The organism is Streptomyces sp. NPDC050619, assembly GCF_040654815.1.
Taxonomy (GTDB): domain Bacteria; phylum Actinomycetota; class Actinomycetes; order Streptomycetales; family Streptomycetaceae; genus Streptomyces.
This window is the reverse complement of sequence record NZ_JBFAIR010000009.1, coordinates 1-94,227: the sequence shown is the minus strand read 5'-3', so window position 1 is coordinate 94,227 and position 94,227 is coordinate 1. Positions and strand designations below refer to the sequence as shown.

73 protein-coding genes and 1 pseudogene are annotated in these 94,227 nt (G+C 71.0%); 36 read left to right on the top strand and 38 right to left on the bottom strand.

Features of this window, described 5'->3' with window-relative positions:
* The coding region (locus AB0I77_RS16950) for an FAD-dependent oxidoreductase (protein ID WP_363283335.1) at nt 1–1,604 on the bottom strand (1,604 nt) is incomplete at its 3' end.
* A 143-nt stretch (nt 1,605–1,747) separates the two neighbouring features.
* On the opposite strand from AB0I77_RS16950, the gene AB0I77_RS16945 reads away from it, so the two are divergent.
* Together AB0I77_RS16945 and AB0I77_RS16940 are read left to right on the top strand one after the other, a co-directional pair.
* Nucleotides 1,748–2,710 (top strand): LLM class F420-dependent oxidoreductase, encoded by a 963-nt coding sequence (locus AB0I77_RS16945; protein ID WP_363283334.1) that lies wholly within the window; start codon nt 1,748–1,750, stop codon nt 2,708–2,710.
* Between the two features lie 15 nt (nt 2,711–2,725).
* A complete protein-coding gene (locus AB0I77_RS16940; RefSeq protein ID WP_363283333.1) occupies nt 2,726–3,817 on the top strand; it encodes an enolase C-terminal domain-like protein in 1,092 nt (363 codons plus the stop codon).
* 22 nt (nt 3,818–3,839) lie between these two features.
* Here AB0I77_RS16940 and AB0I77_RS16935 read toward each other — a convergent pair whose 3' ends face one another.
* Both AB0I77_RS16935 and AB0I77_RS16930 read right to left on the bottom strand, forming a co-directional pair.
* Nucleotides 3,840–4,934: an SDR family oxidoreductase gene (locus tag AB0I77_RS16935; protein WP_363283332.1), complete on the bottom strand. Its 1,095-nt coding sequence runs from the start codon at nt 4,932–4,934 to the stop codon at nt 3,840–3,842.
* 6 nt (nt 4,935–4,940) lie between these two features.
* Nucleotides 4,941–5,444, bottom strand: a complete 504-nt coding sequence (locus AB0I77_RS16930; protein WP_363283331.1) for a phage holin family protein — start codon at nt 5,442–5,444, stop codon at nt 4,941–4,943.
* A 91-nt stretch (nt 5,445–5,535) separates the two neighbouring features.
* Between AB0I77_RS16930 and AB0I77_RS16925 the strand changes: the two genes are divergently transcribed.
* Nucleotides 5,536–6,084 (top strand): hemerythrin domain-containing protein, encoded by a 549-nt coding sequence (locus AB0I77_RS16925; protein WP_363283330.1) that lies wholly within the window; start codon nt 5,536–5,538, stop codon nt 6,082–6,084.
* An 87-nt stretch (nt 6,085–6,171) separates the two neighbouring features.
* Complete coding sequence (locus AB0I77_RS16920) at nt 6,172–6,522, top strand: VOC family protein (RefSeq protein WP_363283329.1); 351 nt, start codon at nt 6,172–6,174, stop codon at nt 6,520–6,522.
* 42 nt (nt 6,523–6,564) lie between these two features.
* On the opposite strand, the gene AB0I77_RS16915 is transcribed toward AB0I77_RS16920, so the two are convergent.
* From AB0I77_RS16915 to AB0I77_RS16890, 6 genes are all read right to left on the bottom strand, one after another.
* Entirely contained in the window at nt 6,565–7,143 is a 579-nt protein-coding gene (locus tag AB0I77_RS16915; protein ID WP_363283328.1) for a GNAT family protein, read from the bottom strand.
* A gap of 44 nt (nt 7,144–7,187) precedes the next feature.
* On the bottom strand, nt 7,188–8,978 hold the full coding sequence (locus AB0I77_RS16910; RefSeq protein ID WP_363283327.1) for a CocE/NonD family hydrolase: 1,791 nt from the start codon (nt 8,976–8,978) through the stop codon (nt 7,188–7,190).
* A 180-nt stretch (nt 8,979–9,158) separates the two neighbouring features.
* Nucleotides 9,159–10,082 carry an LD-carboxypeptidase gene (locus AB0I77_RS16905; protein WP_363283326.1) on the bottom strand — a complete coding sequence of 308 codons (924 nt, stop codon included), beginning with the start codon at nt 10,080–10,082 and terminating at the stop codon, nt 9,159–9,161.
* Entirely contained in the window at nt 10,079–12,031 is a 1,953-nt protein-coding gene (locus AB0I77_RS16900; RefSeq protein WP_363283325.1) for a prolyl oligopeptidase family serine peptidase, read from the bottom strand. The genes AB0I77_RS16905 and AB0I77_RS16900 overlap by 4 nt, the downstream gene beginning before the upstream one ends.
* A 15-nt stretch (nt 12,032–12,046) precedes the next feature.
* Nucleotides 12,047–13,351, bottom strand: coding sequence for a M20/M25/M40 family metallo-hydrolase (locus AB0I77_RS16895; RefSeq protein WP_363283324.1), 1,305 nt, complete (start codon nt 13,349–13,351; stop codon nt 12,047–12,049).
* Nucleotides 13,344–14,177, bottom strand: coding sequence for a M55 family metallopeptidase (locus AB0I77_RS16890; RefSeq protein ID WP_363283323.1), 834 nt, complete (start codon nt 14,175–14,177; stop codon nt 13,344–13,346). The genes AB0I77_RS16895 and AB0I77_RS16890 overlap by 8 nt, the downstream gene beginning before the upstream one ends.
* A 138-nt stretch (nt 14,178–14,315) precedes the next feature.
* On the opposite strand from AB0I77_RS16890, the gene AB0I77_RS16885 reads away from it, so the two are divergent.
* Nucleotides 14,316–14,924: a TetR family transcriptional regulator gene (locus AB0I77_RS16885; protein ID WP_363283322.1), complete on the top strand. Its 609-nt coding sequence runs from the start codon at nt 14,316–14,318 to the stop codon at nt 14,922–14,924.
* Nucleotide 14,925: 1 nt separating this feature from the next.
* Entirely contained in the window at nt 14,926–15,867 is a 942-nt protein-coding gene (locus AB0I77_RS16880; protein WP_363283321.1) for a hypothetical protein, read from the top strand.
* A gap of 59 nt (nt 15,868–15,926) precedes the next feature.
* Here the strand turns inward: AB0I77_RS16880 and AB0I77_RS16875 are convergent, their stop codons facing one another.
* Nucleotides 15,927–17,006, bottom strand: coding sequence for an ABC transporter substrate-binding protein (locus tag AB0I77_RS16875; RefSeq protein WP_363283320.1), 1,080 nt, complete (start codon nt 17,004–17,006; stop codon nt 15,927–15,929).
* Between the two features lie 124 nt (nt 17,007–17,130).
* Between AB0I77_RS16875 and AB0I77_RS16870 the strand changes: the two genes are divergently transcribed.
* The 4 genes from AB0I77_RS16870 (at nt 17,131) to AB0I77_RS16855 (ending at nt 22,148) form a co-directional block, all read left to right on the top strand.
* A complete protein-coding gene (locus tag AB0I77_RS16870; RefSeq protein WP_363283318.1) occupies nt 17,131–17,898 on the top strand; it encodes a hypothetical protein in 768 nt (255 codons plus the stop codon).
* 77 nt (nt 17,899–17,975) lie between these two features.
* Nucleotides 17,976–18,914, top strand: a complete 939-nt coding sequence (locus AB0I77_RS16865; protein ID WP_363283317.1) for an HtaA domain-containing protein — start codon at nt 17,976–17,978, stop codon at nt 18,912–18,914.
* 87 nt (nt 18,915–19,001) lie between these two features.
* On the top strand, nt 19,002–19,541 hold the full coding sequence (locus AB0I77_RS16860; protein ID WP_363283316.1) for a hypothetical protein: 540 nt from the start codon (nt 19,002–19,004) through the stop codon (nt 19,539–19,541).
* Nucleotides 19,542–19,562: 21 nt separating this feature from the next.
* On the top strand, nt 19,563–22,148 hold the full coding sequence (locus AB0I77_RS16855) for an immunoglobulin domain-containing protein (protein ID WP_363283315.1): 2,586 nt from the start codon (nt 19,563–19,565) through the stop codon (nt 22,146–22,148).
* 83 nt (nt 22,149–22,231) lie between these two features.
* Here AB0I77_RS16855 and AB0I77_RS16850 read toward each other — a convergent pair whose 3' ends face one another.
* The 5 genes from AB0I77_RS16850 to AB0I77_RS16830 all read right to left on the bottom strand — a co-directional run bounded on the left by AB0I77_RS16850 (nt 22,232) and on the right by AB0I77_RS16830 (nt 29,900).
* Nucleotides 22,232–23,179 carry a superoxide dismutase gene (locus AB0I77_RS16850; RefSeq protein WP_363283314.1) on the bottom strand — a complete coding sequence of 316 codons (948 nt, stop codon included), beginning with the start codon at nt 23,177–23,179 and terminating at the stop codon, nt 22,232–22,234.
* 122 nt (nt 23,180–23,301) lie between these two features.
* Nucleotides 23,302–24,027 carry a class I SAM-dependent methyltransferase gene (locus AB0I77_RS16845; RefSeq protein WP_363283313.1) on the bottom strand — a complete coding sequence of 242 codons (726 nt, stop codon included), beginning with the start codon at nt 24,025–24,027 and terminating at the stop codon, nt 23,302–23,304.
* Nucleotides 24,028–24,197: 170 nt separating this feature from the next.
* Nucleotides 24,198–26,690, bottom strand: a complete 2,493-nt coding sequence (locus AB0I77_RS16840) for a SpoIIE family protein phosphatase (RefSeq protein ID WP_363283312.1) — start codon at nt 26,688–26,690, stop codon at nt 24,198–24,200.
* Between the two features lie 186 nt (nt 26,691–26,876).
* Nucleotides 26,877–29,303, bottom strand: a complete 2,427-nt coding sequence (locus AB0I77_RS16835; RefSeq protein ID WP_363283311.1) for a DHA2 family efflux MFS transporter permease subunit — start codon at nt 29,301–29,303, stop codon at nt 26,877–26,879.
* Between the two features lie 153 nt (nt 29,304–29,456).
* On the bottom strand, nt 29,457–29,900 hold the full coding sequence (locus AB0I77_RS16830) for an SRPBCC family protein (RefSeq protein ID WP_363283310.1): 444 nt from the start codon (nt 29,898–29,900) through the stop codon (nt 29,457–29,459).
* Nucleotides 29,901–30,058: 158 nt separating this feature from the next.
* Here AB0I77_RS16830 and AB0I77_RS16825 point away from each other — a divergent pair, with 158 nt between their 5' ends.
* The 3 genes from AB0I77_RS16825 (at nt 30,059) to AB0I77_RS16815 (ending at nt 33,567) form a co-directional block, all read left to right on the top strand.
* Nucleotides 30,059–31,099 carry an Rv2578c family radical SAM protein gene (locus AB0I77_RS16825; protein WP_363283309.1) on the top strand — a complete coding sequence of 347 codons (1,041 nt, stop codon included), beginning with the start codon at nt 30,059–30,061 and terminating at the stop codon, nt 31,097–31,099.
* A 135-nt stretch (nt 31,100–31,234) separates the two neighbouring features.
* Nucleotides 31,235–32,812 (top strand): alpha/beta hydrolase, encoded by a 1,578-nt coding sequence (locus AB0I77_RS16820; protein ID WP_363283308.1) that lies wholly within the window; start codon nt 31,235–31,237, stop codon nt 32,810–32,812.
* A 233-nt stretch (nt 32,813–33,045) separates the two neighbouring features.
* On the top strand, nt 33,046–33,567 hold the full coding sequence (locus AB0I77_RS16815; RefSeq protein WP_363283307.1) for a GNAT family N-acetyltransferase: 522 nt from the start codon (nt 33,046–33,048) through the stop codon (nt 33,565–33,567).
* 4 nt (nt 33,568–33,571) lie between these two features.
* On the opposite strand, the gene AB0I77_RS16810 is transcribed toward AB0I77_RS16815, so the two are convergent.
* Together AB0I77_RS16810 and AB0I77_RS16805 are read right to left on the bottom strand one after the other, a co-directional pair.
* Entirely contained in the window at nt 33,572–34,147 is a 576-nt protein-coding gene (locus AB0I77_RS16810) for an adenylosuccinate lyase (RefSeq protein ID WP_363283306.1), read from the bottom strand.
* A gap of 19 nt (nt 34,148–34,166) precedes the next feature.
* Complete coding sequence (locus AB0I77_RS16805; RefSeq protein ID WP_363283305.1) at nt 34,167–35,030, bottom strand: alpha/beta hydrolase; 864 nt, start codon at nt 35,028–35,030, stop codon at nt 34,167–34,169.
* 246 nt (nt 35,031–35,276) lie between these two features.
* On the opposite strand from AB0I77_RS16805, the gene AB0I77_RS16800 reads away from it, so the two are divergent.
* The 12 genes from AB0I77_RS16800 to pssA all read left to right on the top strand — a co-directional run bounded on the left by AB0I77_RS16800 (nt 35,277) and on the right by pssA (nt 50,111).
* On the top strand, nt 35,277–36,578 hold the full coding sequence (locus AB0I77_RS16800; RefSeq protein WP_363283304.1) for a glutamate-cysteine ligase family protein: 1,302 nt from the start codon (nt 35,277–35,279) through the stop codon (nt 36,576–36,578).
* Between the two features lie 29 nt (nt 36,579–36,607).
* Entirely contained in the window at nt 36,608–37,657 is a 1,050-nt protein-coding gene (locus tag AB0I77_RS16795) for a hypothetical protein (RefSeq protein WP_363283303.1), read from the top strand.
* Nucleotides 37,658–37,666: 9 nt separating this feature from the next.
* Nucleotides 37,667–38,803 carry a hypothetical protein gene (locus tag AB0I77_RS16790; RefSeq protein WP_363283302.1) on the top strand — a complete coding sequence of 379 codons (1,137 nt, stop codon included), beginning with the start codon at nt 37,667–37,669 and terminating at the stop codon, nt 38,801–38,803.
* Nucleotides 38,804–39,107: 304 nt separating this feature from the next.
* On the top strand, nt 39,108–40,913 hold the full coding sequence (locus AB0I77_RS16785; protein ID WP_363283301.1) for a 3-hydroxybutyryl-CoA dehydrogenase: 1,806 nt from the start codon (nt 39,108–39,110) through the stop codon (nt 40,911–40,913).
* A 166-nt stretch (nt 40,914–41,079) separates the two neighbouring features.
* Nucleotides 41,080–41,910 (top strand): TetR family transcriptional regulator, encoded by an 831-nt coding sequence (locus AB0I77_RS16780; RefSeq protein ID WP_363283517.1) that lies wholly within the window; start codon nt 41,080–41,082, stop codon nt 41,908–41,910.
* A gap of 452 nt (nt 41,911–42,362) precedes the next feature.
* A complete protein-coding gene (gene ccrA, locus AB0I77_RS16775) occupies nt 42,363–43,706 on the top strand; it encodes a crotonyl-CoA carboxylase/reductase (protein WP_363283300.1) in 1,344 nt (447 codons plus the stop codon).
* Between the two features lie 18 nt (nt 43,707–43,724).
* Nucleotides 43,725–45,746: a protein meaA gene (locus AB0I77_RS16770; protein ID WP_363283299.1), complete on the top strand. Its 2,022-nt coding sequence runs from the start codon at nt 43,725–43,727 to the stop codon at nt 45,744–45,746.
* On the top strand, nt 45,743–46,708 hold the full coding sequence (locus tag AB0I77_RS16765) for a CoA ester lyase (protein WP_363283298.1): 966 nt from the start codon (nt 45,743–45,745) through the stop codon (nt 46,706–46,708). The genes AB0I77_RS16770 and AB0I77_RS16765 overlap by 4 nt, the downstream gene beginning before the upstream one ends.
* A gap of 5 nt (nt 46,709–46,713) precedes the next feature.
* A complete protein-coding gene (locus tag AB0I77_RS16760; protein ID WP_363283516.1) occupies nt 46,714–47,226 on the top strand; it encodes a MaoC family dehydratase in 513 nt (170 codons plus the stop codon).
* A 2-nt stretch (nt 47,227–47,228) separates the two neighbouring features.
* A complete protein-coding gene (locus AB0I77_RS16755; protein WP_363283297.1) occupies nt 47,229–48,443 on the top strand; it encodes an acyl-CoA dehydrogenase family protein in 1,215 nt (404 codons plus the stop codon).
* Between the two features lie 170 nt (nt 48,444–48,613).
* Nucleotides 48,614–49,270, top strand: coding sequence for a phosphatidylserine decarboxylase (locus AB0I77_RS16750; protein ID WP_363283296.1), 657 nt, complete (start codon nt 48,614–48,616; stop codon nt 49,268–49,270).
* A 22-nt stretch (nt 49,271–49,292) separates the two neighbouring features.
* The gene (gene pssA / locus AB0I77_RS16745; protein ID WP_363283515.1) at nt 49,293–50,111 is read left to right on the top strand and encodes a CDP-diacylglycerol--serine O-phosphatidyltransferase; all 819 of its coding nucleotides are present in this window, start codon (nt 49,293–49,295) and stop codon (nt 50,109–50,111) included.
* A 97-nt stretch (nt 50,112–50,208) separates the two neighbouring features.
* On the opposite strand, the gene AB0I77_RS16740 is transcribed toward pssA, so the two are convergent.
* The gene (locus AB0I77_RS16740) at nt 50,209–51,327 is read right to left on the bottom strand and encodes a glycerate kinase (protein ID WP_363283514.1); all 1,119 of its coding nucleotides are present in this window, start codon (nt 51,325–51,327) and stop codon (nt 50,209–50,211) included.
* A gap of 224 nt (nt 51,328–51,551) precedes the next feature.
* Here AB0I77_RS16740 and AB0I77_RS16735 point away from each other — a divergent pair, with 224 nt between their 5' ends.
* The gene (locus tag AB0I77_RS16735) at nt 51,552–52,625 is read left to right on the top strand and encodes an ADP-ribosylglycohydrolase family protein (protein WP_363283295.1); all 1,074 of its coding nucleotides are present in this window, start codon (nt 51,552–51,554) and stop codon (nt 52,623–52,625) included.
* Between the two features lie 76 nt (nt 52,626–52,701).
* On the opposite strand, the gene AB0I77_RS16730 is transcribed toward AB0I77_RS16735, so the two are convergent.
* Entirely contained in the window at nt 52,702–53,574 is an 873-nt protein-coding gene (locus tag AB0I77_RS16730) for an SDR family NAD(P)-dependent oxidoreductase (RefSeq protein WP_363283294.1), read from the bottom strand.
* Nucleotides 53,575–53,658: 84 nt separating this feature from the next.
* On the opposite strand from AB0I77_RS16730, the gene AB0I77_RS16725 reads away from it, so the two are divergent.
* The 3 genes from AB0I77_RS16725 (at nt 53,659) to AB0I77_RS16715 (ending at nt 55,917) form a co-directional block, all read left to right on the top strand.
* Nucleotides 53,659–54,534, top strand: a complete 876-nt coding sequence (locus tag AB0I77_RS16725) for a helix-turn-helix transcriptional regulator (protein WP_363283293.1) — start codon at nt 53,659–53,661, stop codon at nt 54,532–54,534.
* Entirely contained in the window at nt 54,531–55,025 is a 495-nt protein-coding gene (locus tag AB0I77_RS16720) for an NUDIX hydrolase (protein WP_363283292.1), read from the top strand. Before AB0I77_RS16725 ends, AB0I77_RS16720 begins: the two co-directional genes overlap by 4 nt.
* 154 nt (nt 55,026–55,179) lie before the next feature.
* Nucleotides 55,180–55,917 carry a Sir2 family NAD-dependent protein deacetylase gene (locus AB0I77_RS16715; RefSeq protein WP_363283291.1) on the top strand — a complete coding sequence of 246 codons (738 nt, stop codon included), beginning with the start codon at nt 55,180–55,182 and terminating at the stop codon, nt 55,915–55,917.
* Nucleotides 55,918–56,032: 115 nt separating this feature from the next.
* Here the strand turns inward: AB0I77_RS16715 and AB0I77_RS16710 are convergent, their stop codons facing one another.
* The 4 genes from AB0I77_RS16710 to AB0I77_RS16695 form a co-directional block, all read right to left on the bottom strand.
* Complete coding sequence (locus tag AB0I77_RS16710) at nt 56,033–57,613, bottom strand: carbohydrate-binding protein (protein WP_363283290.1); 1,581 nt, start codon at nt 57,611–57,613, stop codon at nt 56,033–56,035.
* Nucleotides 57,614–57,748: 135 nt separating this feature from the next.
* On the bottom strand, nt 57,749–58,243 hold the full coding sequence (locus tag AB0I77_RS16705) for a methylated-DNA--[protein]-cysteine S-methyltransferase (protein ID WP_363283289.1): 495 nt from the start codon (nt 58,241–58,243) through the stop codon (nt 57,749–57,751).
* Nucleotides 58,244–58,254: 11 nt separating this feature from the next.
* Nucleotides 58,255–59,736 carry an AlkA N-terminal domain-containing protein gene (locus tag AB0I77_RS16700; protein ID WP_363283288.1) on the bottom strand — a complete coding sequence of 494 codons (1,482 nt, stop codon included), beginning with the start codon at nt 59,734–59,736 and terminating at the stop codon, nt 58,255–58,257.
* Between the two features lie 231 nt (nt 59,737–59,967).
* Nucleotides 59,968–61,497 (bottom strand): MFS transporter, encoded by a 1,530-nt coding sequence (locus AB0I77_RS16695; RefSeq protein WP_363283287.1) that lies wholly within the window; start codon nt 61,495–61,497, stop codon nt 59,968–59,970.
* 86 nt (nt 61,498–61,583) lie between these two features.
* On the opposite strand from AB0I77_RS16695, the gene AB0I77_RS16690 reads away from it, so the two are divergent.
* On the top strand, nt 61,584–62,000 hold the full coding sequence (locus AB0I77_RS16690) for a MarR family transcriptional regulator (RefSeq protein WP_363283286.1): 417 nt from the start codon (nt 61,584–61,586) through the stop codon (nt 61,998–62,000).
* A gap of 279 nt (nt 62,001–62,279) precedes the next feature.
* On the opposite strand, the gene AB0I77_RS16685 is transcribed toward AB0I77_RS16690, so the two are convergent.
* The gene (locus AB0I77_RS16685) at nt 62,280–66,191 is read right to left on the bottom strand and encodes a glycoside hydrolase family 2 TIM barrel-domain containing protein (RefSeq protein ID WP_363283285.1); all 3,912 of its coding nucleotides are present in this window, start codon (nt 66,189–66,191) and stop codon (nt 62,280–62,282) included.
* Between the two features lie 260 nt (nt 66,192–66,451).
* Between AB0I77_RS16685 and AB0I77_RS16680 the strand changes: the two genes are divergently transcribed.
* Nucleotides 66,452–67,201, top strand: coding sequence for a response regulator transcription factor (locus AB0I77_RS16680; protein ID WP_363283511.1), 750 nt, complete (start codon nt 66,452–66,454; stop codon nt 67,199–67,201).
* 19 nt (nt 67,202–67,220) lie between these two features.
* Here AB0I77_RS16680 and AB0I77_RS16675 read toward each other — a convergent pair.
* A pseudogene (locus AB0I77_RS16675) lies at nt 67,221–67,564 on the bottom strand (LuxR C-terminal-related transcriptional regulator).
* Nucleotides 67,565–67,819: 255 nt separating this feature from the next.
* On the opposite strand from AB0I77_RS16675, the gene AB0I77_RS16670 reads away from it, so the two are divergent.
* Genes AB0I77_RS16670 through AB0I77_RS16660 form a run of 3 tightly spaced genes read left to right on the top strand, consistent with a single transcriptional unit; the run spans nt 67,820 to nt 70,499 of the window.
* Complete coding sequence (locus tag AB0I77_RS16670; RefSeq protein WP_363283284.1) at nt 67,820–68,755, top strand: zinc ABC transporter substrate-binding protein; 936 nt, start codon at nt 67,820–67,822, stop codon at nt 68,753–68,755.
* Nucleotides 68,755–69,621, top strand: a complete 867-nt coding sequence (locus AB0I77_RS16665) for an ATP-binding cassette domain-containing protein (protein WP_363283283.1) — start codon at nt 68,755–68,757, stop codon at nt 69,619–69,621. Before AB0I77_RS16670 ends, AB0I77_RS16665 begins: the two co-directional genes overlap by 1 nt.
* Nucleotides 69,618–70,499 (top strand): metal ABC transporter permease, encoded by an 882-nt coding sequence (locus AB0I77_RS16660; protein ID WP_363283282.1) that lies wholly within the window; start codon nt 69,618–69,620, stop codon nt 70,497–70,499. The genes AB0I77_RS16665 and AB0I77_RS16660 overlap by 4 nt, the downstream gene beginning before the upstream one ends.
* Nucleotides 70,500–70,526: 27 nt before the next feature.
* Here the strand turns inward: AB0I77_RS16660 and AB0I77_RS16655 are convergent, their stop codons facing one another.
* Both AB0I77_RS16655 and AB0I77_RS16650 read right to left on the bottom strand, forming a co-directional pair.
* Nucleotides 70,527–71,966, bottom strand: a complete 1,440-nt coding sequence (locus AB0I77_RS16655) for an NAD-dependent succinate-semialdehyde dehydrogenase (protein ID WP_363283281.1) — start codon at nt 71,964–71,966, stop codon at nt 70,527–70,529.
* A gap of 37 nt (nt 71,967–72,003) precedes the next feature.
* Nucleotides 72,004–73,278: an aminotransferase class III-fold pyridoxal phosphate-dependent enzyme gene (locus tag AB0I77_RS16650; protein ID WP_363283280.1), complete on the bottom strand. Its 1,275-nt coding sequence runs from the start codon at nt 73,276–73,278 to the stop codon at nt 72,004–72,006.
* 225 nt (nt 73,279–73,503) lie between these two features.
* Here AB0I77_RS16650 and AB0I77_RS16645 point away from each other — a divergent pair, with 225 nt between their 5' ends.
* Nucleotides 73,504–75,192, top strand: a complete 1,689-nt coding sequence (locus AB0I77_RS16645; RefSeq protein WP_363283279.1) for a PucR family transcriptional regulator ligand-binding domain-containing protein — start codon at nt 73,504–73,506, stop codon at nt 75,190–75,192.
* Nucleotides 75,193–75,214: 22 nt separating this feature from the next.
* On the opposite strand, the gene AB0I77_RS16640 is transcribed toward AB0I77_RS16645, so the two are convergent.
* The 8 genes from AB0I77_RS16640 to AB0I77_RS16605 form a co-directional block, all read right to left on the bottom strand.
* Nucleotides 75,215–75,724 (bottom strand): O-acetyl-ADP-ribose deacetylase, encoded by a 510-nt coding sequence (locus AB0I77_RS16640; RefSeq protein ID WP_363283278.1) that lies wholly within the window; start codon nt 75,722–75,724, stop codon nt 75,215–75,217.
* Nucleotides 75,721–77,130: an NAD(P)/FAD-dependent oxidoreductase gene (locus AB0I77_RS16635; protein WP_363283277.1), complete on the bottom strand. Its 1,410-nt coding sequence runs from the start codon at nt 77,128–77,130 to the stop codon at nt 75,721–75,723. The genes AB0I77_RS16640 and AB0I77_RS16635 overlap by 4 nt, the downstream gene beginning before the upstream one ends.
* Before the next feature lie 98 nt (nt 77,131–77,228).
* On the bottom strand, nt 77,229–78,083 hold the full coding sequence (locus AB0I77_RS16630; RefSeq protein ID WP_363283276.1) for an inositol monophosphatase family protein: 855 nt from the start codon (nt 78,081–78,083) through the stop codon (nt 77,229–77,231).
* Between the two features lie 346 nt (nt 78,084–78,429).
* A complete protein-coding gene (locus AB0I77_RS16625; protein WP_363283275.1) occupies nt 78,430–80,295 on the bottom strand; it encodes a gamma-glutamyltransferase in 1,866 nt (621 codons plus the stop codon).
* A 171-nt stretch (nt 80,296–80,466) separates the two neighbouring features.
* On the bottom strand, nt 80,467–81,723 hold the full coding sequence (locus AB0I77_RS16620) for an ABC transporter permease (protein ID WP_363283274.1): 1,257 nt from the start codon (nt 81,721–81,723) through the stop codon (nt 80,467–80,469).
* Nucleotides 81,720–82,445, bottom strand: a complete 726-nt coding sequence (locus tag AB0I77_RS16615; RefSeq protein WP_363283273.1) for an ABC transporter ATP-binding protein — start codon at nt 82,443–82,445, stop codon at nt 81,720–81,722. Before AB0I77_RS16615 ends, AB0I77_RS16620 begins: the two co-directional genes overlap by 4 nt.
* A complete protein-coding gene (locus AB0I77_RS16610; protein ID WP_363283272.1) occupies nt 82,442–83,812 on the bottom strand; it encodes a peptidoglycan-binding protein in 1,371 nt (456 codons plus the stop codon). Before AB0I77_RS16610 ends, AB0I77_RS16615 begins: the two co-directional genes overlap by 4 nt.
* On the bottom strand, nt 83,809–84,369 hold the full coding sequence (locus AB0I77_RS16605; protein ID WP_363283271.1) for a hypothetical protein: 561 nt from the start codon (nt 84,367–84,369) through the stop codon (nt 83,809–83,811). The genes AB0I77_RS16610 and AB0I77_RS16605 overlap by 4 nt, the downstream gene beginning before the upstream one ends.
* A 116-nt stretch (nt 84,370–84,485) precedes the next feature.
* On the opposite strand from AB0I77_RS16605, the gene AB0I77_RS16600 reads away from it, so the two are divergent.
* Nucleotides 84,486–86,732 carry a glycosyltransferase family 39 protein gene (locus AB0I77_RS16600; protein WP_363283270.1) on the top strand — a complete coding sequence of 749 codons (2,247 nt, stop codon included), beginning with the start codon at nt 84,486–84,488 and terminating at the stop codon, nt 86,730–86,732.
* Between the two features lie 52 nt (nt 86,733–86,784).
* Here the strand turns inward: AB0I77_RS16600 and AB0I77_RS16595 are convergent, their stop codons facing one another.
* The 3 genes from AB0I77_RS16595 to AB0I77_RS16585 are packed head-to-tail and all read right to left on the bottom strand — an operon-like array spanning nt 86,785 to nt 94,209.
* Nucleotides 86,785–87,972, bottom strand: a complete 1,188-nt coding sequence (locus AB0I77_RS16595) for a cytochrome P450 (protein ID WP_363283269.1) — start codon at nt 87,970–87,972, stop codon at nt 86,785–86,787.
* Nucleotides 87,973–87,986: 14 nt separating this feature from the next.
* Entirely contained in the window at nt 87,987–89,174 is a 1,188-nt protein-coding gene (locus AB0I77_RS16590; RefSeq protein ID WP_363283268.1) for a cytochrome P450, read from the bottom strand.
* A 1-nt stretch (nt 89,175) separates the two neighbouring features.
* Nucleotides 89,176–94,209 (bottom strand): amino acid adenylation domain-containing protein, encoded by a 5,034-nt coding sequence (locus AB0I77_RS16585; RefSeq protein ID WP_363283267.1) that lies wholly within the window; start codon nt 94,207–94,209, stop codon nt 89,176–89,178.
* Between the last annotated feature and the right edge of the window lie 18 nt (nt 94,210–94,227).

Below are 94,227 nucleotides of genomic sequence, written 5' to 3'. Positions count from 1 at the left end.
TCACCGCCCGGCTGACTCCTCGCGGGCTCACCGCCCGGCTGACTCCTCGCGGGCTCACCGCCCGGCTGACTCCTCGCGGGCTCACCGCCCGGCTGACTCCTCGCGGGCTCACCGCCCGGCTGGTTCTTCGCGGGCTCGGACGCGGCCTCGGACGCGGGCTCCCCAGAGTCTCCGGAACCAACGGAGCTCCCGGAGCTCCCGGAGCCCCCAGAGCCCCCAGAGCCAGTGTCGGCCGCCGTCGCCGCCCCGGGCCCTGAACGGGCACCCGCTCCCGCCTCCGCCCCCTCTCGCCGTCCCTGCCCGCCCGGCACCCGCGCCAGCTCCGGCGACGCGGTGTCCAGCGGCACCGACCAGGACCGTACGAGCCCCAACTGCACGGCCTGGCGCGGCAGTACGGAATCCAGCAGCCAGTCGGCGGCGACCCGGACGCGGTTGCCGGGCATCGCCGCGAGGTGGTACCCGCGGGTGACCGCTCCGGCCGCCGGCCCGGACAGGGGGATGCCGAGCGGGTTGGCGGCGGCCTTCGCGCCGCCCAGGTCCACGACGAAGCCCAGGTCCTTGTGGCGGTAGGGGCGCCGCTCGCCGACGCCCAGCGAGGCGGCGACATTGCGGGCCACCGTCCTGCCGTGCCGCCAGGCGTGCTGCGCGGTCATCGGCGTGTAGTTGCCGGGGTTGTTGAGATCCGGTACGGCGGCGGCGTCCCCGCACGCGAACACCTCAGGTCGGCCCGGGAGTTGGAGATGGGCGTCGACGACGAGCCGCCCGCGTTCCAGCGGCTGCCCGGTGCTCTCGACCAGCGGGTCCGGCCGTACGCCGACGCACCACACGAGCGTGTGCGTCTCCACGAAATCACCGTCGGTCAGCAGCACCCCGTTCGGCGTGGCCTCCTTCACGGAGGTCCCCATGCGCACCTCCACGCCCCGCTCCCGCAGGGTGCGGTCGGCGGTGCGGGACAGGTGCTCGTCCAGCTCGGGCAGGACGCGCGGCGCGATGTCGAGCAGCATCCAGCGTGGCCGCATGCCCTCCCGCAGGGGATGCCCCCGCACCTGCGCGTCGGTGAACAGCTGCCCGTGCGCGGCGACTTCGGTGCCGGTGTAGCCGGCGCCGACCACCACGAAGGTGCACCGGGCGGCGCAGCTCTTCGGGTCCGCGGCGGCGGTCGCGAGCTCCACCTGCCGGGTGACGTGGTCGCGCAGATACAGCGCCTCGGGCAGCCCACGGAAACCGTGCGCGTGCTCGGCCACGCCGGGGATCGGGAGCAGCTTGTTCACGCTGCCGACGGCGAGCACGAGCCGGTCGTAGGGCAGGGTGCCGCCGTCGCCCTCCGCGTCGGTGTAGTGCACGCTCTGCCCGTCGAGGTCGATGCCGTCGGCCTCGCCGAGCACCAGGCGTACGTGCGGCAGGGTGTCCGGGAGGGAGACGGTGACCCGGCGCGGCTCCAGGATTCCGGCGGCGACCTGGGGCAGCAGCGGCAGATACAGGAAGTAGTCGGTCGGGTTCAGCAGGGTGATGTCGGCCTTGCCCCGGGACATCCGGGACAGTTCTCGGGCCGTCCGGTACCCGGCGAAGCCGGCACCGACGATCACTATGCGGGGTCGACTCACGGTTCGCCTCCGGGGCTGTCGCGTACCTCGGGAGACTTCCGCGTCCCCCTGGCCAGGGCACCCAAACGTCCGCCGGTTTCCGTTCCGGCCGCCGGGTACTCGGACGGCGGCCCACCCGCCCACCTCGTGGAGGCACACCCCCGATGCCCGAGTACGGCTACTTCCTCTCGTGCGAGCAGTACGGTCCCGCGGATCTCATCGAACAGGCACGGATGGCCGAGCAGGCCGGATTCCAGGCGCTGTGGATCTCCGACCACTACCACCCGTGGAACGACGAACAGGGCCAGAGCCCATTCGTCTGGTCGGTGATCGGCGCGCTGTCCGAGGCCGTGTCCCTGCCGATCGAGACGGCCGTGACCTGCCCGACCGTCCGTATCCATCCGGCGGTGGTGGCGCAGGCCGCGGCGACCAGCGCGGTGCTGACCGACGGCCGCTTCCGGCTGGGCGTCGGCACCGGCGAGGCGCTCAACGAGCACATCCTCGGCGACGCCTGGCCGCCGGCGCACGTACGGCTGGACATGCTGGAGGAGGCCATCCAGGTCATGCGGCGGCTGTTCACCGGCGAGGAGGTCAACCACCACGGCACGCACTACACGGTGGAGAACGCCCGCCTGTACACCGTCCCGGACGAGCCCGTCCCGATCGACATCTCCGGCTTCGGCCCGGCGGCTACCCAGCTCGCCTCCCGGGTCGCCGACGGCTACATCACGATCCAGCCGGACGAGGCGATGGTGGAGCAGTACCGCAAGGGCGGGGGCGGCGCCAAGCCGGTCAGCGGCGGCACCAAGGTCTGCTACGACCTCGACAAGGACGCGGCGGTACACACCGTCCACCGGCTCTGGGCGAATGAGCAACTGCCCGGCGAACTGGGCCAGGTGCTGCCCTCGCCTAAGCACTTCGAGCAGGCGCAGACGCTGGTCACCGAGGACATGGTGCGCGAGACCAGGGTGTGCGGGGACGACGTGGACGAGCACGTCGCGGAGCTGAAGCAGTTCGCCGACGCGGGCTTCGACCAGGTCTACATCAACCAGATCGGCCCCGACCTGCGCGGCTTCTTCGACTTCTACCGCACGAAGGTGCTGCCACAGCTCCAACAGGGCGTCTGAAGGCCGGGGCCCGCGATGAAACTCCACCGACCCGTCGTGTCCGTGTACACCGTGCCGACCGACGCACCCGAGGCGGACGGCACGCTGGCCTGGGACACCACGACCGTGGTGATCGCCGAGGTGAGCGCGGGCGACGCGACCGGCACGGGCTGGACGTACGGCCCGGCGGCGGTCGGCGACTTCCTGCACGAGCACCTCGCTCCGCTCGTCGAGGGCCGCGATGCCCTGGACATCCCCGCCCTGCACGACACGATGTGCCGCTCGGTGCGCAACGCGGGCCGTCCCGGCATCGCGGCGTGCGCGATCTCGGCCCTCGACATCGCCCTGTGGGACCTCAAGGCCCGGCTGCTGGAACTGCCCCTGGCCCACCTCCTGGGCACCGCCCGGGAGACGGTCCCGGTGTACGGCAGCGGCGGCTTCACGACGTACCACGACACGCATCTGGCCGCCCAACTCAACGGCTGGGTGCACGGTCAGCACATCCCGCGCGTCAAGATAAAGATCGGTGAGGCCTGGGGCCGCGCGGTCACCCGCGACCTGTCCCGGGTGCACGCGGCACGCCAGGTCATCGGCCCCGACGCGGAGTTGTACGTCGACGCGAACGGCGCCTACACCCGCAAGCAGGCGGTCCGGGTCGGACACACGCTGGCCGAGCACGGCGTCGGCTGGTTCGAGGAACCGGTGTCCTCGGACGACCTGACCGGCCTGCGGCTGGTGCGGGACGCCGTGGTGTGCGACGTGACGGCGGGCGAGTACGGCTACGACCTCCCGTACTTCGCCCGCATGATCGCGGCCGGCGCCGTCGACTGCCTCCAGATCGACGCGACGCGCTGCGGCGGCCTGACGGAGTTCCTGCGCGCGGCGGCCCTGGCCCACGCGCACGGCCTGGAGGTCTCGACCCACTGCGCCCCGCACGTCCACGCCGCCGCGGCCGCCACGATCCCCAATCTCCGCCACATCGAGTGGTTCCACGACCACGTCCGCATCGAGGACATGTTCTTCGACGGGGCGCTGGATCCGACGGGCGGAGAGGTACGCCCCCTCTGCGGGATCGGCCACGGGCTGACACTGCGGACGGAGGACGTCGAGGAGTACCGGGTGGCCTAGGCAACGAGGAGTACCGGCTGGCCTAGGCGGCCCGGTCCCGGCGGCGCAGTCCGGCGGTCACGGCGCCCAGTCCACCGGCCACCAGGGCGGCGGCGCCCATCCGCCCCCGGTTGCGCGACACCCAGTCCTGCGGGCTGTCGGACACGGCCTCGTCGTCGAAGCGCCCGTGCGCCCCGAAGTCCCGTCCGTGCGGCCCGTCGGCCGGCGTCCACAGGTTCCCGCCGGGGCCGCCGTAGTATCCGTCGCCCCGCTGTCCATCCAGCTGCTCGTCCGGTTGTTCGTCCAGTTGTTCGTCCTGCTGCGAGTCGAACGCGGTCCGCGCGAGGTAGCGGTCGAGGAACCCCGGCGCCACCGCATTGACGATCAACGTGGCCGCCGTGGAACCTCCCACCCAGTACTCCCGCCGCCGCCCGTGGAACGCCGCGTGCACGATCGCCCGCGCCGCGACCTCCGGCTGGTACACGGGCGCGACCGGCCTGGCCCGCCCCGGCATCCGGTTCAGCACCCAGTCGAACTGAGGGGTGTTGACGCCCGGCAACTGCACCATCGTCGTACGGACCGAGCTGCGCGTGTGCAGCAACTCGCAGCGCAACGATTCGTTGAAGCCCTGGATGGCGTGCTTGGCCCCGCAGTACGCGGACTGGAGCGGAATCCCGCGATACGCGAGCGCGGAACCGACCTGGACGACCGTTCCCTTGTCGCGCGGCAGCATGTGGTGCAGCGCGGCCCGGGTGCCGAACACATAGCCCAGATACGTCACTTCGGTCACCCGGCGGAACTCGTCCGGGGTGATCTCGGTGAACGGCGCGAACACCCCGGCGAAGGCGTTGTTGACCCAGACGTCGATGTGCCCGAAGGCGTCGACGACCTGCTGGGCGGCGTCGTCGACGGCCTTGGCGTCGGCCATGTCCACGGCGACGACGAGCGCCTCACCCCCGGCCCGCTGCACCTCGTCAGCCGCCGCGGCGAGGCCCTCACGTCCCCGGGCCAGCAGGGCGACTCGGGCTCCCCGCGCGGCGAAGGCCAGCGCGGTGGCCCGGCCCACGCCGCCGCTGGCGCCGGTCACCACCACGGCCTTGCCGTGCTTCGACAGTGGTCCCCTGCGGAAGTCGCGCACCGCGCATCACGCCCGGTGGTGCGGCTGCTCGGGGTCGATGTCGTCGGGGCGCGGAGCCGGGCCCGCGGCCGGTCCGGGCGGCGGCGCACCCGCCCCCGCCCCACCGGCGGGCCCGCCCACGCCGCCGGGCGCGACGGGCGGCATCGGCGGATACGGCACGTCGCTGGAGCGGCCGGGCGCGGCCAGTTCCGCCTCGCGTTCGGGCGTCGGCCGGGCCGCCGAGGGCCGCGCGGCACCGCGCAGCACGTAAGCCAGGACACCGAGGATCGCCGCAGTGATCAGCGCGGCGGCCCAGTCCGGCAGGCCGACGGCGAGCGCCAGACCCACAGTGAGGGCGAGAGCCGCGCCCGCGTACAGGGCGACGGCGCCGGACGCGGCGTACAGCATGGCCGTACGGCGTCGCCTGCGGGTCTGCTCGCGCAGTTCGTCGCGCACGGTCTCGCGCGCGACCTGCGCCAGCTCGTCGACCAGGTGCTTGTCCAGATGCTCCAGGTGATCCAACCGGTCCATGGCCGCCGGGTACCCGTGGCCACCGGCGCGTAACGCTCCCGGCCAGGGGTACTCGCCAGGACCGCAAACCCCCTATTCAGGGAGAAAGAGGATGACCGAACGCACCGACGTCGTGGAGCTGCTCAAGGGACAGCACACGCGGATCCGAGAACTGCTCGACGAGGTGGCGGCCACCAGGGGCGACGAGCGGAAGCAGGCCTTCCACGACCTCGTCCGCCTCCTCGCGGTGCACGAGACCGCCGAGGAAGAGGTCGTCCATCCCTTCGCCCGCACGCACATCGACGGCGGCGAACTCGTCGTCAGGGACCGTGTCGAGGAGGAGGAGCAGGCCAAGCGGGCGCTGTCGCGCCTGGACGACATGGACCCCGGCTTGCCCGAGTTCTTCGACCAGTTCGCGGCCCTGCGCCAGGACGTCCTGGCGCACGCGGAGAAGGAGGAACGCTACGAGTTCGCGCACTTCGACCGGGTCGCCGACCGCGGCCGGCTGGAGAGCCTGGCCCGCGCCGTACAGGCGGCCGAGGCCCTGGCGCCCACGCGTCCGCACCCGGGCACCGACACGGCGCTGAAGAACGTGGCGGTCGGCCCGGTCGCGGCGATCGCCGATCGCACGCGGGACGCCGTACGCAAGGCCATGGGCTGACCGGACGCGGTGCAGCTCGGGCGGCCGGACCGAGGGGATCATGTGAAACGATCTCGTCGCCCGGCCGCCCCAACTAGGCTCGTCCACATGGACATTCTGGGAGCCACGCTGCGCGTCTGCGTCGACGACCTGGAGACCGCGGTCCCCTTCTACGAACGGCTGGCGGGCGGCAGGGCCCTTCGCTTCGAGCGCGCGGGCGTCCAGGTCGCCGCGGTCGGCTGTTTCCTGCTGATGAGCGGTCCCGAGGCCGAACTGGAAGTGCTGCGCAAGGTCGCCGCGACCATCGCCGTCAGTGACCTCGGCGAGGCCCAGCGGGTGCTCACGGAACTGGGCGCACACATCATCGCGGGCCCGGTCGAGACACCGGTGGGCCGCAATCTGATCGCGATGCATCCGGACGGGGTCGTGTACGAGTACGTGGACCGCGGCGGCGCATAGAGCCTGTCCGGCGGATCGAGTAGCCGATCGGGCAGCCGCGGATCAGGTACCGGAAGCCCGCATCTCGCGCATCTCGGATGTGATCGCCCAGCGCTCGTGGTCCCGCCAGGCCCCGTCGATGAAGATCATGTTCGGCGAGAAGCCCTCCAGGCGGAATCCGCAGGCGCCGGCGAGCGCGATCGAGGCCGCGTTGCCGGGCTGCACGTTGATCTCCAGCCGGTGCAGGCGCATCGGCCCGAAGGCGTGCCCCACCACCAGGTCCAGCCCCTCGCGCATCAGCCCGCGCCCGGCGGCGTGGGCGAAGGCGCCGTACCCGAGCGCGCCGCACTGGAAGCCGCCCTGGACGATGTTGTTGATGTTGACGAACCCGGCGATGGCCCCGCCGCCGCCCTTCGCCCCGTCCCTCTCACAGATCAGGAACCCGGCTTTGGTCGGATCCTCGATCAGCCGCCCGGCGTACGCGGCGTAGGCAGCGGCGCTGTCCGGCGGGAAGAGCCACGGCTGGTGCAGTTCCTTGCTCTCCCGGGCCCGGGCGGTGAACTCGGCACCGTCCTCGTAGGTGAAGTGGCGTATGCCCACGCGAGGGCCTTCGGCGAGGTAACGGGAAGCGGTGTCAGGCACCCCGCCAGCCTACGACGCGCCGATGGTTCAGTGGTTCAGTCAGTTCACTCCCCCGCCACCGGCAGCTCCAGCATCCCCGTGTTCCGAGGCCCGCTCACCACCGTCACCGGCTTGATCCCCCGGTTCCCGAAGTAGGCGTCGTCGCTCGCCGCGAGCACGAACTGGAGGCGGTGCCCCCTCTCGTAGCGGTGCACGATGCCGGGCAGCGTCACGGTGAAGCTCTTGCGTACGTCGGGGACACGGACCGGCGCGACCAGGCGGTGGACCAGGGTCTTGGTGCCGTCGGGGGCGACATCGTAGAGCTTGGCGAACAGGACGAGCCGGTCGGCGGCGTCGCCCGAGTTCTGGGTGCGTTCGGCCTTCGGGGAGATCACCCTGAGTGTGGCGCGCGGGGCCCCGACGACGGAGACGGCGCGCGCCAGCGGCTCGCTGGTCCAGCCGAGGTACGTGCCCTCGGTGTCGTACGGCGCCGGGTCCGGGAGGCCGATGGCGCCGGCCAGCGAGCTCTCGGAATGGCTGGTGGGGACAAGCCGGTTGGTGTAGGTGCGGCTGCCTCGGCTCACCTTGCGGCGGTTGTCGACGAGTTTGCCGTCGCCGGAGAGGTAGAGCTTCTGGCTGAGCCCGGGGAGCCGGTCGGCCGTGGCGTACCTGCCGTTCGGGTCGGTGACCCAGTCCCGGTAGTAGGCGAAGTCCGGCCCGGTGTCGACGTTCTTCTGCTTGCGCAGGTAGCGGTCGAACCAGGCGAGGATCCGCCTGCCGACGTAGCTCGACTCGAAGTTGCCCTGGGAAAGGTTGAGTTCACCGGCCGCGGGGTCGGTGACTCCGCCGCTGTGCCCCCACGACTGCCAGATCATCCGGGTGGTCGTCCCCTGCGCTTTGAGGGTCTTGTACGTCGCTGCCGCCTCGTTGAGGTTGAAGAGGCTGTCGGCCTGCCCCTGGACCAGCAGGGTGGGTGCCTTGATCCGGCGGGCGTACGTCACCGGCGACACGCTGCGCGCGTAGGCGAGCAGTTCGGCGGTCCGGTCCGCTTGATACGTCCCGGAGTTGAGCGTGCGGATGGTCTCGCAGGCCTGGGTGACGAAGTGCAGACAGGCCAGGGAGTTGATCCGGGACGGGTCGAGATTCGGCTCCGACAGCGGCTGGCCCTCGCCGATGAGGTAGAAGCCGTTCGTCCACTGCCACTTGAAGGCGCCGGGCACACTCGCGCTGCCCACCGCGTTGTTCGGATCGAGGGAGTACGCCAGGTCGTTCCAGGTGATCATGGGCACGATCGCGTCGACGCGGTGGTCGACGGCGGCGGTCGCCAGCTGGACGGCGCCTCCGTAGGAGCCGCCCACCATGCCGACGCGCGGGTCGCCCGGTCGGTCCAGGGTCACGAAGTCGGCCTTCGTCCCGTCGTCGGCGGCCCGTTTCCCGGCCAGGAAATCGATGAGCCGCGAGGCCGCCGCGCCGTCGACGGCCGGGTCGTCGAGCGAGATCAGGCAGCCGGACCGGCCGAAGCCGAGCCCGGAGTAGACGAGCGAGACGTATCCGCGCTGGGCGAAGGCCTTGCCGATGGCGTTCGTCTGGCCGTCCGACTTGCTGCCGCCGAAGCCGTTCGTGGCGAGCACGGCGGGTGCGGGGCGGGTCCGGTCCGCACCGGCGGGCCGGTACAGGTCGGCATCGATCGCGCAGGTACGGCCGCCCACCTGGACGGTGAACTTCAGTGCGGTGACGGTGAATTGGCCGTCGGCGGGCGTCGCCGCCGCGGGGGCGGTAAGCGCGAGCGGTGCGGTGAGTGTGGCGCCGAGCAGGAGAGCGAGCGGGATGCGGAATCTGGGCACACGACGGGACACGGAGACCTCCACACGGAGCACGGAGCACACTGAGGCACAGCACACGGAGAGCAGCCCGACTTACCGACCAGTAAGTACCAGTCCATAGTCATGGTGTGACACGTGTCAGACAGGGTCAATCGCCGAGACGGGTGATTCTTGACGGCCATTCAGCGACGGGCCGCTCAGCACAGTGCGGGCTCAGCGCAGCGCGGGCTCGTCCAGCGTCAGCGTCGCCGCGTCCGCGTCCAGTTCGGCGGCCATCCCGAACGGAATGGTCAACGCCCCCTCGCAGTGCCCGAACCCGAACTCCTCCACGACGGGTACACCGAGGCCGCCGAGCCGGTCGGCGAGGACCGCGCGTACGTCGCCGTAGGGACCGCACCTGTCCCAGGAGCCGAGCGCGATGCCCGTGACGCCGGCGAGCCAGCCGCCGCGCAGGAGCTGGGTCAGCATCCGGTCGATGCGGTACGGCTGTTCGCCCACGTCCTCGATCAGCAGCAGTCCGCCGCGTGCCGTGGTGCGGGCGTGCGGGGTGCCGAGGTCGGAGGCGAGCATGCTCAGACATCCGCCGAGGGTGACGCCCCGGGCCCGTCCGGAGACCAGGGCGGGGCCTGAGGAGGTGATCGTACGGACCGTCTCAGGAGTGAAGAGCGTGGCCTTCAGGTGCTCCTGCGCCCTCGCGTTCTTGACGAAGTCGACGCCGGCCGCCGCCGGTCCGTGCAGGGTGACCAGGCCCAGCCGGGTGGCGAACGCCTGGTGCAGCACCGTGATGTCGCTGAAGCCCACGAACACCTTGGGCCCGGCCGCCCGCATCGCCTCCCAGTCGAGCAGGTCGGCCATGCGCTGCGCCCCGTACCCGCCCCGCGCGCACAGCACCGCGGCCACGGACGGGTCGCACCAGGCGCGCTGGAGATCGGCGGCCCGGTCGGCGTCCGTACCGGCCAGGTAGCCGAACTCGCCGTGCCGGTCCAGCACATGGGGTGCCACCACCGGGTCGAGGTCCCAGCCGCGCAGCACGTCGAGCCCGGCCTGCAACCGCTCCTCGGACACGGGCCCGCTGGGCGCGACGACCGCCACGCGGGCTCCGGGGGCGAGCCGGGAGGGCCGCAGGAGTTGCTTCACTTGGCGAGCTCCAGAGTGGGGATTCCGGGCGGGTTCAGCCCGAAGACCTGTGCGTACAGGGAGAGTTCGGACTCCAGTACCCGGATCATGGTCTCGGCCCGCCGGAAGCCGTGCCCCTCCCCCTCGAACGCGAGGTACGCGTGCCGCACCCGCCGGCCCGCGATGCGGGCGAGGAACCGCTCGCACTGGGCGGGCGGGCAGATCACGTCGTCCAGCCCTTGCAGCAGCAGGAAGGGCGCCGTGACCTGGTCGGCGTGCTCGATGGGCGACCGCTGCGCGTACCGGCCCGGGACCTCGGCGTGGGGCCCGATGAGGGTCTCCATGTACTGCGACTCGAAGTCGTGGGTCTCCCCCGCGTTCCAGCCGGCGAGGTCGAGGACCGGGTAGAGGATCGTGCCGCAGGCGTAGACGTCGGTCGTGGCGAGGGAGGCGGCCGCGGTCCAGCCGCCCGCGCTGCCGCCGCGGATCGCGAGCCGGTCGCGGTCGGCGGTGCCCTCGTCGGCGAGGGCCAGCGCGACGGCCGCGCAGTCCTCGACGTCGACCACGCCCCACTGCTCGCGCAGCCGCTCCCGGTACTCCCGGCCGTATCCGGTGGAGCCGCCGTAGTTGACCTCGGCGACCCCGATGCCCCGCGAGGTGAAGTAGGCGATCGCCAGGTCGAGCACGAGCGGGGCCCGGCTGGTGGGTCCGCCGTGCGCCCAGACGACGTACGGCGGCAGTTCGTCGTCGGGTGCCGTGCGGCCGGGGTGGTGCGGCGGGTAGACGTGCGCGTGGATCTCGCGTCCGGCCGGGCCGGTGAAGGTGCGGATCTGCGGTTCCGGGTAGTACGCGGGGTCCACGGCGTCGTCGTGCGGGGCGCCGATCACCTGGGCCCGGCCGGTTCGGGTGTCGAGCTCCACGACCTCGTACGCGGTGCGCGGGCTGGCCCCGACGGCGACCACGCGCTCGCCGTGCACCGCGAGGGTGGACGCGAACTCGGTCCAGGGGCCGGCCGTGTCGACGACCTCGCCGCCCTCCGGGTCGAGGATCCCGAGGGCGGTGGCGCCGCGGCCGTGCACGACCGCGATCCGGCCGCCTTCCAGCGGGGCGAACCAGCGCTGCCCGAGCTTCCACAGGGGCCCGCCGAACTCCTCCTCGCGCCCGCACAGCAGCCGACCGTCGCGGTACAGGTTCCACCAGCCCGTACGGTCGCTCGCATACAGCAGACAGCCGTCTGTCGACCAGTCGGCCTGGGCGATGGCCTCCTCCGGTCCGCCGGCCACGGTCCGCGCCTGCCCGAAGGTGCCGTCGGCGCCGACCTCGGCGACGACCAGCTCCGTGCCTTCCCAGGGCATGCGCGGATGGTCCCAGGCGAGCCACGCCGCTCTGCGCCCGTCGGGCGAGAGGCGGGCGCCGGTGACGAACCGGTGCCGGTCGTCGGTGAGTTCCCGCACGCCGTCCCGGTCCTGGGCCGCCGAGCCGTCCAGCGGCACGGCGGCGAGCACCCGGCGCACGTCCACGGGTGCGTCACCGGTGAACTCCTCCAGTACGCACCACACTTCACCCTGGTCGAGGCGCAGCTGAGGCTCCGCCCAGCGCAGTCCGCCGCCCACCGGGGAGAGGGGGGTGAGCGGGCGCGGTTCGCCGCCCGGCCGGAACGCGTACAGCCGCTGGTCGGCGAAGTGCACGAACACCACGAGCGGTTCGCCGTCGACCACGGCTCCGGCCCAGGGCTGTCCGCCGTACTCGATGACCCGGCTGCGCACGTTCCACGGGGCGGGCAGCACCGGCTCCTGGCTGCCGTCGGCGCGCCGTCGCACCAGCGTGCGCCGTCCGCCCTCGGTGGGCCGGGGCTCGGTCCACCAGGCCTCGTCGCCGACGAAGCCGACGTACTCCGGGTGCCCCTCGTGCGCGGCGGCGAGCGCCGCGTCGATGGGCGAGGGCCACGAGCCGTATGCCGACGTCCGCACGCTCTCCCCCACTGCCTAGGCCGATCGCAGGAAACGGTCGAGTACCCGGACGCCGAAGTGCAGTGCCTCGACGGGCACCCGCTCGTCGACGCCATGGAAGAGCGCCTGGTAGTCGAAGCTCTGCGGGAGCTTCAGCGGCGCGAAGCCGTAGCCGGTGATGCCCAGGCGCGAGAACTGCTTGGCGTCCGTGCCGCCGGACATGCAGTACGGCACCACATGCCCCTCCGGCGCGAACTCCTCGACGGCGGCCCGCATCCTCGCGTACGTCACCGAGTCCACCGGCGCCTGGAGGGCGACCTCCCGGTGCTGGAACTCCCACTCGACGTCCGGCCCGGTCAGCTCGTCGAGGGTCGCGACGAACTCGTCCTCGGCGCCGGACAGACAGCGCCCGTCGACGTAGGCCGCCGCCTCCCCCGGAATCACGTTGATCTTGTAACCGGCGTCCAGCATGGTCGGGTTGGCGCTGTTGCGGACGGTGGCCTCGACGAGTGCCGCAGCCGAGCCGAGCTTGTCCAGGAGCGCGTCCACATCGGAGAGGTCGGTCTCGATGCCGTACAGCGCGGCGAGTTCGGTGAGGGCGGCCCGCACGGTCGGGGTGAGCCTGAGCGGCCACTCGTGCTCGCCGATCCGGGTGATCGCGGCGGCGAGCCGGGTCACCGCGTTCTCGCGGTTCACCTTGGAGCCGTGCCCGGCCCGCCCGCGTGCCGTGAGCTTCAGCCAGGCCGTGCCGCGCTCCCCGGCCGCGATCGGGTAGATCTGCCGCCCGCCGCCGTCGTGGAAGGTGAACGCCCCCGACTCGCCGATGCCTTCGGTGCACCCCTCGAACAGCCCGGCGTGCTCGTCGGCGAGGAAGCCGGAGCCGTCCTCGGCGCTGGCCTCCTCGTCGGCGGTGAAGGCGATGACGATGTCGCGCCGGGGCCGTAGGCCCTGCCGTGCCCAGGCGCGCACGACGGCGAGGATCATCGCGTCCATGTTCTTCATGTCGACCGCGCCCCGGCCCCAGACGACCCCGTCGCGGATCTCCCCGGAGAAGGGGTGCACGCTCCAGTCCCGGGCCTCGGCGGGCACGACGTCCAGATGACCGTGGACGAGCAGGGCGGCGGCCGACGGATCGGTGCCCTCGATACGGGCGACGACGTTCGTACGGCCCCGGGTGCGCTCCAGGAGGGTGGGCTCCAGGCCCGCTTCGGCGAGCCGTGCGGCGGCGTACTCGGCGGCGGGCCGCTCCTGGCAGTCACCGCCGCCCCGGTTGGTGGTGTCGATGCGGATCAGGTCGGAGGTGTACGTCACGACCTCGTCCAGGGCCTTCTGGTCAGCCATACTGCTCCTCCACGGCGGCCGAGACGATCGTGGTGACCGCCTTGAAGGTACGGATTCCCTCGTACATGGTGTCGCTGGTGTACGCCACTTTACGTTCACCCAGGCGGGCCACTCCCGGCACCACGGTGGCGGCCATGGCGAGATGCTCGGCGTCGAATTCGAGCGCGATCGTGAACGGACCGCCGCTCACCGGCTCCTTACGGGCCGCGAGGGCGGCGGCCTCCGTCGCCGCGGCCCGGATGTCGGCGGCGGTCCTGCCCGGCGTACGGCACACGGCCGCGTACCGCGACACGTGGTCCTTGACGGCGACCTTCAGCGCCTCGGGCGCGTAGCCGAGCGCGTCCTCGCAGGCCACGTCGTCGCCGGTGACCAGGACGACCGGCACCCCGTACTCGGCGACGACATGTGCGTTGAGCAGTCCCTCGCTCGCCCGTACGTCGTTCAGCCAGACCCCCGTGATGGAGTTGGCGAGGTAGGTGTGCGCGAGGACGCCCTCCATGCCGGCGCCCGCGTGGTAGCCGACGAAGGCGATGCCGTCGACGTCGCCGTGCTGCACGCCCTCCACCATGGACAGCGACTTGTGCCGCCCGGTGAGCATCTGGGCCCGCTCGTCGAGTTGTTCGAGGAGCAGGTTGCGCATGCTCCAGTGGGCCTCGTTGATGAGTACCTCGTCGGCGCCGCCGTCGAAGAATCCCAGCACGGCGGCGTTGACGTCCGAGGTGAACAGCGAGCGGCACCGCTCCCACTGCGGGGTTCCCGGCAGCACGTCGGCCGGCCAGGTCACGCCGGTGGCGCCCTCCATGTCGGCGCTGATCAGGATCTTCATGCCCGGTCACGTTACGCGGGGAAGGGGAAACCGGCCAAGAAGCACCCTCCGGGATCCAGCTCTGGCCGGCGTGCAGATCGGGCTGGTGAAATTCCATACCGGGTTTGGTTTTGAACCGAGTCTGATTATCATCGGCGCATGGCAGGGCTTCGTGAGCGCAAGAAGGAACAGACGAGACAGCGGATCACCGCGGCGGCGTTGAAGCTGTTCACCGAACGCGGCTTCGACGCGGTGACGGTCAACGAGATCGCCGAGGCCGCGGAGGTGGCCAAGGCGACGCTCTTCGCCTACTTCCCCACCAAGGAGTCGCTCGCGCTCCAGGGCGTGGGGGAGGACGACCCGGCCGGGATCGTCGCGCGGCGGCAGCCGGATCACTCCCCCCTGGAGGCGCTCCGGGCCCACTACCGGGCACTCGCGAAAGGGCAGCTGACGGTGGCGGACCGGGACGCGCTGATCGCCCAGATGCGCGTGATCTTCGACAGCCTCGCGCTGAGCGGTGCCGCGAACAGCCTGCTCTACCAACAACGCCAGGCGCTGGCACGGGTCTTGGCCGAGGAACACGGCGAGATGCCGGCCGCGCTCATGGCCGCCCAGATCGCCGCGTCCCTGCTCACTCTCCAGGAGTCGTACTTCCACCGCCTGCTCGGTGGCGCATCACCCGAAGAGGCGAGCCGTGCCCTGGCAAGGGACGTCGAGCTCGCCTTCGACCTGCTGGAACACGGACTCCACCACGAGAAAGGGCAGTGACGTGCGCGCACGAGGCATCAACTACGACACCGGGTTCCTCCCCGGGGCCGCACTCTCCCGCAAGACCTTCAGCCCCGAGACGGTCCGGCACGAGATGGCGGTGATCGCCGGTGAGCTGCACTGCGACGCCGTGCGCGTCTCCGGCCGCGATCCCGAACGGCTGAGCATCGCCGCCCGGTACGCCGCGGAGGCCGGCCTCGAAGTCTGGTTCGCCCCCTTCCCCGTGGACCTTCCCCCCGAGCAGGTGCTCCCGCTCCTCGCCGACTGCGCGCGGCGAGCCGAAGCCGTGCGCGAGGAGGGTGCCGAAGTGGTGTTCGTCACCGGCTGCGAGATCAGCGCCTTCTGCGACGGCTTCATCCCCGGCGACACCTATGGCGACCGGCTCCAGGCCATGGCCACCACGGACATGCGGTGGTGGACCTCGCTCGGACCGGTGCGGGAGCGCCTCAACGGCTTCCTCGCCGAAGCCGCCTCGGCAGTGCGGGGCCACTTCGGCGGTCGGGTCACCTACGCCTCCGGCCCCTGGGAGTCCATCGACTGGAGCCCGTTCGATCTTGTGGGCATCGACGCCTACCGGGCCGCCTACAACGCCGACACCTTCCGCTGTGACCTCCGCGAGCACTTCCGCCACGGCAAGCCCGTCGCCGTCACCGAGTTCGGCACCTGCGCCTACCGAGGGGCGGGCGAACTCGGCGGCATGGCCTGGCAGCCGCCGCGGGGCGCGATCCCGGACGAGGACGAGCAAGTGCGCTACCTCGCCGAACTGACGGACATCTTCGAGGAAGAGGGGGTGGACACCGCACTCTGGTTCTCCTTCGCCAACTACGACAAGCCCGGCGCGCGCGACATCGCCTCGTACGGCGTGGTCCGGATGCTCGACGAGACCCACTGGGAGCCGAAGAAGGTGTTCCACGCGATGGCGACCACATACGGACGCCGGTGAACGAGGGACTGCTCTCCCGCTCACCGCCGCCCATCTCCCGGTGGCGTGTGGACACTGAGTCAGCCCTCGTGGATCCGATCGACGAGGATGTCGATCACCAACGGCGTGCGCGGCCCGAAGCTGAGCAAGACCCCGTCCTCCAAGGTCACGATCCGCCGGTCCGCACCGGCCGGCGTCTCGCGGATGCCCGGAATGTCCACCAGTCCGTCCACCCCGCCGACCGACTCGAGCCCCTTGTCCATCATCAGGATCACATCGGGCCGGGCCAAGGCGAGGGCCTCGCTGGTGAGGGGCGTGAACGGTTTGTCCAGGCCCGCCTCGACGCCCGCGTCCACCGCGCCCGCGGCCTCGATCAGCGAGTCGGCGCCCGACCCCTTGCCGCCCATGAGATAGACGGCCGCACTGCCCCGCATGTACAGGAAGGCCACCTTGGGCTCGCTGCCCTGGGGGACGGCCGCCCGCGCCGCCGAAAGCTCCCTGGCGATACGGGAGTTGAGGGCCTTGCCCGCCGCGGGGACCCCGAGGGCCTCGGCGATGCGGGTGGTGCGATTCGAGACGTCGGCCAGCCTGGTGGCCGGATCCAGGACGACGACCGGGACGCCGGCGTCCCGGATCTGGTCGACGGCCTCCTTCGGCCCGGTGTCGGTGTCCGCGAGCACCACCGTCGGCCGCAGCGACAGCACGCCCTCCGCGCTCACGTCGTGCGCTCTGGTGACCTGCGGGAGCTTCTTCGCCTCCGCGAAAGTGGCGGTGATGTCACGGCCGACCACCCGGTCGCCGAGCCCCAGCGTGAACACGATCTCCGCCACACCGCCGTTGAGCGGCAGGATGCGCGAGGCGTCCCGCACCGTCACCTCGCGCCCGTCGGACGAGTGGACGGTCACCGGCAACTCCGGTGTGGGCGCCTTCCCTTCGAGGGGCACGAGGGTGTTCTTAGCGAGCTGCTTCTCGGCCGCGGCAGCCCGCTGACTCGCTGACACCCGGGACGCGTCCGACCCCGAGGAAGCCCCCGAAGAGGCCTTCGAGGACGAAGTCGACGTGCCGCCGCCGCAGGCGGCCGTCAGCAACGCGAGAGCCAGGACGAGGGGCGCGAAGCCCCGGCACCGCAGGGATGGTTGGGATCTTCCGGACATTCGCATCGCTCGGCCTTTCAAGTCTCCCGTGTCGCACACCTGGACCAATAACTTAGGTTAGGTTTACCTTAATAAATCTGGTGGGGGTGTAGCCGTGAATGGAGCAAGTAGCCTGCGAGGCAAGGGAGTTGTGAGCGCCGCCGTGGCTGCGGCGATCGCCCTGACGCTTCCGACGGCATCGCCCGCGGCGGCCGCGGGCACGTCGGCGACGGGGCCCGAGGGGCAGAAACTCACCGTCTCCAAGGCCTCCGGTCTCGAACCGGCCGGCGAGACGGTGACGGTGTCCGGCACCGGCTTCAACACCGAGAAGGGCATCTACGTCGCCTTCTGCGTGGACAACGGCGCCGGCAAGACGCCCACGCCCTGCGTCGGCGGCGTCGACATGTCCGGCGAGTCCGGCGCCTCCGCGTGGATCTCCTCCAACCCGCCGTCGTACGGCGAAGGGCTGGCCAAGCCCTACGGGGGCAGCGGGCACAAGGGCACGTTCAGCGTGAAGATCAAGGTGCGCGCCAAGGACGCGAACACCGACTGCACCACATCCGGCGTGACCTGCGCGGTCATCACCCGCAACGACCACACACGCGGCGGTGACCAGACCCAGACGGTCCGGATCCCGGTGGCCTTCGCCGGCAGCGGCGCAGGCGCGTCGAGCGACGACAACGACAACGCCTCGGCGACGCCCAGCGCCACGGCCGGTGCGAGCACCACGGGCGGCACCACCACCGGCGGTTCGGGCGACGGCGAGCAGGAGACGTCGAGCGGTCCGCTGGCCAGTACCGGCTCCGCCGTCCTGACGGCCGGACTCACCGCGGCCGGACTGGTCGCGGCCGGCACCGGCACCTGGTTCTGGGCACGCCGGCGCCGGACCGGTCACGCGGGCGGCCCGAGCGCGGGCTGACACCGGGCGCGTGAGCGCTCGCCGACCCGCGACGCGATCTCATGACTCCACCTCATATCGCAGAGGGAGAACCGAAGATGACGAAGAGACCCGGCGCCGCCGCTCTGGCGGGCGGCGCCCTGCTCGCGCTGCTGTGCCCGGGCATGGCGGCCGCGCAGGACGGGGACGCGTTACCCCGCGAGGTGTCCGGAGGTTTCGCGAGCTGGGCCACGGCCGACGCGGAGCTGACCGACCACGGCGTGTCGATCGACGTCGCCGAACCCGCCGTACGAGGATCCGCGGACCGCGTCTGGTTCCCGGCCACCGGCGGCGACGCGAACCCCGAAACGGGCGACACGGACGTCGAGTTGGCCGGTACGGCCCGCCTGGCCCGGTCCGCCGAACCGGCACACCCCCTCGTCCTCGCCGGCCTGCGACTGGAGCTGCGGGACGGCGAAGGCGCGCTCCACACCCGTACGGCCGTCGACGGCGCGGCGCGTGAACTGGCCCTGGCGGAGATCACGCCGGGCGGCACCGCACCCGCCGTCCGCACCGGCGGCGTGACCTGGACGGGGCTGCGGGCCGCCCTCACCGACGAGGGCGCACATCTGCTGTCCGAGTGGAGCGGGCAGCAGTTCAACCCAGGGGACGGCCTCGGCCTCCTCGACGTGACCGTCGGCACCGGGAGCGGCGACGCGCCCAAGAAGCCTGCACAGCCGAGCCGGACACCTCAGCCGTCACCGAGCGCCACCGCGCCGCGGCAGGTGGGGAAACCCACGGCGGCGGTCACCCACACCGATCTGACGGCGGGCGCCGAACAGCAGGTCACCGGCGCGGGCTTCGAGCCCGGCGAGGTGGTGCTCGTCACGATCGACGAGGACACCCGGTACCAGGCGGTGGCCGACGAAGAGGGCCTCATCGCCCGAACCTTCCCGGTGTACGCGACGGCCACCGAGGGCGCGCACACCGTCGAGCTCCACGCCGTCTCCGGGGAGCGCCGGGCGATCACCCGGTTCGAGGTCCTGGCCTCGAACTGAGCAGGCGTTTCAGCCACACAGTTTCAGCCGCACAGTGTCAGCCGCACACCCGAGAACTTCACCCACCCGAGAAAGGTCTACCTCGCCATGAGAACCGTTCCTTCTGCCCGTACCGCCACCCGCGCCGCCCTCGCCGTCGCGGCCTCCGCCGCGCTGACCCTGGGCCTTGCGACCTCGGCCTCCGCCGCCACCTCGACCCGCACGATCACCGACGGCACCACCACCTACAACCTGTCGGTGACCGCCCCGAACACGGCCGCCGCGGCGGGCCAGGTCATCACCGTCACGGGCTCCGGCTACAACTCGGGCCAGGGCGTCTACGTCAGCCTGTGCGTGGTCAGCGGCGCCCCGGGCGCGGCCAAGCCCACCCCCTGCCTGGGCGGCCAGGACGAGACCGGCATGACCGGCGCCTCGCATTGGGTCAACAACACCTTCGGCGGCATGTTCGCCAACAGTTCCAAGTTCGGCACCGGCGGCACCTTCAGCGCGCAGATCTACGTGAAGGCCACCCTCGACGACGGCCAGGTCTGCGGCGAGGACGTCACCTGCGCCGTCGTCACGCGCGCCGACCACCTGGACACCAACGACCGCAAGTACGACGTCCACGTCCCGATCACCTTCCAGTAGGCACCAGTCGAGGAACTCTCCATGACAGACGACACACCGGACCGGCACCGGCCGGGGCGGGCCGGCGGGCTCCGGCTCAGACGTCCGGCGGCGCTCCTGGGCGCCGCCGCCCTGGTGGCCGCCGCGGTCACGGCCGTCACCGTCGGCTCGGCCGCGCAGGCCGCCGACACACCGAAGACAGCGCTCGGCAAGGACGGCCAGAAACTCACCGTCTCCGCCTCGGCGAACCTGGACCCGGACGGCGAGACCCTCCGCGTCGCCGGCGAGGCCTACGACGACAGCAAGGGCATCTACGTCGCCGTATGCAAGGACAACGGCGACAACCGCATCCCCACCCCCTGCCTCGGCGGTGCCGACCAGAGCGGGGAGAGCGGTGCCTCGAAGTGGATCGTGCCCAAGGGGGACCCCAACGAGGGCACGCTCACCGAAATCTTCGGCGACGGCGGCACCTTCGACGTCCAGATCGACATCAAGGCCAAGGACGGCGGCCTCGACTGCGCCCAGGTCGGCTGCTCGGTCGTCACCCGCGTCGACCACCGGGCCGCGGGCGACCGTTCCCAGGACGTCCGCATTCCCGTCACCTTCGAGGGCCAGGACCCCGGTGACGGCGGCGGCGACGGCGTGGACGTCCCCGCCGGCACCGTCAGCTATGTGCGGGCGGCCACGTTCACCAACGCCGGCCAGCCGCAGGACCTCCTGCTGCACCCCGACTCCGGGAAGCTGTACGTCGGTTCCAACAACGTCCCCGACACCTCGGACGTCAACGAGGCGGGCCTGTACGTCCTCGACCCCGCGGACGGCAAGCTCCGCAGCCACATCCAGCAGGCGCCCGGCTCCACCGGCACACTGACTCCCCGTGCGGTCGACCAGATCATCGCCCCGCTCCCCGGCGACGGGGTCGTCTACCAGTACCCGGTGCGCGGCATCGGCACGGCCAAGGACGGCGACACGGCCGCGAAGGGTGCCTGGCCCCCCGGCTCCGCGATCACCTCGGCGGCTCCCGGTACCGCCCCCTCCACCGTGCTGATCGCCCAGGGCTCCGTCCTCTCCGAGGCAGAGACCGCCACGGCAGTGGTCAAACGTACGGTCACCCTCGACGGCGGTTCCGTGTTCGGCGTGGACAGCGCCCGCGGGGCCATCTGGTTCGCCGACCCCGACGGCGGGAAGCTGTACCGCGTCGACTCCGGCTCCTTCGCCGTCACCGCCGCGGTCGACATCCCCTCGGACATGCTGTCCTTCGTCGAAGTCGACCCTAAGACCGGCAACATCTGGGTGGGCAGCGGATATTCGGCGCTCGTCCTCGACAAGGACGGCAAGACGCTGGCCACCCTGAAGGGGCGGGACAGGCCCATGGCCGTGGCCTTCGACCAGGCCACCGAGGAGGCTTTCGTCCTTCGGGGCGACTACGGCAACGAAGACGACGGCTCGGACAACGTCGGCGGCCTCGACGTGTACGACAGCGCGACCTTCGAGCCGGTGGCGGCAACGCTCCCCCTGCCGGGCAACCGCTTCTACAGCAGGGCAGCCGTCGCCGTCACCCCGGGCGCCGCCGCCCTCTATGTCACCAACTGGGCCGAGAGCCAGGTCGTCAAGTTCGACCGCCGCGTCTCCCCCGAGGTCACCCAGTCCCCCACCGACCAGTCGGTGGCCCCGGGCGACGAGGTGACGTTCGTCGCGGCGGCCGAGGGCACCCCGGAACCCACCGTGCGCTGGCAGGTCAGCCCCGACGGCGGACAGACCTGGTCCGCCGTCGAAGGGGCGACGAGGAACGCGTACTCCTTCACCGCGAAGGCGTCGCAGAACGGCTACCAGTACCGCGCGGAGTTCACCAACTCGGCGGGCACGACCCGCACTTCGCCCCGCACGGTCACGGTCACCGAGGCCGGAGGTGACGGCGGCGGAGGTGAAGGCGACGGGGACACCGAGCCGTCCGGCACCAAGACCGTCACCGGCCCCGAGGGCCAGAAGCTCACCGCCACCCCGGTGAACAACCTCGCCAAAGAGGACCAGGCCCTGAAGATCACCGGCTCCGGCTACGACGAGGACAAGGGCATCTACGTCGCCCTGTGCGTCGACAACGGCGACGGCGAGCTGCCCACGCCGTGCATCGGCGGCGTCGACATGACCGGAGGGTCGCACTCCTCGGCGTGGATCTCCTCCAACCCTCCCGACTACGGCGAGGAGTTGGCGATTCCCTACGACGAGGGCGGCTCCTTCGAGGTCGAGCTGAGCGTCGGCGCCAAGGACGAGTTCACCGACTGCTTCAAGACGAAGTGCGTGCTCGCCACGCGCGCCGACCACACCCTCTCCGGTGACCGCTCCCAGGACGTGAAGGTCCCGGTCAGCTTCGTCGGCCAGGACCCGGTGGACACCGACGAAGGCAACGGCGACACCGGCGGCGGCTCCGGCTCCGCGGGCACCTCGGGCGGCGGCACCTCCGGCTCCACGTCCGGCTCCGCCACGGGCGGCTCGGGCGGCTCGGGCACGTCGACCGCGGGCGACAGCCTCGCCTCGACCGGCGTCACCGTGCTCTCCGTCGCCGCGCTCGCGGTCGTCCTGCTGGGCGCGGGCTGGGTGGCCTACCGCCGCGGCCGTACGGCCGGCTGACGGCAGCCGCTGAAGTGGTTCGCCCTCCGGCACCGGAGGGCGAACGGAGGGCGAACGGAGGGCGAACCACTTTTCGGTCCAGGTCAGATGGAGACCGCGACGGCGTTGTACGTCGTCTCGGGCGTCGGGGTGGTGGTGAAGCGGGCGTTGACCAGGTAGAGGCGGTCGCCGAACTGCGCGGCCGTGGTGGGCACGTCGAAGCGCGGGTCGGTGATCGTCTTGCGCAGGGTCGCCGTGGTCACCTTGGCGTCGAGGTCCCAGACGCTGATCAGGTTCAGGCGGTTCTGGACGACGTACAGCGTGCGGCCGATGCGCCACAGGCCGTCGCCGTTGACGACGGTGTCCTGGCCGACCAGCGCGATCCTGGCGGCGTACCCGGTCCTGGGGTTCACGTGGTACAGCTCGCCGGGAGTGCTCTTGACCACGATCAGACCGCGTCCGTCGGGCGTGTCCACGATGCCGTTGGCGTTGATGACGTCGGGCGTCTGGACCCAGTCGCCGGTGAGCGGCAGGGCCCGGACGTCGCCGCTCCGGCCGCCGCGCGGGACCGCGTAGAGGGCCGCGGCGCGCGAGTCGGTGAACCAGACACGGTCGCCGACCAGGCTGACGTCGTTGATGAAGTGGCCGGTGGCCTCGGTCAGTTGGTGGGTGGCGATGAGCCGGCCGGTGCGGGAGTCGTGGATCCGGGCGACGCCGGTGTTCCCGGCGACGTACAGCAGGCCCTCGCGGTCGTCGACCTTCAGGCCGACGGAGACCAGGCCGGTGCCGCCCGCGAAGAGGACCTTGCCCTCGCCGGTGCGCAGGTCGGTGCGGTAGATGGCGCCGTTGGCACGAGATCCCATGTAGGCGTACGGCTTGCCGCCGATGGCGATGCCCTCGGGGAGCCAGCCGCCCGGGAGCGGGAACTCCGTGGGCCAGGCGGCGTTCGGGGTCGCTCTCGCGGTACCGGCGCCGGCCGTCACGGCCAGAGCGGCCAGGGCGGCGCCGCCGAGCACGGCGCGCCGGGTCGGCTGGGGGCGGGTCGGGGTCATGGTGGGGCCTCCATGGCGTTGGCTTCGTTGACAACCGCGGCAACAACTACGTTGACAACTTTGCCAGTTGAAAACGATTAGGCGTCTTCCCGAGTTCCCCGTGGCCCCGACCGCCACTCGCGTCAGACCGTGCGCCCCGCCACCAGCCACCTCGACGGCAGTTCGATCCTGGTGCCGTCGGGCCGGTACTCCGTGGTGACGAGCGGCAGTTCGCCGCTCGCCAGGACGGTCAGCCCGGCCGCGTTCAGATAGACGGGGATCGCGTCGTCGGCGACCTCGCCGGGCGCGATGCCGTGCCGGAAGACGGGCGCCAGTTTGGCGGGCGGTCCGTCGGGGCCCTGCGCCAGGCCCATGAGGACGGGCTTGGCGGCCTCGGAGAGTTCCACGAGGAAGGCCCGGCCGCGCTCGCCGGCGAGGGCGGCGATCCCGTCCACCAGCTGCTGCCGGTCGTCGGGGTCTGCCTGGTGGAGTACGCCCCGCATATAGACGTTGGTGTCGCCGAGTTCCGCGTGCAGGTTCTGGGCCTCGTCCTTGCCGGCGGCATCCAGCAGCCGGTACGTCGCCTGTGCCGCCGGATCGGCGCGCCGGGCGTGGTCGAGGGCGGCGGCGGACAGATCAGCGCCGAGGACGTGCGGGAAGCGGTCGGCGAGGAACCGCGTCTGGGTGCCGTTGCCGCAGCCCAGGTCCACCATCGCCAGGCTGTGGTCGACCAGATGGGGTTCGAAGAGGGCGAGGTGGGCGCCGGCGGTCAGTATCGGCTCGGCGTCCCAGAACACGGCCCCCTGTTCGCCCGAAGCCTCACGCCAGAAGGCCTCCCAGGACTCCCGGTACCGACTCGTCACGCTCATGTCCGACTCCCCAGGTGCGACGGCGGCCCGTCGCGTGTGACGGGCCAGTACGGTGTATCGCGCCCTGGTCACGGCCACAAGCGCGCGGCGCATTCCTTCACCGCTCGTTCGACCTGGGTACGCCGTCGTGCGCCCTGCGGGCCGCGCGCTGCGTGCGCCGCGGGGACCGGTCAGCGTCGCGGCAGCGCCAGTTCGAACCAGACCGTCTTGCCGGCCTTCGTCCGGCTGGTGCCCCACTCGCGCGCCAGGGTGCTGACGACCCGCAGCCCGCGCCCGAACTCGTCGTCGGGGCCCGCGCTCAGCAGGGTCGGCAGCTCGTGGTCGTGGTCGTCGTCGTCCACTTCGCACAGCAGGCTGTCACCGCGTACGAGGCGCAGGTCGACGGGGCGATGGTGGGAGTGCCGTACGGCGTTGGTGACGAGTTCGCTGACCATGAGCTCGGCGGCACCGGCCAGCTTGGACAGCCCCCACTCGTGGAGCTGTTCGCGGACCACCGCGCGGGCCCGGCCGACCTCGCTCGGGTCGAGGCGGAGCCGCCATTCGGCGACGTCGTCGGGTTCGATGCCGCTCAGGCGGGCCATCAGCAGGGCCACGTCGTCCTTGCGGCCACCGCGGCCCGCTTTCGAGAATGTCACAGCGAGGGCGCGGATGATCGTGTCGCAGGCGTCGTCCATGGACGCGGCAGGGTGCGCCGCGGACTCGCACAGGGTCGCCAGGCCCACGCCGATGTCCTCGCCGCGCACCTCCACCAGACCGTCGGTGCACATCACGATCCGGTCGCCGGGCTCCACGCGCACGCGTACCGCCTCGAAGGCCACCCCGCCGACGCCGATGGGCGCGCCGGTCGGCAGATCGAGCAGCTCGCTGATGCCGTCCCGGGCACGGACGAGGACGGGCGGGATGTGGCCGGCGTTGGCGATATGGAGTTCGCTCACGATCGGGTCGTAGACGGCGTACAGGCAGGTCGCGAGGTAGGTGTCGCCGAGGCGCTGGGCGAGGTCGTCCAGGTTGCGCAGCAGCTGGGCGGGCGGCAGGTCGAGGGCGGCCATGGTCTGGACGGCCGTACGCAACTGCCCCATCATGGCGGCCGAGTTGAGGCCGTGGCCCATGACGTCGCCGACGACCAGGGCGGTGCGGGCGCCGGGCAGTTTCACGGAGTCGAACCAGTCGCCGCCCACGCGGCCCAGCAGCGTGCCGGGCAGGTAGCGGGTGGCGATGTCGCAGCCCGCCATGCGCGGCGGGATGTGCGGCAGCATGCTGTCCTGGAGGGTCTCGGCGACGCTCTCCTGGTAGGTGTACATGCGCGCGTTGTCGAGCACGAGGCCCGCGCGGGCGGCGAGTTCGGCTCCCGTCACCCGGTCCATGTCGTTGAACTCGACGCGCTCGGGATGCCGCAGCAGGATCATGAAGCCGAGCACCACATTGCGCGCCTTGAGCGGCACGATCAACATGGATCGGCCGGTGATGAGGGGGCGAATGTCCCGCTTCTCGAACTGGGAGGCGATGGCGTGGCCCATCGGCTCGCTGATGCGCGGCACGAGGACGGGTTCACCGCTGGTCATGCACTGGAAGAACGGCGTGTGCGCGGGGAACGGCATGGCCTCGCCGACCGGCACGACGTCGTCCCAGCGGCCGGGTTCGTCGGTGTGCTCGAGGGCGACCCGGTGCCACATGGTGGTCGTGTCCGGCACCCCCTCCGGGAATCCCTCGCCGGCGACGACCTGTTCGCGCAGATAGGTGCCGGCGACGTCGGTGAAGCGGGGCACGACGGCCTTGCTGACCTCGACGATGGTCTTGGCCAGGTCGAGCGAGGTGCCGATGCGTCCGCTGACCTCGTTGAGGAACTCCAGGCGTTCGCGTACGGCCGCGTACTCGAGGTCCTGCGCCTCGTCGGCGACGTCCTGCGGGACGGGCCGTCCCTCGGCCAGGGCGCGGGCGGCGCGCTCGCGGCGGGCCTTGCGTTCAGTGCGCCGGGGCACGCCCCAGTCGGGGGTGACGGGCACCCGGTCGTTCTGGCTGAACTCCAGGACCGGATAGCCCAGTTCGAGGATCTGCCCGACGATGCGGGCGCCTTCCTCGACACTCATGCTGGGCAGGATCTCGGGGAGCCTGCGGGCCAGTTCGTCGGCGCCGGGGAAGTCGGTGTGCAGCGCGAAGGCGGGCGCGATCCGCTCGAATCCGAGACGCTCCTCCGGATCGGCCTGCTCGTCCGGGCGCAGCCCGTCCGCGTCGGCGGCGAGCACCAGCAGCCGCTCCCGCCCCGGGCCCACCAACGGGTAGGCCCACCACAGCACATCGACACGGTCGCGGTCGGCCACGGTGAGCCGGGCGCGGCCCGCGGCCGGGTAGGACAGCCGTCCGTCCAGGGACGATTCGAGGTCGGGTCCGAGGCCGTCGTACACCGCGTACGGCCCGTAGGGCGCGGCCTCGTCCTCCTCGGGCAGCGCTCCGGAGACGGGGAGCAGGTCGACCGCCGACCGCCCGATCGCCTCCTCCTTGGCGGCGCCGAACAGGCGCCGCGCGCCCCTGCTCCAGTGGGACACCAACCCGTCGCGGTCCACCAGGACCACGGCCAGCGGGATGCGGCCGGCCGGCGCGTGTTCCGCCGCGCCGTTCCCGGCTCCGCGGCTGGGAGATACGTCCCTCTCGGTGCCACGGTCCATGGCCCAGGCCCTCTTTCCCCACGGCTCCGCGAGATCTGTGCTGCCGTCACCACGGTACGGCGCCGTCCCGTCACGATGTGCGGCAATACGGGAATTGCCCGGGCGGGATCACACCGGCGCGCGCCCCCACGCCCCCGCGCTGAGCAGGCGCGTACCGTGCGACGACCCGAGGTTGCTGAAGGGTTCTCAGTCCTCGTGCGCCAGTTGGAGATCCCGCTCCGTGCGACCCCCGCCCGCCATGTGGAGCACGGTGGCGACCGGCGGGTAACCAGCGGCGATGACGGTGTACTCGCCGGCGGACAGGTCGACGAACCGGAAGGTTCCGTCCGGGCCGGTGGTGAGCGTGTCGACGACGTTGCCCGCCGCGTCCAGCAGCGTCACGCGCGCGTCCTCCACGGCCCGTCCGCCGCCCGCCCGCACGGTGCCGCGCAGCACGGATCCGCCGGCGAGTTCGACGTCCTGGCGGGTCTCCCGGGAGGCATGGACGGTGACGGGGAGCGCGGCCGGGCGGAAGGCGGGCGCGCCGACGGCGAGGGTGTACTCGCCGGCCACCAGCTCGGTGATGACGTAGCCGCCCTCGCGTCCGCTGCGGGTGGTGGCGACGACAGCGCCGTGCACGTTGGTGAGGGTGACGGTGGCGTCCCGCACAGCGGTGCCGTCCGCGGTGACCACGCTGCCGGCGAGGCGTCCGGCGCCGCCGAGGACGATGTCCAGCTCGACGGGGCGCTCGCCGACGGTCACGGAGACCGCCTGCGGCTGGTGCCCGCCCGCCGCGGCGATCAGGACGTAGGCCCCCGAGCCCGGCGTGGACAGCGCGTACCGCCCGTCCTCGCCGCTCGCGCCCCGCCCGACCTGCGCCCCGGCGGCGTCGATCAGCGTGAGCGCCGCGCGGGCCACGACGGTCCCGTCGGGGCGCTGCACCGTGCCGCAGACGGGGACTTCGGCGGCGTACGGCGCACGGGCCTGTGGGATCGGGGCGTGCACCTGCGCGGTCTCCGGCTCGCTGACGGGTGCGTGGTCGGACCCTGTGCTGTTCACCAGGGGGATCTCCTTGAGGAAGAAGGCGATGAGCAGGCCGAGGACGAGCACCGGCACGAGGTAGAGGAAGATCCGCGGCATGGCGTCGGCATACGCCTGGATGTAGCTCTCGCGCAGGGCCGGGGGCAGCGCGTGGACGAGCTGCGGGGTGAGGGACTCGGGGTCGGGCAGTGACATCAGCCGCTGCCGCGGCGGGTCGCCCCCCGCGCGCGTGGTGAGGCGTTCCGCCAGCGAGTCGGCGAGCCGGTTGGCGAAGAGGGTGCCGAAGACCGCGGCGCCGACGCTGCCGCCGATCTGCCGGAAGTAGTTGTTGGCGCTGGTGGCGGTGGAGAGGTCGGCCGGGTCCACAGAGTTCTGTACGGCGAGGATGAGAACGGGCATCACCATGCCGATGCCGGCGCCGAGGACGGCCATCCAGATGCTGTAGTGCAGCCGGGGTGTGTCGGCATCGAGGCGGGAGAGGAGCCACATGCCGACGACGGACAGCGTTCCGCCGAGGATCGGATGGATCTTGTAGTGCCCGGTGTGGCTGATGAGCTGCCCGGAGATGATCGAGGCACCGACGATGCCGGCCATCATCGGCAGCATCAGCAGACCCGACTCGGTGGCGGAGGCCCCGTCGACCATCTGCAGGAAGGTCGGAAGGTAGCTCGCCGCGCCGAACAGGGCGACACCGATCACCAGGCCCACCAGACCGGTGACGTTGAAGACGGAGTTCCTGAACAGCCGGAGCGGGATGAGGGGTTCGGCCGCGAAGTGCTCGGCGACGAGGAAGAGCACGGTGGCCGCCGCCGCTCCCGCGCCGAGCCCGAGGACGACCCGTGAGTCCCAGGCGTACTCGGTGCCGCCCCAACTGGTCAGCAGCACCAGGCAGGTGGAGGCGGCGGCGAGGAGCAGCGCGCCGAGGATGTCGAGCCGCGCCTTCGCGGTCGGCTTCGGGAGTTTCAGTGCGACGGTGACGACGAGCAGGGTGACGATGCCGAAGGGCACGTTCACGTAGAAGCACCAGCGCCACGACAGGTGATCGGTGAAATAGCCGCCGAGCAGCGGCCCGGCCACGGAGGCGAGGCCGAACGCGGCGCCGATGAGCCCCATGAAGCGACCGCGCTCCCGGGGCGGCACGATGTCGGCGATGATCGCCTGCACGCCGATCAGGAGTCCGCCCGCGCCGACGCCCTGGAGTGCGCGGTAGGCGATCAGCTGATCCATGGTCTGCGCCCGGCCCGCGAGGGCGGATCCGACGACGAAGACGACGATCGCGAACTGGAAGACGCCCTTGCGGCCGTAGAGGTCGCCGAGCTTGCCGTAGATCGGCAGTCCGACGGTGGCGGTGAGCAGGTAGGCGGTGATCGCCCAGGACATCTTGTCCAGGCCGTGCAGCTCGCCGACGATCTTCGGCAGCGCGGTGGCGACGATCATCTGCTCCAGCGCGGCCAGCAGCAGCGCGAGCATCAGCCCGAAGAAGACCAACCGGACGCGGCGCGGGCCGAGTTGGACGGCCTGGGTCACAGCCGGCGCGGGAACGTCCGGGGGTGTCGTGACCGGTTCGTCCTGTACCAGAGTCGTCCCGCCCACGTACCGCTCCCCTCGTCGCGCCTGCCGCACATTTCCCGCAATAGGCGACAACTACGAGCAAGCGCGACGAGTTACGGCGTCATGCCGGACGGCGAGGAGATCCACTCGAATCGGTGAGGCGGGCAACGCACCGAGGACATCCGCCTGTTGGTGCTACTTCGCGACCTCGGCGACGAGCTTGTCGAGCAGGGCGTCGTAGATCCGGCCGAGCCCCTTGGGCGCGAAGGTCTTCTCGAAGAAGCCGCCGATGCCGCCGGCGCCCTGCCAGATGCTCGTCACCACGACCCGGGAGTTGCCCTCGCCGGCCGGGGTGACCCGCCAGGTGGTGACCATCGAGGAGTTGCGGTCCTTCTCGACGAGTTCGCCGTCGGTGGGCTCGGTGACCTCCAGGAGGCAGTCGCGGACGCGCTTGCTGGTGGCCTGGAGCTTCCAGTGGACGAGGGTGCCCTCGCCATCGCCGCCCTCGCGCACCTCGTACTCGCTGAAGTGCTCGGGCAGCAGCTTCGCGCGCGTGCCGGTGTAGTCGGCGAGGGCGTCGAACACCTTCTCCGCGTCCGCCGCGACGATCCGCTCCGTAGTGGCCTCGACCTGCGCCATTGACTTCCTCCAGGACCTGGGTTCTCGGGGTTGGGGCAAGCCAACCACCCCGGTCCCCGGCCGCCCAAATCGGGGTGCCGGAAGCGATCGGAAACGGCCCTTGCACGATCATGCGAACAGGTGTTCTATTCTCAGTGCAGTGCTACCGAGGAGGCCTCATGCGCTGGGAGAACCTCACAGCGGAATCCGGCGACCACAGCCGGGCCGACGCCACGCTGTTCGGCGCGGACGCGGTGACCACCCGTACCTTCGACACCCCCGAATTCCGCGGGATCACCTTCCACGAGATCCGCGCCCGGTCGATCATCAACCGGGTGCCGGCGGTCTCCCGCATGTCCTTCCAGTGGACGGTCAATCCGTACCGGGGCTGCTCGCACGCGTGCGTGTACTGCTTCGCCCGCAAGACCCACAGCTATCTGGACCTCGACACGGGCCTGGGCTTCGACTCCCAGATCGTGGTCAAGGTGAACGCGCCCGAACTGCTGCGCCGCCAACTCGGCTCACACCGCTGGCAGGGCGACCACATCGCGATGGGCACCAACGTCGACTGCTACCAGCGCGCCGAGGGCCGCTACCGTCTGATGCCGGGCATCATCTCCGCCCTGCGCGACCACGCCAACCCCTTCTCGATCCTGACGAAGGGCACGCTGATCCTGCGCGACCTGGACCTGCTGACGCAGGCCGCCGAGGTGACGGACGTCGGCATCTCGGTCTCGGTCGGCTTCACCGACCCCGAGCTGTGGCGCACCGTCGAGCCGGGTACGCCGGCGCCGGAGCGGCGCCTGGAGGTCGTACGGACGCTCGGCGAGCACGGCATCGGATGCGGGGTCCTGATGGCGCCGGTGCTCCCGTTCCTGAGCGACCAACCGGCCCAACTGCGGGCCACCGTACGGGCCATCGCCGCCTCCGGGGCCACCTCGGTCACCCCGCTGGTGCTGCATCTGCGCCCCGGCGCCCGCGAGTGGTTCATGGCCTGGCTGACCCGGGAGCATCCGCATCTGGTGCGCCGTTACGAGCGGCTGTACGCGGACGGCTCCTACGCGCCGAAGTGGTATCAGCGCCGGATCACCCGTCAGGTCCACGAACTCGCCCAGGAGTACGGCATCGGTCCGGCGGGCGACGGAATGCCGCGCCGGATCCGGGAGCCCGCGCCGGAACGGCCCGATGTGTCCGAACCGGTCCAGCTTTCGCTGCTCTGAGAGCATCCGAGCGCATTCCACGATCTGATCGGGTCGAGTATTGCCAGAACGCGTTCATCCGGGGACGCTTTCCGGGACGATGCGGCGAGGACCGTGGCTCTCGCGGTCCAAATCCCTCCGTCCTGGGAGGACTTCATGAGAAAACGCGCAGCCGTGCTGTGCGGTGCCGCCGTCGTCATGGCCGGGACCGTCACGGCCGTCCCCGCCGACGCGAGCGCTCCACAGACCGAGGAAACCGCTCGAGCCGCGAAGCTCACCTGGCGGAAATGCGGCACGGCCGACTATCCGACGCTCCAGTGCGCGTCCCTCGAGGTGCCGCTCGACCACGCGAACCCGAACGGGAAGCAGATCACGCTCGCACTGTCCCGCGTCCCGCACACCGCGAAGAAGTACCAGGGCCCGCTGCTGGTCAACCCGGGCGGCCCCGGCGGCAGCGGTCTGACGCTCGCCGGATTCGTCGCGTCCTCACTGCCCGAGGCGGTCGCGGCCCAGTACGACGTCATCGGCTTCGACCCGCGCGGGGTGGGCGCGAGCAAGCCCGCCCTGGACTGCCGGCCGGGCTCCTTCGACCCGGTGCGCCCCAACTCGCTGCCGAGCACACCCGCGATCGAGCGGGCCAACCTGTCCCGCGCCAAGTCCTTCGCCGACGCCTGCGGCAAGAAGTACGCGAGCGTGCTGCCGTACATCAACACGATCAGCGCCGTGCGGGACATGGACTCGATCCGCGAGGCACTGGGCGCCCAGAAGATCAACTACTTCGGTTACTCCTACGGCACCTACCTCGGCGCCGTCTACGCCAAGCTCTACCCGGACCGGGTACGGCGCCTGGTCCTGGACTCGATCGTCGATCCCACGGGCGTGTGGTACGACGACAACCTCGACCAGGACTACGCCTTCGACGACCGCCACCGCGCGCTCATGGCGTGGATCGCGAAGTACGACGCCACCTACAAGCTCGGCACCGATCCGAAGAAGATCGAGGCCAAGTGGTACGCGATGCGGGAGGCGTTCGCCAAGAAGCCGGCCGACGGGAAGATCGGCGCCTCCGAACTGGAGGACACCTTCATTCCCGGCGGCTACTACAACGGTTACTGGCCCTATCTGGCCGAGGCGTTCGCGGCGTACGTGAACGACAACAACGCCGACCCGCTGGTCGAGGCGTACGAGAACTTCGCCGCCGTCGACGCGTCCGGGGACAACGGCTACAGCATCTACACCTCGGTGGAGTGCGGTGACGCCTCCTGGCCGCGCGACTGGAACCAGTGGCGCAAGGACAACTGGGCGGTGCACGAGAAAGCACCGTTCATGGCCTGGAACAACGCCTGGTACAACGCGCCCTGTGCCTTCTGGCCGACGAAGTCGCAGCACCCGGTGAACGTCGCCAACGGCAAGCTGCCGCCGACGCTGCTCTTCCAGGCGACGAACGACGCGGCCACCCCGTACGAGGGCGGTGTCACGGTCCACCATCTCCTGCGCGGCTCCAGCCTGGTGGTCGAGCAGGGCGGCGGGAACCACGGCATCTCGCTGAGCGGGAACACCTGCCTGGACAAGCACCTGGCGGCCTACCTCACCGACGGCACGGTGCCGCGCGGCGACGGCGAGGCCGACGCGGTGTGCGCTGCGCTGCCCGATCCCGAGCCGCTGAGCTCGACAGCGACGGTGACGTCGGCCCGGGGCTCGACACTGCACGGGCTGCTGGGCTCGCGCGGCTAGTACGGCCTGATGAGTACGGCCTGATGAGTACGGCTTGACGGCCCGTCGGGGGCGTTCCGTCGGGGGCGTTGTCAGTCCTGTGGTCCACCATGGGCGCATGAGTGAGCTGACGAGGATCACCGCCCCCACGGGGTCGCCCCCGACGCCCAGTACAGCCATGTCGTCCCGGGCGCGGGCCGTTTCCTGATGGAGATCGAGGTCTTCGCGGTGATAGGCGGGTGACGGGTGCGCGCATGCGGGTACAGGTGCGGGACATGGCGCTCGCCGACTGCGACCGCGTGGCGGAGATCCGCGTCCACGGCTGGCAGAGCGCCTACGAGGGCCTCATGCCGGCCTCGTACCTCGACGCGCTCAGCGTGACCGAGGAGACCGAGCGGCACCGCGCCCGCTTCCTGCGGCGCGACGGCAACGTGGTGAACCTCGTCGCCGAGCATGACGGCGAGATCGTCGGCTGGGCCTGCCACGGGCCGTACCGGGACGGTGAAGTGCTCACCGCGGACGCCGAGTTGTACGCGATCTACGTGGCCCCGGGCAGGTACGGCTGCGGCATCGGCCACGCCCTGCTCCAGGAGTCGGTACGCCGGTGCGCGACCGCCGGGCACGACCGTGCCCTGCTGTGGGTCGTCAAGGGCAACACCCGCGCCCGCCGCTTCTACGAGCGGGCCGGGTTCCGTCCCGACGGCGCCGAGGAACCCTTCGAGGTGCACGACGTCGCCGTGCCCGAGGTGCGGTACGTGAAGCGACTCCAGGCCTGACCGCTCACCGTTGCCGCGGGATCCGCGCCAGCGCGTGCACCGCCGCCTCCGCCAGCACCGGGTGGGCCAGTGCCTCGTTCAGTACCGGCCTCGCCCGGGCGTCGCCCAGTGTGCCGAGCCCCTCCACGCAGGCGAGGGCCACGCGCCGGTAGGGGTCGTGCGGGCGCAGCCGCCGCCCCAGGGTGGTGATCAGTGCCGGTACGGCCTCGGGGGCGCGCAGGTGCACCAGGAGCCGGACCGGGTGCAGGGCGTAGGCGACGCGCAGTTCGTTGGTGGCGAGGGCGGCGGCCGCGCGGGCGGTACGCGGGTCGCCGAGGCGGGCCAGGGCATAGGCGGCCAGTGCGCAGCGCGGTGGGTCACGGTGGTTGAGCAGCAGTACCAGCGACTCGAAGGCCCGGCGGTCCCCGGCGAGGCCCAGCCGGAAGGCGGCCAGCTCCCGGGCCCACAGAGGCTGCCCCGGCGCGGTGAGCACCTCGGCGAGTTCGTCCAGGTCCCCGGTCCGCGCCAGAGCCTCGTACGCCGGTACTCCGCCCGACTCCTGTCGCAGGCGCTCCAGGAACGATCGCGACGCTTCCTCCATTCGCTCCACCGGGTCCGTTTCAGTCACAGCCGACGGAGGTGAGTTCCCGGGAGAGAACGGTGTGCTCGATCAGGCCGAAATGATCCCTTTCGGTGATATTGAAAGCGACCTTGGTCTCGCCGGCACCATGGCGCCGAACTGCGGCCTGCATTCCGGGCAGATGTTCCCGGTAGTCGGCGGAGAGCACGACGCTGACCGCGTCGGCGATTTCCGCAACACGGGAAACACGGACACCAAACTGGTCGTATCCGGCCGGATCCCAGTAGCGAATCATATCGTCAGCGAGTTGGTGCACCTGACCGAAATCTTTCGTCGCGATTCTGTTCGCATAGGTGCATAGCGCACGAAACCCGTCCAGATCCGGAGCGAGATCGACCAGTTTCTTCAGCGCCGACAGCGGATCCCCGCGGTCGGCGGCGGCGAACAGCCGGGAGATCGTCATGGTCGAGCGGTTCGCGTTCGGGTCCAGCAGGAGGGCGCCGGAAAGGGACGGGCGCCAGCGCCCGGGCGCAGCCGTCCAGTGCTCCGCCAACTGGAGCACCAGATCGGCGCCGAGAGAGAAGCCGACCAGGACGATTCGCTTGTCCGGGTAGTCGCGGCCGACCCGCTCCACCAGGTCCGCCACCATCTCCACGTGCCGGCTCACGGGCACCGGCGGAAGGTGACCGGAACTCCTCGGGGCATATCCGGCCAGGTTGACCGCGATGCCGTGGGTGTCGTGCGCCTCCAGATACTCCTGGTAATCCGTCGCATCAAGACCCAGCCCGTGGAGAAACACACTCACCGTGCGGGAATCGGCCACGCGTTCCAAGTAGGTCAGCTGTCCGAAACTCTTGTTCGTCAGGGGGTCTGAAGGCAGAACGGTTGCCATGGAATCGGCCACTCTCTTGATGAGACGGTAATGAGCGCGCTGTCGGAGACCTCAGACCATAACTCAATACCCGGTTCCGTCACTGCGGGAACCAAGTTTTCCCGACACGTCGTTTCTTCGCGCTTCAGCTTCAACGGACAGGGGTAGAAAGGATCCGACCTGAGACACTCCTTGAGTAGACAGCAATGGAACATCACGATCCATTTATGTCAGGGTGATTCAACGGGCCGGGGGGAGCGTGCTTCATTGGAAGGTGCGTTGAGCGAGTCGGAAGCGGCGCGACTGATCTTCGGTCAATCGCTGTCCCGGAACCGGGTGGGGCGTATCGGGGTGGAGCTCGAGTGGTTCCTGCTTCCCTTGGACGACCCGACGCGCCGAGCAACCCGTGAGGAGCTGGCGTCCTGCGCCCGCTCGGTCGCCGAGCCCCTTCCCGGAGGGAGCCGGGTCTCCTGGGAACCCGGCGGCCAGCTGGAGCTGAGCAGCGCGCCGTGGGACTCGTTGCGCGACTGCGCCGAGGCCGTCGCCGGGGACCTGGCCGTGCTGAGGGAGCGCGCGCACACGGCGGGGCTGATGCTGTTCGGCGCGGGCCTGGACGCCAGGCCGCCGCACTTCACCGTCGCCCTGCCCCGTTACCAGGCCCTGCGCCGCCATTACGCGCAGTTCGGCTCAGGCGGCGACACCCTCTTGTGCAACACCGCGTCCGTGCAGGTGAACGTGGAGGCGGGGGACGACTCGGCCGGATGGCGCGGGCGGTCCCGGAGATGGCTGATCGCCAACTCCCTGGGCCCGGTACTGATGGCCATGTTCGCCAACTCACCCGTCCCGCGCGTGTGGGACCGGCAGGAGGAGACCGTACTCTCGGGGCGGCAGCTGCTGCGCCTGCAGACCGACCGTTTCCGTAGCGGCCCCTTGCCGTGCGGCGGCGATCCGCGGGGCGCGTGGACCCGCTACGCCCTGGACACGCAGGTCGTCGCCGTCCACCGGCCGGCCCGGGACAAGGGTGGGCCGGCCTGCCCCTTCGCAGAGGCCGATGCGACGGCCTGCGGGGTGGGCCGCGTCCAGGAAGGTCCGGCGGCCTGGGCACCCGCGCCCGCCGGGCTGTCCTTCAGGCGGTGGCTGCGGGGAGACGGGCCCCGGGAGGTCCGCGCCGACGACGTCTTCCACCACCTGAAGTCGCTGGTTCCGCCGGTCCGTGCCTGCGGGCACCTGGAATTGCGCATGATCGACGCCCAGGACGCCGACCACTGGGTGGTGCCCCTGGCCGTGGTCGCGGCTCTCATGGACGACGAGACGACGTCCGACGCTGCCGTCCTGCTGATCGCCGGACGCTCCCTCGCCCCCACCCGGCAGGACTGGATCGGCGCGGCACGGCGGGGCATGGCGGATCCGGAGGTGGCCGACCTCGCGAGGGCGGTCATGACGCTGGCGCTGTCGGGACTGCGGCGGCTGGAGGTGTCCGCCGTCGTGTCCGAGGCGGTCGAGCGTTTCGCAGAGCACCACACGTTACGGGGACTCGCTCCCGCGCACCTGCGGTGGCCGTACCGCACGGCGGTCGCGTGACCCCCTGTCCGCTAAGGAGTGAAGGACCGGTGTTCCTCACCCGCAAGGAGTCGCTGCGCACGGCCCTGGCCGACATGTGCCACCACCAGCAGGGCAATCACGGGTGGTCCGCCTTCCACGAGTGTCTGGGCGGTGTGGCGGAGAACGGGGTGTCCTCGGGACTGGACCAGCTGCTGTCGACGCTGTGGGGGAAGCGGCCGTACATCACCGACGCCCACACCATCACCCTGCTCGGCATAGCGGTGCGCCACCTGCTCGCCGACGAGGGCGGGCCGGCGGAGGTGTTCGATCCCGGGTTACCGCTCACCCGGCGGGTCCCCGCCCTGGCGCGTCTGCTGGCGGAGCGCGGTGACGCCCTGGCGCGCATCGTGGAGAGCCAGTCCAACTCGTACACCGGAGCCCGCCGGTTCCTGCTTCCGCAGCTCGTGGTCGGGGCGTTCGCCGAGGCGCACGGCGTGCGGCGCGTGCGCCTGCTCGACCTGGGAACCAGCATCGGGCTGCTCCCCCGGCAGCTGAACAACGAGGTGATCTTCGACCGCTTCGCCGCGGACCTCGACTGGCACCCGGCGGCCCCTGAGTTTCGCCGGATACCCCTGGAATTCGTGTGCGGCGTCGACCGGCCCCCGCTGCCCACCCTCGACTGGGTGCGCACCTGCCACGGTCCCTCGGACTATTACGAGCAGCGGTTCGAGGAGGTCGTGTGGTCGCTGGAGCAGTCGAAGGCGGCCGAGCAGGACGTACTGCTGCAACCGCTGGACCTGCTGGACCTCCCGCGGCTGGCCGATTTCCTGAGGTCCTTCCGGATCAACGTGGTCACCTGCAACTTCGTCCTCTACCAGTACGGCGAGGACGTCAGAAGGCAGGTCGTCGACACAGTCGTGGGCGCGCTGGGAGCGCCAGGTCTGCTGCTGGTCATGGAGCCCAGCCACGCGCTCGCGCGGATGGGCTGCACCGTTCACGCCTACCGGAACGGCAGCAGCGAGCCGCTGCACCTCGCCGACGTGTCCGACGGGCACTTCATGGGCGATGTCACGGTGCGTCCCGGGCTGGGCGTCCTGACGGGCCGAGACGGGGTTTGAGGAGTATCGATGTTCCGCAACTCGTTGCTGATCGAGCGGGTGGCCGCGTTCGTCAGCGGGCACCGGGTGGCCATGGCCGTCGTCGGAGGGGTCACGGGAGCCGCCATCGGCATCTACAGCGACGAGGCGCGGGCGGTGATCGCCTGGACGTGGAGCCACGTCATCGCCGGTGGCACTCTCGTGACCCTGGCCGTCGCCGGCGTCTTCTCCCTGGCCTGGTGGGCGCGCGGTCTGACCGAGCAGCGCCGTCAGCTGCGACGCGAGGTGGTGCGCGACTTCTTCGACATCCACGCGGACGACTTCGAGGAGGACCTGCCCTCGGACCACGCCGTCATCGGCCGGCAACTGTGGTACCTGGAACGCACCACCGAGTCGCCCGACCTCGTCGTACTGCTGCACGGCCTCGGCCTGGACGCGGACGACTTCCGTCCGTTCATGAACGTCGCCCGCCAGCACACCGCCGCCATCACCCTGTTCGGGCACAACACCGAGGAGGCCAGGGACCACCGCTACCGTCCCATCGGCATGTCCGTGCACGCGGACCTCATCAGCGGAGCCATCAACAACCTCCAACGGCAGTATCCCTACAAGCGGTTGACGCTGGTCGGCTTCTCCGTCGGCTGCGACATGCTGTTCCGGCTGGCCGAACTGTGGCGCGATCACCCGGAGCGCGAACCGAAGATACGGTCCGTGCTGCTGCTCGATCCGAACATCAACCACTCCACGATGGTCATCTCGGGGAAGGTCGCCCGCCTCAATCCGGAGCAGCCGCTGGCGGAGTTGCAGCGCATCGCCCAGATCCCGGAGGCGCTCGCGGAGTTCCAGAACTTCTGCGAGTACCTGCACAAGATCAGCGGCAAGGACCTGAGCCAGGTCCAGCGCTACGCGGCCGACCTGTGGGACTACTGGGAGCCCGACGGACAGTACGACCTGTTCTTCCAACGCCTGGAACGGATCAGGGCCATCAGTGACGTGACGCGGGTGTTCTTCTCGATGCACTTCGAGCAGCGCTTCAACGATGTCGTGGCCCGCGCCCGGCAGCGGGGCATACGGCAGGTCTTCGACCTGAGCAGGGTGGACCACTTCGACTTCTGCCAGGACGCCTTCCTCAAGCGGGAGATCGGCGCCCTGCTGCGGGGACGCTGAACCGGGACGCTGCCCCTGGGGGCTGGCGCGCTCGTTACTCACGAGTTAAGCTCATACGAGCGAGTTACCCACTCGCGGTTCTGCTTGTGGTGGCCTGGTGACGCAGCCACCCCGAGTGCAGTCGGTTCGGTACCTCGAGTACCGCAGTACGACCCGGTTCCGGGACAGGGCCGGTCGGTATCCGCCGTTCTCCGGGCGTGTGCGCTTGCAGCCCGGCACACCCGCACTCCTCTTCGCACCCGGTGCGCCCTCTCGGCGCACCCGGCGCGCTCCCAGTCGTCACCCTCATTCCTGGAGTCCCGCGATGGCCACTCCCCTGTCCGACACCTCTTCGCACCCGCTCAAGACCATTGCCGTGGTCGGTCTCGGCACCATGGGCACCGGCATCGCCGAGGTCCTGGCCAAGGCCGGCCGCGAGGTCGTCGGCATCGACATCAGCGAGGCCGCGACCGCCAAGGCCGTCGCCGCCCTGGAGGCCGCGACCGCCCGCGCCGTGGAGCGCGGACGCCTGACCGAGCAGGAGCGCGCCGGCCTGCTCGCCCGGGTCCGCACCTCCACCGACCTGCGTGCGGCGGCCGACGCCGACCTCGTCATCGAGGTGGCTCCGGAGTCGTACGGCATCAAGCACCAGATCTTCCGCGAGCTCGACGGGATCGTGCGGCCCGAGACGATCCTGGCGACCGGCACCAACGCCCTCTCGGTCACCCGGCTGGCCGCCGACTCGGCCCGCCCCGAGCGCGTGCTCGGCCTGCACTTCTTCAATCCGGCGCCGGCGATGCGGCTGGTCGAGGTCGTCTCCTCGGTGCTGACCGCGCCCCAGGCCGTCGCCACCGTCACCGATCTCGCCATCGAGCTGGGCAAGGAGCCCGTCGCGGTGGGCGACCGGCCCGGATTCGTCGCCGACGGGCTGCTGTTCGGCTATCTCAACCAGGCGGCCGCGATGTACGAGGCGAAGTACGCCTCCCGCGAGGACATCGACGCCGCGATGCGGCTCGGCTGCGGGCTGCCGATGGGGCCCCTGGCCCTGCTCGACCTGATCGGCGTCGACACCGCGCGCACGGTCCTGGAGGCCATGTACGCCGAGTCCCGCGACCGGCTGCACGCCCCCGCCCCGATCCTCAAGCAGCTCAGTGAGGCGGGGCTGACCGGCCGTAAGTCGGGCCGCGGCTTCTACACGTACGAGGCGCCGGGCAGCGCGACGGTGGTGCCGGACGCCCTGACGCCCCTGTCCGGCGACCTCGAGCTCCCCGGGCGACCGGTGCGCTCCGTCGGTGTCGCGGGCTCGGGGACCATGGCGTCCGGTATCGCCGAGGTCTTCGCCAAGGCCGGCTACGAGGTCGTGCTCGCCGCCCGCAGCGAGGAGAAGGCGCAGGCCGCCAAGTCCCGTATCGGCAAGTCGCTTTCACGCTCCGTCGACAAGGGGCGGATGACCGCCGAGGCCGCCGCGCAGACCCTGGACCGGATCATCGCGGCGGGTTCGTACGACGCCTTCGCGGACGTCGATCTGGCCGTGGAGGCGGTCGCCGAGGACCTGGAGGTCAAACGGCAGCTGTTCGCGACGCTGGACAAGGTCTGCAAGCCGGGCGCGGTCCTGGCGACGACGACCTCGTCGCTGCCCGTCGTCGCCTGCGCCCGCGCCACCTCGCGTCCGCAGGACGTGATCGGCATGCACTTCTTCAACCCGGCACCGGCGATGAAGCTGGTCGAGGTCGTCCGTACGGTGTTGACGGCCGATGACGTCCACTCAACGGTTCGCGAGGTCTGCGTCAAGATCAAGAAGCATGGGGTGGACTGTGGGGACCGTGCGGGCTTCATCGTCAACGCATTGCTTTTCCCGTATCTCAACAACGCGATCAAGATGGTGCAGGAGCACTATGCGTCTCTTGACGACATTGACGCGGCGATGAGGCTGGGCGGCGGCTACCCGATGGGCCCGTTCGAACTCCTGGACGTCGTCGGGCTCGATGTCTCCCTGGCCATCGAGAAGGTCCTGCACCGCGAGTTCCGCGACCCGGGCCTGGCTCCCGCTCCGCTCCTGGAGCATCTGGTGGCCGCGGGCTGCCTCGGCCGCAAGACGGGCCGCGGCTTCCGCGAATATGCCCGCCGCTGATCGTCCCGACGGCTGGTTCGCCGAGCGTCGCGGCGACTGGTTCACGGCGGACTCGGGCTGGGGCGGGCTGCTCGATCCGGGCAGCTCTCCCCTGCCCGCCCGGCCCAACTCGCCCCCGTCCGCCCAGGGCGGGGGAAACGGGGGACACGCGCGCCACGCTGCGCACATGCAGTACGTTCGGGTCATGCCCCAGCCCGCCAAGTCCGCACGTACACCAGCCACGCCCGACGCTCCGGAAAGTGCCGCAGGCAGTCGCGCCGCCGCGCAGCGGCTCAAGATGCGGCGAGAACTGGCGGCCGCCGCGATGGAGCTGTTCGCGACCAAGGGGTACGAGGCGACCACCGTCGACGAGATCGCGGCCACGGCCGGGGTCGCGCGTCGCACCTTCTTCCGCCACTTCCGTTCCAAGGAAGAGGCGATCTTCCCCGACCACGACGACACGTTGATCCGGGCCGAGGCCGTCCTCAACGCCGCGCCCGCGCACGAGCACCCGCTCGACACGGTGTGCCGCGGCATCAAGGAAGTCATGCGGATGTACGCGGCCCGGCCGGAGATCTCGGTGGCCCGCTACAAGCTGACGCGCGAGGTGCCCACTCTGCGCGAGGCGGAGATCGCGTCGGTGGCCCGCTACGAGCGCCTCTTCACCCGCTACCTCCTCGGCCACTTCGACGAGCACGCACACGACGACGACGCCAACGACGACCCGCTGATGGCCGAGGTCGCCGCGTCCGCCGTGGTCACCGCCCACAACCACGTCCTGCGGCGCTGGCTGCGGGCCGGCGGACAGGGCGACGTCGAGGCCCAGCTGGACCACGCCTTCGCGATCGTGCGCAAGACGTTCAGGTCGGGGATCGGGGTCGGCCGGGACAGCGCGCCTCGGCCGGCCCCGGCCTCCTCTTCCATACAGGGCGAGGTACTCGTCACCGTCGCCAGGACCGACGCACCGCTCGACGAGGTCATGCGCACCATCGAGCAGGCACTCAAAGAGCGCACCTGAGCCGACGGCCGGCCGGTCTGGCCGCCGACCGGCCCTGGCCCTACCGACCGAGCACGAACCGCGCCCCGGCCGAGCGGCTCGGCATCCACCGCAACACGCTGCTCTGCCTGGAAGCCCGTAGCACAGCTTTGATCGATCATCGCTCATTTGTTACGTAAAGATTTCATTTGAGAGCAGGTTCTGGCACTCAGTGCCTTGCGAGGTGACACGCGGTGTCATACGGTGAAGGTGTCCGGGCGGCCGGCGTGCAGAGATCATCCGTACGCCGGCTGTCCCAGCAAGCTATTGGCTCGCCCGCCCGGACGCCTGCGTCACAGGCAACCTCCCGCGCCACAAAGCGCTGCCGAACAGCACCACCCGCCGAACCGACGGCAAGCCTCGACAACTCAGCAGCAGCACCGACGTAACCCTCAGCGTCTTCCCTCAAGACGCCATTCGCCGGAGGCAAAACCGTGACTGTGAAGGACATCCTGGACGCGATCCAGTCGCCGGACTCCGCTCCGGCCGACTTCGCCGCCCTGCCGCTCCCCGAGTCGTATCGCGCGATCACCGTGCACAAGGACGAGACCGAGCTGTTCGCCGGGCTCGCCACGCGCGACAAGGACCCTCGTAAGTCGATCCACCTGGACGATGTGCCGGTGCCGGAACTCGGCCCGGGCGAGGCCCTGGTGGCCGTGATGGCCTCCTCGGTCAACTACAACTCGGTGTGGACCTCGATCTTCGAGCCGATGCCGACCTTCGGCTTCCTGGAGCGCTACGGCAAGCTCAGCGAGCTCACCCGGCGCCACGATCTGCCGTACCACATCATCGGCTCCGACCTCGCGGGCGTCGTCCTGCGCACCGGCCCGGGCGTCAACGCCTGGAAGCCGGGCGACGAGGTCGTCGCGCACTGCCTGAGCGTGGAGCTGGAGTCCTCCGACGGGCACAACGACACGATGCTCGACCCCGAGCAGCGCATCTGGGGCTTCGAGACCAACTTCGGCGGCCTCGCGGAGATCGCACTGGTCAAGTCCAACCAGCTGATGCCGAAGCCCGGCCACCTGAGCTGGGAGGAGGCCGCCGCGCCCGGTCTGGTCAACTCCACCGCCTACCGCCAGCTGGTCTCCCGCAACGGCGCCGGCATGAAGCAGGGCGACAACGTCCTGATCTGGGGCGCGAGCGGCGGACTCGGCTCGTACGCCACGCAGTTCGCGCTCGCGGGCGGCGCCAACCCGATCTGTGTCGTGTCCTCGCCGCAGAAGGCGGAGATCTGCCGGGCCATGGGCGCCGATGCGATCATCGACCGCACCGCCGAGGACTACAAGTTCTGGAAGGGCGAACACGAACAGGACCCGCGCGAGTGGAAGCGCTTCGGCAAGCGCATCCGCGAACTGACCGGCGGCGAGGACGTGGACATCGTCTTCGAGCACCCGGGCCGCGAGACCTTCGGCGCGAGCGTGTACGTCACGCGCAAGGGCGGCACCGTCGTCACCTGCGCCTCGACCTCCGGCTACACCCACGAGTACGACAACCGCTACCTGTGGATGTCCCTGAAGCGGATCATCGGCTCCCACTTCGCCAACTACCGCGAGGCCTGGGAGGCCAACCGGCTCGTCGCGAAGGGCAAGATCCACCCGACCCTGTCCAGGGTGTACTCACTGGAGGAGACCGGGCAGGCTGCCTACGACGTGCACCGCAACCTCCACCAGGGCAAGGTCGGCGTCCTGTGCCTGGCCCCACAGGAGGGCCTCGGCGTGCGCGACGAGGAGAAGCGCGCCCAGCACGTCGACGCCATCAACCGCTTCCGGAACATCTGAGGACACCCGAGGTCATCGATGACAGAGCGCCAGAAAGACCGGCCGTGGCTGATGCGCACCTACGCCGGTCACTCCACCGCCGAGGCGTCCAACGAGCTGTACCGGCGCAACCTCGCCAAGGGCCAGACCGGACTGTCGGTCGCGTTCGACCTGCCGACGCAGACCGGCTACGACTCCGATCACATCCTCGCCCGCGGCGAGGTGGGCCGGGTCGGCGTGCCGATCGCCCACCTGGGTGACATGCGCCGCCTGTTCCAGGACATCCCCCTGGAGCAGACGAACACCTCGATGACGATCAACGCCACCGCCATGTGGCTGCTGGCGCTCTATCAGGTCGTCGCGGAGGAGCAAGGCCTCGGCAAGGAGTCCCTCACCAAGCTCCAGGGCACCACCCAGAACGACATCGTCAAGGAGTACCTGTCGCGGGGCACGCATGTGTTCCCGCCGGTGCCGTCGCTCCGCCTGACGACGGACATGATCGCGTACACGGTCTCCCACATCCCCAAGTGGAACCCGATCAACATCTGCAGCTATCACTTGCAGGAGGCGGGCGCCACGCCGGTCCAGGAGATCGCGTACGCCATGTCGACGGCGATCGCGGTGCTGGACGCCGTGCGGGACTCCGGCCAGGTGCCGCAGGAGCGCATGGGTGACGTCGTCGGCCGTATCTCCTTCTTCGTGAACGCGGGCGTCCGCTTCGTCGAGGAGATGTGCAAGATGCGCGCTTTCGGCCGCATCTGGGACAAGATCACCCGCGAGCGCTACGGCATGGAGGACCCCAAGCACCGGCGCTTCCGCTACGGCGTCCAGGTCAACTCCCTCGGCCTGACGGAGGCGCAGCCGGAGAACAACGTCCAGCGGATCGTGCTGGAGATGCTCGCCGTGACCCTCTCGAAGGACGCACGCGCGCGTGCCGTCCAGCTGCCTGCCTGGAACGAGGCCCTCGGGCTCCCCCGCCCCTGGGACCAGCAGTGGTCGCTGCGCATGCAGCAGGTGCTGGCGTACGAGAGCGACCTGCTGGAGTACGCCGACATCTTCGAGGGCTCGAAGGTCATCGAGGCCAAGGTGAACGAGCTGGTCGAGGAGTCGCTCACCGAGATCGACCGCATCGAGGACATGGGCGGCGCGATGGCCGCCGTCGAGTCCGGCTACCTCAAGTCGCAGCTCGTCGCCTCGCATGCCGAGCGCCGGGCCCGTATTGAGTCCGGTCAAGAGAAGATCGTGGGCGTCAACATCTTCGAGACGACCGAGCCGAATCCGCTGACCGCCGACCTGGATACGGCGATCCAGACGGTCGACCCGGCGGTCGAGGCCCGGGTCGTGGCAGCCCTCGGGCAGTGGCGTGAAGCGCGCGACCAGCCGCGGTCGGACAGGGCCTTGGAGCAGCTGAAGAAGGTGGCGGCCGGGACGGGCAACCTCATGGAGGTCACCGTCGAGTGCGCCCGCGCCGGGGTCACGACCGGGGAGTGGGCGGGGGCCCTGCGGGAGGTGTTCGGCGAGTTCCGGGCGCCGACGGGGGTCTCCTCCGCGCCGGTCACGGTGGCCGCCGAGGAGGGCAGCGCGCTGGCCGACGTACGCCGCAAGGTGCGGGTGACGGCCGAAGACCTCGGCGTCGGCAAGCTCCGCTTCCTCGTCGGCAAGCCCGGCCTGGACGGGCACTCCAACGGCGCCGAGCAGATCGCCGTGCGGGCCCGTGACGCCGGGTTCGAGGTGGTCTATCAGGGCATCCGGCTGACGCCGGAGCAGATCGTGGACGCGGCCCTCGCGGAGGACGTGCACGCGGTCGGCCTCTCGGTCCTCTCCGGCTCGCACGCGCAGCTGGTGCCGGATGTACTGGATCGGCTCCGTGTGGCCGGTGCCACAGACATTCCGGTGATCGCTGGTGGCATCATCCCGAACAACGACGCCGAACAGCTCAGGGCCGCGGGAGTGGCCGCAGTCTTCACCCCGAAGGACTTCGACATCACGGGAATCATCGGCCGCATCGTCGACGAGATCCGGAAAGCGAACAAGCTCGACCCCCTGGAGGTCCCCGCATGACCACGCCCGTCAACCGTCTGCGTCCGCGACGCTCCTGCCTCGCGGTCCCGGGGAGCAACCCCCGCTTCCTGGAGAAGGCGCAGGGCCTCCCGGCCGACCAGGTCTTCCTGGACCTGGAGGACGCGTGCGCGCCGCTCGCCAAGCCCGAGGCGCGGCACACCATCGTCAAGTTCCTCAACGAGGGTGACTGGACGGGCAAGACGAGGGTCGTACGCGTCAATGACTGGACGACCGAGTGGACGTATCGAGATGTCGTCACGGTCGTCGAGGGTGCGGGCCCGAATCTTGACTGCATCATGTTGCCGAAGGTGCAGGACGCCCAGCAGGTCGTGGCCCTCGACCTGCTGCTGACGCAGATCGAGAAGACCATGGGCTTCGAGGTCGGCCGGATCGGCATTGAGGCGCAGATCGAGAACGCCCAGGGCCTCAACAACGTCAATGTGATCGCTCAAGCCTCTCCACGTGTCGAGACGATCATCTTCGGCCCTGCCGACTTCATGGCGTCGATCAACATGAAGTCGCTCGTCGTGGGCGAGCAGCCGCCCGGCTATCCGGCGGACGCCTACCACTACATCCTGATGAAGATCCTGATGGCGGCCCGCGCCAACAACCTCCAGGCGATCGACGGCCCCTACCTCCAGATCCGCAACGTCGACGGCTACCGCGAGGTCGCGCAGCGTGCCGCCGCGCTCGGCTTCGACGGCAAGTGGGTGCTGCACCCGGGCCAGGTCGAGGCGTCCAACGAGATCTTCTCGCCCTCCCAGGAGGACTACGACCACGCCGAGCTGATCCTGGACGCGTACGACTACTACACGTCCGAGGCGGGCGGCAAGAAGGGCTCCGCGATGCTCGGCGACGAGATGATCGACGAGGCCAGCCGCAAGATGGCGCTGGTGGTCGCGGGCAAGGGCCGCGCCGCCGGCATGCGGCGCACCGGCACGTTCGAGATCCCGGAGGCGTGACGGCCATGCAATTCGGACGTACGTACGAGGAGTTCGAGGTCGGGGCCGTCTACAAGCACTGGCCCGGAAAGACGGTCACGGAGTACGACGACCACCTCTTCTGTCTCCTCACCATGAACCACCACCCGCTCCACATGGACGCCAACTATGCGGAGAACACGACGGACTTCGGCAAGAACGTCGTCGTGGGGAACTACATCTACTCGCTGCTGCTCGGCATGTCGGTCCCGGACGTCTCCGGCAAGGCCATCGCCAACCTGGAGATCGAGTCACTCAAGCACGTGGCGCCGACCTTCCACGGCGACACGATCTACGGCGAGACGACGGTCCTCGACAAGACGCCGTCGAGGTCGAAGAGCGACCGCGGCATCGTCCACGTCGAGACCAAGGGCTACAAGCAGGACGGCACACTGGTCTGCGTGTTCCGCCGCAAGGTGATGGTGCCCACCGAGACGTACATCAAGGAGCGCGGCGGCGAGCAGCCCGGCCGCCCCCAATTGAGGGAGCAGGAGAAGTAGCCATGGCGCGACTCGCCCAGACCGCCGGTCTGACCGACATCCAGCAGGAGATCCTGTCCACCGTCCGTGACTTCGTGGACAAGGAGATCCTCCCGGTCGCGACCGAGCTGGAGCACCGCGACGAGTACCCGCAGCAGATCGTCGACGGCCTCAAGGAGTTGGGCCTGTTCGGTCTGATGATCCCCGAGGAGTACGGCGGTCTGGGCGAGTCGCTCCTGACGTACGCCCTGTGTGTCGAGGAGATCGCGCGCGGCTGGATGTCGGTGTCCGGCATCATCAACACACACTTCATCGTGGCGTACATGCTCAAGCAACACGGCACGCAGGAGCAGAAGGACCACTTCCTGCCGAAGATGGCGCTGGGCGAGATCCGCGGCGCCTTCTCGATGTCGGAGCCCGGCCTGGGCTCCGACGTTTCGGCGATCACGTCGAAGGCGGTCAAGGACGGCGACGAGTATGTCCTGAACGGTCAGAAGATGTGGCTGACGAACGGCGGAACGTCAACGCTCGTCGCCGTGCTCGTGCGAAGTGACGAAGGACACTCCCCCGCCGAGGCAGCCGCCAAGCCCCACAAGTCGATGACGACCTTCCTGGTCGAGAAGGAGTCCGGCTTCGGAGAGGTCCGCCCCGGCCTCACCATCCCCGGGAAGATCGACAAGATGGGCTACAAGGGCGTCGACACCACCGAGCTGATCATGGATGACCTGCGGATTCCCGCGGATCGCGTGCTCGGTGGCGCCACCGGCCGCGGTTTTTACCAGATGATGGACGGCGTGGAGGTCGGCCGCGTCAACGTGGCGGCGCGCGGCTGCGGCGTCGCTCAGCGTGCCTTCGAACTCGGTGTCCAGTACGCCCAGCAGCGTCACACTTTCGGCAAGCCGATCGCCCAGCACCAGGCCATCCAGTTCAAGCTCGCGGAGATGGCTACCAAGGTCGAGGCCGCTCATGCGATGATGGTGAACGCGGCACGCAAAAAGGACTCCGGTGAACGAAACGACCTTGAGGCTGGGATGGCGAAGTACCTCGCCTCCGAGTACTGCAAGGAGGTCGTGGAGGACGCCTTCCGGATCCACGGCGGCTACGGCTTCTCCAAGGAGTACGAGATCGAGCGCCTCTACCGCGAGGCACCGATGCTGCTGATCGGTGAAGGTACCGCCGAGATCCAGAAAATGATCATCGGTCGCAGGCTGCTCGAAGAGTATCGATTCCAGGGATAGATGTCGGCTTGGGGGTGTTTTCTTCGAGAAGAAGGTCACACCCCGTCAACACTCTTCAGCCATCGACTCGGCTTCCTGGCTTGCCCAGTTGTGGGCCGTGACCGGTACGATCCCGGGACAGCCGCCGTCCCCCTCCTGCAGCGCGGCATCATCCGCTACGAAGGTCATCCATGCCCCACAGCCAAACCTCTGCACCTCGCGACAGCCTGGTCGGCCTACGCCTTGCGCGCGGAGCATCGCCGTGGCTCCTCCCGACCGTCGCCACCGCAGCCCTCAGCCTGGTACGCGCGCGCAAGTCCGGCGCCGCCAAGGCCGTCGCCGTGCCCGCCACCGCGCTCGCGGCGGGCATGCTGTGGTTCTTCCGTGACCCCGAGCGCGAGATCACCCAGGGCCGGGTCATCTCACCCGCCGATGGTGTGGTGCAGAGCATCATGCCGTGGAAGGACGGGCGCACCCGCGTCGCGATCTTCATGAGCCCGCTCAACGTCCACGTCAACCGCGCGCCGCTGTCCGGCGAGGTGACGTCGGTCGAGCACATCCCCGGCGGGTTCGTTCCGGCGTTCAACAAGGAGAGCGAGAACAACGAGCGCGTAGTCTGGCACTTCGACACCGAACTCGGCGACATCGAGATGATCCAGATTGCCGGCGCGGTCGCTCGCCGCATCGTCCCCTACGTGCCCCAGGGCACCAAGGTGGAGCAGGGCGACCGGATCGGTCTGATCCGTTTCGGCTCGCGCGTCGACATCTACCTGCCCGAGGGCGTGGAGGTCGCGGTCGAGGTCGGACAGAAGACCGTGGCTGGGGTGACTCGCATTGACCGTGATTGATCCGGAGACCCAAACGGGCTGGGTGCCCGAGGCCGACGAGGTGGACGAAGAGGAGGAGATGCCCCTCTCTCTCCGCCTCTCAATAGCGGACACCCTCACCCTCGGCAACGCCACGTGCGGCTTCATGGCGGTGTACTTCACCACCACCGGCATCCTGATCCCGCACCTCACCGGCAGCCAGGAAAGCGGCATGGCCCGCCACAGCGCGGCCACGGCGGTCATCCTGATGCTGTGCGCGGCGGTCTTCGACCTGTTCGACGGCCTGGTGGCGCGAAAGCTGCGCTCCTCCCCGATGGGCGCCGAACTGGACAACCTCTCGGACCTGATCAGCTTCGGCCTGGCACCGGCGTACTTCGTCCTGGTCTACGGCATGGTCGCGGACGACGCGCACCAGCGAGTGGCCGCGGTCGGGGCGATCGTGGTGCTGCTGGCGGTGGTGCTGAGACTTGCCCGGTTCTCGTGCGTGACGGTGAAGGACGGCACCTTCCAGGGCATGCCGTCGCCGTTCGGCGCGCTGACGGTGGTCTCGATCGTGCTCCTGGAGCTGCCCTTCGTGGCGACGCTGCTCGCGATCCTCGGCACGGCGTGGCTGATGGTGAGCCGGGTGGAGTACCCGAAGCCGCGGGGCCGCCTCGCGGTGGCGATGCTCACCTGGATCGTCCTGTCGATGGGTCTCCTGGCCGCCTGGGCGTTCGACGCCCCGAGCGGACAGCTACTCCTTCAGACGGGCTGCGCGCTCCAGCTGGTCATGGGCGCGGTGATCCCGCTGTTCGCCACGGCTCGCCGGGTGAACAACTTCCGCGGCAACCGGCGTGAGGCGCGGGCGGCACAGCTTCCGTAGCCGGTGTTCCGTACGCCGAGAGGGCCCGAACCGGAAGGTTCGGGCCCTCTTCGCGTACCCGTCGGGCCCTCTTCGCGTACCCGGGGTACGGCGGCCCTCAGATCAGGAAGTCGCGCCCGATCCGCTCCGCCACCCGCTCCAGGATCGGACCCGCGTCGGCGATGCACTTGGCCACGTCCGGTTCGATTTCCGTCAGCGGGTACGCCCGGCGGATCCCGGCCTGGCCGAGTGCCTGCGGCTGCAAGGCCAGCCGGCCGCACACCGCGACGACCTCCTTGCCGGCCGCACGAGCAGCGGCCGCCACGCCCGCCGGGGCCTTGCCGTGCAGCGTCTGCTCGTCCAGGGAACCTTCGCCGGTGATCACCAGCGTCGTCTTCTCCAGCGCGGACGCGAAGCCGAGGACGTCGAGCATGACCTCGATACCGGGGCGGAACCGGGCGCCGAGGAGCAGGGCACCGTAGCCGATGCCGCCCGCCGCGCCGGCTCCCGGGGAGGCGGCGTACTGTGCGGCCTTCGCCCCGACGCTGTTCTCCAGCACCTTCGCGTAGTGGGCCAGCGCGGCGTCCAGCGCCTCCACGTCGTCCGGCGAGGCGCCCTTCTGCGGGCCGTACACCGCCGACGCGCCCTTCGGGCCGGTCAGCGGGTTGTCGACGTCGCTCGCCAGCACCAGCTCCACATCGGCGAACCGCGGGTCCAGGCCCGACAGGTCGGCCGAGGCCAGGTCGGCGAGGCCCTCGCCGCCGGGTGTCACCGGCTCCCCCTCGGCGTCCAGGAACCGCGCGCCCAGCGCGGACAGCATGCCGGCGCCGCCGTCCGTGGTGGCGCTGCCGCCGACCCCGAACACGATCGTGCGCGCGCCCGCGTCCAGCGCGGCCCGCAGCAGTTCCCCGGAGCCGTACGTGGACGCCGTGAGCGGTGCGAAGACGCCCGCGGGCAGCCGCTGGAGCCCGCTCGCCTCCGCCATCTCCACGACCGCCGTGCCGTCGCGCAGGGCGAAGGCGGCCGTCAGCTCGTGGCCGAGGGGACCCGCGACGCGCACCTCCCGCCGTTCGAAGCCGGCCGCGACCGCCGCGTCCACCGTTCCGTCGCCGCCGTCCGCGACGGGCAGCGACGCCACCGCGAGGTCGGGCACCACCCGGCGCAGCCCGGCCGTGACCCGCTCGGCGACCTGCACGGCCGTCAGCGAGCCCTTGAACTTGTCCGCGGCGATGAGCACCCGCGCCGTAGCCCGGGCGTCTTTCCCTACAGCGTCCGACACCTTGTCTTCCCCTTGCTCTTCGGGCCCCGCGCACGTCAAGGGCCAGTCGCGCCGCTGCGACCTTAACCGCAGGACACCCCTGTCGTCATGCCCCGGCCGGAGCCTGCAACAACACTGAGGGATGTCAGTGCGTACGGCCCGAACGCCGCGCGTCCGCCCCCGGAATTGGGTAGACCGGAGCTATGACCCCTGTGGGCACTGAGCCAGAGCTCGCCGACCGCGTCCTCGGGGGGTGGCTGGGCCGGATCGCGGGCAACATGCTCGGCAAGCCGGTCGAGCAGGGCGACCTGTGGACGCGGGACCGGATCGACCGCTATCTGCGGCAGGCCGCCGCCCTGCCGCTCACCGACTACCTGCCCGAGCCCGTCGGCGAGAACGACGGGCTCGAGCTGCGCCCCGAGTGGCGCCAGTGCGTGCGCGGCCGTATCCACGGCAGCTGCCGTGACGACGACGTCGACTACGCCATCCTCGGCCTCGACCTCCTGGAGACCCACGGCTTCGGCTTCAGCACCGAGCAGGTGGGCGACCTGTGGCTGCTGCGGCTGCCGTATCTACAGACGTTCACCGCGGAGCGGGCCGCGTACCGCAACCTCGCCGACGGGCTCAAGCCGCCGCTGACGGCGACGTACGACAACCCGTACCAGGAGTGGATCGGGGCGCTCATCCGCGCCGACATCTACGGCTGGACCTCGCCGGGCGACCCGAGCCGCGCCGCCTCGCTCGCCCGCCGGGACGCGGTGCTGTCCCACACCGGCAACGGCGTGTACGGCGCGATGTGGGCGGCGGCGCTGATCTCGGCGGCGTTCACGGCTCCGACCGTGCGGCACGCCGTCGACGAGGCGCTCGCCGTGATTCCGGCGAGCTGCCGGCTCGCCCGTACGGTACGCCGGGTCGTCTCGCTCCACGACACCCGGATGACCTGGGAGGACACGCTCACCACGGTGGCCGGGGAGACCGCCGGGCTCGGCTGGATCCACACCATCCCGAACGCCGCCGTACTGACCGCCGGGCTCCTGTACGGCGACGGCGACTTCACCCGCACCATCACGCTCACCGTCCGCGGCGGCCTGGACACCGACTCCAACGGCGCGACCGCGGGCTCGGTGGCCGGCGTCCTGACCGGCGCGGACGCCATCCCGGCGCAGTGGAAGGACCCGCTGGAGGACACGGTGCGCAGCGCGGTGTTCGGCTTCGACGGAGTGCGGATCAGCGAGTTGGCGGAGCGGACGGTGCGGTTGGCGCAGACGGAGGGCTGATGCGCTCCAGACGGAGGGCTGAAGGGGGGGCTGAAGGGGGGGCTGAAGGGGGGCTAAAGGCGCTTCGTCCGGAGGGCTAACGCGCTCCGGTGGGCACCGGTGCCTCCTCGAACACCCCGGCGGTCACCCCCATCGCCCGCAGCACCAGCCGTTCCCGCAGCCCGTCCGGGAGGAACCGCAGCAGGGCGAGCGTCCGGCCGTCGCGGCCCGTGGTGTACAGCCTGGCGGGGCGGCGCGCGGTCAGCGCCCGTACGATCGCGGCCGCGGCCGGTTCGACAGGACCCAGGGGCTGGCGGGCGGCCGTGGTGCGTGCGGCGTCCAGGGCGCGGGCGTAGAGCCGCTGGGTCTCGGGCGATCCCGCCCAGCCCAGCTCCGTACTCGCCTTGTCCGCGGTGGCGAAGATCGGGGTGTCCATGGCGCCCGGCTCGACGAGCGAGACCCTGACGCCCTGGTGGCGCAGTTCCATGCGCAGGGACTGGGTGAGAGCCGAGAGGGCGGCCTTGGACGCGGCGATGGGGCCGAAGAAGGGCGGGGGCACGCGCGCGGAGACCGCGCCGACGTTGACGATACGGCCGCCGGCCCTGCGCAGGGCCGGCAGGAAGGCCCGGATCACCGCCGCCTGCCCGATCACGTTGATCTCGAACTGGCGCCGCCAGGCCTCGGCCGGTGCCAGTTCGACCGGGCCCTGCCCCATGATGGCGGCGCTGTTGACGAGCCCGTCGAGCCGTGGCCCGACCGCTTCGGCCGCGGCGGCGATGGACGCCTCGTCCGTCAGGTCCAGCCGGACGGGGGTGAATCCGGCCTCACGCAGTGCTGCCGCGTCCGCCGGGTCGCGGTGTACCGCGTACACAATCCAGCCGACCGCATGCAGCCTACGGGCCACCGTAGACCCGACACCGCCGGTGGCGCCGGTGACCAGGACGGTACGGGGAGGAGTCAGCTCAGCCACAAGAGCAGCCTTTCACCAGGGAGTTCGCTGTCCCTCCCACCCTCCGCCAGAGCGCGGCCCGGTTGAAGAGTGCAGAATTTACTGGTGGCAGCGACACCAGCACCGGACCGGACACCTCCCGCGGACACCCGGGAGCACGGCCGTAAGGCCCTCGGCGACTTCCTGCGCTCCCGGCGCGAGCGCGCCGACCCCACGCACACCGGCCTGCCGCCCGGCGGGCGCCGTCGCACCCCGGGCCTGCGCCGCGAGGAGGTCTCCCTGCTCTCCGGGGTCAGCCTGACCTGGTACACCTGGCTCGAACAGGGCCGCGACATCAACGTCTCGCCGCAGATCCTGCTCGCCCTGGCCCGCGCCCTCCAGCTGGACGAGGTGGAGCGCGCGCACCTGTTCCGGCTGGCGGGTCTTCCCGTGCCCGCGCCCGCCGACCGCTCCCTCGCCGTACCGGAGGCGGTCCGGATGTTCCTGGACACGCTGATGCCGAACCCGGCGTTCGTGATCGACCGCTGCTTCGACATCCTGGCGTGGAACCGGGCCCAGGAGCAGATCCTGGGCAGCGCCCTGCTCGACCGGCCGCCCCGCGAGCGAAACAGTGTGTGGATGCTGTTCCGCGAACCCCTGCTGCGGACGCTGATGCCCGAGTGGGAGGCGGAGGCGCGCTGGCTGGCCGGGCTGCTGCGGCAGCAGGCGGCCTACGAACTGGACAACCCGCGCTTCACCGAGCTGGTCGGCGAACTCCGCTCCACCAGCCCGGAGTTCGCCGCTCTGTGGCAGGACCACGACGTCGTTCAGTTCCGGTCGTCCGTCCGCCGCTACGACCATCCGGCCGTCGGCGCGTTCGAGGTGTCCTACGTGCGGTGGACGCTGGAGGAGGCGCCCTGGATGAGCATGATCTGTCACTTCGCCGAGCCGGGCAGCGAGTCCGAGGCGCGGCTGCGGAAGCTGGTTACCCTTCCTGAATGACCACCACCGAAGACTACGCCGCGTACATCGCGGGCCTGCCCCGCGTCCTGGCCGGGGCCGCCGCCCTCTTCCGTGACGCCGAGGGCCGGGTGCTGCTCGTCGAGCCCAACTATCGCGACGGCTGGGCGCTTCCGGGCGGCACGATCGAGTCCGACGACGGCGAGACCCCGCGCCAGGGCGCGCGCCGCGAGACCACCGAGGAGATCAGCCTGGACCGCGAGCTGGGCCGGCTGCTCGCGGTGGACTGGGTGCACGGGACGGCCCGTCCGCCGGTGGTGGCGTACGTGTACGACGGCGGGGTGCTCGGCGAGGACGACTTCAAGGCGATCCGGCTCCAGGAGGAGGAACTGCTGTCCTGGCGGCTCGTACCGCGGGAGCAGCTCGCCGAGTACCTCCCGGGCGCCCTGGGCGGGCGCGTCCTGTCCGCGCTGGACGTCCTGGCCGAGGGCTCGGGGACGGCGGAGCTGGAGAACGGCCACCGGGTCGGCTGACGCCGGAGCCGGGCCCGGGCCCAAGGAGCCGCCCCCTCAGCAGAAGCGGAGTCAGCCCGCCGGACAGGAGCGGAGTGAGTCACCGGACGGGAGCGGAGTCAGCCGCCGAATATCCGTTCGCCGCTCCCGAAGCGCCCGGCCTACCCTCGGTGACATGACCAAGCCCCTCGTCGCCCTCCTCAGTGGCGCAGGTATCTCCACCGACTCCGGCATCCCGGACTACCGCGGCCCGAACGGCCTGTGGCGGCGGGACCCGGAGGCCGAGAAGCTCGTGACGTACGAGTACTACATGGGCGATCCGGAGATCCGGCGGCGGTCCTGGCAGATGCGCCGCAAGAACCGGACGCTCATGGCCGAACCGAACGCCGCGCACCGGGCGGTGGCCGAGCTGGAGCGGTCCGGGGTGCCGGTGCGGGTGATCACGCAGAACGTGGACGGGCTGCACCAGCTCGCCGGGATGCCCGCCCGCAAGGTGCTCGAACTGCACGGCACGGCACGGAGTTTCGTGTGCACGCGGTGCCATGTCCGCGGCCCGATGGAGGACGCGCTCGCCCGGGTCGAGGCCGGTGAGGAGGATCCGCCGTGCCTGGAGTGCGGCGGGATCCTCAAGTCGGCGACCGTGATGTTCGGCGAGCGGCTCGATCCGGCGGTCCTCGGCGAGGCGGTCGCCATCACCAAGGCCTGCCAGGTGTTCGTCGCGGTCGGCAGCAGCCTTCAGGTGCAGCCCGCCGCCGGGCTCGCCGGTGTCGCCGCCGACCACGGGGCCCGGCTGATCATCGTCAACGCCGAGCCGACGCCGTACGACGACCGGGCCGACGAGGTCGTACGGGAACCGATCGGCACCGCGCTGCCGACGCTGCTGGCCGGGCTGAGCGACCGGAGCAGCGACTAGAACCGCGTCGGTGCCGCGCGTCGATGGACGCCGCTGCGGCCAGGCAAGGCAAGGGCCAGACCAGCGCAGACCCAAGCCAGGCCGGGCCACAGCGGCGAGCGAGCGATCGAATCGGTTACGGCGTGACCTGATTACCGCCGAAGGTCACCACTAGGCGGCCGTCCGAGGCGAAGGACCAGTTCAGGGCGCCGGAGTACGAGGAGCACCTGGACCCGTTCGAGCCGGACCAGAACTGGTTGGAGCTGTCGGAGTTGCCGACGATCCTGTCGTTCGTGCCGCTGCCGCTGCGGCACGAGGTGTTGTCCCGGAACACCGAGGTGCCACCGTCGAACGAGTAGTTGCGCTCGGTGTTGTCGATGCTGACGTTGCCCGACACCGACATCGTGCCGAGGTTCCTGTTGTAGGTGAACCCGTGCTTGCCGTTGTCGTAGGCGATGTTGCGCCGGATGACGTGGTTGACGCCGATGTCCTCGCCGCCGAGCTTGTAGCCGTTGCGGTCACCGTTGCCGGCCTGGGAGCCGTCGCTGAGGGTGCCGTTCTCGTAGGCGAGGGAGTCCTCGATGGTCACCGCGCCGATGGGTCCCGTGTCGGTCTTGGTGTAGAGGTCCCAGCCGTCGTCGATGTTGTTGTGGGACACGGCGTAGCGGAACACGTTCCCGGGTCCGGAGGTGAGCTTCGCCGCGAAGCCGTCGGCGTCCTCTCCGTCGGAGTCGGCGTTGTCGTGCGACTCCGCGCTGAGGATGAGGTTGTTGGACGGCCACTGGCTGCTGGGCGTGCTGGAGAGCATCCGCGAGAGCTGGAGCCCGGTGTCACGGTTGAAGCGGGTCACCGTGCGCTCGAAGATGTTGTTGCTGCCGCCGACGAAGATCCCGTTGTCCCCGGCACGCTCCACGACGATGCCCTTGACGTGCCAGTACGACCCGTTCACGGCGAGCCCGCGGTTCGCCGTGTCCTCGCTCTGGGCCGAGAAGTTCAGTACGGGGGTCTCACCCGGGTAGGCGATCAGTTCGGTGCGGTCGCCCGAGGTGCCGTTGTTGCCCGCCGGGATGGTGACCGTCTGCGAGTAGCGGTACGTTCCGCCGCGCATGTAGATCGTTCCGCCGGGGGTGATCCGGCTGATCGCCGACGTGAGCGTCGTCGGGGCGTCCTGTGTGCCCGCCGCGCTGTCGGTGCCGTTGGGCGCCACGTACAGCGCGGGGCCGGTCGGTGCCGGGGTGTCGCCGCCCACCTCGACGTCGAGGTAGTCGATGTTGGGCAGGCCGGCCGCGGCGGTGGGGCTGAGCCGGATGGTGTTGCTGCCCGAGTTCACCGGGACCGTGAGCGTCTTCGTCGTCCACGTTTCCCAGGTGCCGGTGCTCTCGAACGACACCGAGGTGGCCGCCGAGCCGTTCACGGTGAGGCCGGCGGGCCGTGCGGTGGTGGAACCGTTGGCGAAGCGGACCTTGAGTGTCGCCGTGCCCGCGGCCGGGGCGTTCACGGTGAACTGCGCGTGGGCGCCGACCGCGTTGGTGGCGTTGCAGAATCCGCTGCCGGAGTAGCCGGCCCAGTCGGAGTCGATGGTGCCGGTGCAGACCGCGGGGGAACTCTCGGCCTCATAGCGGGTGGACGCGGCCTGCGCCGTGTTGCCGGACAGTGCGACGAGTGCGCCGGCCAGCAGGCTGACGGACGCGATGACGGGTGCGGGTCTCCGTAACATCGTTGTCTCCAGGTTGATTGGCTCGTCTGACGAAAAGTCAGTGAAAGCGCTTTCCCGGGACGCTAAGCTCACGCCGTGAACACGTCAATAGACGCGTACGTGATCTCTATTCACAAACATGAACCGAAACTGAACCTAGAACAGTGCGGTTCCGCTCTCGAAGTCCAGCAGCCGCTGCTTGCGGTCGAGGCCGCCGCCGTAGCCGGTGAGGCCGCCGTTCGCGCCGACGACGCGATGGCAGGGGACGATGATGCCGACCGGGTTCTTGCCGTTGGCGAGGCCGACGGCACGGGAGGCCCCGGGGTTGCCGAGAGCCTCGGCCAGTTCGCCGTAGGAGCGGGTGACGCCGTACGGGATGCGGCGCAGTTGTTCCCAGACGCGGCGCTGGAACGGCGTTCCGGCCAGCCGGAGTTCGAGTGTGAACTCCTTCAACTCGCCCGCGAAGTACGCCTTCAGCTGGTCGGTCGCCTCGCCGAAGGCCGTCGGGTCGTCGGGCTCGCCGAATGCCTCCTGCGGCGGGCGATGGCGCTGGTCGGTCATGTACAGGCCGCACAGGACGCCGTCGTCGGCGACGAGCGTCAGCGGGCCGTACGGGCTGTCGATCACGGTGTGCCGCTTGCGGGAACTCATCACGGAAGCCCTTACACGGGAAGGAAGTTGATCGGGTGGCTGTCGGTCGCCCACAGGTACTGGACCGCGTACGCCCGCCAGGGCCGCCAAGCCGCCGCGCGGGCCGTGAGTGCCGCCGGGGTCGACGGCAGGCCCGACTCCTGGGCTGCGCGGCGGATTCCGAGGTCGGTGGGGAGGAAGGCGTCGGGGTCGCCGAGGGCGCGCATCGCGATGACGTCGACCGTCCAGGGGCCGAAGCCGGGGAGTTCGAGCAGCCGGGCGCGGGTGTGTGCCCAGTCGCTCTCCACGCCCAGGTTCAGGGAGCCGTCGGCGAGTTGGCCCACCAGCGTGGTGAAGGTGGTGCGGCGGGTGCGGGGCATCGCGAGGGACTCGGGGTCGACGGCGGCGAGCGCCTCGGGCGCCGGGAAGAGGTGGGTGAGACCGCCCTCGGGGTCGTCCACCGGCTCGCCGTGCGCGGTGACCAGGCGGGCCGCGTGGGTGCGGGCGGCGGCCGTGGAGACCTGCTGGCCGAGTACGGCCCGTACGGCGAACTCCGCCTCGTCGACGGTGCGCGGGACGCGCCGGCCGGGGGCCTTGTCGACGAGGGGGGCGAGGAACGGATCCGTACGCAGCTGGTCGTCGACGGCGACCGGGTCGGCGTCCAGATCGAGCAGGCGGCGGCAGCGGCTGATCGCGACGGTCAGGTCGCGCAGGTCACCGAGGGTGAGGCGGCAGGCGATGTGGTCGGGCTGCGGGGTCAGCGCCACGATGCCGTGGCCGTACGGCAGTCGCAGCGTGCGCCGGTAAGCGCCGTCCCGCCACTCCTCGACGCCCGGGACGGCGGTCGCGGCGAGGTGGCCGAAGAGGTTGTCGGGGTTGAGGGGGGCGCGGAACGGGAGGCGGAGGGTGAGGGCGCCCGGTGTGCTCGCGGCCCTGCCCTTCGGGACCCGGGCGCGCAGTTCGCTCGGGGAGAGGGCGTAGACCTCGCGCACGGTGTCGTTGAAGGCGCGGATCGAGGAGAAGCCGGCGGCGAAGGCGATCTCCGCCATGGGGAGCGGGGTCGTCTCGATCAGGAGCCTGGCCGTCTGGGCGCGCTGAGCGCGGGCGAGGGCGAGTGGACCCGCGCCCAGTTCGGCGAGCAGCTGGCGTTCGATCTGCCGGGTGCTGTAGCCGAGCCGGGCGGCGAGTCCGGGTACGCCCTCGCGGTCGACGACGCCGTCGGCGACCAGCCGCATGGCCCGGGCCACGAGGTCGGCGCGCTGGTTCCACTCCGGGGAGCCCGGGCTGGTGTCGGGACGGCAGCGCTTGCAGGCCCGGAACCCGGCCTGCTGGCAAGCCGCCGCGCTCGGGTAGAAGGTCATGTTCTCGGGCTTGGGCGGCACCACCGGGCAGCTGGGCCGGCAGTAGATGCGGGTGGTCAGGACGGCCGTGAAGAACCAGCCGTCGAAGCGGGCGTCCTTGGACTGGACGGCGCGCACGCAGCGCTCGGTGTCGGTGTGCATCCCCATCTGCATGCGTCCAGCTTGGGCCACCGGCCGGACGGGGGCTGGCGAGAATCCGACATCAACCTGACGTGTCCTGGACCCCCTCGGATCGCCAGGCCGACTCGCGCGGCAGCCGCACCCCGTTGAGGCCGACCAGGACCGTGGATCCCTCGTGCCCGGCCACGCCGAGCGGCAGCGGGAGGTGGCCGATCCGGTCCCACAGGACGAGTCCGGTGATGAAGGTACCCGCGTATGGGAGCGTCAGGCGCCGTTCCTGGGCGAGTCGGTCCTGGCACAGTCGCGGCCCGGCACTGTGGTGGCGATCTCCTCTGCCGTGACCGGAGCCGACGGTGCCCCGACTGCCGTGTGTCCTCGTCTGTCGCTGCGCAGGCCGGTCAGTGTGACCAGCAGGCCGGCGAGGGCGATGAGGGTGACGACGACGAGGCCGGGCCGATAGCTGTCCAGGAGCCGGTGCGGCGAGCCGGGGTGGTTGCCCCCGGTCGCCGTGACCGTGGCCGTCACCACCGCCAGGACGACGGCGCCGCCGATCTGGAACGAGCTGTTGAGCAGTCCGGAGACCATGCCCTGTTCCTTCTCGTCCACCGCGTTGGTGGCCTGGATGTTGAGGGAGGGGAAGGTCAGCGTGCACGCCAGACCGAGCAGGAGCATCGAGGGCAGCACGACCGCCGCGTACCGGGGAGTGAGGTCGGCGCGGAGGAACAGGGCGTAGCAGAGGGTCAGCGCGGTGAAGCCGACCGCGATCACCCGGAGGGTGCCGAAGCGGTCGATGACCGGGCCGATCCGGGTGGAGGCGATGGTCACCAGCGCTCCGGCCGGCAGGAAGGCCAGCGCTGTCTGCAGCGCCGACCAGCCGAGCAGGTACTGCATGTACTGGGTGGCCAGGAACTGGAAGCCGACGTAGGAGCCGAAGAAGGCCACGCCGCCCAGATGGGCGCGGATCTGGTTCGCCGAACGCAGCACGCCCAGCCGGACCAGGGGGTGCGCGCTGCGGTGCTCGATCACCACGAACGCCGTCAGCAGCCCCGCGACCAGGGCGAAGCAGAGCAGCGTGCGGGCGGAACCCCAGCCGGCCGCGGGCGCCTGGACGACGGTGAGGACGAGGAGCAGCATGCCCGCCGTACCGGTCAGAGCGCCCGGCAGGTCGTACCCGCCTTTTCGGCTGTTCTTACGGGGGCTGTTGGGGATCAGCCGCAGACCGGCGAGGAGTGCCAGCAGGGCGATGGGGCCGGGCAGCAGCATCGTCCACCGCCAGTTCACCTCGGTGAGCAGGCCCGACACCACGAGCCCCGTCGAGAAGCCGCTGGCCGCGCAAGCGGCGTAGATGCTCAGCGCCCGGTTGCGGACAGGGCCTTCGGCGAACGTGGTGGTGATGATGGACAGGCCGGCGGGCGCGGTGAACGCGGCACTCAGGCCCTTGACGAACCGGGAGACGATGAGCAGGCCGCCGGAGTCGACGAGGCCGCCCAGCACGGAGGCGGCGGCGAACACCGCGAGTGCGACGAGGAAGACCCGGCGGCGGCCCAACAGGTCGGCGGCCCGTCCGCCGAGCAGGAGCAGTCCGCCGTATCCGAGGACGTAGCCGCTCACGACCCACTGCAGGGATGACGTCGACAGGTGCAGGTCGGTGCCGATGGACGGCAGGGCCACGCCGACCATGGAGGTGTCGAGGGAGTCGAGGAACATCGCGGCGCACAGCACCAGCAGCGTCCCCCACTGCCGTCGGTTCCACGCGGTGCTTGGTTCGGTTGCATGGGTGTGCGGAGAGGGCATGGCGGGCACATTACATGCACACTCATTCAATGAACTGTAAAATCCTGCACACGCATGAATCTCCTCGGATCTGGTAGCTTCACGCCATGACCGGTGTCAACGATGAGCAGTTGCTTGTGCGCCAGTGGCGGGAGTTGCTCGCTCTGCACGCATACACCGTCGGCAGCCTCGACCGGGAGCTTCAGCGGTTCGGGCTCGGTGCGAGCGACTTCGAAGTGCTCGACGTCCTCGTCCAGAGCGATTCGGGCGACGATCGCGGACTTTACGTACACGAACTGGCCGACCTCGTTCACCTCAGCCAGAGCGCCGTGTCGCGGCTGGTCGCTCGCCTGACACGGGACGCGCTGGTGACCCGCAAGGAGTGCAGCACGGACCGCCGCCGGGTCCGGGTGATCCTCACCAACGCCGGTCGGGAGCGCCATGGCGAGGCCCGGCCCGTGCAACTCGCCATACTCCGGCAGAAACTGGGCGAGGCTGCGAGCACAACCCCGGCCGGCCACTGACTCCACGAAGGAGTTGGTCGGTGCAGGAGTGGGCGGAGCTGGTCGACGCAGGCGGCGCTGAGTTCCGGCGCTCGTGGGGCGACCAGATCGGTCGCTCTGCGTCATCGAGCAGGCCTACGCCGCCCCGAATCACTCTGACGACAGTGGTGGATGCCAGAAAAGTGGGTCTGTGCGTCGGGGGGCGGGACAGGCGGCTGCGGTGCGGTGGAGGGAGGGCCTGATCGTGCGGGTGTGGCGCTGTGTGTGCTGCAGGCAGAGCGAGCGCCCTCTGCGGGCGCGCTAGCCGGAAAACTCCGTCGCCGTCGGCCGCCGCGAGGCCGTCATCGCCCGGTCGGGGTCGGTCAGCGGTCGCAGTCGGTAGCTGTACGCGTAGTCGCGGTTGGCGAAGAGCTTGTACTCGTCGTGGGTGTGGGCGCCCCAGCTGTTGTCGCCGCCGACGCCCATCTGCCGGTGGTTCAGGCGGAGCACGACCGCCTCGCGCGGAGTGAGCTGGTAGTCGTGGCGTGCCCCGACCGACAGGTCCTCCGGGGTGAAGTGCGAGGCGCTGGCCTCCAGGAGCGGCTCGCCGGACACCAGCAGGCCGACGCCGTCGCGGCCGGTCAGGGCGATCCAGCGGACGTCGGTCTTGTTGCCGTTCTCCTGGGGGCGGATGTAGGACGTCCACTGCCCGGAGACGGTCCCGGAGTACACGCCGACATCGGTGCCGTTGTTGCGGTCCCAGTAGTTCTCCTCGGGGCCGCGGCCGTAGTAGCGCAGGTACTCCAGCCCCGGCGACAGGAACAGCAGACTGCCTACCTCCGGAAGGTACGGCAGGCTCGACGCGCCCGGGTGCAGGGTGTGGTCGACCTTGATCTCGCCGTTGCCGAAGACCGTGTACGTGGTGGTGTACGTCGATTCGACGGTCGTCGGCAGCGTGCCGCCGACCTTGATCTCGACGGCCTTGTCGCGCAGGGCGCGCACACTCACGTCCGTCACCTTGCGGCGCGCGCCCGCGTCGCGCCAGGTCTGGTTGCGGGTGTGCTGGCCGTTGCCGTGGTCGTTGTCGGTGGGCGCCCGCCAGAAGTTGGGCGCGGGGCCGGAGGTGATGAGCCGGGTGCCGCCCGCCTCGTACGACGTGATGGTCCCGCTGCCCTTGTCGACGGTGAGGGAGAAGCCCTTGCCCTTGACCGTGACGGTCGTGCCGGCCTCCGTGTGGCTCAGCGCCGGCACGCTCTCCAGCGGGACTGGAGTCACCGCCGGGCTGCCGGCGTCTACGGGGAGTTGCTCCGCGGCGACCTCGAAACCGGCCTTCGCCCACTGGGTGGCTTCCCTGGTGGTGAAGGACAGGCGCAGGAAGTACTCGGCGCCGGGCGCGGGGGTGGCCGGCACTCGGACCGGCACGGTGATGTCCTTGCTCGTCAGCGGCGGGACGTCGAGCTGGCCGCGGGTCAGCTTCCCGCGCTGCACGACCTTTCCGTCCGCGACAAGTGACCAACCGCCGTCGAACTCACGGAGGTTGGTGAAGAGGTTCTCGTTGGTGAGGGTGACGACTCCGGCGGCGCCGCCCGCGACCGGGGCCACGTTGATCGCCTGGTATACCCGCTTGATCTCGGCCGCCTTGCCGGTGTGGCCGCGGTCGGCGGTGACGATGCCGTCGGCGACGAAGTTCCCGTCGTTGGGGTTGTCGCCCCAGTCGCCGCCGTACGCGAAGAAGGTCTTCTCCTTCGACCGCTTCTCGGTGAGGCCTACGGTGGCCGCGTCGAACCAGAACCGCACGCCCCCGTCGCCGGGTCCGCGGCTGCCGGAGGCCAGTTCGGCGGCGCTCAGGGCGCGGGCGTAGACGCTGGCCCGCCGGATGGTGCCGCTGAACTCCCGCGTGATGTTGTCGACATCGGTGGCGAGCGCCAGGGGTGCGGTGTTGCTGCTCGGGCCCTTGGCGGTGGTGGTTCGCGTGGCCTTGGCCGCGCCGTCGACGTAGAGGGTCAGCGTGCCCGCCCCCGCGTCGAAGACGCCTGCTATGTGGTGCTCCTCGCCGGTCCAGTCGTCCGGCAGCGCCCAACTGGCGGTGATCCACTGGCCGGCGGAGTAGATGAAGAACTCCATGGTCCGGTTGCCCTGCTTCAGGGCGTACTGGGTGTCGCCCTTGGCGATGATCGGCTGGTGATAGCCCGTCACATCGGGGGTGACCCACGCCTCCAGCGTGAGCGAGCCGGTGAGGTCGAGGCTCGGGTCGCGGGCGAAGACGGTGCCGCCCCAGACGCCCTTGGCGCGGTCGAAGCCGCCGCTGGGGGCGATGATCTCGCCGCGCACCTCGGCGGGTCCGGTCTCGGTCAGCAGCTTGCGCGCCGGGGTCGGCCAGCTCAGCGCCTGGTCGACGAAGTCCCAGATCCAGCCGCCCTGGAGGACGTCGTAGCGGCGGATGATGTCCCAGTACTTCTTGAAGTTGCCGTTCGAGTTCCCCATCGCGTGCGAGTACTCGATCATGACGTACGGCCGGGTGTCGGCGGTGTCCTTCGCGCGGGCCTCCACGCGCGCGGGGCTGTCGTACATCTCCGAGCGGATGTCGCTGACCGTGGGGCGGTCGTCGCCCTCGTACTGGATGACGCGGGTGGGGTCGTAGGAGCGGATCCAGTCGTGCATGGCGACGAACGTGCTGCCGCCGCCGGCCTCGTTGCCCAGCGACCAGATGACGACGGAGGCGTGGTTCTTGTCGCGGTGGACCATGTTCTGCGCGCGGGCCACGCACGCCTCGGTCCAGTCGGCGTGGTCGCCGGGGTATTCGTCGCGTATGCCGTGGGTTTCGAGGTTGGTCTCGTCGACGAGGTACAGGCCGTACTCGTCGGCGAGTTCGTACCACAGCGGGTTGTTGGGGTAGTGCGAGGTGCGGACCGTGTTCATGTTCAGCCGCTTGACGATCTCGATGTCCTCGATCATATCCGCGCGGGTGAGGGCGGTGCCTCGGGCGGGGTGCATCTCGTGCCGGTTGGTGCCCCGGAAGGAGACGGGCTTGCCGTTGATGCGCATCAGCCCGTCCTTGAGGGCGAATTCGCGCAGGCCGACGCGGTGCGAGAGGGTCTCGATCACCTTGCCCGCCGGGTCGCGCAGCCGCAGGACGACGGTGTAGAGGTTGGGGTCCTCGGCCGACCAGAGCTTGGGGTCGGGCACGGCTTTCGCCGCCTGTACGGTCGTTTCGTCGCCGGGGCCGAGATCGACGGTCTGCTGGAGCGGCCGGGACCAGACAGGATGCCCGTCGGCGTCATACAGCATCGCGTCGACCGTATACCGCCCACCGGATCCGCCCCCGTAGTCGCGCACGCTCGCGGTGACCGACAGCTCGGCGGCCGTGTAGTCGTCGCTCAGCGGGGTGTCCAGCTTGAAGTCGCGCAGGTGCACGGCTGGGGTGGAGTACAGGTAGACCGAGCGGAATATTCCGCTCAGCCGGATCATGTCCTGGTCCTCCAGCCAGTCGCCGTCGGAGTAGCGGTACACCTCCACCGCGATCTGGTTGGTGCCGGCTTTGAGGTACGGGGTGATGTCGTACTCGGCGGGGGTGAAGGAGTCCTCGTGGTAGCCGGCCAACTCCCCGTTGATCCATACGTAATGGGCGGACTTGACCCCTTCGAAGTGCAGGAACGTCCGCCGTCCCGCCCAGTCGCGGGGGACGGTGAAGGTACGGCGGTACTGGCCGACCGGGCTGTAGCGGGTCGGCGCGGCCGGCGGCTGCGGTTCCTCGCCCAGTCCGTTGGGGCCCCAGTACGGGTAGGTGATGTTGACGTAGATCGGGAAGTCGTAGCCGTGCAGCTGCCATACGGAGGGGACGGGAATGCTGTCCCAGGAGCTGTCGTCGACGTCGGTGCGGTAGAAGTCGGTGTCCCGGTCGTCGGGGCGGTCGGCGTAGGCGAACTTCCACCTGCCGTCGAGGCTTTGCCGGTACGGCGAGCGGGTGCGGTCGCCGGCGAGGGCCTGTCTCACGTCCTGGTACGGCATGAGCGTGGTGTGCGGCGGCTCGGTGCCCAGCCGGAAGACGTCGATGTTGCCGTTCCACTCCGGCGAGCCGTCGCCCGCCGCCGCGCGCCGGCCGGCCGCGTGCGCGGTGGCGGGCGACGCGGACAGGGCGAGCGCGCCGAGGACGGCGGCCGAGCCCTCCAGGAGACGGCGGCGGCTGACGAGCGGGCGGTCGGCGTGAGGCACGTGCGGGTGCGGGTGCGGCATGGCGGGCCTTCCTCGGTACGACGGCGGGGGGCGCGGACTGAGGGTGCGTCAGCCAGGGAACCCTAGAACTTCGCACACAATCGAAGCAATGATCCTGTCGGATTTTGTGCGGTCCTGTTGAGCCACGCACGGCCCACGCATGTGACCCAGAACACAAAGAGAACGATGCCGTTTCGATAGGAGCGGAGCTACTCTGATGACAGCCAAAGAGAACGAAACAGTTTCGTTCAGAGAGAGAGGTGGTACACGTGCACGCCCTCATGTCCCGGCAGGAGGCGCCCGCCGCCCCTCACCCCCAAGCGCAACGCTCCCGTACGACCGCCGTACTGATCGTCCATGACCAGTCTCTGCAACGTCTCGGCCTGCGTCTGCTCCTGGCGGCCCAGCCCGATCTGACCGTCGTCGGCGAAGCGGCGGGCGGCACCGAGGCGGTCCGGCTGAGCGAGCGGCTCCGTCCGGATGTCGTCCTGCTGGACAGCGGCATCGCCGACCCGGACGGCATCGAGACCATCCGTCGCATCACCCGACCCGGCCTCCTTCCCCGGGCCCTCGACTCCGCCCCGGCGGCAGGTCACCGCGCACGCGTGATCATCCTGAGCTCCACCGGCCGCGACGAGTACGCCTACGCCGCCCTGCGCGCCGGAGCCGGCGGACTTCTCCTCAAGGACGCCACCTCCGACGAACTGATCGCGGCCATCCGCGTCGTGGCCGCCGGCGACGCGGTCGTCTCCCCCGAACTGACCCGCGCGCTCATCGACGCCGTCCGCCGAGAGCGCTCCTACGTCACTCCCGCTTCGGAACTCCGGATCGGCAACCTCACCGAGCGGGAACGCGGCGTGCTCACCGCCATCGCCGCCGGCTCGTCCAACGCCGAGATCGCCGAGCTGCTGTCCATCGCCCCGACCACGGTCAAGTCCCACGTCAGCAGCATCCTCACCAAGATCGGTGCCCGGACCCGGGTGCAGGCGGTGGTCTTCGCCTACGAGTCGGGCCTGGTCCGGCCGGTGTGACCCCGACCGGGGTGCCCGGTCAGACGAGTTCGATCAGGCCGAGGCGGACGGCTTCGCTGACGGTACTGGCGCGGTTCTCGGTGCCGAGCTTGCGGTAGATCCGTACGAGGTGGGTCTTGACGGTCGCCTCGGCCAGGCAGCGCGCCCGCGAGGGCCCGGTTGCTGTGCCCCCGCGCCAGCAGCCGTACGACCTCGACCTCCCGCTCGCTCTCTGAGCACCGGTGCCGGCTCGGCCGCGGGCCCGAGGACACGTATCGCGGCCGCCCCGTCGCCGGTCTCGCCGACGACGTCGAAGCCGGGCTCGCCCTCGAGGAGGGCGCGCGGCCCGGCTCGTACGACGGCGTGGTCGTCCACGATCAGGATCCGTAGCGGGAGCCTCGCTCAGCGGGTCGCGCGCGGCGGCCAGCTTGCCGCCCTCTGCGCCTGCGGATTCAACCGTTCGATGCAACGGGCCGCATCCCTGGTGGGTTGGTGGGCTGGTGGGCTGGTGGGCGTCAAGTCTTGGCAATGGTTTTCATATAGACGGGATCCGACGTGGTCTTGACATTCGTTTCCACATAGCGTGTGGCCGTCCCTGCTCTCGCGAACATCACTGTTCCCACCTGCCGTGGAGGCACCATGCCCACGTCCTCGTCCCGGCATCTTGCCCTGATCGCCGGCGCCTCCCTGGCCCTGCTGACAGGCTGCGGCAACTCCTCGGACTCCGGCAGCGGCGGGAGCGGCTCGCAGAGCCCCGTCTCCTCGTCCGCGATCCCGGTCGTCGCCTCGACGAACGTCTACGGCGACATCGTCGAGCAGATAGGCGGCAGCAAGGTCGACGTCACCTCGGTCATCAGCGACCCCGACCAGGACCCGCACTCCTACGAGGCCAACACCCAGAACCAGTTGGCGCTGTCCAAGGCGAAGGTCGTCATCGAGAACGGCGGCGGTTACGACGACTTCATCGACCGGATGCTGAAGAGCAGCAACTCCTCCGCCGAGGTGATCAACGCCGTCAAGGTCTCCGGCAAGACCGCCCCGAAGGGCGGCGAGCTCAACGAGCACGTCTGGTACGACTTCCCCACCGTCGCCAAGATCGCCGACAGCATGGCCGCCGCCCTGGGCAAGGCCGACCCCGGCGCCGCGGCCACGTTCACCAAGAACGCCGACGCCTTCAAGGCGAAGCTGAAGCCGCTGGAGGCGAAGGAAGCGCAGATCAAGAAGGCCCATGGCGGCGAGGCGGTGGCCATCACCGAGCCCGTGCCGCTGTACATGATCGATGCGAGCGGTCTGGTGGACAAGACGCCCGCGGCGTTCAGCGAGGCGATCGAGGAGGGCGACGACGTCTCCCCGAAGATCCTTCAGGACACGCTGGCGCTGTTCAGCGGCAAGGAGGTCAAGGCGCTGGTCTACAACCAGCAGACCTCCGGCCCGCAGACGGAGAAGTCCGAGGCCGCGGCCAAGGCGGCCGGCATCCCCGTCGTACCGGTGACCGAGACCCTGCCGCAGGGCAAGGACTACCTCGGCTGGATGACCGCCAACGTCGACGCGCTCGCGGGCGCGCTGGACAAGTGATGCGGCCAGGCAATGCGCCGGTGCCCCAGGCCCGGCAGGGCGAACCCGGGACCGGCGCGGTGATCAGCCTGCGCGGGGCCGCCGTGTCCTACGGCGAGCGCGTGGTCTGGAGCGGCCTCGACCTCGATGTCCGGCCCGGGGAGTTCCTGGCCGTGCTCGGGCCGAACGGGTCGGGCAAGACCAGTTTCGTCCGGGCCCTGCTGGGCCGGCAGCCGCTGTCGACCGGAACACTGACCGTCCTGGGACGAGCGCCTCGCGAGGCCGCCCGGCACCTCGGTTACGTCCCCCAGCAGGCGGAGGTGTCCGCGCAGGCGATGCTGCGGGCCCGCGATCTCGTGCGCTTCGGGATCGACGGGCACCGCTTCGGGCCACGGCTGCGCACCGGTGCCGTGCGGCGCCGGGTGGACGACATCCTGGAGTCGGTCGGGGCGTCCGCGTACGCCGACGTCCCGCTCAGCCTGCTGTCCGGGGGCGAACGGCAGCGTGTGCGCATCGGCCAGGCACTGGCCACCGACCCGCGCATCCTGCTCTGCGACGAGCCGCTGCTCTCCCTCGACCTGAACCACCAGCGGGCCGTCACCGAACTGGTCGACGCCCGGCGCCGCTCCCACGGCACGGCCGTGGTCTTCGTGACCCACGAGATCAACCCGGTGCTCGGCCTGGTGGACCGGGTGCTGTACCTGGCACGGGGAGGTCACCGCGTCGGGCCCCCGGAGGAGGTCCTGACCTCCGCGTCGCTGTCCCAGCTGTACGGCACGCGGGTCGACGTCGTCCGCGTGCACGGCCGGGTCGTGGTCGTCGGGGCCCCCGACGAGACGGCCGCGCCACCGCATCACGCCCATGAGACCGAGGAAGTCCGACCATGACGCTCGCCGACGGGGTCTGGCAGCAGATCTTCAGCTTCGACAACTACGGCGAACTGCTGGCGCTGGTCCGCAACTCCCTGATCGCCGGGGCCGCGCTCGGTCTCGTCGGCGGGCTGGCCGGGGTCTTCGTCATCATGCGCGACCTGCCCTTCGCGGTGCACGGCATCAGCGAACTGTCCTTCGCCGGAGCTTCGGCGGCCCTGCTCCTGGAGGTGAACATCGTGGCGGGCTCGATCGTCGGCTCGCTCCTCGCGGCCGGCACGATCGGCGTCCTGGGCGCGCGGGCCCGCGACCGCAACTCGGTGATCGGCATCATCATGCCGTTCGGCCTCGGGCTCGGCGTGCTCTTCCTCGCCCTCTACAAAGGGCGGGCGGCCAACAAGTTCGGCCTGCTCACCGGCCAGATCGTCGCCGTCGACACTCCCCAGATGGCCTGGCTGCTCGGCACCTCGGCGCTGGTCGTCGTCGCCCTGGCGGTCATGTGGCGGCCGCTGTCCTTCGCCAGCGCCGACCCGGACGTCGCCGCGGCCCGTGGCGTACCGGTGCGCGCGCTGTCCTTCGCCTTCATGCTCGTGCTCGGACTCGCGGTCGCCCTCTCGGTGCAGGTCGTCGGCGCGCTGCTGGTCCTCACCCTCGTCGTCACGCCCGCCGCGGCCGCCGCCCGTATCACCGCGTCGCCGGTGCTGCTGCCCGTGCTCAGCGTGGTGTTCGCCGTGGTCTCGATCGAGGGCGGCATCCTGCTCGCCCTGGGCGGCAGCATCCCCATCAGCCCCTACGTCACGACGATCTCGTTCACGATCTACGCCGTCTGCCGCCTGGCGGGCGGCTACCGCACCCGGCGGTGGGGAGCCCGGAGGACGGCACCGCGGCCTGCCTGACCGCGGTAGCCGGGTAGCCGGGGTCGATCACCTCACCGGAATCGCGAGGTACTGGTACTCCAGGAATTCGTCGATGCCGACCCGGCCGCCCTCCCGGCCCAGGCCGGACTGCTTGACGCCGCCGAACGGTGCCGCCGGATTGGACACCAGGCCCGTGTTCAGCCCGACCATGCCCACCTCCAGCCGTTCGCTTATGCGCAGGGCGCGGTCCAGTCCCTCCGTGAAGAGGTAACCGACGAGTCCCCAGGGGGTGTCGTTGGCCCGGCGTACCGCCTCGTCCTCGTCGTCGAAGGTGAGGATCGCGGCCACCGGTCCGAAGATCTCCGTGTCCATCAGACGGCTGCCCGGCTCGACGTCGGCGAGCACGGTCGGCGGGTAGAAGCAGCCGGGGCCCTCGGGGGTACGGCCGCCGACCAGCACCCGGGCGCCGCGCTCCACCGCGTCGGCGACGAGTGCCTCGACCTTGGCCCGGCCCGCGGTGTCGATCAGCGGGCCCACGTCGACGCCCTCCCGGGTGCCGGGGCCCACGACCAGCGCTCCCATGCGCGACGCGAGCCGCTGCGCGAACTCCTCGGCCACCGAACGGTGGACGAAGAAGCGGTTGGCGGCCGTGCAGGCCTCCCCCATGTTGCGCATCTTGGCGGTCATCGCGCCGTCCACGGCCGCGTCCAGGTCGGCGTCGTCGAAGACGATGAAGGGCGCGTTGCCGCCCAGCTCCATGGAGGTGCGTACGACGGTGTCGGCGCACTGGGCGAGCAGCAGCCGTCCGACCTGCGTGGAGCCGGTGAAGGACAGCTTGCGGATACGGCCGCCGCGCAGGAGCGGCTCGCAGACCTCTCCGGCCCGCGAGGTGGTGACGACGTTCAGCACACCGTCCGGCAGCCCGGCCTCCTTCAGGATCGCGGCGAGGGCCAGGCTGGACAGCGGGGTCTGCGGGGCCGGCTTGAGGATCATCGTGCAGCCCGCCGCGATTGCCGGGCCGATCTTGCGGGTGCCCATGGCCAGCGGGAAGTTCCAGGGGGTGATCAGCAGGCAGGGACCGACCGGGCGGCGGGTCAGCAGCATGCGGTTGCGGCCGTCGGGCAGGGTGCCGTAGCCGCCCTCGACGCGTACGGCCTCCTCGGAGAACCAGCGGAAGAACTCCGCCGCGTACGCCACCTCACCGCGCGCCTCGGCCAGCGGCTTGCCCATCTCGGCGGTCATCAGGTGGGCGAGCTCGTCGGTGCGGTCGAGGATGATTTCGTACGCGCGGCGCAGGATCTCGCTGCGCACCCGGGGCGCCGTCCGGGCCCACTCGGCCTGCGCCTGGACGGCCGCGTCCTCCGCGAGCCGGGCGTCCTTGGGGCCCGCGTCGGCGACGTGGCAGAGGATCTCGCCGGTCGCGGGGTCGTCCACGGGCAGGGTGGCGCCGTCCGCGGCGTCCACCCAGGCACCGCCGATGAAGAGCTGCTTCGGTACGTCGGTCATGAGGTCTCTCCTGTTGGGTCGGCGGCTGGCGTGGTCGTCATCGGTCCGAGGCCGAGGTTCCCGACGTGCCGGTCTTCACCGCCGCCGCCCACGCCTGGAGGCCCTCGTCCACCGCCGTCTCGTCGATCACGAGTGCCGGGATCATCCGCACCACCTGGTTCCAGGCCCCGCACAGCAGCAGGAGCAGGCCCTCGTCGACGGCGGCCCGCTGCACCCGGGCGGCGGTCTCGGCGTCGGGGGCGCCGTCCTCGGTGACGAACTCGGTGCCCAGCATCAGCCCCAGACCCCGTACGTCCCCGATGGCCGGCGTCCGCTCGGCCACCGCCTCCAGGCCGCGCCGCAGCCGGGCACCCATCGCCTCGGCGTTCTCGACGAGCTTCTCGTCGCGTACGACGTCCAGCGTGGCGCAGGCGGCGGCGCACGCCACCGCGTTGGCGCCGTAGGTGCCGCCCTGCGAGCCCGGCCACGCCTTGCTCATCAGCTCCTCGGAGGCGGCGATGCCGGAGATCGGGAATCCGCTGGCCAGGCCCTTGGCGGTAACCAGGATGTCCGGCGTGATGCCGAAGTGGTCGTGGCCCCAGAAGCGGCCGGTGCGGCCCACGCCCGTCTGCACCTCGTCCAGGATCAGCAGGAAGCCGTGCCGGTCCGCGCGCTCCCGCAGGCCCTCCATGAAGGCGCGGGTCGCCGGCACGTAGCCGCCCTCGCCGAGCACCGGCTCGACGATGATCGCGGCCGTGTCGGCGGGCGAGGAGATCGTCTGGAGCGTGTAGTCCAGCTCCTTCAGAGCGAAACGGGTCGCGGTCTCCTCGTCCCAGCCGTACCGGAAGGCCGTCGGGAACGGGGTGACGACCACACCGCTCATCAGCGGGGAGAAGCCGGAGCGGAAGCGGGTGCCGGAGGTGGTCATGGAGGCGGCGGCCACGGTACGGCCGTGGAAACCGCCGTGGCAGACGAGGACGTTCGGCCGGCCGGTGGCCTGACGGGCCAGCCGCAGCGCGGACTCGACGGCCTCGCTGCCGGAGTTGGTGAAGAACAGGCTGTCCAGACCGGCCGGCAGCACCTCGCCGAGCTTGTCGACCAGCCGCCGCAGCGGCGGGTGCATGACCGTCGTGTACTGGCCGTGGACGAGCGTGGCCACCTGCTCCTGGGCGGCGGCCACGACGGTGGGGTGGCAGTGCCCGGTGCTGGTGACGCCGATCCCGGCGGTGAAGTCCAGGTAGCGGCGGCCGTCCTCGCCGTAGAGGTGGACGCCCTCGCCCCGGACCGCCATGACGGGCGTGGCCTGGCGAAGGTGCGGCGACAGTGCGGTCATGTTCGTCTCCCGGGGCGTGGGTTGCGGTCTACTCCGGCATTTCGAGCATCCCTGCCCGCCCGGACGGCGACAACGCCTGATCTGTCCATCTCGGACGTCGTGTTCGGACGTTGTGTCAACCGTCCCGGGCGCATCGGCCGGACCGGGACCGCCGCGGTGGCCGCAGAGTGGTTCTTGCACAGGTCAACCACTCTTGTCACAGTGTCCGGGCACCAGGGAGGCACCATGAGCGAGAACCCCGAAGGGTCCCGGCCGCCGGTGGGGTCCGGCCCCGACGCCGCCAGGACCGGCCGCCCGCTCACCGTCGCCGACGTGCTGACCCTCCCCGTTCTCGCCGCGGGGCAGCCGCAGGTCGTGGCCGGTGTGACCGGCCTCGACCGGCCGGTCCGCTGGGTCCACATCACCGAGCTGACCGACCCCGCCTCCTTCCTCAAGGGCGGCGAACTCGTCCTGACGACCGGCATGCCCCTGCCCGAGGACCCGGCGGGCGTGCGCCGGTACGTGGACGAACTCGCCGACGTCGGCGCCGCGGCCCTGGTCATCGAACTCGTCCGGCGCTACCACCGCCCGCCCGACCCGCTCGTCCAGGCCTGCCGCACCCGTGACCTCCCGCTCGTCACCCTGGCCCAGGACGTCAACTTCCTGGAGGTCACCCAGGTCGTCCACACCCTCATCCTGGGCAACCAGACGGACGCGATGCGCCGGACCCAGCGCATCCACGAGGCGTTCACCGCGCTGACGCTGCGGGGCGCGGGACCGGAGGACGTGGTGCGCGCAGCGGCCGAGATGAGCGGCCGCACGGTCGTCCTGGAGAACCTGGTGCACCATGCGCTCATCTGCGAGCCCTCCGGCAGCACGGTCGAGGAGGCGCTCACCGACTGGGAACAGCGCTCCAGAGCGCTCCCGCCTGGCCGGGAGGGCTGGCTGGTGGTCCCCGTGGAGTACCAGGGCGAACGCTGGGGTCGCGTGGTCATGCTCCCTTCTGCTTCCGCGACATCCCCGACTTCCGCGACTTCCGCGACTTCCGCGACTTCCGATACTTCCGCGGCCTTCGGATCCGAGGACGTCACCGTCCTGGAGCGAACGGCGATGGCCCTCACCATCGCCCGCCTCATCCACACCACGCCCTGGGAACGAACCGCCCACCGCAGCGCCCTGCGCGATCTGGCCGAACAGCGGCACCGCTCCCCCGAGGACTCCCGTGCCCGCTTCGCGGCGCTGGGTCTGCCCACCGACGGCAGCGATTTCCTCGCGGTGCTGGTGGACACCGGCGTACGCGAGGACCGCGACGACGCCCAGCAGGAGATGCTCCTGTCCCAGGAACTCGGCGCGGCAGGCATCCCGGCCCTCGTCGGCCGGCTGGCCCCCGACCGCCTCGGCATCCTGCTGGCCGTGCGCCCGTCCCACCCCTGGCGGCCCACGGTCGAACGGCTGAGCCGCGATGTGCTGGATCGTGCCCCGGGGGCGATCGTGAGCGTCGGTTCCAAGGTCACGGACCTCTCCGACGCCGCCCGCTCCTTCCGCGAGGCGGCCCGCGTGGCGGAGGCGGCACTGCCCGGCCGGCCCCCGCCCGACGGCAGGTCCTTCCATGAACTGTCCGACGTCGGCCTGCGCCAGCTGCTGTACGCGCTCCGCGAGGACACCCGCGTCCAGGACTACGTCGAACGACTGCTCGGCCGCCTCATCGACCACGACACCCGCCACGGCACCGACCTGCTGACGACCCTGCGCCACTACTTGGAGGCGGCGGGCAACAAGACCACCGCCGCACGCCGCGGCAGCTTGTCCCGAGAGACGATCTACCAACGCCTGCGCACCATCGAGCGACTCCTCGACTGCGACCTCGAATCCGGCGAACGGCGCACCGAACTGCACGTGGCGCTCACCGCACTAGACGTGCTGCGCATCCGCTGACGCCGCACCCCTGCTACAGGCACTATTGGACCTGCCTGGCGAACGCCTCGTACGCCCGGTCGTCGAAGAGGACGAACCTGACCTCCTCGACCGACGTATCCGTCGCCCGCACCGTCTCCACGGCGATCCGGGCGGCGTCCTCCATCGGCCAGCCGTAGATGCCGGCGGAGACCGCCGGGAAGGCGACCGTACGGGCGCCCAGCTCGTCGGCGACGCGCAGCGACTCCCGGTAGCAGGAGGCCAGCAGCTCCGAGCGGTCCTCCTCCTGGCTGTAGCGCGGGCCCACGGTGTGGATCACCCAGCGCGCGTCCAGCTCGCCGGCGGTGGTGGCGACCGCCTGGCCGGTGCGCAGGCCCTTGCCGTAGTGCGAGGCACGGAGTTTGCGGCAGGCTTCGAGGATCGCCGGACCGCCGCGGCGGTGGATCGCGCCGTCGACGCCTCCGCCGCCGAGCAGCGAGGAGTTCGCCGCGTTGACGATCGCGTCGACGCTGACGCGGGTGATGTCGCCCTGGGCGAGGGTGAGGGTGGTCATGTCTGGCGCAGCCTCCTCCAGACGGCCTTCGCCGCGTTGTGCCCCGACATGCCGTGCACGCCGGGCCCCGGCGGGGTGGCCGACGAGCAGATGAAGACGGCCGGATGCGGGGTGCCGTACGGGAACAGGGACAGTTTGGGGCGCAGCAGGATCTGGAGTCCGCTGACCGCTCCGGAGGCGATGTCGCCGCCGATGTAGTTGGCGTTGCGGGCGGCGAGTTCGGGCGGGCCGGTGGTCGCGCGGGCGAGGACGCGGTCGCTGAAGCCCGGGGCGAAGCGCTCCAGTTGGCGTTCGAGGGCGTCGGTGAGGTCGCCGGTCCAGCCGCTGGGGACGTGGCCGTACGCCCAGAAGACCTGCTTGCCGGCCGGGGCCCGGGTGGAGTCGACGACGCTGGGCTGCACGGTGATCATGAACGGTTTGTCGGGGGCGCGGCCCTCCCGGGACGCCGCGCGCAGGGCGGTGCCGATCTCCGCGCTGTCGGCGCCGATCTGCACGGTGCCGGCCCTGCGCGCCTCCTCCGCGGTCCACGGCACGGGGCCGTCCAGCGCGTAGTCGACCTTGAATACGCCGGGACCGTAGCGGTAGCCCTCGTAGAAGCGGCCGAGGCCGGCGATGCGGGCCAGTGCGGTGGGCGAGGTGTCGAAGACGTACGCACGCGCGGGCGGCAGGTCGTCGAGGCGCTTGACCTCGTAGTCGGTGTGGACGGTGCCGCCGAGATCCTTCAGGTACCCGGCCAGCGCGTCGGAGATGGACTGGGAGCCGCCGCGGGCCACGGGCCAGCCGCGGGCGTGGGCGGCGAGGGCGAAGACCAGGCCGATGGCGCCGGTGGCGAAGCCGCCGAGCGGGGCCATCACATGCGCGACGAGGCCGGCGAACAGGGTCTTCGCCCGCTCGTCGCGGAAGCGGCGGGTCAGCCAGGTCGACGGGGGCAGGCCGACCAGGCCGAAGCGGGCGAGGGTCACCGGGTCCTGGGGCAGCGCGCTGAGCGGCAGGGACATGAAGTCGCGGACGAGGGTGTCCCACCGGGGCAGGAAGGGCGCGACCAGTCTGCGGTACGTCCCCGCGTCGCGTGGTCCGAACGAGGCGGCCGTCTCGCCGACCGACCGGGACAGGACGGCGGCGGTGCCGTCGGTGAACGGGTGCGCCATGGGCAGGTCGGCGTGCAGCCACTGAAGGCCGTAGCGCTCCAGGGGCAGGGCACGGAACGCGGGTGAGTTGATGGCGAGCGGGTGGGCCGCGGAGCACGGGTCGTGCCGAAAGCCGGGGAGGGTGAGCTCTTCGGTGCGCGCTCCCCCGCCCACGGTGTCGCGGGCCTCGAACACGGCCACGGAGAAGCCGCGGCGGGCCAGCTCCACGGCGGCCGTCAGTCCGTTCGGCCCCGCACCCACCACGACCGCATCGAGCATCGACACCACCTTCGGACCCCTTCGTCAGCCGATGGCCAGTGAGGATCAGGATATGACGGAGGACTGACAGCCCGGGGCCGCGGGGCGTACCCCGAGGCCTACGACGCGCTGAGCAGCCCGACCACTCGGCGGGCCGTGGCCGCGTCCCGGGCCGCGGTGAACGGGAGGCTGTTGTGGCCCCTGATGCGGAACGGCTCGCCCGTGAGCGTCAGGTGGGCGCCGCCCGCCTCCTCGACGAGCAGGATGCCCGCCGCGTGGTCCCAGGCGGCTTCCCAGGAGAAGGCCGTGGCGTCCGACTCGCCCCGAGCGAGGGCGAGATACTCCAGGCCGGCCGAGCCGCAGGCGCGCGGTGCCACGCCCTCGGTCCACAGGCCCAGCAGCGCGCGCTTCTCCTCGTCGGTCGTGTAGTCGGGGTGGGAGGTGGCTATGCGCAGGTCGCGGCCGGGGTCGGGGGCGCCGGAGCGCAGCCGCTCGCCGTCGAGGAAGGCGCCCTGGCCGCGCACGGCCGTGGCCAGCTGATCGCGGGCGGGGGCGTACGTCCACGAGGCGAGCAGGACCCCGCCCTGGGCGAGCGCGACCAGCGTGCAGAATCCGGGGTCGCCGTGCACGAACTGCCGTGTCCCGTCGACGGGGTCGACGATCCAGACCGGTGTGTCGCCCTGTATCGCCTCGTACGACGCCGGGTTGGCGTGCACCGCCTCCTCGCCGACCACGACCGAGCCGGGCAGGAGGGCGCCGAGTGTCTTGGTGAGGTACTGCTCGGCCTTGCGGTCGGCGTCCGTCACCAGGTCGTGCGGGCCGGCCTTCTGGTCGACCTCGTGCGCTGCGAGCCGACGAAAGCGCGGCATGATCTCGGCCGCGGCCGCCTTGCGCACCGCTTCCTCCACATCGGCCGCGTGCCGGGTGAGGAACTCGCTGAGAAACTCGTCGATGGTTTCCGTGTCTCCGATCATGACTCCATGAGAGCACGCGCCACTGACAATCCCCACCCGCCCGGTGCACAGCGGGTGGAATCACCATGAATACCGGGATGTGGGGGGGGCGGGGGTGGGCGTGGGGTTGGTGTGGGGCGCGGTGCGGCAGTGGCGGGGTTGGTGTGCGCCGCCGGTCGCTCTCGGAGGGGTGGTGGCCGTTGTCTCGCGGCTGCCGGTCGGTGGGGGCTGGTCGCGCCGTTCCTCGCGCCCCTTAGGTGCTGCCCTGCCGTTCCTTTCAAAGGCTGGCCAGGGCGGCCTGGCGGTGCCGGCCTCGCAGTGCCGGCCTCCCGTTGCCTGCCTCCCCCTCCCGGTACCGACAACGGGCTCAGCGCCCCACCGCATACCCCTGCATGCCCCGCGGATTCGCGGCTGCCGACAGGATCCCGGTCTGCGGGTCCCGCGCGACCGCGCACAGGCGTCCCTCCGACCAGGGGGCGCCCACGGTCACGTCGTGCCCGCGTCGGCGCAGTTCCTCGACGACGTCCGCGTCCATGCGGGCCTCCACGGTGACGCTGCCCGGTCGCATGCCGCGCGGGTAGAAGGAGCCGGGGAAGCTGTCGTTGTGCCAGTTCGGGGCGTCGACCGCGCCCTGGAGGTCGAGGCCGCCGCGGACCGGGGCGCGCAGCGCGACCGCGAGGAAGAAGTGCAGCTGCCACTGGTCCTGCTGGTCCCCGCCGGGCGTGCCGAAGGCCATGACCGGAACTCCGTCGCGCAGCGCGATCGAGGGGGTGAGGGTGGTGCGGGGGCGGCGGCCCGGGGTGAGGGAGTTCGGCAGGCCCTCCTCCAGCCAGGTCATCTGCAACCGGGTGCCGAGCGGGAAACCCAGCTCGGGCACGACGGGGTTGGACTGCAGCCAGCCGCCGCTGGGGGTGGCGGCGATCATGTTGCCCCAGCGGTCGACGACGTCGAGGTGGCAGGTGTCGCCGCGGGTGCCGCCGTCGGCGGCGACTTCGGGTTCGCCGGGCACCGGGGACGTGGGGTGCTTGGCGACGGTGGGCTCGCCGACGCCCGGCACGTCGCGCACCGCGACCGTCGGCTCCCCGGCGCCCAGCGCGTCGAAACCGGGCTCGTCGCCGATCACCACGCGCGCGTGGGCACACAGTCGCGGGGTGCGCCCGCCGGGGCTGCCGGGCCGCAGTTCGTACGAGGCCTTGTCGCCGACGAGTTCCCGCCGGCCGGCGTTGTACCGCGCTGACAGCAGTTCGCCGAGCGGTACTTCGACCGCGTCGCCGTACCAGGCCTCCCGGTCGGCCATGGCGAGCTTGCAGCCCTCGATCAGCAGGTGGACGTAGTCGGCGGACCCGTACCGGGGCAGCTCGGGTGGGAGCAGCGCGAGCTGCTGGAGGAGGGCCGGGCCCTGGCTCCAGGGGCCGGCCTTGCACACCCTCCAGCCGTTCCAGTCGTACGTCGCCGGGGCCTCGTACGTCGCGGACCAGCCGGCGAGGTCGTCGGCCGTCAGGGTGCTGGTGTGGCGCTCGCCGCTGGTGTCCATGGTGGGCCGGCGCGCCTGCCGTATCAGGGCCTCGGCGATGAAGCCGGTGCGCCAGACCTCCCGCGCGGCCTCGATCTGCGCCGCCCGGTCCCCCACTCCGGCGACCTCGGCGAGCAGTCGCTTCCAGGTGGCGGCGAGGGCGGGATTGCGCAGCAGCTCGCCGGGACGGGGGGCCTTCCCGCCCGGCAGATACACCTCCGCGGACGACGTCCACTCGGTCTCGAACAGCTCCCGCACGCTCTCGACGGTCGCTCCGACGTTCTCCACGGGCGCGTGCCCGTGTTCGGCGTAGCCGATGGCGTACTTCAGGACGTCGGCGAGGGACTTGGTGCCGTGGTCGCGCAGCAGCAGCATCCAGGCGTCGAAGGCGCCGGGGACGGCGGCGGCGAGCGGCCCGGTGCCGGGGACGAGGTCCAGACCGAGCCCTCGGTAGTGCGCGACCGTCGCCCCGGCCGGCGCGACGCCCTGCCCGCACAGCGCGCGCACCTCACCGCCCGCCGGCGCGAGCAGGATCGGCACTTCGCCCGCGGGCCCGTTGAGGTGCGGTTCCACGACGTGCAGGACGAACGCGCCCGCCACGGCGGCGTCGTACGCGTTGCCGCCGTCCTCCAGAACCGCCATCGCCGACTGCGAGGCCAGCCAATGGGTGGAGGACACCATGCCGAAGGTGCCCTGGAGGGTCGGACGGGTGGTGAACATGTGGGCTCTCACCTCGCTGTTTACGCGCGTCGGCAGGTCGACTCTGCGCTCAGGTTATCGATCGCCCTGCGTCCCTTCTTCCCTGCCTCCAGCACGAGGTGGTGCGATGCCCCTGCTGCTCGGGGGTCGTCAGCAGGGGCACCGCGGTCCGGGGCGAAACCGGCAGCGGGACTACGAGGTGGCCAGCGCCTCGGTGGGGGGCAGACGGGCGGCTCGTACAGCCGGATAGAAGCCGGCCAGGCCGCCGATGACGAGGGTGGCGCCGACGCCGCCGGCCATCGCCCAGACCGGCACCACCGTGGTCATGTCCTGGTACGTCGCGTAGCCGATGGTGACGCCGATGCCGAGCAGTACGCCGCCGATGCCGCCGAGAACGGACAACAGCAGCGCCTCGGCCAGGAACTGGGTGCGTATCTGGCCGCGGGTCGCGCCCAGCGAGCGGCGCAGGCCGATCTCGGAGCGGCGCTCGAGGACGGAGATGACCATGGTGTTGGCCACGCCGACGCCGCCGACGAGCAACGCCACGCCGCCGAGGCCCAGGAGCAGTCCGCTCAGGGTGTCGTCCGTGGCCTCCTTCGCCGCCAGTACGTCGGAGGGGCGGGAGACGTCGACCTCGCTCGGCACCTCCGGATTGGCGGTGGCGCCGAGCTTCGCCTGGACGTCCTTGACCGCGTCCTCCTCGGCACGGACGTAGACGGTGGTCGGGTAGCCGTCGAAGCCGAGCTCCTGCTTGGCCACGCCCCAACCGATCATCGCGTTGTTGTCCAGGTCGGGCAGCAGCTCGTTCGCCGCCAGCAGCCCCACGACCGTGAACCAGCGGTCGCCGAGCCAGACCCGTACCTCCGGTCCGGCGTGGTGGATGTTCAGCTGGTAGGCGGCGTTGGCGCCGAGCACGACGGCCGGATACTCGCTGTTGGCCGCGTTGAGCCAGCGGCCGTCGGTGAGCTCGCCACCGATGGACTTCAGCAGGTCGGTCCGGGCGGCGGTGACGCGCAGGCCGCCGGATTCCTCCTTCGGCATCAGGTCGTTGCGGTAGACCTTTGCGCTGGTCTTGCCGAGGGCGGAGACCGACTCGACGTCCGGGATGTCGCCGATCATCGAGAGGGAGCGCTCGGGCAGGTGCGCGGTGCCACCGCCGAAGGACTCGCCGGGGGACACCGTCAGGAGGTTGGTGCCGAGTGCGGCGAGGCGCTGGTTGAGGTCGTTGGTGGAGGACGAGGAGATGCCCACCACGCCGATCATGGCGGCGATGCCGATGGCGATGCCCAGCGCGGACAGGAACACTCGCATCGGCCGCGCGCGCAGCCCCGAGCCGCCGACCCGGACCACATCGGCCGGGCCCATCCGGGCCGCCTTGGGGCGCGGCGGTGCCGGGAGGCTGCGCCAGGGGGCGGCCCCGGTCTCCCGGGGCGGGGACGACAGGCTCATCGGGCGCTCCCTCCGGCTGTCAGCTCGCCGGCCGCCGCGCCGACAGCCGAGTCGTGCTCGATCCGGCCGTCCTTGAGCCGGACCTCCCGCGGCAGCGATGCGGCGATATCGCGGTCGTGGGTGATGACCACGACCGTCGTGCCGGACTCGTGCAGCTCGTACAGGAGCTCCATCACCACCGCGCCGGAGCGGGAGTCCAGCGCGCCGGTAGGCTCGTCGGCGAGCAGCAGCGGTGGGTCGCCGAGCACCGCGCGGGCGATGGCCACGCGCTGCTTCTCGCCGCCGGAGAGCTGGTGCGGCTCGTGGTAGAGCCGCAGGCCGAGGCCGACCCGGCGCAGCGCCCGCTCGGCCAGCTCGCGCCGCTCGGCGCGGGACCGGCCGCTGTAGAGCAGCCCGTCCGCAACGCTGTCCAGCGCCGGTATGCCCTGCGCCAGGTGGAACTGCTGGAAGACGAAGCCGATGGTGGCGGCCCGCAGCGCGGACAGGTCGCGGTCGCGCAGCTCGTCGATGTCGTGGCCGCCGATACGGACCTTGCCCTCCGAGGGGCGGTCCAGCGTGCCCATGATGTTGAGCAGCGTGGACTTGCCGGAGCCGGAGGGGCCGACCACCGCGAGCAGTTCGCCGTGGTGGATCACCAGGTCGGCGGACTGCAGCGCGGCGAGGTCGCCGTAGGACTTGGAAACCCCGGCGAGGTCGACCACCGGGTGGGACAGTGCGGTCACTTCGGGACCCCCACGACCGTGCCCTCGGAGATGCCGGCGCCGGAGACCTCGACCATGCTGTCGGCGAACATGCCGAGCTTGACCGGGACGTACTCGACGCCGTTCGGCGCCGAGGACTTCACGACCTCCAGCGCGTAGCCGCCGCCGTCCTTGGCCACCAGGGCGCTGACCGGGACCGCGAGCACGTTCTTGCGGCTCTCCGACTTCAGCGTGACGTCGACCGACGCCGCCTGATAGTTGCCGAGACCCTTCTGATCCTTCACCTTCAGCTCGACGGGGAGGGTCGGTGCCTTGTCGCTGTCGCCGGAGCCCGAGTCGCCGGAGCCCGAGTCGCCGGACTGCTCGTCGGCGGCGTTGGAGGGCGAGCCGACCTCGGTGACCGTCGCCTCGACACTCGTCCCGTCGGGCAGTTTGACCTGCGCCTTCGTGCCCTTCTTGACGAGGTCCTCGTACTGGGCGTCGAGGTCCACGCTGATGACCCGCTCGGTCGCGGTCCAGGACAACACGGCGCCGCTGGGTGGGGCGCCGACCTCGGCCTTGACGTCGGAGACCTTCCTGGCCCCAGGGGCCACCACCGCGTCGCCCAGTTTGACGGTGCCGGTCTCCTCTCGGTTCAGGTCGTCCTGCCACTCCTTCACGGCGGCGGCGGTGTTGTCGTTGTACGTGGAGTCGGCGACGAAGCCGTCGTAGCCGAGGGCCTTCAGATTCTGCTCGAGGATCTTGACATCGCTGCCGGAGTCGCCGGACTGCAGGGTGCGGTAGAAGGGGATGTTGCCGTAGAGCAGGGGCGTCTTCTGCTGGTTGACGCGGTAGACGTCCCCGCCGCGTTTGATGGTGTCGCCGGCCTTGGGCACCCAGGTGACGATCCCGGAGCCGCCGCCCTCTCCCGGATTGGTGCCGCCGCCGGAGGACTGGCCCAGCACGGTGGAGGCGTCGCCGTAGCTCAGGTTGCCGTCCACGGTCTGGGTGTCGGTGAGGGAGGTGCGCTGCACCTTCGCCGTCGCCGAGGAGCCTTGGGAGGCCTCGGGCTTGTCGTCCTCCTTGCCGCCCAGCGTGCCGGTGGCGGCGAGCCCCGCGGCCGCGGCCACGGTGATCGCCACCAGCACGATCAGGCTGGTGCGCAGCGGCCGCCGCTTGCGGCGGCTGGGCGGCGGCTCCTCGCCGTCGACGGCGCCGCCCTGGCCCGCGCCGCCGGTGGCGGGGACAGGGGCGGGCGCCGCAGGGCCCGGGTTTGAAGGGGCGATGGCTGCCCCGGCCGGCTGCTCGGTGGCCAGGGCACCGGAGCCGCGCACTTCCAGCGTGGCGGCCGGGTCGCCCTCCGCCCCGCCGGGATCCCGCGATCCAGGGGTGTGGTCCGGCGTCGTCACTGCTCGGACCCGTCAGTGAAGTACAGCTCGCCGCCCGGGGACTTGTCCTGGCAGGCCTGCGAGGCCTGCTGCAGCTTCGGGTCGTCGGGCATCATGCCGATCTTGCCGAGCGGTACGTTGAGCCGGGTGCCGTCGATCTCCGGGTCCGGGAACTTCGGGATGCCGTTCTCGCGGATGCACTTCGCCCACGAGGTCACCTTCGAGGTGTCCATCTTGCCGCCGTTCTCGCGGGAGCGTCCCTGCGGCATCTGGTCGCGGCAGGCCTCCATCGCCTGCTGGGTCTTCGGGTCGTCCTGGCCGTTGCCGGGGTTCATGATGACCCGGCCGTCGGCGTCCTGCTCCGGGTCCGGGTAGTCGGGCACGCCGTTCTCCCGCATGCACTTCGAGTAGGCCAGCGCCTGGGTGAATCCCCTGTCCTGGGTGCCAGGGGACTGACTGCTCCCCGAGTCGGCGGCCTTCGATTCACCGGAGCAGCCGGCGGCACCGAAAGCGGCGACAAGCAGAGCGGACGCGGCGATCAAGGGGTGCGCTTTGGTGCGCTTACGTGTGATGAGCATGCAGCAGTTTCTACGCGGACGGCGGTCACACGGCGGACACAGCCGCGGCCGTCCAACTGTCGATTCCGCAAGCGCTTGTGACCGCACGGTTACCGGGTGCCTTTCACGGTGAGGCGATGACACTGACTGCTGCGGCGACCACCTCCGCGACCTCCCCAGGCACCGCCCCACCGCCCCACCGCCGGTGGTTCTGGCGCTCTCCCCCGGACCAGCCGCCCTGGGCCCGCCCGGCGCTGCTGGGGGTGGCCGCGCTCGCCGCCGTGCTGTACGGCTGGAATCTCACCAGCAGTTCCTACGCCCCGTACTACTCGGTGGCCGCCCGCAGCATGTCGGAGAGCTGGCACGCGTTCTTTTTCACCGCCCTCGACCCGGCCGCCACCATCACCATGGACAAGGTCGGCGGTTTTCTGTGGCCGCAGGCGCTGGCCGCCCGGCTGTTCGGCTTTCACGCCTGGGCGCTGACCCTGCCCCAGGTCCTGGAGGGCGTGGTCTCGGTGCTGGTCCTGTACCGGGTGGTGCGCCGCTGGCAGGGTCCGGTGGCCGGGCTGGCCGCGGCCGGGCTGCTGACCATGACGCCGGTGGCCGCGTCGATGTTCGGCCACGCGATACTCGATGCCTCCCTCACCATGTGCCTGGTGCTGGCCGCGGACCAGTACCAGAAGGCGGTCATGACCGGCCGCCTGGGCCCACTGATGCTCAGCGGCGTATGGATCGGGCTGGGCTTCCAGGCCAAGATGATGCAGGCCTGGGTCGTCGTTCCGGCGCTCGCCCTCGGCTATCTCGTCGCCGCCCCGCACCCGCTGCGCAAGCGGCTGGGGCAGCTGCTGGCGGCCGGCGGCGTACTGCTCGCCGTGTCACTGTCGTGGGTCGCGCTGATGACCTTCACCCCGGAGAGCTCGCGCCCGTACGCGGACGGCACGACCAACAACAGCGCCTTCGCCATGGTTTTCGGCTACAACGGGCTCGACCGTCTGCACGACGGCCTGATCGACGGCTCGTTCAAGGGGACGTTCCAGGGTGCGCCGCCGTCGCAGAGCCAGACCGACGCCAACGCGGGCGGCCCCCAGGCCATGCCCGACACCGAGGGCTGGGGCAAGCTCTTCGGCCCGCGGTTCGCCGCCCAGATCGGCTGGCTGTATCCGCTGGCGCTGCTGTCCCTGGTCCTCGGCCTTGCACGACATCGCCGCGCTCCGCGCACCGACCAGCGGCGGGCCGGCTATCTGATGTGGGGCGCGTGGCTGCTCACCTCGGCTGTGCTGCTCAGTGGCATGGGGGTCCCGCACACGGCCTACGTCACCCTGCTCGCGCCCGCGCTGGCCGCGCTGGCGGCCGCCGGCATCGTGGCGCTGTGGCGCATCCACCGCACCGCACTCGGCCCGCCGCTGACCCTGGTGCTGCCGGCCGCCATCGTCGTCCAGGAGGTCTGGACGCTGCATGTGGCCGCGGATTACCGGGACTTCATGCCGTGGCTCACGCCGGTGGTCCTCGCGGCGTCCGTCGCGGCCTGCGCGGCGCTCGTGTACGCGGTGCTGCCGGACGCCCGGCTGTCCCGCCGGATCGGGGTCGCCGGGCTGGTGGCGGGCTGCGTCGCGATGTTCGCCGCGCCCACGGCGTGGTCGCTGTCGGTGCTGGACTCCACGTACGCCGGTTCGTCCTTCGACGCGTACGCCGGGCCGCCGTACCGGCCGAAGGGTGACAAGCCGGGGAAGAAGAGCAGCGGGCCGGTCGCCTCAGCGGCCGGGCCGGTGGCTTCCGGGCAGCCGGGCAGCTCCGGCGGCGGCATCGCGACCGGGCTGAGCGAGGACCAGGAGAGGCTCCTCGCGTACGTCCAAAAGCACAACCGCGGCGCCGAGTACACCTTCTCCACCGACAACTGGGAGTCGGCGGCCCCGTACATCTACGCCAAGGCGCTGCCCCTGCTGCCGCTCGGCGGGTTCACGGGCGGGGCCAACTCGGCGACCCTGGCCGAGTACCGCAAGCTGGTCGCGGACGGCAAGCTGCGCTTCGCACTGGTGCGCGGCGGCGACGGGAAGACGGGCGCGTCGCAGCCCGGTAGCTCGGTGGGGCAGATCAACGACTGGGTCAGGTCCACGTGCACCAAGGTCGAGCCGAAGGAGTACGGCGCACAGCAGCCGGGCGAGAAGGGCCCGGGGGAGAAGGGCTCGGGGGAGCCGAAGGGAGCTGAAAGCCCGAAGGGCCCGGGGGAGCCGAAGGAAGCTGAAAGCCCGAAGGCCCCGAAGGGGCCGCAGAACCAGGCAGACCCGCAGGACCAGGCAAGCCCGCAGAACCAGGCAGACCCGCAGAACCAGGCAAGCCCGCAGAACCAGGAAACCCTCTATCGCTGCTCCCCCGGCGCCGAATGACACCGGCCGGGCACTGACGCCGGCGGCGGCCCTGACCGGGCCGCCGCCGGTGTCACCAGGCGACCGGCAGCTCCTCCACGCCGTACTGAGCGGCGAAGGGACGGAACCGCAGCTCGGCCTCCGGAACGGCGAGCCGCAGCCCGGGGAACCGCGCCAGCAGCCCGGCGATGGAGGCCCGCAGCTGCAGGCGCGCGAGCGCGGCCCCGATGCAGTGGTGGACGCCGTGCCCGAACGCCAGGTGCGAGGAGGCGTCCGCGCGCGTGAGGTCCAGGCGGTCCTCGGGGCCGCCGGGCAGCCTTGTGCGGTTGACCGCGAGGAGGGAGCAGGAGACGGTCTCACCAGCCTTGATCTGCTGCCCGCCGAGGGTCACGTCCTCCAGCGCCGTCCGCGGCGACGCCGTCGACACCACCGTGACGTGGCGCAGCAGTTCCTCCACCGCCTGATCCAGCAGCTCCGGCCGCGCGCGCAGCAGCGCGAGCTGGTCCGGGTGCTGCAGCAGCGTGAGGACGCCGAGGCCCAGCATCTGCGTGGAGTTCTCCAGCGCGCCCGTGAGGAACGAGTTGGCGACGCCGACCAGTTCGGCGTCGGTCAGCTCCGCGCCGTGATCGCGGATGATGTTGCCGAGCAGGTCCTCGCCGGGCTCCCGGCGCTGCCGCGCGACGATGCCGCCGAGGTAGGAGATATAGGCCTTCTGCGCCGCCACCCGCCGACGGGCACGGCTGCCGGAGTGCGCGTCCATCCGGCTGGGCGAGCGCACGTCGAGCATCCGCCCCAGCTGGGCGAGGTCGTCGCGCGGAATGCCGAGCAGCGCGCAGCTGACCAGGCCCGGCACCGGCCAGCCGAAGTGCCTCATCAGGTCGGCCGGCGGCCCGTTCCCGGCCAGCACGTCGAGCCGCTCGGCCACCACCGCATCGACGGCCGGCGCCATCGTGCGCAAGCGCCGGTTGGTGAAGGCCGGCGCCAGCAGCTTCCGCAGCCGGCCGTGCTCCGGCGGGTCGTAGTGCAGCAGATTTCCGGCCTCCTTGGGCTGCGAGATGGCCTTCTGCTGTACGGGCGGCACGGAGCTGAACCGGTCGGTGTCGCTGAGCACCGCCCGTACTTCCGCGCGCCCCGTGACGACCCAGTCGAAGACCCCGGGGTCGCGGGCGACGGGCGTGCTGCCGCTCATCCGGGTCAGCTCGGGCAGCGGGTCCACGCCGTCGCGGCGCAGGTGCGGGGGCAGTTCCGGTGGCTGCGGCATGTGGTGCCTTTCCGTTACCAGGAGACCGGGAGGGTCTCGATGCCGAAGGTGGCCATCCACGGCGGCCGGAACCGCAGGTCTTCGCGGGCCACCGCGAGCCGCAGGTCCGGGAAGCGGCGCAGCACAGCCGCGAAGGCGATCCGCAGTTCCATGCGGGCCAGGGCCGCGCCCGCGCAGTAGTGGATGCCGTGGCCGAAGGCCAGGTGGTTGCTGCCCTCGCGGAGGATGTCGAGATGATCCCTGGCGGTCTCGTCCGGCTGGGCGCGGTTGACCGCCAGCAGCGAGCAGGACACGACCTGCCCGGGCTGGATGGTGTGCTCGCCGATGCGCACCTCGGTCAGCGCCGTGCGCGGTGAGGCGACCGCGACGACGGTGGCGTAGCGCAGCAGTTCCTCCACCGCCCGGTCCATCAGCTCGGGTTTCCCGCGGAGCGCGGCGAGTTGGTCCGGGTGGTCGAGCAGCGCCAGGATGCCCAGGCCCAGCATGCCGACCATGTTCTCGATCCCGGCGGCCATGACGGAGGCGGCCAGGCCCACCAGTTCCTTGTCGGTGACCTCCGGACCGTGCTCCTTGATCAGCCCGCTGACGAGGTCGTCGCCGGGGTCGCGGCGCTTCGCGGCGACGTAGCGGGCCAGATAGTCGTCGAAGGCCTTGGCGGAGGCGCGGCGGGCCCGCCAGCCGCGGTTGTCGCGCCGGCTGAGGTCGAGGTGGCGGGCGAGTTCCGCCTGGTCGTCGCGGGGGATGCCGAGGAGCGTGCAGCCGACCAGGCCGGGGATGGGCCAGGCGAAGTGCCGCATGAAGTCGGCCGGGCTGCCGGCCCGTTCCATGACGTCGAGGCGGTCCTCGACGATCCGCTCGACCTGCGGTTCGATCCGGCGCATCCGGCGCAGCGTGAACTCCGGCGCCAGCATCCTGCGCAGCCGGGTGTGCTCCGGCGGGTCGTGCATCAGCGGATTGCCGATCTGGGTGATCTCCCGCGACTCCGCCTCGCTGTCGGCCGGCGGCCGGGTGGAGAAGCGGCACTGGGCATCGCCGAGGATCTCCCGTACCTCGTCCCGTCCCGTGGCGACCCAGCTGATCAGCCCCGGCCCGGTGTCCTCGAGCAGCGGCGTCCGCTCGCTCATCACCTCCAGGCCCGGCGGCGGCTCCATTCCCTCCCGCACATGGTTCGGGATGATGTCGAAGGACTTCTCAGCTGCCATCTCAATCGCCCCTTCCGGCACGGATCTTCGCGGTGAGCACGCGGCCGATGCCGGACCGGTGCGCGGATTCGAGCATGTCCTCGTGGCTGGAGGTGACCTCGTGGGTCTCGATGTTCCCGGCGACATACGGGCGCCAGCTCGCGATGGCCTCGGTGGCCAGCAGCTTCTCGGTGCGCCGCTCGGTCGCCACGAACACCAGCAGGTCGCCGCCGAAGCGGCGCGGGGTGTGGTCGCGGATGAGGCCGACGATGTTCATGATGACCTCCCGCATGTTCTCCAGCTGCGCCCCGCGCGCCTCCACGTCCCGGCCGGGACCGGCGCCACTGTCCTCGTCCCAGCTGCCCCTGCCGTCCACCGGACCGAAGCCGCCCTCCTGGTCGCTGCCGACGGATCCGACGTCCCGGTACGGATACGCGTCGAGCAGCGCGAGCAGGTCGACCTGCTCGCCCAGTTCCTCCAGCCGGCACGCGATGGCCTGCGCGACGACGCCGCCGAAGGACCAGCCGGTCAGCCGGTACGGGCCTCGCGGCTGCACGCTCCGCAGCTGGGCGATGTAGTCGTCCACCATCTCTTCCATGCTCTGCGGCAGCGGCTCCGGGCCGGCGAGGCCGCGCGCCTGGATGCCGTACATCGGCAGATCGGCCGGAAGGTGCGGCAGCAAGGTGGCGTAGCTCCAGCTCAGCCCGGTGCCGTGGTGGATGCAGAACAGCGGCCGGCGATCGCCCTCGGCGCGCAGCGGCAGCAGCACCCCGAGGTCCTCGGAGTTTCTGACGGTGCGTCGGCCGACGCCGTCACGCCGGTGCCGGTCCGGGTCGCCCGCGGCGTGCGGCAGCAGCAGGCCGGAGGCGCCGCGCCGAGCCCACTGGCCGGTACGCAGCATCCGTTCGCCGTGGTGGCCGAAGGGGCTGGCGACGAGGCGGCTGCCGGTCTCGCCGGACGCGTCCGGGTAGCGGTGCGCGAGCGCCGGGCCGGTGACGTACACCTCGCCCAGCGCGCCCGGCGGGACCGGACGGAGGTAGAAGTCCAGCAGATGGGCACGGGTGCCGTCCGGCCACTGCACGTCCGTGCCCTGGTCGCCGGGCGCTGCTGCCGGCCGCTCGGTCAGGGCCTGCTCGGCCTCGTCCAGCAGCTCGATACGGCCGATCGGGAGTTCCGGATCCCTCGCGACCTGGTCCAGCACCCGCACCAGCCGGCCGGCGAGGGCGGCGGCGGCGGACTCGTCGAAGAGGTCGACGGCGTAGTCCAGGCTGCCGACGATGCCGTCCGGGTCCCCGTAGTCCTCGAAGCTCTCGGTGAGGGTGAGCCGCAAGTCGAGCGCGGAGCCCTGCGGCGGCAGCGGCAGCCTGGTGGTGGCCAGCCCCGGCAGCCCCGCGTCCTCCCACTTCTCGGCGATGTCGTCGCGCACGTCCAAAAGCACCTGGAAGACCGGGTGATGGGCCCCCCGCGCATTCGGTTCCAGCCGCTCCACCAGCCGGTCGAAGGGCACGTCCTGGTTCTGCAGCGCTTCCTGGTACGCCTCCCGGGCCCGCTTGACGAGGGTGCGGAAGGCCGGGTTGCCGTGGGTGTCCAGGCGCAGCGACAGCAGGCCGGACAGCGGTCCGACCACGCCTTCCAGGCTCTCCTCGCCGTCCGGCCGCGGCAGTACGGTGCCCAGCATCAGGTCCGTGCCGGCGCCGAGCCGGGAGAGCAGGAGCGCGAGTGCGGCGTGCACCGCCGTGAAGGTGGTCGCGTCGGCGGCGTCGGCCGCGTCCAGCAGCTGGGCGTGGGTGTCCGCCGCGATCCGGATCGGGACGGAGGCGGTGCGCCGGTCCCGCCCGGCCGCCGGCTCCCGGTCCGTCGGCAGCTCGGTCCGCGGCGGCGCGTCGGCCCAGGCGGCCTTCCAGTACTCGAGCTGATCGGCGACCAGGCTCTCCGCCTCCTCCTCACCCTTGAGCAGCTCGCGCTCCCAGAGCGCGTAGTCGGCGAACTGCAGCGGCAGCGGCGCCCGTTCCGACGCCCGCCCTTCGCGGCGTGCCCCGTAAGCGGCCGCGAGGTCGCGGATCAGCAGATTCACCGAGGACTCGTCCGCCGCGATCGGATGGATGACGAGGAGCAGCACATGCCCGGTGGCCGAGAGCGTGAAGAGATGCTGCGCCCAGGGCACCTCCCGGGTCAGGTCGAAGCGCTGCCGGATACGGGACGCCATCAGCCCGGGCAACTCGTCCTCGCTCGCCGGCAGCACCGTCGGCCCGGCGTGTACGACGTCGTCGCCGGCCTCGGCCAGCTCCTGCACCAGCGTGCCCTCTGGAGTCTCCCGGAACCGCGTACGCAGCAGCTCATGCCGCGCCACCACATCGGCGAGCGCCGCCCGCAGAGCCGGCACGTCCAGTTCGCCCTCGAGCCGCAGCGCGGCGGCGAGGTTGCTCGTCGCATCCGAGCCGGCCGCCCGTTCCGCCTGCCAGACCCGCTGCTGGTGCACGGAGGCGGGGAGCTCGGCCGGCCGCTGTTCGACCGCCCGCAGCGGCGGCCGTAGCTTGGCGCCGAGCAGCCGCTCCACGCCGACCGGGGTCGAGGCGCCGAAGAACTGCCGGATGCTCAGCTCGGCGCCGAGTTCGGTACGGACCCGTCCCGCCAGCCGCATCGCCAGGGCCGAGTTGCCGCCCAGGTCGAAGAAGTTGTCGTCGGGCCCGACCCGCTCCAGGCCGAGCACCTCGGCGAAGAGAGCGCACAGCGTCTCCTGGAGTTCACCCTGTGCCGCCTGCGCCGAGACCAGGTTGGCGTAGCTCGGCGCGGGCAGGGCGGACTTGTGCAGCTTGCCGTTGGGGGTGAGCGGCAGCGCGTCGAGCGCCATCACCGTGGCCGGAACCATGTACTCGGGCAGCCGGGCGGCGGCGAACTCCCGCACGGCGGCGGGGTCCAGTCCGCCGCCCTCGACGGGGACGGCGTAGGCGACCAGGCGGGGGTCGCCGGGCCGGTCCTCGCGGACGATGACGGCCACCTGGGCGATGTGTTCGTGGGCGGCGACGACCGACTCGATCTCGCCGAGTTCGATGCGGAAGCCGCGGATCTTCACCTGCTCGTCGGCGCGGCCCTGGAAGTGCAGCAGCCCGTCGCCGCTCCACTTCGCCAGGTCACCGGTGCGATACATCCGCCCGCCCTCGGCGTACGGGCAGGCCACGAACCGTTCCGCGGTCAGCTCCCGGCGGCCCAGGTAGCCGCGGGCCAGACCCGGACCGGCGAGATACACCTCGCCGGTGGCTCCGATCGGCACCGGGCGCAGGAAGTCGTCCAGGACGTAGACCCGGGTGTTGGGCAACGGGCGGCCGATCGCCGGCGGCTGATCGTCCGCGCTGATGCCCTCCTCGAGCGCCACAGCCGTGGCGATAACCGTGGACTCGGTCGGGCCGTAGGTGTTCCACAACCCGGCCGCCGCCCGCCACTTGGCGGCGAGGTCGGCCGTGAGGCGCTCGGCCCCCAGCACCCAGTTCCGCACGCCGGGGACGGTCTGCGGGTCCAGGACCCCGAGCAGGGAGGGCACCACGCTCGCGACGGTGACACCACTTCGCTCGACCATGGCGGCCAGGGCCTGCGGATCGGTGCGCTCCTCACTCGCGGCGACCGCCAGAGTGCCGCCGGTCGCCAGGGTGGCGGCGACATCCAGCACCGAGGCGTCGAAGCTGAACGACGCGAACTGCAACGTCACCTCACCCGGCCCCGCACCGAGCACCGGACCCATCGTCTCGACCAGATTGGCCGGGCCTCGGTGGGGAACTGCCACCCCCTTGGGGCGGCCCGTGGAGCCGGAGGTGTAGATCACGTATGCCAACTGGTCGGGATCTATCTCCACTTCGAGCGGAAGGGCAGACTCCGCGGCAATCGCCTCCTGCGCGCCCGCCAGCACGGCGGTGTCCAGCACGACCTGCGCCTCACTGGACGCGACCATGAACTCCAGGCGGTCGGCGGGGTACTCCGGGTCCAGCGGCACATACGCACCCCCGGCCTTCCACACCGCCAGCATCGACACCACCATGTCGACACCCCGCGGCAACCGCAGACCCACCCGCGACTCCCTGCGCACACCCTGCCGACGCAGGTAGCGGGCCAGCCGATTCGACCGGGCATCCAGCTCCCCGTACGACAGTTCCTCGGATCCGCAGCGCACCGAGGCCACGTCCGGGGCCCGGACCGCCCACTCCCGGAAGCGCTCCGGCACGGACAGCGGGCCGACCGGCCGGGTGTCGGCGTTCCACTCCCCCACCACCCGCGCCCGCTCATCCGCATCGAGTACGTCGATCTCGCTCAGCCGCACCTGCGGATCGGCGGCCACCTGCTCCAGCACCCGTACGAGACGGTCGCCGAGGGACCGCACAGTCGATTCGTCGAAGAGATCCGCCGCGTACAGAATCCCGCCCCCAAGACCCGCCGGAGAGCCATCCGCAGCCCGCCGCTCACCCAACGTCACGGAGAGGTCGAACCGCGCCGGGGGTGCGGCGGCCGGCGGCAGCGGGGTGACTCGCAGGCCGGGGAGCTGCCATTCGGCCTCGGGTACGTTCTGCAGCGCGAGCATCACCTGGAACAGGGGATTGCGTGACAGCGAGCGTGCCGGGTTCAGCTCCTCCACCAGCCGCTCGAACGGCACATCCTGATGCGCGTACGCCGCCAGGTCCGCCTCCCGCACCCGCCGCAGCACCTCGGCGAACGACGGATCACCTTCCAGATCCGCCCGCAGCACCAGCGTGTTCACGAAGAACCCCGACAGCCCCTCCAACTGCGCGTCCCCGCGCCCCGCGACGGGCGTACCGAGGGGGATGTCCGATCCCGCGCCCATCCGCGACAGCAGCACCGACAGCGCGGCATGCACCAGCATGAACATCGTCGCCCGGCCGCGCCCGGCCACCTCGATCAGGCGGGCGTGCGTCTGCGCGGTCACATCGACGTCCACCGTTCCGCTGCGGAAGGAGGGTTCGCCCCTGCGAGCCCGGTCCACCGGCAGCGCCAGCTCCGGCGGGGCATCGGCCAGCGCGTCCTTCCAGTACGCCAGCTGCCCGCTGATCACACTCTCCGGATCACCCGG

Bases quoted from the DNA above. Each gene is read 5' to 3' on its own strand.
- AB0I77_RS16875 (WP_363283320.1), bottom strand. From the start codon at position 17,006: ATGCGAATGTCCGGAAGATCCCAACCATCCCTGCGGTGCCGGGGCTTC.
- AB0I77_RS16920 (WP_363283329.1), top strand. From the start codon at position 6,172: ATGGACATTCTGGGAGCCACGCTGCGCGTCTGCGTCGACGACCTGGAG.
- AB0I77_RS16595 (WP_363283269.1), bottom strand. From the start codon at position 87,972: ATGCCGCAGCCACCGGAACTGCCCCCGCACCTGCGCCGCGACGGCGTG.
- AB0I77_RS16790 (WP_363283302.1), top strand. From the start codon at position 37,667: ATGTTCCGCAACTCGTTGCTGATCGAGCGGGTGGCCGCGTTCGTCAGC.
- AB0I77_RS16590 (WP_363283268.1), bottom strand. From the start codon at position 89,174: ATGGCAGCTGAGAAGTCCTTCGACATCATCCCGAACCATGTGCGGGAG.
- AB0I77_RS16640 (WP_363283278.1), bottom strand. From the start codon at position 75,724: ATGACCACCCTCACCCTCGCCCAGGGCGACATCACCCGCGTCAGCGTC.
- AB0I77_RS16680 (WP_363283511.1), top strand. From the start codon at position 66,452: ATGTCCCGGCAGGAGGCGCCCGCCGCCCCTCACCCCCAAGCGCAACGC.
- AB0I77_RS16940 (WP_363283333.1), top strand. From the start codon at position 2,726: ATGAAACTCCACCGACCCGTCGTGTCCGTGTACACCGTGCCGACCGAC.
- AB0I77_RS16895 (WP_363283324.1), bottom strand. From the start codon at position 13,351: ATGGCTGACCAGAAGGCCCTGGACGAGGTCGTGACGTACACCTCCGAC.
- AB0I77_RS16815 (WP_363283307.1), top strand. From the start codon at position 33,046: ATGCGGGTACAGGTGCGGGACATGGCGCTCGCCGACTGCGACCGCGTG.
- AB0I77_RS16925 (WP_363283330.1), top strand. From the start codon at position 5,536: ATGACCGAACGCACCGACGTCGTGGAGCTGCTCAAGGGACAGCACACG.
- AB0I77_RS16850 (WP_363283314.1), bottom strand. From the start codon at position 23,179: ATGACCCCGACCCGCCCCCAGCCGACCCGGCGCGCCGTGCTCGGCGGC.
- AB0I77_RS16620 (WP_363283274.1), bottom strand. From the start codon at position 81,723: ATGAGCCTGTCGTCCCCGCCCCGGGAGACCGGGGCCGCCCCCTGGCGC.
- AB0I77_RS16755 (WP_363283297.1), top strand. From the start codon at position 47,229: ATGGCGCGACTCGCCCAGACCGCCGGTCTGACCGACATCCAGCAGGAG.
- AB0I77_RS16630 (WP_363283276.1), bottom strand. From the start codon at position 78,083: ATGATCGGAGACACGGAAACCATCGACGAGTTTCTCAGCGAGTTCCTC.
- AB0I77_RS16690 (WP_363283286.1), top strand. From the start codon at position 61,584: ATGACCGGTGTCAACGATGAGCAGTTGCTTGTGCGCCAGTGGCGGGAG.
- AB0I77_RS16885 (WP_363283322.1), top strand. From the start codon at position 14,316: ATGGCAGGGCTTCGTGAGCGCAAGAAGGAACAGACGAGACAGCGGATC.
- AB0I77_RS16845 (WP_363283313.1), bottom strand. From the start codon at position 24,027: ATGAGCGTGACGAGTCGGTACCGGGAGTCCTGGGAGGCCTTCTGGCGT.
- AB0I77_RS16685 (WP_363283285.1), bottom strand. From the start codon at position 66,191: ATGCCGCACCCGCACCCGCACGTGCCTCACGCCGACCGCCCGCTCGTC.
- AB0I77_RS16715 (WP_363283291.1), top strand. From the start codon at position 55,180: ATGACCAAGCCCCTCGTCGCCCTCCTCAGTGGCGCAGGTATCTCCACC.
- AB0I77_RS16705 (WP_363283289.1), bottom strand. From the start codon at position 58,243: ATGAGTTCCCGCAAGCGGCACACCGTGATCGACAGCCCGTACGGCCCG.
- AB0I77_RS16750 (WP_363283296.1), top strand. From the start codon at position 48,614: ATGCCCCACAGCCAAACCTCTGCACCTCGCGACAGCCTGGTCGGCCTA.
- AB0I77_RS16810 (WP_363283306.1), bottom strand. From the start codon at position 34,147: ATGGAGGAAGCGTCGCGATCGTTCCTGGAGCGCCTGCGACAGGAGTCG.
- AB0I77_RS16765 (WP_363283298.1), top strand. From the start codon at position 45,743: ATGACCACGCCCGTCAACCGTCTGCGTCCGCGACGCTCCTGCCTCGCG.
- AB0I77_RS16830 (WP_363283310.1), bottom strand. From the start codon at position 29,900: ATGGCGCAGGTCGAGGCCACTACGGAGCGGATCGTCGCGGCGGACGCG.
- AB0I77_RS16660 (WP_363283282.1), top strand. From the start codon at position 69,618: ATGACGCTCGCCGACGGGGTCTGGCAGCAGATCTTCAGCTTCGACAAC.
- AB0I77_RS16655 (WP_363283281.1), bottom strand. From the start codon at position 71,966: ATGACCGACGTACCGAAGCAGCTCTTCATCGGCGGTGCCTGGGTGGAC.
- AB0I77_RS16710 (WP_363283290.1), bottom strand. From the start codon at position 57,613: ATGTTACGGAGACCCGCACCCGTCATCGCGTCCGTCAGCCTGCTGGCC.
- AB0I77_RS16840 (WP_363283312.1), bottom strand. From the start codon at position 26,690: ATGGACCGTGGCACCGAGAGGGACGTATCTCCCAGCCGCGGAGCCGGG.
- AB0I77_RS16650 (WP_363283280.1), bottom strand. From the start codon at position 73,278: ATGACCGCACTGTCGCCGCACCTTCGCCAGGCCACGCCCGTCATGGCG.
- AB0I77_RS16605 (WP_363283271.1), bottom strand. From the start codon at position 84,369: ATGCTCATCACACGTAAGCGCACCAAAGCGCACCCCTTGATCGCCGCG.
- AB0I77_RS16860 (WP_363283316.1), top strand. From the start codon at position 19,002: ATGAGAACCGTTCCTTCTGCCCGTACCGCCACCCGCGCCGCCCTCGCC.
- AB0I77_RS16820 (WP_363283308.1), top strand. From the start codon at position 31,235: ATGAGAAAACGCGCAGCCGTGCTGTGCGGTGCCGCCGTCGTCATGGCC.
- AB0I77_RS16635 (WP_363283277.1), bottom strand. From the start codon at position 77,130: ATGCTCGATGCGGTCGTGGTGGGTGCGGGGCCGAACGGACTGACGGCC.
- AB0I77_RS16665 (WP_363283283.1), top strand. From the start codon at position 68,755: ATGCGGCCAGGCAATGCGCCGGTGCCCCAGGCCCGGCAGGGCGAACCC.
- AB0I77_RS16735 (WP_363283295.1), top strand. From the start codon at position 51,552: ATGACCCCTGTGGGCACTGAGCCAGAGCTCGCCGACCGCGTCCTCGGG.
- AB0I77_RS16760 (WP_363283516.1), top strand. From the start codon at position 46,714: ATGCAATTCGGACGTACGTACGAGGAGTTCGAGGTCGGGGCCGTCTAC.
- AB0I77_RS16825 (WP_363283309.1), top strand. From the start codon at position 30,059: ATGCGCTGGGAGAACCTCACAGCGGAATCCGGCGACCACAGCCGGGCC.
- AB0I77_RS16945 (WP_363283334.1), top strand. From the start codon at position 1,748: ATGCCCGAGTACGGCTACTTCCTCTCGTGCGAGCAGTACGGTCCCGCG.
- AB0I77_RS16865 (WP_363283317.1), top strand. From the start codon at position 17,976: ATGACGAAGAGACCCGGCGCCGCCGCTCTGGCGGGCGGCGCCCTGCTC.
- AB0I77_RS16695 (WP_363283287.1), bottom strand. From the start codon at position 61,497: ATGCCCTCTCCGCACACCCATGCAACCGAACCAAGCACCGCGTGGAAC.
- AB0I77_RS16670 (WP_363283284.1), top strand. From the start codon at position 67,820: ATGCCCACGTCCTCGTCCCGGCATCTTGCCCTGATCGCCGGCGCCTCC.
- AB0I77_RS16600 (WP_363283270.1), top strand. From the start codon at position 84,486: ATGACACTGACTGCTGCGGCGACCACCTCCGCGACCTCCCCAGGCACC.
- AB0I77_RS16770 (WP_363283299.1), top strand. From the start codon at position 43,725: ATGACAGAGCGCCAGAAAGACCGGCCGTGGCTGATGCGCACCTACGCC.
- AB0I77_RS16930 (WP_363283331.1), bottom strand. From the start codon at position 5,444: ATGGACCGGTTGGATCACCTGGAGCATCTGGACAAGCACCTGGTCGAC.
- AB0I77_RS16780 (WP_363283517.1), top strand. From the start codon at position 41,080: ATGCAGTACGTTCGGGTCATGCCCCAGCCCGCCAAGTCCGCACGTACA.
- AB0I77_RS16890 (WP_363283323.1), bottom strand. From the start codon at position 14,177: ATGAAGATCCTGATCAGCGCCGACATGGAGGGCGCCACCGGCGTGACC.
- AB0I77_RS16700 (WP_363283288.1), bottom strand. From the start codon at position 59,736: ATGCAGATGGGGATGCACACCGACACCGAGCGCTGCGTGCGCGCCGTC.
- AB0I77_RS16720 (WP_363283292.1), top strand. From the start codon at position 54,531: ATGACCACCACCGAAGACTACGCCGCGTACATCGCGGGCCTGCCCCGC.
- AB0I77_RS16645 (WP_363283279.1), top strand. From the start codon at position 73,504: ATGAGCGAGAACCCCGAAGGGTCCCGGCCGCCGGTGGGGTCCGGCCCC.
- AB0I77_RS16625 (WP_363283275.1), bottom strand. From the start codon at position 80,295: ATGTTCACCACCCGTCCGACCCTCCAGGGCACCTTCGGCATGGTGTCC.
- AB0I77_RS16785 (WP_363283301.1), top strand. From the start codon at position 39,108: ATGGCCACTCCCCTGTCCGACACCTCTTCGCACCCGCTCAAGACCATT.
- AB0I77_RS16855 (WP_363283315.1), top strand. From the start codon at position 19,563: ATGACAGACGACACACCGGACCGGCACCGGCCGGGGCGGGCCGGCGGG.